Origin of the sequence: Arthrobacter sp. NPDC080082, from assembly GCF_040686595.1 — a bacterium.
Classification (GTDB): domain Bacteria; phylum Actinomycetota; class Actinomycetes; order Actinomycetales; family Micrococcaceae; genus Arthrobacter.
In genome coordinates this window covers 115344-229220 of record NZ_JBFBKQ010000005.1, presented here as the reverse complement: position 1 = coordinate 229220, position 113877 = coordinate 115344, and the positions used below count along the sequence as shown (strand labels likewise).

At 69.7% G+C, this 113877-nt stretch carries 104 protein-coding genes, 2 tRNA genes, 1 pseudogene and 2 riboswitches (2 of these 109 running past the window's edge); of the genes and pseudogenes, 55 read left to right on the top strand and 52 right to left on the bottom strand.

The window, feature by feature from the left end:
• On the top strand, positions 1–253 hold the final stretch of the coding sequence (gene hisF / locus AB0O44_RS12130; protein WP_364137661.1) for an imidazole glycerol phosphate synthase subunit HisF. It extends 524 nt beyond the left edge of the window; the window shows 253 of its 777 coding nt (coding positions 525–777); its start codon lies off the left edge, out of view; the stop codon is at positions 251–253.
• A gap of 45 nt (positions 254–298) precedes the next feature.
• Here the strand turns inward: hisF and AB0O44_RS12125 are convergent, their stop codons facing one another.
• Together AB0O44_RS12125 and AB0O44_RS12120 are read right to left on the bottom strand one after the other, a co-directional pair.
• Complete coding sequence (locus AB0O44_RS12125; RefSeq protein ID WP_364137659.1) at positions 299–817, bottom strand: YdeI/OmpD-associated family protein; 519 nt, start codon at positions 815–817, stop codon at positions 299–301.
• A gap of 237 nt (positions 818–1054) precedes the next feature.
• Entirely contained in the window at positions 1055–1510 is a 456-nt protein-coding gene (locus AB0O44_RS12120) for a VOC family protein (RefSeq protein WP_364137657.1), read from the bottom strand.
• A 98-nt stretch (positions 1511–1608) separates the two neighbouring features.
• Between AB0O44_RS12120 and AB0O44_RS12115 the strand changes: the two genes are divergently transcribed.
• Both AB0O44_RS12115 and AB0O44_RS12110 read left to right on the top strand, forming a co-directional pair.
• Positions 1609–2604, top strand: coding sequence for a WYL domain-containing protein (locus AB0O44_RS12115; RefSeq protein WP_364137655.1), 996 nt, complete (start codon positions 1609–1611; stop codon positions 2602–2604).
• 404 nt (positions 2605–3008) lie between these two features.
• Positions 3009–3311 carry a putative quinol monooxygenase gene (locus AB0O44_RS12110; protein ID WP_364137653.1) on the top strand — a complete coding sequence of 101 codons (303 nt, stop codon included), beginning with the start codon at positions 3009–3011 and terminating at the stop codon, positions 3309–3311.
• A 43-nt stretch (positions 3312–3354) separates the two neighbouring features.
• Here AB0O44_RS12110 and AB0O44_RS12105 read toward each other — a convergent pair whose 3' ends face one another.
• Entirely contained in the window at positions 3355–3855 is a 501-nt protein-coding gene (locus AB0O44_RS12105) for a hypothetical protein (protein WP_364137651.1), read from the bottom strand.
• A gap of 445 nt (positions 3856–4300) precedes the next feature.
• Between AB0O44_RS12105 and AB0O44_RS12100 the strand changes: the two genes are divergently transcribed.
• The 10 genes from AB0O44_RS12100 to AB0O44_RS12055 all read left to right on the top strand — a co-directional run bounded on the left by AB0O44_RS12100 (position 4301) and on the right by AB0O44_RS12055 (position 12082).
• Positions 4301–4753 (top strand): VOC family protein, encoded by a 453-nt coding sequence (locus AB0O44_RS12100; RefSeq protein ID WP_364137649.1) that lies wholly within the window; start codon positions 4301–4303, stop codon positions 4751–4753.
• Positions 4754–5034: 281 nt separating this feature from the next.
• Positions 5035–5772: a hypothetical protein gene (locus AB0O44_RS12095; protein ID WP_364137647.1), complete on the top strand. Its 738-nt coding sequence runs from the start codon at positions 5035–5037 to the stop codon at positions 5770–5772.
• Positions 5773–5905: 133 nt separating this feature from the next.
• A complete protein-coding gene (locus AB0O44_RS12090) occupies positions 5906–6088 on the top strand; it encodes a hypothetical protein (RefSeq protein WP_364137645.1) in 183 nt (60 codons plus the stop codon).
• A gap of 425 nt (positions 6089–6513) precedes the next feature.
• Positions 6514–7431, top strand: a complete 918-nt coding sequence (locus AB0O44_RS12085; protein WP_364137958.1) for an NmrA family NAD(P)-binding protein — start codon at positions 6514–6516, stop codon at positions 7429–7431.
• Between the two features lie 179 nt (positions 7432–7610).
• Complete coding sequence (locus AB0O44_RS12080; RefSeq protein ID WP_290258053.1) at positions 7611–8507, top strand: diacylglycerol kinase family protein; 897 nt, start codon at positions 7611–7613, stop codon at positions 8505–8507.
• A gap of 406 nt (positions 8508–8913) precedes the next feature.
• Entirely contained in the window at positions 8914–9411 is a 498-nt protein-coding gene (locus AB0O44_RS12075) for a hypothetical protein (RefSeq protein ID WP_364137643.1), read from the top strand.
• Between the two features lie 62 nt (positions 9412–9473).
• Positions 9474–9731, top strand: coding sequence for a hypothetical protein (locus AB0O44_RS12070; RefSeq protein WP_364137641.1), 258 nt, complete (start codon positions 9474–9476; stop codon positions 9729–9731).
• Between the two features lie 134 nt (positions 9732–9865).
• Positions 9866–10375, top strand: coding sequence for a hypothetical protein (locus tag AB0O44_RS12065; protein WP_290258050.1), 510 nt, complete (start codon positions 9866–9868; stop codon positions 10373–10375).
• 79 nt (positions 10376–10454) lie between these two features.
• Positions 10455–10943 carry a hypothetical protein gene (locus AB0O44_RS12060; RefSeq protein WP_364137639.1) on the top strand — a complete coding sequence of 163 codons (489 nt, stop codon included), beginning with the start codon at positions 10455–10457 and terminating at the stop codon, positions 10941–10943.
• 281 nt (positions 10944–11224) lie between these two features.
• A complete protein-coding gene (locus tag AB0O44_RS12055) occupies positions 11225–12082 on the top strand; it encodes a response regulator transcription factor (RefSeq protein WP_364137637.1) in 858 nt (285 codons plus the stop codon).
• Between the two features lie 48 nt (positions 12083–12130).
• On the opposite strand, the gene AB0O44_RS12050 is transcribed toward AB0O44_RS12055, so the two are convergent.
• Positions 12131–12775 (bottom strand): TIGR03085 family metal-binding protein, encoded by a 645-nt coding sequence (locus AB0O44_RS12050; protein ID WP_364137635.1) that lies wholly within the window; start codon positions 12773–12775, stop codon positions 12131–12133.
• A gap of 243 nt (positions 12776–13018) precedes the next feature.
• Between AB0O44_RS12050 and hisI the strand changes: the two genes are divergently transcribed.
• The 11 genes from hisI (at position 13019) to pyk (ending at position 28403) form a co-directional block, all read left to right on the top strand.
• Positions 13019–13414 (top strand): phosphoribosyl-AMP cyclohydrolase, encoded by a 396-nt coding sequence (hisI, locus tag AB0O44_RS12045; RefSeq protein WP_364137633.1) that lies wholly within the window; start codon positions 13019–13021, stop codon positions 13412–13414.
• Between the two features lie 107 nt (positions 13415–13521).
• Positions 13522–15090: an anthranilate synthase component I gene (locus AB0O44_RS12040; RefSeq protein WP_364137631.1), complete on the top strand. Its 1569-nt coding sequence runs from the start codon at positions 13522–13524 to the stop codon at positions 15088–15090.
• Positions 15087–15701 carry a Trp biosynthesis-associated membrane protein gene (locus tag AB0O44_RS12035; protein WP_364137629.1) on the top strand — a complete coding sequence of 205 codons (615 nt, stop codon included), beginning with the start codon at positions 15087–15089 and terminating at the stop codon, positions 15699–15701. The genes AB0O44_RS12040 and AB0O44_RS12035 overlap by 4 nt, the downstream gene beginning before the upstream one ends.
• Positions 15702–15814: 113 nt before the next feature.
• Positions 15815–16102, top strand: coding sequence for an HGxxPAAW family protein (locus tag AB0O44_RS12030; RefSeq protein WP_290258043.1), 288 nt, complete (start codon positions 15815–15817; stop codon positions 16100–16102).
• Between the two features lie 2 nt (positions 16103–16104).
• Positions 16105–16920, top strand: coding sequence for an indole-3-glycerol phosphate synthase TrpC (trpC, locus tag AB0O44_RS12025; RefSeq protein ID WP_364137627.1), 816 nt, complete (start codon positions 16105–16107; stop codon positions 16918–16920).
• A 95-nt stretch (positions 16921–17015) separates the two neighbouring features.
• A complete protein-coding gene (gene trpB, locus AB0O44_RS12020) occupies positions 17016–18380 on the top strand; it encodes a tryptophan synthase subunit beta (RefSeq protein ID WP_364137625.1) in 1365 nt (454 codons plus the stop codon).
• Positions 18377–19207, top strand: coding sequence for a tryptophan synthase subunit alpha (gene trpA / locus AB0O44_RS12015; RefSeq protein WP_364137623.1), 831 nt, complete (start codon positions 18377–18379; stop codon positions 19205–19207). Before trpB ends, trpA begins: the two co-directional genes overlap by 4 nt.
• Before the next feature lie 3 nt (positions 19208–19210).
• Positions 19211–20470, top strand: coding sequence for a prolipoprotein diacylglyceryl transferase (gene lgt / locus AB0O44_RS12010; protein WP_364137621.1), 1260 nt, complete (start codon positions 19211–19213; stop codon positions 20468–20470).
• A gap of 262 nt (positions 20471–20732) precedes the next feature.
• On the top strand, positions 20733–25349 hold the full coding sequence (gltB, locus tag AB0O44_RS12005; RefSeq protein ID WP_290258038.1) for a glutamate synthase large subunit: 4617 nt from the start codon (positions 20733–20735) through the stop codon (positions 25347–25349).
• Positions 25342–26799 carry a glutamate synthase subunit beta gene (locus AB0O44_RS12000; RefSeq protein ID WP_364137619.1) on the top strand — a complete coding sequence of 486 codons (1458 nt, stop codon included), beginning with the start codon at positions 25342–25344 and terminating at the stop codon, positions 26797–26799. Before gltB ends, AB0O44_RS12000 begins: the two co-directional genes overlap by 8 nt.
• A gap of 104 nt (positions 26800–26903) precedes the next feature.
• The gene (gene pyk, locus AB0O44_RS11995; protein WP_290258036.1) at positions 26904–28403 is read left to right on the top strand and encodes a pyruvate kinase; all 1500 of its coding nucleotides are present in this window, start codon (positions 26904–26906) and stop codon (positions 28401–28403) included.
• A 77-nt stretch (positions 28404–28480) separates the two neighbouring features.
• Here pyk and AB0O44_RS11990 read toward each other — a convergent pair whose 3' ends face one another.
• Positions 28481–29086: a response regulator gene (locus AB0O44_RS11990; RefSeq protein WP_290258035.1), complete on the bottom strand. Its 606-nt coding sequence runs from the start codon at positions 29084–29086 to the stop codon at positions 28481–28483.
• A gap of 207 nt (positions 29087–29293) precedes the next feature.
• Between AB0O44_RS11990 and AB0O44_RS11985 the strand changes: the two genes are divergently transcribed.
• Positions 29294–29375: transfer RNA gene (locus AB0O44_RS11985), tRNA-Leu, on the top strand.
• A gap of 258 nt (positions 29376–29633) precedes the next feature.
• Here the strand turns inward: AB0O44_RS11985 and AB0O44_RS11980 are convergent.
• Genes AB0O44_RS11980 through AB0O44_RS11970 form a run of 3 tightly spaced genes read right to left on the bottom strand, consistent with a single transcriptional unit; the run spans position 29634 to position 32268 of the window.
• Complete coding sequence (locus AB0O44_RS11980) at positions 29634–30206, bottom strand: flavin reductase family protein (protein WP_364137617.1); 573 nt, start codon at positions 30204–30206, stop codon at positions 29634–29636.
• A gap of 2 nt (positions 30207–30208) precedes the next feature.
• The gene (locus AB0O44_RS11975; RefSeq protein WP_364137615.1) at positions 30209–31255 is read right to left on the bottom strand and encodes a methionine synthase; all 1047 of its coding nucleotides are present in this window, start codon (positions 31253–31255) and stop codon (positions 30209–30211) included.
• A 20-nt stretch (positions 31256–31275) separates the two neighbouring features.
• A complete protein-coding gene (locus AB0O44_RS11970; protein WP_364137613.1) occupies positions 31276–32268 on the bottom strand; it encodes a DUF1852 domain-containing protein in 993 nt (330 codons plus the stop codon).
• 120 nt (positions 32269–32388) lie between these two features.
• Between AB0O44_RS11970 and AB0O44_RS11965 the strand changes: the two genes are divergently transcribed.
• From AB0O44_RS11965 to nrfD, 4 genes are all read left to right on the top strand, one after another.
• On the top strand, positions 32389–33330 hold the full coding sequence (locus AB0O44_RS11965; protein ID WP_364137611.1) for a LysR family transcriptional regulator: 942 nt from the start codon (positions 32389–32391) through the stop codon (positions 33328–33330).
• A gap of 77 nt (positions 33331–33407) precedes the next feature.
• Positions 33408–36728: a formate dehydrogenase gene (fdh, locus tag AB0O44_RS11960; protein ID WP_364137610.1), complete on the top strand. Its 3321-nt coding sequence runs from the start codon at positions 33408–33410 to the stop codon at positions 36726–36728.
• A 100-nt stretch (positions 36729–36828) separates the two neighbouring features.
• The gene (locus AB0O44_RS11955) at positions 36829–37830 is read left to right on the top strand and encodes a 4Fe-4S dicluster domain-containing protein (RefSeq protein ID WP_364137608.1); all 1002 of its coding nucleotides are present in this window, start codon (positions 36829–36831) and stop codon (positions 37828–37830) included.
• Complete coding sequence (gene nrfD, locus AB0O44_RS11950) at positions 37827–38918, top strand: NrfD/PsrC family molybdoenzyme membrane anchor subunit (protein WP_364137606.1); 1092 nt, start codon at positions 37827–37829, stop codon at positions 38916–38918. The genes AB0O44_RS11955 and nrfD overlap by 4 nt, the downstream gene beginning before the upstream one ends.
• Positions 38919–39000: 82 nt before the next feature.
• On the opposite strand, the gene selD is transcribed toward nrfD, so the two are convergent.
• Positions 39001–40023, bottom strand: coding sequence for a selenide, water dikinase SelD (gene selD, locus AB0O44_RS11945; RefSeq protein ID WP_364137604.1), 1023 nt, complete (start codon positions 40021–40023; stop codon positions 39001–39003).
• Between the two features lie 43 nt (positions 40024–40066).
• Between selD and AB0O44_RS11940 the strand changes: the two genes are divergently transcribed.
• From AB0O44_RS11940 to selB, 3 genes are all read left to right on the top strand, one after another.
• Positions 40067–40161 (top strand) — tRNA-Sec (locus AB0O44_RS11940).
• 36 nt (positions 40162–40197) lie between these two features.
• Positions 40198–41541 carry an L-seryl-tRNA(Sec) selenium transferase gene (gene selA / locus AB0O44_RS11935; RefSeq protein WP_364137602.1) on the top strand — a complete coding sequence of 448 codons (1344 nt, stop codon included), beginning with the start codon at positions 40198–40200 and terminating at the stop codon, positions 41539–41541.
• A 3-nt stretch (positions 41542–41544) separates the two neighbouring features.
• Complete coding sequence (selB, locus tag AB0O44_RS11930) at positions 41545–43341, top strand: selenocysteine-specific translation elongation factor (protein ID WP_364137600.1); 1797 nt, start codon at positions 41545–41547, stop codon at positions 43339–43341.
• Positions 43342–43356: 15 nt separating this feature from the next.
• Here selB and AB0O44_RS11925 read toward each other — a convergent pair whose 3' ends face one another.
• A complete protein-coding gene (locus tag AB0O44_RS11925; protein ID WP_364137598.1) occupies positions 43357–43893 on the bottom strand; it encodes a hypothetical protein in 537 nt (178 codons plus the stop codon).
• Positions 43894–44142: 249 nt separating this feature from the next.
• Here AB0O44_RS11925 and AB0O44_RS11920 point away from each other — a divergent pair, with 249 nt between their 5' ends.
• The 5 genes from AB0O44_RS11920 to AB0O44_RS11900 all read left to right on the top strand — a co-directional run bounded on the left by AB0O44_RS11920 (position 44143) and on the right by AB0O44_RS11900 (position 50526).
• Positions 44143–45333: an acyl-CoA dehydrogenase family protein gene (locus AB0O44_RS11920; RefSeq protein WP_364137596.1), complete on the top strand. Its 1191-nt coding sequence runs from the start codon at positions 44143–44145 to the stop codon at positions 45331–45333.
• A 50-nt stretch (positions 45334–45383) separates the two neighbouring features.
• Positions 45384–47468: a 3-hydroxyacyl-CoA dehydrogenase NAD-binding domain-containing protein gene (locus AB0O44_RS11915; RefSeq protein ID WP_364137594.1), complete on the top strand. Its 2085-nt coding sequence runs from the start codon at positions 45384–45386 to the stop codon at positions 47466–47468.
• A complete protein-coding gene (locus tag AB0O44_RS11910) occupies positions 47465–48088 on the top strand; it encodes a TetR/AcrR family transcriptional regulator (RefSeq protein WP_364137592.1) in 624 nt (207 codons plus the stop codon). Before AB0O44_RS11915 ends, AB0O44_RS11910 begins: the two co-directional genes overlap by 4 nt.
• Positions 48085–49671: a long-chain fatty acid--CoA ligase gene (locus AB0O44_RS11905; protein ID WP_364137590.1), complete on the top strand. Its 1587-nt coding sequence runs from the start codon at positions 48085–48087 to the stop codon at positions 49669–49671. Before AB0O44_RS11910 ends, AB0O44_RS11905 begins: the two co-directional genes overlap by 4 nt.
• Positions 49672–49860: 189 nt before the next feature.
• A complete protein-coding gene (locus tag AB0O44_RS11900) occupies positions 49861–50526 on the top strand; it encodes a DUF2510 domain-containing protein (protein WP_364137588.1) in 666 nt (221 codons plus the stop codon).
• 32 nt (positions 50527–50558) lie between these two features.
• Here the strand turns inward: AB0O44_RS11900 and AB0O44_RS11895 are convergent, their stop codons facing one another.
• Positions 50559–50975, bottom strand: coding sequence for a VOC family protein (locus tag AB0O44_RS11895; protein WP_364137586.1), 417 nt, complete (start codon positions 50973–50975; stop codon positions 50559–50561).
• Between the two features lie 215 nt (positions 50976–51190).
• Between AB0O44_RS11895 and AB0O44_RS11890 the strand changes: the two genes are divergently transcribed.
• The 3 genes from AB0O44_RS11890 to AB0O44_RS11880 all read left to right on the top strand — a co-directional run bounded on the left by AB0O44_RS11890 (position 51191) and on the right by AB0O44_RS11880 (position 54277).
• The gene (locus AB0O44_RS11890) at positions 51191–51937 is read left to right on the top strand and encodes a lytic transglycosylase domain-containing protein (RefSeq protein WP_364137584.1); all 747 of its coding nucleotides are present in this window, start codon (positions 51191–51193) and stop codon (positions 51935–51937) included.
• A gap of 134 nt (positions 51938–52071) precedes the next feature.
• Positions 52072–52731 carry a dihydrofolate reductase family protein gene (locus AB0O44_RS11885; RefSeq protein WP_290258012.1) on the top strand — a complete coding sequence of 220 codons (660 nt, stop codon included), beginning with the start codon at positions 52072–52074 and terminating at the stop codon, positions 52729–52731.
• Between the two features lie 145 nt (positions 52732–52876).
• Positions 52877–54277, top strand: coding sequence for an MFS transporter (locus AB0O44_RS11880; protein ID WP_364137956.1), 1401 nt, complete (start codon positions 52877–52879; stop codon positions 54275–54277).
• A 76-nt stretch (positions 54278–54353) separates the two neighbouring features.
• On the opposite strand, the gene AB0O44_RS11875 is transcribed toward AB0O44_RS11880, so the two are convergent.
• The 8 genes from AB0O44_RS11875 to AB0O44_RS11840 form a co-directional block, all read right to left on the bottom strand.
• A complete protein-coding gene (locus tag AB0O44_RS11875; protein WP_364137581.1) occupies positions 54354–55223 on the bottom strand; it encodes a class II glutamine amidotransferase in 870 nt (289 codons plus the stop codon).
• Positions 55224–55275: 52 nt separating this feature from the next.
• The gene (locus AB0O44_RS11870; RefSeq protein ID WP_364137579.1) at positions 55276–56331 is read right to left on the bottom strand and encodes a glycoside hydrolase family 16 protein; all 1056 of its coding nucleotides are present in this window, start codon (positions 56329–56331) and stop codon (positions 55276–55278) included.
• Between the two features lie 6 nt (positions 56332–56337).
• A riboswitch (cyclic di-AMP (ydaO/yuaA leader) is annotated at positions 56338–56488 on the bottom strand.
• Positions 56489–56662: 174 nt separating this feature from the next.
• The gene (locus tag AB0O44_RS11865; protein ID WP_364137577.1) at positions 56663–58372 is read right to left on the bottom strand and encodes an AarF/UbiB family protein; all 1710 of its coding nucleotides are present in this window, start codon (positions 58370–58372) and stop codon (positions 56663–56665) included.
• A gap of 5 nt (positions 58373–58377) precedes the next feature.
• On the bottom strand, positions 58378–58917 hold the full coding sequence (locus AB0O44_RS11860; protein WP_364137575.1) for a PadR family transcriptional regulator: 540 nt from the start codon (positions 58915–58917) through the stop codon (positions 58378–58380).
• A gap of 104 nt (positions 58918–59021) precedes the next feature.
• Positions 59022–59930 (bottom strand): polysaccharide deacetylase family protein, encoded by a 909-nt coding sequence (locus AB0O44_RS11855; RefSeq protein ID WP_364137573.1) that lies wholly within the window; start codon positions 59928–59930, stop codon positions 59022–59024.
• Positions 59931–60065: 135 nt separating this feature from the next.
• Positions 60066–61508 carry an LCP family protein gene (locus AB0O44_RS11850; protein WP_364137954.1) on the bottom strand — a complete coding sequence of 481 codons (1443 nt, stop codon included), beginning with the start codon at positions 61506–61508 and terminating at the stop codon, positions 60066–60068.
• Positions 61509–61710: 202 nt separating this feature from the next.
• Positions 61711–62139, bottom strand: coding sequence for a heme-binding protein (locus tag AB0O44_RS11845; protein WP_364137571.1), 429 nt, complete (start codon positions 62137–62139; stop codon positions 61711–61713).
• The gene (locus AB0O44_RS11840) at positions 62136–64322 is read right to left on the bottom strand and encodes a malate synthase G (protein ID WP_364137569.1); all 2187 of its coding nucleotides are present in this window, start codon (positions 64320–64322) and stop codon (positions 62136–62138) included. Before AB0O44_RS11840 ends, AB0O44_RS11845 begins: the two co-directional genes overlap by 4 nt.
• A gap of 310 nt (positions 64323–64632) precedes the next feature.
• On the opposite strand from AB0O44_RS11840, the gene AB0O44_RS11835 reads away from it, so the two are divergent.
• The 3 genes from AB0O44_RS11835 (at position 64633) to AB0O44_RS11825 (ending at position 68801) form a co-directional block, all read left to right on the top strand.
• Complete coding sequence (locus AB0O44_RS11835; RefSeq protein ID WP_364137567.1) at positions 64633–66429, top strand: L-lactate permease; 1797 nt, start codon at positions 64633–64635, stop codon at positions 66427–66429.
• Positions 66430–66479: 50 nt separating this feature from the next.
• Positions 66480–67862 carry an FAD-linked oxidase C-terminal domain-containing protein gene (locus AB0O44_RS11830; RefSeq protein WP_364137565.1) on the top strand — a complete coding sequence of 461 codons (1383 nt, stop codon included), beginning with the start codon at positions 66480–66482 and terminating at the stop codon, positions 67860–67862.
• Positions 67863–68045: 183 nt separating this feature from the next.
• On the top strand, positions 68046–68801 hold the full coding sequence (locus AB0O44_RS11825) for an IclR family transcriptional regulator (RefSeq protein WP_290257998.1): 756 nt from the start codon (positions 68046–68048) through the stop codon (positions 68799–68801).
• 25 nt (positions 68802–68826) lie between these two features.
• Here the strand turns inward: AB0O44_RS11825 and AB0O44_RS11820 are convergent, their stop codons facing one another.
• Complete coding sequence (locus AB0O44_RS11820; RefSeq protein WP_364137563.1) at positions 68827–69528, bottom strand: isocitrate lyase/phosphoenolpyruvate mutase family protein; 702 nt, start codon at positions 69526–69528, stop codon at positions 68827–68829.
• A 143-nt stretch (positions 69529–69671) separates the two neighbouring features.
• Between AB0O44_RS11820 and AB0O44_RS11815 the strand changes: the two genes are divergently transcribed.
• Positions 69672–70583, top strand: coding sequence for an NAD(P)-dependent oxidoreductase (locus AB0O44_RS11815; RefSeq protein ID WP_364137561.1), 912 nt, complete (start codon positions 69672–69674; stop codon positions 70581–70583).
• A 9-nt stretch (positions 70584–70592) separates the two neighbouring features.
• Here AB0O44_RS11815 and ligD (AB0O44_RS11810) read toward each other — a convergent pair whose 3' ends face one another.
• Positions 70593–71822 (bottom strand): non-homologous end-joining DNA ligase, encoded by a 1230-nt coding sequence (ligD, locus tag AB0O44_RS11810; protein WP_364137559.1) that lies wholly within the window; start codon positions 71820–71822, stop codon positions 70593–70595.
• A 159-nt stretch (positions 71823–71981) separates the two neighbouring features.
• Between ligD (AB0O44_RS11810) and AB0O44_RS11805 the strand changes: the two genes are divergently transcribed.
• Entirely contained in the window at positions 71982–73145 is a 1164-nt protein-coding gene (locus tag AB0O44_RS11805; RefSeq protein WP_364137557.1) for an AI-2E family transporter, read from the top strand.
• A 44-nt stretch (positions 73146–73189) separates the two neighbouring features.
• On the opposite strand, the gene AB0O44_RS11800 is transcribed toward AB0O44_RS11805, so the two are convergent.
• The 3 genes from AB0O44_RS11800 to arfB form a co-directional block, all read right to left on the bottom strand.
• Complete coding sequence (locus AB0O44_RS11800) at positions 73190–74878, bottom strand: alkaline phosphatase family protein (RefSeq protein ID WP_364137555.1); 1689 nt, start codon at positions 74876–74878, stop codon at positions 73190–73192.
• On the bottom strand, positions 74875–75981 hold the full coding sequence (locus AB0O44_RS11795; RefSeq protein WP_364137553.1) for an alkaline phosphatase family protein: 1107 nt from the start codon (positions 75979–75981) through the stop codon (positions 74875–74877). The genes AB0O44_RS11800 and AB0O44_RS11795 overlap by 4 nt, the downstream gene beginning before the upstream one ends.
• Positions 75982–76152: 171 nt before the next feature.
• Positions 76153–76575 (bottom strand): alternative ribosome rescue aminoacyl-tRNA hydrolase ArfB, encoded by a 423-nt coding sequence (gene arfB, locus AB0O44_RS11790; RefSeq protein WP_290257990.1) that lies wholly within the window; start codon positions 76573–76575, stop codon positions 76153–76155.
• 144 nt (positions 76576–76719) lie between these two features.
• Positions 76720–76806: riboswitch (Fluoride riboswitch) on the top strand.
• A 78-nt stretch (positions 76807–76884) separates the two neighbouring features.
• On the opposite strand from arfB, the gene AB0O44_RS11785 reads away from it, so the two are divergent.
• Genes AB0O44_RS11785 through AB0O44_RS11770 form a run of 4 tightly spaced genes read left to right on the top strand, consistent with a single transcriptional unit; the run spans position 76885 to position 79665 of the window.
• Positions 76885–77481, top strand: coding sequence for a universal stress protein (locus AB0O44_RS11785; protein WP_364137551.1), 597 nt, complete (start codon positions 76885–76887; stop codon positions 77479–77481).
• Entirely contained in the window at positions 77481–78017 is a 537-nt protein-coding gene (locus AB0O44_RS11780) for a CrcB family protein (RefSeq protein ID WP_364137549.1), read from the top strand. The genes AB0O44_RS11785 and AB0O44_RS11780 overlap by 1 nt, the downstream gene beginning before the upstream one ends.
• Positions 78014–78391: a fluoride efflux transporter CrcB gene (gene crcB, locus AB0O44_RS11775; protein ID WP_364137547.1), complete on the top strand. Its 378-nt coding sequence runs from the start codon at positions 78014–78016 to the stop codon at positions 78389–78391. The genes AB0O44_RS11780 and crcB overlap by 4 nt, the downstream gene beginning before the upstream one ends.
• Entirely contained in the window at positions 78388–79665 is a 1278-nt protein-coding gene (locus AB0O44_RS11770; RefSeq protein WP_364137545.1) for an MFS transporter, read from the top strand. Before crcB ends, AB0O44_RS11770 begins: the two co-directional genes overlap by 4 nt.
• Positions 79666–79669: 4 nt before the next feature.
• On the opposite strand, the gene AB0O44_RS11765 is transcribed toward AB0O44_RS11770, so the two are convergent.
• From AB0O44_RS11765 to AB0O44_RS11745, 5 genes are all read right to left on the bottom strand, one after another.
• On the bottom strand, positions 79670–81229 hold the full coding sequence (locus tag AB0O44_RS11765) for a long-chain fatty acid--CoA ligase (protein WP_364137543.1): 1560 nt from the start codon (positions 81227–81229) through the stop codon (positions 79670–79672).
• A gap of 27 nt (positions 81230–81256) precedes the next feature.
• On the bottom strand, positions 81257–82453 hold the full coding sequence (locus AB0O44_RS11760; protein WP_364137541.1) for an acetyl-CoA C-acetyltransferase: 1197 nt from the start codon (positions 82451–82453) through the stop codon (positions 81257–81259).
• Positions 82454–82517: 64 nt separating this feature from the next.
• The gene (locus AB0O44_RS11755) at positions 82518–83780 is read right to left on the bottom strand and encodes an acyl-CoA dehydrogenase family protein (RefSeq protein ID WP_364137539.1); all 1263 of its coding nucleotides are present in this window, start codon (positions 83778–83780) and stop codon (positions 82518–82520) included.
• Between the two features lie 145 nt (positions 83781–83925).
• Complete coding sequence (locus AB0O44_RS11750; protein ID WP_364137537.1) at positions 83926–84681, bottom strand: TetR family transcriptional regulator; 756 nt, start codon at positions 84679–84681, stop codon at positions 83926–83928.
• Positions 84678–85598, bottom strand: a complete 921-nt coding sequence (locus AB0O44_RS11745) for a helix-turn-helix transcriptional regulator (protein ID WP_364137535.1) — start codon at positions 85596–85598, stop codon at positions 84678–84680. Before AB0O44_RS11745 ends, AB0O44_RS11750 begins: the two co-directional genes overlap by 4 nt.
• A gap of 85 nt (positions 85599–85683) precedes the next feature.
• Here AB0O44_RS11745 and ilvD point away from each other — a divergent pair, with 85 nt between their 5' ends.
• Together ilvD and AB0O44_RS11735 are read left to right on the top strand one after the other, a co-directional pair.
• A complete protein-coding gene (gene ilvD / locus AB0O44_RS11740; protein WP_364137533.1) occupies positions 85684–87543 on the top strand; it encodes a dihydroxy-acid dehydratase in 1860 nt (619 codons plus the stop codon).
• Positions 87544–87628: 85 nt separating this feature from the next.
• Positions 87629–88129 (top strand): DUF664 domain-containing protein, encoded by a 501-nt coding sequence (locus tag AB0O44_RS11735; protein WP_364137531.1) that lies wholly within the window; start codon positions 87629–87631, stop codon positions 88127–88129.
• 51 nt (positions 88130–88180) lie between these two features.
• Here the strand turns inward: AB0O44_RS11735 and ggt are convergent, their stop codons facing one another.
• The 7 genes from ggt to AB0O44_RS11700 form a co-directional block, all read right to left on the bottom strand.
• Positions 88181–90007, bottom strand: a complete 1827-nt coding sequence (gene ggt, locus AB0O44_RS11730; protein WP_364137529.1) for a gamma-glutamyltransferase — start codon at positions 90005–90007, stop codon at positions 88181–88183.
• Positions 90008–90098: 91 nt separating this feature from the next.
• Positions 90099–90578: an NUDIX domain-containing protein gene (locus AB0O44_RS11725; RefSeq protein WP_364137527.1), complete on the bottom strand. Its 480-nt coding sequence runs from the start codon at positions 90576–90578 to the stop codon at positions 90099–90101.
• Positions 90575–91492, bottom strand: a complete 918-nt coding sequence (locus AB0O44_RS11720) for an SDR family oxidoreductase (protein ID WP_364137525.1) — start codon at positions 91490–91492, stop codon at positions 90575–90577. The genes AB0O44_RS11725 and AB0O44_RS11720 overlap by 4 nt, the downstream gene beginning before the upstream one ends.
• A gap of 395 nt (positions 91493–91887) precedes the next feature.
• The gene (locus AB0O44_RS11715) at positions 91888–92388 is read right to left on the bottom strand and encodes an N-acetyltransferase (protein WP_364137523.1); all 501 of its coding nucleotides are present in this window, start codon (positions 92386–92388) and stop codon (positions 91888–91890) included.
• A 256-nt stretch (positions 92389–92644) separates the two neighbouring features.
• Positions 92645–93688, bottom strand: coding sequence for an NAD(P)-dependent alcohol dehydrogenase (locus AB0O44_RS11710; RefSeq protein ID WP_364137521.1), 1044 nt, complete (start codon positions 93686–93688; stop codon positions 92645–92647).
• 218 nt (positions 93689–93906) lie between these two features.
• Positions 93907–94179, bottom strand: a complete 273-nt coding sequence (locus AB0O44_RS11705) for a hypothetical protein (protein ID WP_364137519.1) — start codon at positions 94177–94179, stop codon at positions 93907–93909.
• A 30-nt stretch (positions 94180–94209) separates the two neighbouring features.
• Positions 94210–95232, bottom strand: coding sequence for an LLM class flavin-dependent oxidoreductase (locus AB0O44_RS11700; RefSeq protein ID WP_364137517.1), 1023 nt, complete (start codon positions 95230–95232; stop codon positions 94210–94212).
• A 156-nt stretch (positions 95233–95388) separates the two neighbouring features.
• Between AB0O44_RS11700 and hrpB the strand changes: the two genes are divergently transcribed.
• On the top strand, positions 95389–98034 hold the full coding sequence (gene hrpB / locus AB0O44_RS11695) for an ATP-dependent helicase HrpB (RefSeq protein WP_364137952.1): 2646 nt from the start codon (positions 95389–95391) through the stop codon (positions 98032–98034).
• 4 nt (positions 98035–98038) lie between these two features.
• Here the strand turns inward: hrpB and AB0O44_RS11690 are convergent, their stop codons facing one another.
• The 6 genes from AB0O44_RS11690 to AB0O44_RS11665 all read right to left on the bottom strand — a co-directional run bounded on the left by AB0O44_RS11690 (position 98039) and on the right by AB0O44_RS11665 (position 101557).
• Entirely contained in the window at positions 98039–98959 is a 921-nt protein-coding gene (locus tag AB0O44_RS11690; RefSeq protein ID WP_364137515.1) for a cation diffusion facilitator family transporter, read from the bottom strand.
• Positions 98956–99282: a metalloregulator ArsR/SmtB family transcription factor gene (locus AB0O44_RS11685; protein WP_364137513.1), complete on the bottom strand. Its 327-nt coding sequence runs from the start codon at positions 99280–99282 to the stop codon at positions 98956–98958. The genes AB0O44_RS11690 and AB0O44_RS11685 overlap by 4 nt, the downstream gene beginning before the upstream one ends.
• A 66-nt stretch (positions 99283–99348) precedes the next feature.
• A complete protein-coding gene (locus tag AB0O44_RS11680; RefSeq protein ID WP_290257971.1) occupies positions 99349–99570 on the bottom strand; it encodes a hypothetical protein in 222 nt (73 codons plus the stop codon).
• A complete protein-coding gene (locus AB0O44_RS11675; RefSeq protein ID WP_364137511.1) occupies positions 99554–100537 on the bottom strand; it encodes an amidohydrolase family protein in 984 nt (327 codons plus the stop codon). The genes AB0O44_RS11680 and AB0O44_RS11675 overlap by 17 nt, the downstream gene beginning before the upstream one ends.
• Entirely contained in the window at positions 100534–101217 is a 684-nt protein-coding gene (locus AB0O44_RS11670; RefSeq protein WP_364137509.1) for an alpha/beta family hydrolase, read from the bottom strand. The genes AB0O44_RS11675 and AB0O44_RS11670 overlap by 4 nt, the downstream gene beginning before the upstream one ends.
• Positions 101204–101557, bottom strand: a complete 354-nt coding sequence (locus tag AB0O44_RS11665; protein WP_364137507.1) for a hypothetical protein — start codon at positions 101555–101557, stop codon at positions 101204–101206. Before AB0O44_RS11665 ends, AB0O44_RS11670 begins: the two co-directional genes overlap by 14 nt.
• Positions 101558–101685: 128 nt before the next feature.
• On the opposite strand from AB0O44_RS11665, the gene ligD (AB0O44_RS11660) reads away from it, so the two are divergent.
• Positions 101686–102708, top strand: a complete 1023-nt coding sequence (ligD, locus tag AB0O44_RS11660) for a non-homologous end-joining DNA ligase (RefSeq protein WP_364137505.1) — start codon at positions 101686–101688, stop codon at positions 102706–102708.
• On the opposite strand, the gene AB0O44_RS11655 is transcribed toward ligD (AB0O44_RS11660), so the two are convergent.
• The 6 genes from AB0O44_RS11655 to umuD all read right to left on the bottom strand — a co-directional run bounded on the left by AB0O44_RS11655 (position 102705) and on the right by umuD (position 106939).
• Positions 102705–103427, bottom strand: coding sequence for a CDP-alcohol phosphatidyltransferase family protein (locus AB0O44_RS11655; protein WP_364137503.1), 723 nt, complete (start codon positions 103425–103427; stop codon positions 102705–102707). The genes ligD (AB0O44_RS11660) and AB0O44_RS11655 overlap by 4 nt on opposite strands.
• Positions 103428–103545: 118 nt before the next feature.
• The gene (locus AB0O44_RS11650; protein WP_364137501.1) at positions 103546–103992 is read right to left on the bottom strand and encodes a hypothetical protein; all 447 of its coding nucleotides are present in this window, start codon (positions 103990–103992) and stop codon (positions 103546–103548) included.
• On the bottom strand, positions 103989–104462 hold the full coding sequence (locus AB0O44_RS11645; protein WP_364137499.1) for a cupredoxin domain-containing protein: 474 nt from the start codon (positions 104460–104462) through the stop codon (positions 103989–103991). The genes AB0O44_RS11650 and AB0O44_RS11645 overlap by 4 nt, the downstream gene beginning before the upstream one ends.
• Positions 104463–104596: 134 nt before the next feature.
• Positions 104597–105169: a GNAT family protein gene (locus AB0O44_RS11640; protein WP_364137497.1), complete on the bottom strand. Its 573-nt coding sequence runs from the start codon at positions 105167–105169 to the stop codon at positions 104597–104599.
• 30 nt (positions 105170–105199) lie between these two features.
• Positions 105200–106498, bottom strand: a complete 1299-nt coding sequence (locus AB0O44_RS11635; RefSeq protein WP_364137495.1) for a Y-family DNA polymerase — start codon at positions 106496–106498, stop codon at positions 105200–105202.
• 9 nt (positions 106499–106507) lie between these two features.
• The gene (gene umuD / locus AB0O44_RS11630; RefSeq protein WP_364137493.1) at positions 106508–106939 is read right to left on the bottom strand and encodes a translesion error-prone DNA polymerase V autoproteolytic subunit; all 432 of its coding nucleotides are present in this window, start codon (positions 106937–106939) and stop codon (positions 106508–106510) included.
• A 159-nt stretch (positions 106940–107098) separates the two neighbouring features.
• On the opposite strand from umuD, the gene AB0O44_RS11625 reads away from it, so the two are divergent.
• Positions 107099–108316, top strand: a complete 1218-nt coding sequence (locus AB0O44_RS11625) for a hypothetical protein (protein WP_364137492.1) — start codon at positions 107099–107101, stop codon at positions 108314–108316.
• A 71-nt stretch (positions 108317–108387) separates the two neighbouring features.
• On the opposite strand, the pseudogene AB0O44_RS11620 reads toward AB0O44_RS11625, so the two are convergent.
• Positions 108388–108837, bottom strand: a pseudogene (locus AB0O44_RS11620) (GNAT family N-acetyltransferase); the annotation flags it as partial.
• Between the two features lie 47 nt (positions 108838–108884).
• Positions 108885–109505, bottom strand: a complete 621-nt coding sequence (locus AB0O44_RS11615) for an L-threonylcarbamoyladenylate synthase (protein WP_364137490.1) — start codon at positions 109503–109505, stop codon at positions 108885–108887.
• A gap of 148 nt (positions 109506–109653) precedes the next feature.
• Here AB0O44_RS11615 and AB0O44_RS11610 point away from each other — a divergent pair, with 148 nt between their 5' ends.
• Positions 109654–109971 (top strand): DUF6457 domain-containing protein, encoded by a 318-nt coding sequence (locus AB0O44_RS11610; RefSeq protein ID WP_290257957.1) that lies wholly within the window; start codon positions 109654–109656, stop codon positions 109969–109971.
• 79 nt (positions 109972–110050) lie between these two features.
• Here the strand turns inward: AB0O44_RS11610 and AB0O44_RS11605 are convergent, their stop codons facing one another.
• Together AB0O44_RS11605 and AB0O44_RS11600 are read right to left on the bottom strand one after the other, a co-directional pair.
• Positions 110051–112408, bottom strand: coding sequence for an FdhF/YdeP family oxidoreductase (locus AB0O44_RS11605; RefSeq protein ID WP_364137488.1), 2358 nt, complete (start codon positions 112406–112408; stop codon positions 110051–110053).
• Positions 112409–112538: 130 nt separating this feature from the next.
• Positions 112539–113877 carry the 3' portion of a long-chain-fatty-acid--CoA ligase gene (locus tag AB0O44_RS11600; protein WP_364137486.1) on the bottom strand. 425 nt of this gene lie beyond the right edge of the window, so only the last 1339 of its 1764 coding nucleotides appear in the window; its start codon lies off the right edge, out of view; its stop codon occupies positions 112539–112541.

Below are 113877 nucleotides of genomic sequence, written 5' to 3'. Positions count from 1 at the left end.
GATCCTACTCAACTCCATCGACGCCGACGGCACCAAGGACGGCTTCGACCTGGAACTGATCCGGCTGGCCCGAGCCGCCGTCAAGGTCCCGCTGATCGCCTCCGGCGGCGCCGGCCGGCCCGAGCACTTCCCGCCGGCAGTGGCCGCCGGGGCCGACGCCGTCCTGGCCGCCTCCGTCTTCCACTTCGGCCCGCTAAACATGATCGCCCAGGTCAAAACCGCGATCCGCGACGCGGGGTTCGAAGTCCGATAGATCGGGCTGGGCTTTACCGAACCTTTTGTGGTGAGGATGGCGTGTTTAGGTCACCTGCGCTGGCGTCGCGAGTTTTGCGAGGTGCCTGGCGATGCGGTTCGCACGCAGACCTCTTGTCCGGGCGGTGGTTACATCGAGCAGTATCCGATAGCGGGCGCCGCTCGTGAGGGCATTGAAGGCAGCCTCTGCATCGGGCGCTGTGCGGAGAGCGCAGCGCAAGTCGTCGTGTACCTCTATTGACGCGGGCCCAGCATAGGCCCGGTCCCAGCGCCCGTCTGTCTGGGCGAGAGCTACTTCGGCGTGACCGCGTTCGCGCATGCGGCCCGCAGCGGTAAGTGCACCGACAATTTCAATGTTGCGTTCTGACCACATGGATCGTGCCCGGCGCGGAGTGAAGTGCTGGCTGTACGTTCGGGCATCGATCTTATTCTTGCGTCCATCGATCCACCCGCTGCACAGCGCTTCCTCAAGTGCTTGGGTGTACGTGAGTGTTGTTGGGGTACTGGTGTCCTTCTTGGCGAGGGTCAACCACACACCGTCGCTAGTGTGCTCGTTCTCGTTCAACCACTCCCTCCATGCACTGGCGTCTGCCACGGTCAAATGGGAGTGGATCATGGCTTCCCTGGCTCACAGCGGGTCGTGTCGTTGCCGCCCACCAGGGCACCGGCGTTGGCCGGGTGCGCGGACCAAGTGAAGTCAGAGCGGGCAGGGAACATGATTCTCTTTTCATGGAGGGTGGTGCGCAGCTGCGGAGGCCGTGGCGGGAGTCGACTGGACCCCGCGCCACGGCGTTTGGAGCAATTAGGCGGTAGTGACGCTGAAGCTCCAGGTAACACCGAACTGATCGGTAAGCATCCCGAAACCAGCGCTCCACTTCGAAGCGGCAAGCGGTTCGATGATGGTGGCATCAACGGCCAGCGCGTCCCAAAAACCCTGAAGCTCTTGGAGGACGTCGGATTCGATGGCGACGAAAAAGGCCTGGTCGGTGACAGTGGTGTTGTTCTCACGGCGGGTGGAGCCGCCTCCGACAATCGTGTTTCCGCTTTGGCCGGGAATGTCGTATCCCATCACGCGGAAACCGTTTTCCGCTCCGACGAGGCCAAAGACGATCTTGTCGGCCCCGGGTAGTTCAGTTGGCATGCCGAAGTCAGCGTAGGTGTTCAGCACGGTGTGTCCGCCGAATACGGACTGGTAGAACTCCAGTGCTTGGCGTGCGTCGCCTCGGAAGTTGAGGTGTGTGGTTGTTTGAATGGTCATTGGGCTCCTCGGTGAATTCGGCCTACCGGCTCGATGGAACCAGCATTACAGGTGTTTAGGTCAGGTTGTGTCCTAGACCTCCGATTATGCTGGAGTGCATGACAACGACTTCACGGCTGCTGAATCTGCTGTCTCTATTGCAGACCCGGCAGGACTGGCCAGGGTCACTCCTTGCCACCCGGCTGAAGATCAGTGACCGTACCGTCCGCCGAGACATCGACCGGTTGCGTGAGATGGGCTACAGCATCCAGGCCACCATGGGTCCGGACGGCGGGTACCGTCTCGACAACGCCGGCAGAGAGCTGCCACCGCTGCTCTTCGACGATGATCAAGCCCTCGCCGTGGCCATTGCCCTGCAGGCAGCCCCCGCCCTCGGCGCGGGAATTGAAGAAGCCGCAATCCGCGCCCTTGGCACTGTCCGCCAAGTCATGCCCTCAAGGCTCCGGCGCCGACTCGATGCGCTCACAGTCACGCCCGTCGGGCGCCCCGGCGACGCCGCGCCGAGAAACGTCTCCTTGAATACCCTTGTCACTGTGGCTAACGCCATCCGTGACCGGGAATCCCTTCGCTTCGACTACGCCGCAGACGAAGACACCTCCGAGACTGGAAATCAGGCGCCAACGCCCCGCCGCTCGGAACCCCATCACCTGGTGAGCTCTCACGGGCGGTGGTACCTGGTGGGCTGGGATCTGGACCGAAGCGACTGGCGCCTCTACAGAATCGATCGGCTCCACCCCCGTGAACCCCGTGGCGCCCGCTTCACCCCTCGCACGGTACCTGGCGGCGACGTCAAGGACTTTGTCTCCGCCCGCTTCAAAGGGTCCCATCTCAATCAGTGGCAATGCCGCGGCACAGTCATTCTTCACCTCCCCGCGCAGAAAGTCCTTCCCTTCGCCAACGACGGAACAGTTACCGCCATCGATGCCCGAACCTGCAGCCTCGAAGCAGGAGCCTGGTCCTGGGAAGCGCTGGCCGCCTCATTTGGAAAATTTGAAGCGCACATGGAAGTCGTAGGTCCCCCCGAACTCACCTCAGCCTTCACCAGCCTCGCCCAGCGATACTCCACCATTGGCAGAGTCAGCGAGCCGGACTAAGAGCGGGTGGAGACGAAGTCGATAGTCCGGCGCCGGATTCCCTTTAGGGCATCTCCGCCCGGCAGATTGCGGGCGGCCTGCACGGGACATCCTGAACGAGTATTCCGCAGTGTCGTACGTCAAACCTCGGTTGTCGCAGTGGGGGACCGGCATACGGGCGCGGTCAGGTCATTCCTTATCGCAGCGGGTTACTTCTCCTTATGACCGCATATGCGTCATCAAATGCAGCCGGCAAAGGTCGAGCGATAAACTTAAGAACCATATGTTTTCCCCAATTCGAAGACCTCAAACTACACGGCGCCCCGGCCCGCATCGTCTGGATCAATGAAGCGGGGTCCGCAGGCCGTGCTGATGCTCCGAAGACATGCGCCGTGAATCGTGCACTGTCCTACTACTGTGGGGCCATGACATTTGCGAATGTGGGAACGCTTGGCACAGTCTCTGGTAAGCGCAACGAACTGGTGCGTCATTTGACGCGGCGCAGCGAGACCCTTCGGCAGGTCGGCTGCCTTGCCTACGAGGTGGGAGTCAACGAGGATGACCCGGACACCGTGTTTGTCGTGGAGCTGTGGGAAAACGAGGAGGCGCATCGGTCGTCCCTCACATTGCCGGAGGTTCAGGCGTCTATCGCCCTCGCACGCCCGCTACTGTCCGGCGCATTTGGAGGGTTCCGATTCGAGGTTGTCGGGTCACCGCTCCGTGACTGAGCCACGACAGCAGCGTCGGCGCCAACAACGGCTCTTGCCGCTGCTAGGCAGAAGCGGCGGCCCCGACGCCATCGTTGGGTCCATGCTCGATGAGCGGGCCCAAGACGTCTCCGATCCGGGTACCCTTCTCGGTTGTTGCGCCCATGACCATCACTCCAAACTCGAAGCCCGAGTACCGCCTCCGCTTAAATGGGCCGGCCTTCGGCTCAGCATGCCCGCCGGGCCCGACCGCCGATATGAAGACGTCACGGGCCTCGTCACCACTGGCGACGAAGGTCACCCGACGGTGGAATGTCTCCGAGTCGAAACGGGCGCGTAGCTCGATGACAAACTCGCCACCCACCTTCACATCAGGATGCAGGATGCGCAGTTCGCCCAAGACGACTTCTCCTGAAGGCTCCAGGGTCCCGTCAGCCTGGCGGACCAAAATCGTGGCGCTACCTTCCCGGACCCTGCCATCTTTCGCCCAGGAGACGTCGTCGCGCGGATAACACCCCACAGTCACTTCGTCCGCTTTCACAACATGCGCCCTTTCCTGGTCCATTGGGCACAACCTTACGGTGAGGCGAATGGGATTCCGCCGGCATGTGGCTGGCGCCTTCACCAAAATCGCATAAACAGTCAGTGCGCCGTAACGCCGTTGGATTAGGGCGGCGGATACTTCCGCGGTTACGACCCGCTGCGGCCCGGGATTATCGGCGGTGGCCCGTATTATCCAGGCCGACAAAATGTGAATTGCCCAGGGTCTGGCCGCGGTGAAAGTCGCGAAGCGCCCGTTCCGAATCCGGGCCCGATACCGCTGGCGGCCGTAGCGACTTTCTTGAGACATCGCGCCAAATAGATGCAACGATAATGACCAGAGCGGCAATGCCTAAAAGAATCCATTCCATGACTTCCCCCTAGGTCATCAGTCTAGCCCGGGGCCTGCGGGCCGCCTTGAATCAGGGCTTTCCCACATGCGCAGCACGTCGGTGGGTAGCATGCGGAGGATGACGATCAAACTGGAGAACGTTGGGATTGCCGTCCGCGACATCGAGGCGGCGATCGCCTTCTTTGTTGACTTGGGCCTCGAACTTGTCGGCCGGGACACCATTGCGGGGGAGTGGGCGGACACCGCCGTCGGCCTCGACGGTAACCACGCCAAAATCGCCGTCCTGACGACGCCGGACGGGCACGGGCAGATCGAGCTCTTCGAATACCTCCACCCCGACGCCATCGAGACAGGCCCCACCCTGCCCAACGAGATTGGCATGCACCGCGTTGCGTTCTCCGTGGACGACATCGACGCGGCGCTGGACATAGCGTCCCGGCACGGCTGCTATCCGCTTCGCGGGGTGGCAACGTACCGGGACATCTACAAGCTCACGTACCTCCGCGGTCCGAGCGGCATTTTGGTCATGGTGGCCGAGGACCTGACGAAGAACAGAGGGCCGGCTGAGTAGCGTCCCTACTTGCGTCGGGCGGCCAAAAAAACAAGTAGTGCACTCTCTGTTGCCTCGCCGTCGCTTTGGATAGTTTGGGCGCCATCGCGCCAGCGAGCGGCGCGCGAGGGGGACGCGCTGCACCTGCCGTTGAGTCTGCGGGGCCCGGACCCGCGTGCTGCTTACCTGCGTTGAGCTAGACGCCGCACGGTCCGGCTCCTATCGGGGCACCGCATCCGGGTGGTGCCGGAGCGCGCCCCCCGGATCGGGAGGCGGACCGGTGATCCGAGAAGGGACGCCTCATGCAGCGAACATCCACCACGGCGGCGATCATCACGGCCGCCTTGCTTTCCCTCACCGGCTGCGGAACGGGGTCCGGCACCGGAGGAGGTACCGCGACGGCGGAGGCTACGCCGGCGGCGGCCCAGCCATCCTCGTCCACACCGACCCCCGTGAAGACCTTCAGCAACGCAGACCTCAGCGGCTTGCTCTCCACGCTCAGGGATGACCAGGGCCAGCCCCTGACCGTCGTTCCGGCCGCGCAGATCGATCAAGGCATTCTCAGGGCCAAAGAGCTGCTCAAGACCGCAGTGGTGAGCCCCGAAACCTGCAAACCTCTCGTCGACAGCAACGCCAATGTCCCGGACGGCAGTACCTACGCCGGAGGCACGTCCATCTCCGCGGCCGACAAAACGACGATCGCGGTGACGGTCATCGCACTGAAGGACACCAAAACCATGACCCAACAGCTTGCTGCCTCACAGGCTGCGGCCGCTCCGTGCAAGTCGTTCACCATCGAGGTGGGCGGCCAGAAAATAACCACTGAGACCACGCCCGTTGACGCCAAGTCCGACGGCGACGCGTCCTTTGCGGCGCTCACCACCCAGCACCTTGCCACCGGACAAGCCCAGACCGCACTGACCGTCACCGGCGTCAAGGGCAATCTCGCCATCACTGCGGTGAAGGCGGGGCCGGCGGTGACTCAAACGGCGTCGGCCGAGCTCATCAAGCTGATCAACACGGTCCTCGCCCACGACTGACGCGATGGTTGGTTCAGGGTCCCGCAGCGGACCCTGGACCAACGGCCGGCCTACGGGCCACCATGTTGGGTCTCGCGGCGCTGCTCGATCTCTGTGGCTATCCATCCGCTACACCGGGGCGGAGAATGACAGGATGAACACCATCGAGTGGTGGCCAAATTTGGACGCCGATGCACGGGCGTGGCTGATCGAACACAACGGCGAGGCTATCGCCGCTGATGTCGTGATCAAGATCGCGGCCGCCGGCGGCGACGTTGCATCGAACGCCTGGTGGATCGGGGAACAAAATCCCGAAGGAATTTATCTTTCCGACTAAGCCGTCGATTGGATCGAGGGAACCGCCAACGGCGAATGAACCGGAGCGTGCCAGAGGGAAGATTCACTGGCCCCGAAAGTCGTGATGGACCAGGCGGGTCGGTGATGACTGGAGGGCAGCACAGAGGGGAACCGCCCGGCCTCCGCGCGTAGGATCGGGTGATGAGCTGCCAGAAGGAATCCCCAGCCACGCAGGTCAAGAGAACCGGAATCATGCGGTGAATCCAGTGGATAGCCTGCTTTGATGTACTCGCAGGGCGGTCTTGGGGCCAGTCGGGGCCAGCTTTCCCGCCCTCCGTGGCCCAGCTCGCGGTCTATCCGGTGGGACAAGCGATTCCCTTGGGCGTGACGCCCGGCCTGTTGATACCTCAGGGCATGTTTTTACGCATTGAACGCCCCGCCAAACGAACAGAGAAGAGCAACCTCATGACCACTGTCCTCGTTGCCGGAGCCACCGGTGATCTCGGCCATCGGATCGTCCGCGAGCTGCTCGCCGCCGACGCCGAAGTCCTTGTTCGTGTTTTGACCCGCCCAGGCGGCGGCGCCGCTCAGGCGCAATACGGCGGGTGTGACCGCGTTGAGGTTCGCGCGGCGGCCTATACGGACCACACCGGCCTCGTCGACGCCCTCCGCGGCGCCGACGTCGTCGTGTCTGCCGTCAGCGGCGCGCGCTCCGTCATCGTCGACGCCCAGGAGGCGCTGCTGGCTGCGGCCGTTGAGGCCGGTGTGGCACGCTTCATCCCGTCCGACTACTCGGCTGATTACCGCCGGGTAACCCCTGGCAGCAACCGCAACTTCGAGCTGCGCCGGGAGTTCGCCGCCGCCGTCGATGCCACTCCGCTCCGGGCCACGTCCGTGCTCAACGGGGCCTTCGCGGACATGCTGACCGGGCAGGCTCCAATGATCCTGTTCAGGAGGCACAAGGTCCTCTACTGGTCCTCGCCCGACCAGCTGCTCGACTTCACAACCAAAGACGACGTCGCCCGCACCGTCGCTCGCGTGGCACTGGACGACGCCGCGCCACGCGTCGTCGAGGTGGCCGGGAGCCGGGTGACAGCCCGGGATATCGCGCGGATTATGACAGAGCTCACCGGCGCCGCGTTCAGCACCCAGTGGGCGGGCACCACGGGATTGCTGTCCGGCATGGCCCGGATCGGACGTCGCATATCAAGGGACGAGGACGCGACGTTCCCTGCCTGGCAGGGTATGCAATATTTCGTCAGTATGTTCAGTGGCGAGGGCCAGCTGCATCACGTGAACAACGACCGCTACGGGCCGCAGGCGTGGACCAGCATCCGTGACGTCCTTGAGGCGCACGTGAAGGACGGTGCGACCAGGGGCTGACGACGGCGACGCCGCCTCGGCTTGGCCCGCGGGAACGAGAAGGCGAGCTTGCGGTACTCGGCGGGGAGCATCACCCGCAGAAGTGTCATGATGGTCTGAAAGCCGGTGGGGCCGAGCTGCACGGCGCCCATGGGACAGGGGTGTGACTGTTTCGGTAACAGCGGCGTGGAAGGGCAGCCATGATTGATGAGCGGGTAGCCGCCGAGCGCTTTGACCGGATTGTCCTGATCTTCAATCCCGGCAAGCCCGGGATGGGTGCCAGGATCGATGAGGTGCGGCGAAGCCTGGCTGACGGATTGCCGGGTCTGCCGGTTGAGTCGATGCCGTCGGAGTTCGCCGGGCATGCCCGGGAGCTGGCGCGGTCCGCGGCCGCCAGGGGTGCGCCCCTTATTGTTTCCATCAGCGGCGACGGCGGGTACCACGAGGTCGTCAACGGGGTCATGGATGTACGCGACAGCAGGGCTGTGTGTACCGTCGTCGCGGCCGGCAACGCCAATGATCATCACCGCAGCATGCCCGCGCGTTCGTTGCCTGCTGCCGTGCGTGAAGGCCGGATCCGCCACATCGACTTGTTGCGCATCCGATTCAGCGGGGAACACGGCGAGCAGACGCAGTACGCCCATTCGTATATAGGCTTCGGACTCACACCCTTGATGGCGATCGGCATCGAGAAGGGCCGCAAGGGAAAAATCCTCGAACTCATATCCGTGGCCCGCACCCTTTCGGCGTTGAGTCCGTTTGAGCTCATTCGGGGAGACGGAGCCACTGCGCGCTTTGACAGCCTGATCCTTGCCAACATTTCCCGGATGGCCAAGTACGGAACGGTCAGCGAAATGGGCACTCCGGACGACGGCATGTTCGAGGTGGTGACGCTGCCACATGCCGGGCGGTGGAAGATGGCGTTGATGACGCTGCGGGCTGTGACGCTGGGCCTCGGCCACCAGCCAAGCGTGAGCAGTTACGCCTTCACCACGAGGGACGCCGTTCCGTGCCAGATCGACGGCGAGGTCCTTCACCTTCCGGCGGCAACGCACGTGCTGGTGGAGAGCGCCAAGGGGGCCTTGGCAGTCGTGTGACTCCTGAGGCCTTGCCCCAGTCGCTGGATGGTGGACCGCCGGGCGATCCGAACCCACCGCTTGACCATTGATGTGTCAGTTTCCACCTATCTCAGCGGACGAGGGCGTACAGTCAGAGTATCGGGACGGCCTGACTGGACATCCGGTATTCCGACTATTTGAAACTAGCTCCGCGCCCGCCGCCGGCACCATGCGGCTGCGACATCCGGTCACTGCAACCTCGTGGTGATGAGCTGGGATGACGAGGGCGGCCCCACCGTTCTGCCGCGTGCAGGCCGGACTCTTGCGGCCCTGCCCTCCCTACCGATAGGCCCGGTTTCGGGTTCGTCGACCTCCAGCCGCCGTTGATCCGCCCGTTTTCCGGCGTTGTCGACTGCGCATCTCCAAGAAATGTTGGCGCTATGCCATGACCACCACCCCAGTACAGCCCGTCCAAACCGTGGGGAGACTCGCCCTCAGCGGGGTTCTCGCCTCCGCCCTGCCTCACGACCTCGGCACGGCGAAGGCCGCGTCTCGATACATTGTCCCTGTCGTCTTCTCCCGTAGGCCCCAGCCCCGGGAACTGGACCTGCTTCATGATCAGAGCGTCACCCGGCGCTTGGCGGAAGAGGGCTACAGCGACGTCGAGCTGCGAGTCTCTGACCGCCGCCTCCTCATTACCAACACCAATCTGCAGGACCTTAAGTCAGGTCTTGCGCACCTGGTTGGCACGATCCTGCGCGAGATCTCAGTGCAAGCCGACGCGGAACGCGCGCATAGATCAGAAGAACTGGATACTTTGGGGCTTCTCGAAGAGCAGCGAATCGAAGCAGTCCGCCGGTCCGCGGCCGACATCAGCTTCGACGAATACTCCCAGGCGCACTGGCGCGAATTCTGCGCCGCGGGTTGCTTTCTCGGCACGTAGTTGGGGGCCGAGAAAGCATCGTCCTGGAACGACCCGCAACGGAAAAGGAAACAATGACTTCCATGCATCTTGAGGAACACTGGCACCGCCTGTCTCCGGCCAGCAAGCAGTGGTTTATCGACAACCCTGGTTGTGTAGTTCTACCCCGGACCATCTCGGCCGAAATCAATGCCGAATCCGGAGAGAACGCCGATTCTGATAGACACGGCGAAACGGTCCTGTCGCAGGAAAATATCGATTTCATCCGATCCAAAACACACCCGGAAGAACCTTCCATGGCGCAGCCGCCCTATCGGTTCTTCGACTCCGTGCAGCCCTGAACTGCTGCCGGCGGCCACCCAGGATTGAGGCCGGCCGGTTCCCTCGTGCCCGAATCATGTGGGCCCGCTCAAGAAGCAAACAAACAGATCCGCACGTTGCTGAGAAGACGGCTCGGCGGGGGATAGTTGGAGGTGTGGCAATTTACGACTCCCGGAGTTTTTACACGCGGGGTGATTCCATTAGCGTCGGTGCTTCACGGGAACACATCGAACGTTCCCTGCTGAACTTTGGGGCAACCGAGATTATTTTCAGCCAACGTGGCCATCTGAACGCTATTTCGTTCAGGGCCTGCGGAAGGCAATTCCGGATGGTGCTTCCGCTGGTGCCGGCAAAGGCGCACGCTACTGCTCCGGATGGAGTCTCCGAGGTCCCCGGCCGGGACGCTTCCGCACGAGTGCTCGAACTCGATGCCCGTCGCTTCTGGCACGCCTTAGCCCTGTCGACGGATGCCAAACTCGCGGCAGCGACAGCGGGCGTTGCAACGCTGGAGTCCGAATTTCTGGCCCATGTGGTGCTCCCCGGGAACCATACGGTGATGGATGAGCTTGGACCCGTCATAGCCTCGGCCTACAGGTCCGGGCAGCGACCCACGATCGGCACTGCGTGTCCTCCGACCGCGGCCAAGGCGAACACCATGACGTGAATCACCGGATTTCCCTGATTCCTATCGGACCGTTCCCGAGGGTTTAGAGTCGAGGCACAACTAATGGGGGGGAGTCTCGGTGCAGCAGCTGACTGGTCAGAACAGGCCGAATACAACGCCGGCGCCGGAACGTGGGCCGGCAATTGCTGTTGTCACCGCTGTGGCGGGTTCGCTGCTGCTCATTCTCTTGACGGGCTATCTCACGATGCAGCTTGTGATGTCCGGGATGAGCGCATTCATGACCTTTGATTCCCGCGCCGTTGGGATCTCAGCCGGCTGGTTGCCATACGTGTGGCGGCTGAGTCTGATTCTCCTCGCCCTCGCAGCGGTGATGGTGCACCGCAATATCCTCCGGGGCACAGCCGGCCGGATCGTAGCGCTGGCAACCCTGGCTGCTGTTGCGTTCATCGGCACTACGATGACGACTGGACAGCACCCCGCCGGGGAGCAGCAGTCCCTGATCCTGGTGATCGCTGCAGAAGGTGCCAAATCACCGCTAATCCTGGCTCTCATTGGGGTAGGTGTTGCCGACCTGGTTGCCCGCCGCCAACCGACGCGTGCGCAGTAACCTGCCGCGGCACCTGACAATTGACAGCTAGGGAAGCGTCCTTTGCGCGGTCATGCGACGGCGGGAATCCGCGGCGGCCTGCTCTCGGGACGTTGGGCACTGTCTCGTGGGCTCGGTGGGGTCTAGGGTTTGGACCCCTCTTGGTCGGCGTCGTGGGGGCGGTGCGCGGTTCCCGGGAGGGCCTGCTAGCCTCGGGCGGGAAACTACCCGCGTTGTCCTAAGCGGGCCCAGTGATTCATGGACGGCGCCTTTGGAGGCAAAGGCGACAGATCGGAACAGCAATGATGGCTGACCCGGAATTCCCTCTGCCCGTTGCCGCTCCTGGCGGCGGAGTGTACCTGTTGGACGACCACGAAATTGTGCGGCGTGGCGCGCGCTATTTGGTGGAGTCTGCCGGATTGGTCGTTGTGGGCGAGTCCGGGTCGGCGCGTGAGGCGTCCCGCCGGATTCCTGCCCTGCGCCCTGCCTTGGCCATTCTCGATGATGATCTTCCGGACGGCTCGGGAGCGGAAGTATGCCGCGCCGTCACCACGGCCGACCCATCTATCCGGTGCATCCTCATGACAGCCAGCGACGACGAATCGGTGCTCATCCGCTCAATCCTCGCGGGTGCCTGGGGTTGCCTTTCGAAGCTGGATGACAGCGGTGAGCAGCTCAGGCTGATTTCCCGCGTCCTCTCCGGCCACGCCGCGTACAGCCGCAGGTTTTACCCGGCCCTCATGGGACCGGCCCGGGATGTGCATCCAGGGGTTGACGAGATGAGGCTACGGGACCTGTCGAAGCGCGAATCAACAGTTGCCCTGGGCATCGCCACCGGGCTCAGCAATCGGCAGATTGGTCAGGAGATGTTCATCGCGGAGAAGACGGTAAAGAACATGGTCTCCTCGATATTGAGCAAGCTTGGCATGGCCCGAAGAACCGAGGTGGCCGTCATGGTAGCCGGGACGCTCAACCGTTCACGTGCCGTCGCTGCCGACGGCGCGGACTACCGGTCCTGCGCTTTCCCCGACCTGGTCTCCGATGTCACGGCCGCACTGCGGGAATGCGTCAGCGAGGATCCTTCACAATCCGAGGCCACAGGGGGGCGGACCGCAGCTGCTGCCAGGCTCGCCCGGACGCTGGCCGCCACCAAGCCTTGAGCTGTCCCAGCTCATGGCTTCCCTGCAGTCGTGCCCGCGGGCAGTCGCCTAGAGCCCGACTTCGGCGGACTGCAGGAGGGCGACGGCGTCGGGCTGGCCCTCGAAGGTGACCAGCGCGTGCCGGGTGCGGCCGTGGGCATGCATCAGCAGTTCGCCGGGCTCGCCGACGATCGCCACGGAGACGGGGGCCCGCTTGGCGACGTGCCGGGGTCCGGACGGGCTGACCAGCACGATGCCCAGGTCGACGCCGCGGTAGAGGATGGCGGCGCGCTTGATCAGGTCATCCCACAGCGCATCCGAATAGCCCTCGTCCAGCGCCCGCGGGGCCCAGCGGTCCACAGCCCGGCGCACGTCCTCTGTGTGGACGAAATATTCGGTCAGGTTGGAGCTCTCATCCAGCGCCTTGATCCGCATGGGGGACAGGGCGGGCGGACCGGCGCGGAAGGTGTTGACCAGCGTCGCGTACGCCTCAGGGCTCTTCAGGGTCTCCGCGAGTTCCGCCGTCGCCTCATCCGAGGTCTTCCTCAGGCTCTTGATCAGCAGGCCCAGTCCCACGCGCGCCTTACGCTCGCGCAGGTACAGGTGCGCGGCAAGATCACGCGTCTGCCAGCCCTTGCAGAGCGTGGGGGAGTCGGGGCCGGCCGCAAGCAGGGTTTCGGCCAGGACTTCTCGGGACGGGTCGACGAAATGCATCACTTGTGAAACTAGCACGAGACGCCCCTCCCTGCGCACAGGAAACGGCCGTCATTTCGCAACCCGTGGCCGTAACCCGTGGTGCGGGTGATGAAGGAGATAGGGCGACGACGGCGGGCCAAGCCCGGCGGCTGCCCCGGTGCACGGCGTCGAGGTCGCCCGGAGGTGGTTCGGTGGCGCCGAAGACTTCGCACTGGGACCCGGCGGGTGGCGTGTCCCGCGCAGGCACTAGACTTGGGGGTGATGTCTGAGCAGCCCGCCCCCGCCCCCGCCGCGCCTTCCGGCCCCCTCCCCGAGGACCTCGCACGGTCCCTTAAGCGGGACGCCGCCGGACTGGTCGCCGCGATCATCCAGCAGTTCGATACCGGCGAGGTGTTGATGCTCGGCTGGATGGATGACGAGGCGCTGCATCGGACCATGACCACCGGCCGGGTGACCTTCTACTCCCGGTCCCGCCAGGAATACTGGCGCAAGGGCGATACCTCCGGCCACGTCCAGTGGGTCAAGTCGCTGGCGCTGGATTGCGACGGCGACGCCCTGCTGGTCCGCGTGGACCAGGTGGGCGCAGCCTGCCACACCGGCACCCGAACCTGCTTCGACGGACGCGACCTCGACGCCGTCGTCGGCCACGCCGGCTGACCCGTCCGGCACCATCCGGCGCAGCCGGCGCCGCCGCAGCCGGGAACTACCGCAGCCGAACCAACCCGCACACCTTAGACCTACAGAACAGGTGGAAGTACGCAGCCATGCAGGACCTCGGAATCATCAGCCCCAGCCTGGAGGAGTTCCGCGAGCTCGCGGCCGGCAACCGCGTCATCCCGGTCCGCCTCAAGGTGCTGGCCGACGCCGAAACACCTATCGGCCTCTACCGCAAACTCGCCCAGGGCCAGCCGGGAACGTTCCTGCTCGAATCCGCTGCCGTGGGCGGATCCTGGTCCCGGTACTCCTTCATCGGTGCCCGGTCGCGCGCCACGCTGACCACCAAGGACGGCCAGGCGCACTGGCTCGGCGAACCGCCGGTGGGCGTCCCCCTGTCCGGCAGCCCCGTGGACGCCGTCCGGGACACCGTCCGCGCCCTGCACACCGAACGCTTCGAGGGCCTGCCGCCCTTCACCTCGGGCCTGGTCGGCTTCCTCGGCTGGGAGTCCGTGCGCCACTGGGAAAAGCTCACCAGCCCGCCCGAGGATGACCTGCAGCTGCCCGAGATGGCGCTGAACATGGTCACCGACATGGCCGTGCACGACAACATGGACGGCACCGTCCTGCTGATCGCCAACGCGATCAACTTCGACAACAGCTCCGAACGCGTGGACGAGGCCTGGCACGACGCCGTCGCCCGGGTCAAGGAACTGCTCGCCAAGGTCAGCACCCCCACGGCGCAGCCGGTCTCCGTGCTGGAATCCGCCGCCCTGGACTTCGCCTCCAGCGTCCAGGAGCGCTGGGACGAGAACCAGTACCTCGCCGCCCTGGACCGCGGCAAGGAGGCGATCATTGACGGGGAGGTCTTCCAGGTGGTGATCTCCCGCCGCTTCGAGATGGAGTGCGGCGCGGACCCGCTGGACGTCTACCGCGTACTGCGCAACACCAACCCCAGCCCCTACATGTACCTCTTCAGCCTGGCCGACGCCGACGGCCGCGAATACTCGATCGTCGGCTCCTCGCCCGAGGCGCTCGTGACGGTCACCGGCGACGAGGTCATCACCCACCCGATCGCCGGATCCCGCCCGCGCGGCAAGACCGTGGAAGCGGACAAGGCCCTGGCCGAGGAACTGCTCGCCGACGAGAAGGAAGGCGCCGAGCACCTGATGCTGGTGGATCTCTCCCGCAACGACCTCTCCAAGGTCTGCGTCGCCGGCACCGTGGACGTCACCCAGTTCATGGAGGTGGAGCGGTTCAGCCACATCATGCACCTGGTCTCCACCGTCGTCGGCCGGCTCGCCCCCGACGCCACCGCCTACGACGTCCTGAAGGCCACCTTCCCGGCCGGTACGCTCTCCGGCGCCCCCAAGCCGCGCGCCCTTCGCCTCCTCGACGAGCTGGAACCCCACCGCCGCGGCATCTACGGCGGCGTGGTGGGCTACCTCGACTTCGCCGGCGACATGGACATGGCCATCGCCATCCGTTCCGCCCTGCTGCGCGACGGACGCGCCTACGTCCAAGCCGGCGGCGGGATCGTCGCGGACTCGGTGAACGCCGCTGAGGCCCAGGAAACCATCAACAAGGCCGCGGCCCCCATGCGCGCGGTGCACACGGCCCAGTCCCTGCACACCATCACCCCGGACACGGTGCCGGGTGCCGAGGGGAGCCGGGCATGAGTGGCACGGTCAAGAGCACCAGCCCGGTGGTTCCCCGCTGGGCCCGCAAGTCCACCCTGGTCCTGCTGATCGTGGTGCTGGCCCTGGCGGTCTTCGGCGCCACCACCCAGACCTGGCTCACCGTCAGGCTGGACGCCGGGCAGTTGGGCCAGGCCGTCGCCAACCGTGACGGCCTCCAGGTGCAGGGGAGCAAGGCCGCGACGGCGGTCACGGCGCTGGCCCTCGTGGCCCTGGCCGGCGGACTCGCCGCCGCCATCGGCGGCAAGGTGGCACGCTGGGTCATTACGGTCATCATCCTGCTCGCAGCCGCCGGAATCGTCACCGCCGCCGGCACCGTGCTGGCTGACCCGCTGGCCGCCGCGCAGGGATCCATTGCCGCCGCCACGGGCATCAGCGGCAGCAACGTCTCGGTGGCCACCACCGTCTTCCCCGTCCTGGCCGTTGTCGCCGGGGCGCTCCTGAGCCTGTCCGCGCTGCTGATCGTCCCGGCCGGCCGGCACTGGAAGAGCCGGACGAAATATGACGCCGCCGCCGTCAAAGCCGGCACCGGGGGTCCCGCCGACGAAATCGACAGCTGGGACCGGCTCACCCGCGGCGACGACCCGACGTAGGCAGCGCCCCGCGCGGCCCGGCTCGCGTGCCGACCGTCCCGCTCGCGTCCCCGGCCATTGTCACGGCCAAAAAATGGCAGAATGTAAGCAGTATTGATCCTGAGGAGATTTCCATGAGCAAAGCCCCCATGTCTGCACCGAAGCCCGCCGCCGGCACCGGCATCTACGACGACGTCGACCACAGCGAGCCCACCGGCCACGGCAACAGCCCCGCCGCCTGGACCACCGTGATCATCATGCTGGTGGGCGCACTCATCGCATCGATCGCCTTCGTGATTGCCAACACCCCGATCTTCGTCGCCGGCGCGGTCATCATGCTGGTGGGCCTGGTCGTTGGCTTCGCCATGCGCAAGGCCGGCTACGGCGTGGGCGGCAGCAAGCTGAAGAACTCCGGCCACTAGGAGTGAGTGTTCTCGACGACATCAATGCCGGTGTCCGGGAGGATATGGAGGCCCGCCAGCGGCTGGTTTCGCTCGCCGAGCTGAAGGACCGCGTGGCGGCCGTCGCTCCGGCCCGCGATGCCTGGGCCGCCCTGGGCGGAGACTCCGCCAGGGACCAGCTGAAGGTGATCGCCGAGATCAAACGCAGCAGCCCCTCCAAGGGTGCGCTGGCCACCATCGGCGATCCGGCCTCGCTGGCCCGTCAGTACGCCGACGGCGGTGCGGCCGTGATCAGCGTCCTGACAGAGCAGCGCCGCTTCCACGGTTCCCTTGCGGACCTGGACACGGTCCGCGCCGCGGTGGACGTTCCGCTGTTGCGCAAGGACTTCATGATCGATGAGTACCAGTTCTGGGAAGCCCGCGCCCACGGCGCGGACCTGGTCCTGTTGATCGTCGCCTCCCTCTCCGACGCCCAGCTCCGTGATTATGCGGCGCTGAGCCACGAGCTGGGAATGAACGTCCTGGTCGAGACCCACACCCCGGAGGAAGTCGAACGGGCCGCGGCGGCGGGTGCCAGGATCATCGGCGTCAACGTCCGCAACCTCAAGACGCTCGACGTCGACCGCTCCGTCTTCGCCGACCTCGTCGCAGCCATCCCCGCCGGCGCGCTCGTCGTCGGCGAGTCCGGTGTGCGCGACGTCGAGGACGTCCGGCACTACGCGGCGCACGGCGCCAACGCCGTCCTCGTCGGCGAAGCCCTGGTCAAGAACGCGACCCCGCAGGAGCGGATCGCCGAATTCATGGCCGCGGGCGCCGAGGAAATCGCAGCACGGGCCTGACGCCGGGAGGGCACCGGGCCTCTGCGGTCCGGCCCTCCGACGCCTCCGTTCGGCCCCCAAGATCTAGTTAGCAGTGGAACAGGATGGTGAGACTGATGGTCGATGCACCCATGACCGGCTCAGAGGAAAGCCCCGCGGACGCGTTCCTGCAGGGCAACCGACCCGATGAAGCAGCGCAGGGCACGCCCTCGCTGCGGCACGCCCCGGGACCGTACTTCGGTTCCTACGGCGGCCGCTGGATGCCCGAATCCCTGATCGCCGCCCTGGACGAACTCGAGGACACCTTCGAGAAGGCCAAGGCCGATCCCGAGTTCACCGCTCAGATCGCCGAGCTGAACAAGAACTACTCCGGCCGGCCCTCGCTGCTGACCGAGGCCAAGCGGTTCGCCGAGCACGCCGGGGGAGTGCGGATCTTCCTCAAGCGCGAGGACCTCAACCACACCGGCTCGCACAAGATCAACAACGTCCTGGGCCAGGCCCTGCTGGCCAAGCGGATGGGCAAGACCCGCGTCATCGCCGAGACCGGCGCCGGCCAGCACGGCGTGGCCAGCGCCACCGCCGCGGCCCTGCTGGGGCTCGAGTGCGTCGTCTACATGGGCGCCGAGGACTGCCGCCGGCAGGCCCTCAACGTCGCCCGGATGGAGCTGCTCGGCGCCACCGTGGTCCCCGTGACGAACGGCTCCCAGACCCTCAAGGACGCCATCAACGAGGCGCTCCGCGACTGGGTGGCCAACGTGGACAGCACCCATTACCTGCTGGGCACCGCCGCCGGCGCCCACCCGTTCCCGGCCATGGTGCGCTACTTCCACGAGGTCATCGGCGAGGAAGCCCGCGCCCAGATGCTGGAACAGACCGGCCGGCTGCCGGATGCGGTCTGCGCCTGCATCGGCGGCGGCTCCAACGCCATCGGCATCTTCCACGGCTTCCTGGACGATCCCTCCGTGAAGATCTACGGCTTCGAGGCCGGCGGCGACGGCGTCGAGACCGGCCGCCACGCCGCCACCATCACACTCGGCCGCCCGGGCGTGCTGCACGGCGCCCGCTCCTACCTGATGCAGGACGAGGACGGCCAGACGGTTGAATCGCACTCCATCTCCGCGGGCCTGGACTACCCGGGCGTCGGCCCGGAGCACTCCTACCTCTCGGACATCGGCCGCGTCAGCTACGAGCCCATCACGGACAGCGAGGCCATGGATGCGTTCCGGCTGCTGTGCCGCACCGAGGGCATCATCCCCGCCATCGAATCCGCCCACGCCCTTGCCGGTGCCATCAAGATCGGCCAGCGCCTCGCCGCTGAAGCGGCCGAGTCCGGCAACCCGGAGAGCGTGCACGAGAAGATCGTGCTGGTAAACCTCTCGGGCCGGGGCGACAAGGACGTGGCCACCGCCGCGGAATGGTTCGACCTGCTGGACAAGAACTCTCCGGAAGCGGAGATCGCCAAGGAAGGGGAGCAGCTGTGAGCTCCGAGACGCCTGCCGCCGCAAACGCCGCAACGGCCAGCAAGTCCGCCGCCGCCATCGACCGCGCCCGGTCCCAGGGCCGCGCCGCGCTGATCGGCTACCTCCCCGCCGGGTACCCCACCGTCGAGGAAACCATCGCCGCCGGCATCGCGCTGGCCGAAAACGGCGCCGACCTGATCGAAATCGGGATCCCGTATTCGGACCCGGTCATGGACGGTCAGGTCATCCAGGCCGCCACCACCGAGGCCCTCGCCAAGGGATTCCAGGTGGGCCAGGTCTTCGACGTCGTCCGCGGCATCACCAGCAAGACCGACGCGGCCGTCCTGGTCATGACCTACTGGAACCCCGTGGTCCGGATGGGCGTGGACGAATTCTCGCGCCGCCTGGCCGAGGCCGGGGGAGCCGGGCTCATCACGCCCGACCTGATCCCGGACGAGGCCACCGAATGGATGGCCGCCTCGGACAAGTACGGCCTCGACCGGGTGTTCCTGGTGGCGCCGTCCTCGACTCCGGAACGGATGAAGCGCACCGTGGACGCCAGCCGCGGCTTCGTCTACGCGGTCTCCATCATGGGCGTCACCGGTGCCCGCACCTCGGTCAGCTCCGCCGCGAAGAACGTGGTGTCCGCGGCCCGTGCCGCCGGCGCCGAGCGGGTCTGTGTGGGCCTGGGCGTTTCCAACGCCGGCCACGTCCGCGAGATCGCCGCCTACGCGGACGGCGTGATCGTCGGCACCGCGCTGGTCGCGGCGATCGGTGAGGGCGGCGTTGATGCGGTAGCGTCCCTCACGAAAGAGCTCAGCACCGGCCTCACCAAGGAAGAAGCGTAGTCAATGCAGGCAGTCCTCCACGCGGCAGCGCTGGTTCCCACGAGCATACCGAGCCCGGTCTGGTCCGGGTTCGACATCCCGCTGCCCTGGGGTTCCCTGCGGATCCACGCCTACGCGCTGTGCATCCTGGCCGGCATCATCGCCGGCCTCTGGCTCACCTCCGTGCGCTGGGCCAAGCGCGGTGCCCCTGAGGGCAGCGTCTGGGACATCGCCATCTGGGCCATCCCGTTCGGCATCATCGGCGGCCGGCTCTACCACGTGGTTTCCTCCCCGGACGCCTACTTCGGCCCCGGATTCGACGGCACCGGCGACCTCTCGCTCATCCCGCAGATCCAGCGGGGCGGCCTGGGCATCTGGGGCGCCGTGGTGCTCGGCGCGGTGGGAGCCTGGATCGGCTGCCGCCGCTCCGGCGTCAAGCTCAGCGCCTTCGTCGACGCCGCCGCGCCCGGCCTGCTGCTGGCCCAGGCCATCGGCCGTTGGGGCAACTATTTCAACCAGGAACTCTTCGGCGGGCCCACCACCCTGCCGTGGGGCCTGCAGGTGGACCCCACCAACCCGAACTTCCCCGCCGGCATGCCGGCGGACACGCTCTTCCACCCGACGTTCCTCTACGAGTCCCTGTGGAACCTCGTCGGCGTCGTGATCCTGCTGGCCCTGGACCGGAGGTTCTCCTTCCGCCGCAGCCGGCTCTTCTGGCTCTACGCCATGTACTACACGCTGGGTCGGGTCTGGATCGAGGCCATGCGCATCGACGATGCCGAGCAGATCAGCCTGTTCGGCATCACCACCCGCCTCAACGTCTGGACCAGCCTCCTGGTCCTGGCCGGCTCGCTGCTGGCCTTCATCCTCCAGGGGCTGCGGAAGAAGACGGGCGAGGACACCGTGTACCTGCCCGGCCGCGAACCCGCCGCCGTCGAGGGTGACGCTGAGGATGCCGACGACGACCACGTCGCCGAAGGCAGCGCGGAAGAGCGCGACGGCGAACGGGACGCGGAGGACCGCGACGGCGACGCCGTCGAGGGCGGCCGCGACGCCGAGAAGGCCACCGTCCCGGCCGTCCGCCATTCGGACTCGGCTGTCTCAGATAATGAATCCCGTGATAATCTCCGGGTGAATACCAGCGGTCCGGACCGGGCTTCGGCCCAGGCCGTTGCCGCGGGCGAACCCAACGGCGGCCACGATGCCGCCGCCGCGGAGCCGGCAACCGGGAAAACCGGCCGCCGCGCCGCCGGACCCGCGCCGGAGACTGACGCCACCCCATAGTTCAGGACCGGCATTCGGGCTGCAGGGAAACCCCCGCCCGGGCCCGTTACCCACAGCGTCGTGGTCTCATAGGACAGCGCGTCCGGCACATAACCGCCGCGCGCAAGTCCGGCCGGCGGCCCGCGTAACTGTTCGTGCAGTATGCGGCTCTGGCCTACAATTCCAGTAGGAAAATCACACTGTTGTGCCCGTCACACCGGCGCAGCGTCACGGGCCAATGTTGTCCCTCCCATACGCTCGATCAGGAGGAAGGACGTCTCCCATGACCCAAACTCTGCACAGCCCCAGCTGGTCCGAACCGGACCAGCCCGCGACGGCACTCTCGCCTTTCCGGCGCTTCGCGGCACTGCCCGACGCCGCAGGCCTCTACAACCCGGAGCAGGAGAAGGACGCCTGCGGCCTGGCCATCATTGCCACCCTCCGCGGCGAACCCGGCTACGACATCGTCGATGCCGCCCTCACCGCCCTGCGCAACCTCGAACACCGCGGCGCCGTCGGAGCCGATGAGGGAACCGGCGACGGTGCCGGCCTCCTCATGCAGATCCCGGACGAGTTCTTCCGTGCCGTGACCAGCTTCGAGCTGCCCGCCGCCGGCCAGTACGTGGTGGGCACCGCCTTCCTCCCCGCCGAACAGCGCGAAGCCGACGCCGCGAAGGCAGGCATCGAAGCCCTCGCCGCCGATGAGGGCCTCACCGTCCTCGGCTGGCGTGAGGTGCCGGTGGTCGCCGACCTGGTCGGCGCCATGGCCCGGGCCTGCATGCCGTACTTCTCCCAGCCGTTCCTAGCCTCCAGCACCGGTGAGGCGCTCTCCCACAACGACCTGGACTCCCGGGCCTGGCGCATCCGCAAGCGAGCGCAGAATAAGTTCGGCGTCTACTTCCCGTCGCTCTCGTCCCGGACGATCGTCTACAAGGGCATGCTCACCACCGCGCAGCTGGAGCCGTTCTACCCGGACCTCTCGGACAAGCGCTTCAAGACCAAGCTCGCGATCGTGCACTCGCGCTTCTCCACCAACACCTTCCCGTCCTGGCCCCTTGCCCAGCCGTTCCGCACCATCGCGCACAACGGCGAGATCAACACCGTCAAGGGCAACCGGAACTGGATGCGGGCCCGCCAGTCGCAGCTGGCCAACCCGCTGCTGGGCGACAGCCCCGAGGAGCTGTACCCGATCTGCACCCCCGGCGCCTCGGACTCGGCGTCGTTCGATGAGGTCGCCGAGCTGCTCTGGCTCTCCGGCCGGCCCATCACGCACTCGATCATGATGATGATCCCCGAGGCCTGGGAAAACCACGCCACCATGGACCCCGCCCGCCGTGCGTTCTACGAGTACCACTCCCTGCTGATGGAGCCGTGGGACGGCCCCGCCGCGGTGTCCTTCACCGACGGCGCCCTGGTCGGCGCCACCCTGGACCGCAACGGCCTGCGTCCGGGTCGCTATTGGATCACCGAGGACGGCCTGGTGGTCTTCGCCTCCGAGGTCGGCGTGATCGACGTCGAGCCGGCCAAGGTGGTCAAGAAGGGCCGCGTCTCGCCCGGCAAGATGTTCCTGGTGGATACCGAGGCCGGCCGCATCATCGACGACTCCGAGGTCAAGGCCGAGGTGGCCGCGGCCAACCCCTGGGCCGAATGGCTCAAGGACAACCTGATCGACCTCAAGGATCTGCCCGAGCGCGAGCATGTGGTGCACACCGCCGCGTCGGTGAACATCCGCCAGCGCACCTTCGGCTACACCACCGAGGAACTGAAGATCCTGCTCGGCCCGATGGCCCGGACCGGTGCCGAACCCCTCGGCGCCATGGGTTCGGACACCCCGGTGGCCGTCCTCTCCAAGCGGCCCCGGCTCCTGTTCGACTACTTCGTCCAGTCCTTCGCCCAGGTCACCAACCCGCCGCTGGACGCCATCCGCGAGGAACTGGTCACGTCGCTGACCTGCGCGATCGGCCCCAACGGCAACCTGCTGGACACCAAGCGGGTCCGACAGCCTCAGGTCTCGCTGCCGTTCCCCGTGATCAACAACGACCAGCTGGCCAAGATCGCGAACATCGAGAACGCCGACGGCGACCGCGTCGCCATGAAGGTCCGCGGCCTGTACCGGCCCGAGGGCGGCGAGAACGCGCTCCGGGCCCGGCTGACCGAGATCTGCGAGCAGGTCTCCGGCGCGATCAACCGCGGCGTGCAGTACATCGTGCTCTCGGACCGTGACTCGAACGCCCAGTGGGCCCCGATCCCGTCCCTGTTGCTGGTCAGCGCCGTGCACCACCACCTGCTGCGCAGCGCCAACCGCACCAAGACCGCGCTGGTGGTCGAGGCCGGAGACGTCCGCGAGACCCACCACGTGGCCGTGCTGATCGGCTACGGCGCGTCCGCGGTCAACCCGTACCTGGCGATGGAATCCGTGGAACAGCTCATCGCCTGCGGCGACGTCACCGGCGTCACCCCGCAGGACGGCGTCTACAACCTGATCAAGGGCCTCGGCAAGGGCGTCCTGAAGATCATGTCCAAGATGGGCATCTCCACGGTGGCCTCCTACACCGGCGCCCAGACCTTCGAGGCGCTCGGCCTCGGCCAGGAACTGGTGGACGAATACTTCGCCGGCACCCACTCCCAGCTCGGCGGCGTCGGCCTCGACGTCATCGCGGCCGAGGTGGCCGCCCGGCACCGCATGGCCTACCCGGAGAACGGGATCGAGCAGCCGCACCAGCCGCTGCTGGGCGGCGGTGAGTACCAGTGGCGCCGCGACGGTGAACCGCACCTGTTCAACCCGGAGACGGTCTTCCGGCTGCAGCATGCCACCCGGGAACGCCGCTACGACATCTTCAAGGCCTACACCCGCGGTGTGGACGACCAGTCCACCAACCTCATGACCCTCCGCGGGCTGCTGAAGTTCAAGGACGGACTGCGCCCGGCCGTGCCGCTGGAGGAAGTGGAACCGGTCTCCAGCATCGTCAAGCGCTTCTCCACCGGCGCGATGAGCTACGGTTCCATCTCCCAGGAAGCCCACGAAACCCTCGCCATCGCGATGAACCGCCTCGGCGGCAAGTCCAACACGGGCGAGGGCGGCGAGGACGTCGAGCGGCTGCTGGACCCCACCCGCCGCTCTGCGGTCAAGCAGATCGCGTCCGGTCGGTTCGGCGTCACCAGCCTCTACCTGACCAACGCCGACGACATCCAGATCAAGATGGCCCAGGGCGCCAAGCCCGGCGAGGGCGGCCAGCTGATGGCCCAGAAGGTCTACCCCTGGGTGGCCCGGACCCGGCACTCCACGCCCGGCGTCGGACTCATCTCCCCGCCGCCGCACCACGACATCTACTCGATCGAGGACCTGGCGCAGCTGATTTACGACGCCAAGCGGGCCAACCCCTCGGCGCGGGTGCACGTCAAGCTCGTCTCCGAGGTGGGCATCGGCACCGTGGCCGCCGGCGTGACGAAGGCCAAGGCCGACGTCGTGCTGGTCTCCGGCCACGACGGCGGCACCGGCGCCTCGCCGCTGAACTCGCTCAAGCACGCGGGTGTGCCGTGGGAGCTCGGCCTCGCCGAGACCCAGCAGACCCTGATGCTCAACGGCCTGCGCGACCGCGTGGTGGTGCAGGTGGACGGCCAGCTCAAGACCGGCCGCGACGTGGTCATCGCCGCGCTGCTCGGCGGCGAGGAATACGGCTTCGCCACCGCGCCGCTGGTGGTCTCCGGCTGCATCATGATGCGCGTCTGCCACCTCGACACCTGCCCGGTGGGCGTCGCGACGCAGAACCCGGAACTCCGGTCCCGGTTCAACGGCAAGCCCGAGTTCGTGGTCAACTTCTTCGAATTCCTGGCCGAGGAAGTCCGCGAGATCCTCGCCGAACTGGGCTTCCGCAGCCTGGAGGAGGCAATTGGCCACGCCGAGATGCTGGACACCCGCGAGGCGATCAGCCACTGGAAGGCCGAGGGCCTGGACCTGGACCCCATCCTGCACGGGTTGGAGTTCGACGACGACGCGCCGCTGCGCAACCTCACCGGCCAGAACCACGAACTGGACAAGCACTTCGACCAGCGCCTGATCGGGATGGCCGCCGAGGCCCTCAGCGACCGGACGCCGGTGAAGATCTCTGTTGACGTGATCAACACGGACCGCTCCGTGGGCACCATGCTGGGCCACGAGGTCACCAAGACCTTCGGCACCGACGTGCTCGCCCCGGACACCATCGACATCACCCTGACCGGCACCGCCGGACAGTCGCTCGGGGCGTTCCTGCCCGCGGGCATCACGCTCCGGATGTTCGGTGACTCCAACGACTACGTCGGCAAGGGCCTTTCCGGTGGCCGCGTCATCGTCCGCCCGGACCGCACCAACGTCTTCCCGGCCGAGCGCAATGTCATCGCGGGCAACGTGATCGGCTACGGCGCCACCAGCGGCGAGCTGTTCCTGCGCGGCCAGGTGGGGGAGCGGTTCATGGTCCGCAACTCCGGCGCCACCGCCGTCGTCGAGGGCATCGGCGACCACGGCTGCGAGTACATGACCGGCGGCCAGGCGCTCATCATCGGACGGACCGGCCGGAATTTCGGCGCGGGCATGTCCGGCGGCACCGCCTACGTCCTGGACCTGCAGCCCGAACGGGTGAACAAGCAGGCCCTCGACGCCGGCGAGTTGCTGCTGCGCGAGCTCGACGCCGAGGACCGCGAGATCGTCCGCGCGCTGCTGACCCGGCACGTGGAGGAAACCGAGTCCCAGCATGCCGCCCGGCTGCTCGAGGACTTCGACGACACCGCCGCCCGCATCACTAAGGTCCTGCCGCGCGACTACGCGGCGGTCCTGCAAACCCGTCTCGACGCCATCGAAGAGGGCCTCGACCCCGACGGCGAAGAAGTTTGGTCTCGAATCCTGGAGGTTACCGGTGGCTGATCCACGCGGATTTTTGAAAGTACGCCAGCGTGAGACCCAGCCGCGCCGTCCCGTCCCGGTCCGCATCATGGACTGGAAAGAGGTCTGTGAGGCGCAGGAGAAGGGTGTCCTGAAGGCCCAGGCCGGCCGCTGCATGGACTGCGGCGTGCCGTTCTGCCACCAGGGCTGCCCTCTGGGAAACCTGATCCCGGAATGGAACGACCTGGTCTGGCGGGACAAGGGCGAAGAGGCGATGGAGCGGCTGCACGCCACCAACAACTTCCCCGAGTTCACCGGCCGGCTCTGTCCCGCCCCCTGCGAGGCGTCCTGCGTGCTGGGCATCAACCAGCCCGCCGTGACCATCAAGCAGGTTGAGGTTTCGATCGTGGACCAGGCGTTCGACAACGGCTGGGTCACCCCGCTGCCGCCGGCACGCCTCACCGGCAAGACGGTCGCCGTCGTCGGCTCCGGACCGGCCGGCCTGGCCGTGGCCCAGCAGCTCACCCGGGTGGGCCACACGGTCGCGGTCTACGAACGCGACGACAAGATCGGCGGACTGCTGCGCTACGGCATCCCCGACTTCAAGATGGAAAAGGACCACGTCGACCGCCGGCTGGACCAGATGAAGGCCGAGGGGACCCGGTTCCGCACCGGCGTCGCCGTCGGCACCGACGTGACCTGGGAACAGCTGCGCCGTCGCTACGACGCCGTCGTGATCGCCACCGGCGCCACCGTGCCCCGTGACCTGCCGATCCCGGGCCGCGAGCTCGAGGGTGTGCACTTCGCCATGGATTACCTGGTGCCCGCGAACCGCGTGGTGGCGGGGGAAGCCGTGGAGAACCAGATCAACGCCGCCGGTAAGCACGTGGTCATCCTCGGCGGCGGCGACACCGGCGCGGACTGCCTCGGCACGGCGCACCGGCACCAGGCGGCATCCGTGACCACCCTGGCGATCGGCAAGCAGCCAGCCACCGAGCGCGCCCCGCACCAGCCGTGGCCGACGTTCCCGACCCTGTTTGAGGTGGCCAGCGCCCACGAGGAAGGCGGCGAGCGGACCTACCTGGCCTCTACCGTCGAGTTCGTCGGCGAGAACGGCAAGCTCACCGGCGTCAAAGTCGCCGAGACCGAGTTCGTCGACGGCAAGCGCCTGCCCAAGGCCGGGACCGAGCGGATTATCCCGGCGGACCTGGTGTTCCTTTCGCTCGGCTTCACCGGCGCCGAACCGGCCGGCATCACCGAGCAGGTCAGTGCCGACTTCGACGGCCGCGGCAACGTGGCCCGGGACGGCTACTACATGACCAACACCGAGGGCGTGTTCGTCGCCGGTGACGCCGGCCGCGGCCAGTCGCTGATCGTCTGGGCGATCGCCGAGGGCCGGGCCTGCGCCGCTGCGGTGGACAAGTTCCTGATGGGCAGCACCACGCTGCCCGCGCCAGTCGCGCCGACGGACCGTGCCATCTCGGTCCTCTAAACCGGCTCCGGGCCGGCGGGGCGATCCCTCGCCGGCCCGTGAAGGACGCCTGCCGTTCTTCTCCCCGTCAGCTTAAACAACCAAGAGACTACTAGGGTAGGTATATGAGACGCGCTAAAATTGTGGCCACCTTTGGACCGGCGATCGCCAGCTTCGAGAACACTCTCGCCGTGCTGGAAGCCGGCGTGGATGTGGCCCGGATGAACATGAGCCACGGCGACTACTCCGTGCACGACAACACGTACGAGAACGTGCGCAAGGCCTCCAAGCAGCTCGGCAAGGCCGTCGCCATCATGGCCGACCTGCAGGGTCCCAAGATCCGCCTCGGCCGCTTCGTCGACGGGCCGCACCTGCTCGCCGTCGGCGACATCTTCACCATCACCACGGAGGACGTCCCGGGCACCAAGGACATCTGCTCCACCACCCTGAAAAGCCTCACCGAGGACGTCAACCCGGGCGATGCCCTGCTGATCGACGACGGCAAGGTGGCCCTGCGCGCGCTGGAGGTCGACGACGTCAAGGTTGTGGCCCAGGTGGTCGTGGGCGGCTTCGTGTCCAACAACAAGGGCATCAACCTCCCCGGCGTGGCCGTCAACGTGCCCGCGCTGAGCGAAAAGGACGAGGATGACCTCCGCTGGGCCATGAAGCGCGGCGTCGACATGGTGGCGCTGTCCTTCGTCCGCGATGCCTCCGACATCACCCGCGTCCACGAGATCATGGACGAGGAGGGCCGCCGGGTTCCGGTGATCGCCAAGATCGAGAAGCCGCAGGCCGTGGAGCAGCTGCCCGAGATCATCGACGCGTTCGACGCCATCATGGTGGCCCGTGGCGACCTCGGCGTGGAGCTTCCGCTGGAGGAAGTGCCGATCGTGCAGAAGCGCGCCGTCGAACTGGCCCGCCGCTGGGCCAAGCCGGTCATCGTCGCCACCCAGGTGCTCGAATCCATGATCGACAACCCGCGCCCGACCCGCGCCGAGGCCTCCGACTGCGCCAACGCCGTGCTCGACGGCGCCGACGCGGTCATGCTCTCCGGCGAAACCAGCGTGGGTAAATTCCCGATCGAGACCGTCAAGACCATGGCCCGGATCATCGAATCCACCGAGGTCCACGGCCTGGAGCGCGTCCCCCCGCTGGGCACCAAGCCCAAGACCCGCGGCGGCGCCATCACCCGTGCCGCCGTCGAGATCGCCGACCAGCTGGAGGCGAAGTACATCTGCACCTTCACCCAGTCCGGTGATTCCGCCCGCCGCCTCTCCCGCCTGCGCCCCACCCGCCCGGTCTTCGCGTTCACCCCGGTGGAGCACGTGTGGAACCAGCTGGCGCTGACCTGGGGCATCCAGCCGGTGCTGGTCCCGATGGTGGGCCACACGGATGAGATGACGGCCCAGGTGGACCGCAACCTCCTCGAGATGGACCTCGTCGACGACGGCGACATGGTGGTCATCGCCGCCGGTTCGCCTCCGGGCAAGGCCGGTTCGACCAACATGCTCAAGGTGCACCGCGTAGGCGACCTCGCCGACGCCGGCAGCCAGGGCGACGCGACCGTCACCAAGGACAAGCTCGGCCCGTGGCCGGAAAAGAAGAAGAAGAACAACAAGATCTAGTTCTTCGGACACAGAAAGGAGGGCCCCGCCGCTGGAAACCAGCGGCGGGGCCCTCCTTGTTTACGTGCTGTGTGGCTCTAATTGACCTGGTTGATGATGGTCTCGGCGACCTCGCGCATGCTCAGGCGGCGGTCCATCGAGGTCTTCTGGATCCAGCGGAAAGCCTCCGGCTCCGTCAGGCCCATCTTGGTGGTCAGCAGGCTCTTGGCGCGCTCGACCAGCTTGCGGGTGGCGAACTGCTCCTGCAGGTCGCTGACCTCGCTCTCCAGGGCCTTGATCTCCTCGTGCCGGGACAGGGCGATCTCCAGGGCGGGGATCAGGTCCGCGGGGGTGAAGGGCTTGACCACGTAGGCCATGGCGCCGGCGTCGCGGGCGCGCTCGACCAGTTCCTTCTGGCTAAAGGCGGTCAGCAGCACGACCGGGGCGATGCGCGCCTTGACGATCTTCTCGGCGGCGGAGATGCCATCCATGACGGGCATCTTCACGTCCATGAGGACCAGATCCGGCTTCAACTCCTCGGCGAGCTGCACGGCCTTCTCGCCGTTGTCCGCCTCGCCGACGACGTCGTAGCCCTCGCCGCGCAGGATCTCGATGATGTCCAGGCGGATGAGGGTCTCATCCTCGGCGACCACGACGCGGCGGGCGGGCTGGGAAGCGGGGGTGGAATCCGTCTGTTCTGACACGGGAACTCCTTGAAAAGGTACGGCGGGCGTTGTGCCATTCTGTGGCGCGTCCGCGGGTGTACTGGGGCCGTTGGGGATCGATGCGGCTTCACTGGCGCGATTCTGGAATTCAGCCTATCTGCATGTAGAGTAAATCCGCGCACCGGAAGCGATCGCGTTGCTCACAGGACCCCTGGAGCGGCCGATTATGACAGCCGGTGTCTCCGCGCCCGAGTGGCGGAATTGGCAGACGCGCCGCACTCAAAATGCGGTATCGAAAGGTGTGTGGGTTCGAGTCCCACCTCGGGCACAGTAACGCACCCCTCGTCAGAGGGGTTTTTTGCTTTAACGTCTGTGCAGCGCTCCTCCCGGGGGCACTTTGGCGCGGACTCGCCGTTCGCCAGGCCGCCGGCGTCGGGCATTGACCCTGAAAGTGCCCCCGGACAGAGGCGGCGACGCAGCAAAGCGGCGTCCTCATGCGGTTCGGCCCGCAGCGCGACCCCTCGTCGGAGGGGACCGCTCCGAGGCCGGCTGGGGCCAGTCTTCTTGGGCACTGTTGGCGCGGTGCTCAGTCCTCAAGCTTCGAATGCTCGCCCAGCCGGTGCCATGAACGGTTGTGGTAAACCAGTGCGTCGCCGGGTTCACCCGGTTGGACATCACGCATCATGCGGAATTCCAGGGCGTTGACGGCGATGATCGTGGACGTCCCGACCTCCATGCGGTTGATCACGGCGCAGCGCACCCAGGCACGCGCGTCGTCGTACACCGCCTCGCCGGTTGCAAGGGTCGACCAGCGGTGCGTCTGGTCAAAGCGGTCGGCCCCGGGGGTCGCTCCACGCTTCGCCAGGTCGACGTCGTGCGCGTCCAGCAGGTGCACGACGACGGTCTCGGCGCGCAGAAGTACCTCCGACGCCGAAGAAAGCGCCGAGACCGAGAAGATCAGCAACGGAGGGTCCGCACTCACCGACACGACCGACGATACCGTCAGCGCCACCGGTCCTTCGCCGGCATCTGCGGTGATGACGGCGACACCTCCCGGGTGGCCGCGGAACAGCGCTTTGAATTCGTCGGCCGTGAGGGAGGACGGGAAGCGTTGCGCGGGTGCTTGCAGCCAGGTGTCCGGAGGGTAGGCGTGAAACACGGTTACGACGCCCCGGGGGCGGAGCGGGCGAGCTCCTCGCGGACGATGTTCGTCCCTGCGCTCAGGGCACTCAGCTTCGCCAGCGCCACATCCCGGGGAAACGGTGCCATGCCGCAATTGGAGCTGGGGATCAGCTTGTCCGCATCCACGAACTGGAGGGCCCGGCGGAGCGTGTCGGCGACCTCCTCCGGGGTCTCGACGGTCTCGCTTGCGACGTCGATGGCCCCGAGCATGACTTTCTTGCCGCGGAGGAGTTCGATGAGGTCCATGGGCACGTGGGAGTTCTGGCATTCCAGCGAGATGATGTCGATGCTGGAGGCCTGCAACAGCGGGAAGGTCTCCTCGTACTGCCGCCACTGCGCGCCGAGCGTCGCTTTCCAGTCGTTATTGGCCTTGATCCCGTAGCCGTAGCAGATATGCACGGCGGTCTCCGCGCGCAGTCCCTCTGCCGCTCTCTCCAGGGCGGCCACGCCCCAGTCCTTAACCTCGTCGAGGAAAACATTGAACGCGGGCTCGTCGAACTGGATGATGTCCACGCCGGCCGCTTCCAGCTCTTTCGCCTCCTGGTTCAGGATCGTGGCGAACTCCCAGGCCAGCTTCTCGCGGCTCTTGTAATGGTCATCGTAGAGCGTGTCCACCATCGTCATCGGACCAGGAAGGGTCCACTTGATCGGGCGGTCGGTGGTTGCCCGGAGGAACTTTGCGTCGTCGACGAAGACCGGCCGTTCGCGGCGCACCGGTCCGACGACGGTCGGCACGCTCGCGTCGTAGCGGTCGCGGATGCGCACGGTCTTGCGCTGTTCGAAGTCGACCCCGCTGAGATTCTCGATGAAGGTCGTGACGAAGTGCTGGCGGGTCTGCTCGCCGTCACCGACGATGTCGATGCCGCGTCGGCTCTGCTCGTGGATTGCGATGCGCAGCGCATCCTCCTTGCCCTCGAGCAGTGCATCTCCCTCCAGCTTCCACGGGGACCAAAGAGTCTCCGGCTGGGCGAGCCACGATGGCTTCGGCAGGCTTCCGACGACGGTGGTGGGCAACAGTGTGTTCATGAGTGAGGGTTCTCCGTGGGTCAGTTGACGAGAGCGGGGTAATTGGCGGTCCACTGGTCCAGTAGATCCTTGTGGGGCGTGATGAAGTGCTCTTCCGTGTACTTCGCCTGCGTGATCGCGAGCTGACCGCGCTCGACCCGGTCGTAGGCGATCTGGGTCCGCGAGTAATCCTGCTCGCCCAGGCTCGGCTGGTAGACGGCGGCGGCGGCGGAGTTCGCGTTGTAGACCTCCGGGCGGTAGATCTTCTGGAACGTCTCCATGGTGCTGATCGTGCCGATGAGCTGCAGGTTGGAGTAGTCGTTGAGCAGGTCGCCGCGGAAATAGAAGGCAAGCGGCGCAACGCTGCCGCGTGGCATGAAATAGCGGACCTGAAGCCCCATCTTTGCGAAGTACGCGTCGGTCAGTGAGAACTCGTCCTGCTGGTACTCGACGCCCAGGACCGGGTGCCGGTTCTCCGTCCGCCGATACGTCCTGCTCGTCGAGACGCTGATGCACACCACGGGCGGCTGCGGGAAGCGTTCCCGGCATGCCGGGGAGTCGAGGAACTGCTGGAACAGTTTGCCGTGAAGATCGCCGAAGTCCTCGGGGATGGTCGGCTTGCCGGACTCCGCTGCCGCCGCCGGCAGCACTACGCTGAAGTCGAAGTCACGGACGTAGGAAGAGAAGTTGTTCCCGACGATCCCATGGTGGCGGACCCCGTTCAGTCGGCTGACGATCGAGATGTCGAGAACCTCGAACAGGGGGAACCGCCGATCCGTACCATCCGCGGTGAACTCTATCTCCACGGAGACGATGTCAAGCTCAAGCACATAGCGGTCCCTGTCAGGGTTGTCCCAGTCCGCCAGATCGTTGAAGCGGCGCCGCATCATGGTCAGGGCATTGCGGAGGTTTTCCCGGCGGTGCTCGCCCCGTGCGAGGTTGGCGAAATTGGTCGTGATCCGGGAGTCCTCCGACGGGGTGTAGTCCTCGTCGAAGCGTGTGGTGCGGATGCTGAAGGTGAAGTCGTCTGCCATGTGCTGCCAATCCGTGGTGATGGGCCGGGATGGCCGTCCAGAAGAGATGTGTCAATGGTGCAACCTGCCGACAGCTATCGAGTAACTGTGCCTTGCTATGCGCTGATATAGCATTTGCCTATGCCACATCTTTCGAGCGGACTGACTCTGCAACAGCTCCGCTACTTCATAGAAGTTGCAGCTGAGGGGTCGATCTCCGCAGCCGCCGATCTTCTTTACGTAGCCCAGCCGACCATGTCCGCGGCGATGAAAGACCTTGAGGCCCGGGTGGGCCGCGCACTCCTGGTTCGCTCCGCCCGCGGGGTCACCCTCACCGCGGACGGGGCAGAGTTCCTCGGGTATGCGCGGCAGGTCGTCGAGCAATTCGCTCTCCTCGAGCAGCGTTACCTTGGCAGGCCGCCGACGCGGCGTCTGTTGGGGGTGTCAACGCAGCACTACTCGTTCGCCGTGGACGCCTTCGTCCGGATGGTCAAAGCCACTGACGTGGCCGAATACGAGTTCTCGCTCCGTGAGTCCCGCACCTGGGACATCATCGAGGACGTCCGCACCCTCCGCAGCGAGATAGGCATCCTTTACCGGAACGATTTCAACCGCAAGGTCATCGACAAGTTGCTCCGGGAATCCGGGCTCGCGTTCACCCCACTTTTTCACGCCGATCCGCACATTTTCGTTGCACGGAACAACCCGCTTGCGTCCAAGGAGCGCGCGACTCTCGACGATCTCGCCGGCATGCCGCGGCTGACTTTCGATCAAGGTGCGAACAACTCCTTTTACTTCGCCGAAGAGATTCTCTCCACCATGTCCAGCAAGCAGGAGATCCGGGTCTCCGACCGTGCCACGATCTTCAACCTCATGATCGGGCTCCACGGCTACACGATCTCGACGGGCATCATCAGCGGGGAACTCGACCCCGAGATCGTCGCCATCCCGCTCGACGTTGACGAACGCATCGAGATCGGCTGGATCGGTCACGCCGCGATACCGCTGACCGAGCAGGCGAAGCGCTACCTCGGGGAACTGCGGGCCGTGGTCTCTGAGTTCGGCGTGGGGCTACTCGACTGACTGCAACCGGCAAGGCGGGTGCCACCCGGGCGGCGCGTTCCTGTTGCGCCGAATGTGATCTGGGATAAGCTCCAAAGATGGCACCGCGGAGTTTTCTAGAATGGCCGGTGATTCGGCAGCTCAGCACCGGCGATTTGCTCGGGCGTGGTCCCTCCGTGACCTCGCCCAAGACCCGAAGCATCGCCCCGCGCACGGCCACCGCCGACAAGGTGGTGCAAAGCGTGTGCCCGTACTGCGCCGTCGGCTGCGGCCAGCGCGTCTACGTGAAAGACGAACGCGTCGTCCAGATCGAGGGTGACCCGGATTCGCCTATCTCGCGCGGCCGGCTCTGCCCCAAGGGCTCCGCCAGCGAACAGCTCGTCAACTCTCCCGGCCGTCAGACGAAGGTCCTCTACCGCGCCCCCCGCGCCAAGGAATGGCAGCGGCTGGAACTCTCCACCGCCGTCGACATGATCGCCGACCGCTTCATCGAAAGCCGCCGCCGGACCTGGCAGCAGACCGACGACCACGGGCGCCTGTTGCGCCGGACCATGGGCATCGCCTCCCTCGGCGGCGCCACCCTGGACAACGAAGAGAACTACCTGATCAAGAAGCTCTTCACCGCCGCCGGAGCGGTACAGACGGAGAACCAAGCCCGTATATGACACTCCGCCACGGTTCCCAGTTTGGGAGCCTCGTTTGGACGCGGTGGTGCTACGCAATCACTGCAGGACATGGCCAACGCCGACTGCATCATCATTCAGGGATCCAACATGGCCGAGTGCCACCCGGTCGGATTCCAATGGGTGGCGGAGGCGAAGGCGCGCGGAGCCAAGGTCATCCACATCGACCCCCGCTTCACCCGCACCTCGGCGGTCGCTGACAAGCACCTGCCGATCCGGGCCGGATCCGACGTCGTGCTGCTTGGCGCCCTGATCAACTACGTCATCGCCAATGACCTGTGGTTCAAGGAGTACGTGTCCGCGTACACCAACGCGGCCACGCTGGTCCACGAGGATTACCGCGACGCCGAGGACCTGGGCGGCCTGTTCTCCGGGTTCGACCCGGAGAAGGGCGCCTACGACAACTCGTCCTGGGCCTACGACGAAGCCAGCGACGGTTCCATCACCGAACCCGGAGGTCCGGAACACGGCGCCGAAGCCGGGGCCCGTGCCGCCGGCGACGCGCTCGGCAGCGGCGGCCCGCCCCTCGAACACGCCGAGGTGCTCCGCGACGACACGCTGCAGAACCCGCGGACCGTCTTCCAGATCGTGAAGCGGCACTACGCCCGCTACACCCCCGAGATGGTGCGGGACATGTGCGGCATCAGCGAAGCGGACTTCGCCTACCTGGCCAAGACCATCACGGAGAACTCCGGCCGCGACCGGACCACCTGCTTCGCGTACGCCGTGGGCTGGACCCAGCACTCCCTGGGCGCCCAGTTCATCCGTGCCGCCGCCATCCTGCAGTTGCTGCTGGGGAATGTGGGGCGTCCGGGCGGCGGGATCATGGCCCTGCGCGGCCACGCCAGCATCCAGGGTTCCACCGACATTCCCACGCTGTTCAACCTGCTTCCCGGCTACCTGCCCATGCCCAGTGCTGGCCGCCACGACACCCTGGAGGAGTACCTCAAGGCGAACGCCTCGAAGAACCAAAAGGGTTTCTGGGCTGATGCCGACGCGTACACCATCAGCCTGCTGAAGGCGTGGTGGGGTGACGCGGCGACGGCGGACAACGACTGGGCGTACGACTACCTGCCGCGCCTCACCGGTGCGCACGGTACCTACGAGACCGTGATGAGCATGCTTCGGGATGAGGTGGAAGGCTACTTCCTGCTCGGCCAGAACCCGGCGGTGGGCTCGGCCCACGGCCGGATGCAGCGCTTGGGCATGTCCCACCTGAAGTGGCTGGTGGTCCGCGACCTGAACATGATCGAGTCGGCGACGTGGTGGAAGGACGGCCCGGAGATCGAGTCCGGGGAACTGAGCACCGAGGACATCGAGACGGAGGTCTTCTTCCTGCCGGCGGCGACCCACGTGGAGAAGGCCGGGTCCTTTACCCAGACCCAGCGGCTGCTGCAGTGGCGCCACCAGGCGGTGGCCCCGCCGGGGGAGTGCCAGAGCGAACTGCAGTTCTTCTACGAACTCGGTCACCGGATCCGGGAGAAGCTCGCGGACTCGCAGGACGAACGCGACCGGCCGCTGCTGGACCTGACGTGGGACTACCCGACGGACGAGCATGGCGACCCCGATCCCGAGTCGGTGCTGGCCGAAATCAACGGCCGTCACCTCACCGGACCGGACGCGGGAAAGCCCCTCTCGGCCTACACCGAGATGCGCGCCGACGGTTCCACGTCCGGGGGGTGCTGGATCTACACCGGCGTCTACGCCGACGGCATCAACCAGGCCGCCAACCGGAAGCCGGGCGACGAACAGGGACCAGCGGCCCCTGAGTGGGGCTGGGCGTGGCCGGCCAACCGACGAATCCTGTACAACCGCGCCTCCGCCGACCCGGACGGGAAGCCGTGGAGCGAACGCAAGAAGTACATCTGGTGGGACGAGGAACAAGGCAAGTGGGTGGGCGACGACGTCCCCGACTTCCCGCCGACCCTTGCGCCCGGGACCAAACCCGACCCGTCCGTGGGCGGACCGGCCGCGCTCAGCGGCGACGATCCGTTCATCATGCAGTCCGACGGCAAGGGCTGGCTCTTCGCGCCGAAGGGACTCGTGGACGGGCCGCTCCCGACCCACTACGAGGCCCAGGAATCACCGGTCGCCAACGGCCTCTACCCGCAGCAGCAGAGCCCGTCACGCCTGAAGTACCCGCGGAAGGACAACCTCAGCGCGCCCAGCGCAGGCGATCCTGGCGCTGATGTCTACCCGTTTGTGTTCACCACGTACCGGCTCACCGAGCACCACACGGCGGGCGGCATGAGCCGCTGGCTGCCGTACCTGTCCGAGCTGCAGCCGGAGATGTTCTGCGAGGTCTCTCCCGAACTCGCCGCCGAACGCGGACTGGAGCCGTACGGGTGGGCCACCATCATCTCGGCGCGCTCCGCGATCGAGGCGAAGGTGCTGGTCACCGAGCGGATGACGCCGTTGACCGTCGGGAACCACACCGTGCACCAGATCGGGCTGCCCTACCACTGGGGCGTCGGGAACAGCGCCGTCGTCAGCGGGGACGCCGCCAACGACCTGCTGGGCGTGACCCTCGATCCCAACGTCCAGATCCAGGAATCGAAGGTGGCCTCCTGCGACATCCGCCCCGGTCGCAGGCCGCGGGGACGGGAACTGCTGGCGCTCGTCGCCGAGTACCAGGAGCGCGCCGGGCTCACCGTGGAGACCAGCAACAGCACGGTGACCCACCCGGAAGCCGAGGGCGAGCACCCGCGTGAGCACCCGGGCGGGCAGGCACCGTGACCCGCGCCCCGGGAGCTGCCCGGCACGCAGCAGATCTTGCCCGGTCCGGGCGGCGGCACCTCGCCGCGGCCCGGACACCGACCCGACGTTGGAGGACCGCATGGGCCAGCTGACCGGACCCACCGACCCCACGGCCGACGCCCACTGGGAACACAACCCTCCCCGCAAAGGGTTCTTCACCGACACCTCCATCTGCATCGGCTGCAAGGCCTGCGAGGTGGCGTGCAAGGAATGGAACCACAACCCGCAGGACGGGAACCTAGAACTGCTGGGTTCCTCCTATGACAACACCGGATCCCTCGGCGCCAGCACCTGGCGGCACGTCGCCTTCATCGAGCAGGGCCAGGAGCGCATCGCCGAGGCGCGGGAATCCGGCCGGGCGCTGGTGAGCCTGGGCATGCCCCGCATTGGGCCCCCGCCCCAGCCCGGGACGGTCGTCGCCGGCGCGGACACCACCCCGCCGGACACCGCCGACTTCCGCTGGCTGATGTCCTCGGATGTTTGCAAGCACTGCACCCACGCCGGCTGCCTGGACGTCTGCCCCACCGGAGCGTTGTTCCGCACCGAATTCGGCACCGTGGTGGTGCAGGACGACGTCTGCAACGGCTGCGGCACCTGCGTGGCGGGCTGCCCCTTCGGCGTGATCGAACGGCGCAGCAACGGCACCGTCAAGGTTGCCACCAGCCGCGAGGAACAGCATGCCGGGCACCCCGAGGTCCCCAACGCGGGCGTCGCCCAGAAGTGCACGCTGTGTTACGACCGGCTCGTGGCCGATGAGACGCCTGCCTGCGCCAAGGCCTGCCCGACGACGTCGATCAAGTTCGGCGACCACGACGACATGGTGGAGACCGCCAAAGAGCGCGTTGCCACCCTGCACGCCCAGGGCATGACCGAGGCGCGGCTCTACGGCGCGAACGAGAACGACGGCGTGGGCGGCACCGGCTCGGTCTTCCTGCTGCTTGACGAACCCGAGGTCTACGGCCTCCCGCCGGACCCGCGGGTTCCCACGGCCGACCTGCCGAAGATGTACCGGCGCGCCGCCGTCGCGGTGGTCGGCATGGCGGCGGCCGCCGCCGTGGCATTCCTTGGAGGACGCGAGTGACGCTTTCCGAATTCGACAGCTTCCGTCCCGCGGAACCCGCCCGACGCCGCCGCAACGGCGGGAAGCGGGGAACCGGCCGGCGCAGGGACAACGGTGACGGCTCCCGCGAAATGCCGATGGTGCCGGAGCCGGAGTTCACCTCCTACTACGGCCGCCCCGTCGTCAAGCCGGCGCCATGGGGTGACGACGTCGCCGCGTACCTGTTCCTCGGCGGCGTTGCCGGCGGATCGGCCCTGCTGGCCGCCGGCGCCCAGCTGAGCGGACGGCCGCTGCTGCGGCGGAACGCCCGGCTCGGTGCCCTGGGCGCCGTCGGCCTCGGCGCCGCCGCCCTGGTCAAGGACCTCGGACGCCCGGAGCGCTTCCTGCACATGCTGCGCACCTTCAAGGTGACCTCTCCGATGAGCGTCGGCTCCTGGATCCTCAGCGCCTTCAGCGCCGGGGCTGGCGTCGCCGCCGCGGCCGAGGTGGACCGGCTGACCGGCGAACGGCTGCCGCTGGGACCGCTGCGGGGCGTGCTGCGCGCCGTCGAAGGCCCGGCCGGCCTCGAAGCCGCCGTCTTCGCGGGCCCGCTGGCTGCCTACACGGCTGTCCTCCTCGGCGACACCGCGACGCCGACCTGGAACGAGATGCACGGGGAGCTGCCGTTCGTGTTCGTCAGCTCCGCCAGCCTGGCCTCCGCCGGGCTCGCGATGGTGACGACGCCGGTCCGCGAGGCCGGACCCGCGCGGAACCTCGCGCTCCTCGGCGTGGTGGGGGACGTCGTGGCGATGAAGATCATGGAACGACGGATGGACCCGGTGGCCGCGGAGCCCCTGCACCAGGGCAAGGCCGGCACCATGCTGACGTGGAGCGAACGGCTTGTCCTGGCCGGGGGACTGGGGACCCTGCTGGGCGGCCGGAACCGCATCGTGGCGGCGGCATCGGGACTGGCGCTGCTGGCCGGTTCGGCGCTGACCCGCTTCGGCGTGTTCGAGGCCGGGCTCGCCTCCGCCAAGGATCCCCGCTACACCATTGAACCGCAGAAGCGGCGCCTGGCGGAGCGGCGGGCCGCCGGGGTCACCGGCGACGCCATCACCACCGGCAGCTGACACAGCGTCCCGGGCCGACCTCGCGGCGCCGGCCGCCCCGCAGTCGCCCTGCACGGCAGCCCTGCACGGCAGGGCGCCGGGCCTAGCGGATTCGGATGCCCCGGCCCGCCGTCGTGTGGCCGATCACCGGGTAGCCGGGCACTTCGCCGACCACCAGTAGGCCGCCGGAGGTCTGCGCGTCCGCCAGGAGCAGCAGGTCGTCCTCGGTGATGCCGGCATCGGCGTCGAGGTGGGCGCGCACCCAGTCCAGGTTGCGCTTGGTGCCGCCGGAGACGAACCCGTCGCGGAGCGCCTCCAAGGCCCCGTCCACCAGGGGGACGGACTGGAGGTCGATCACGGCGCCGATTCCGGAGGCGCGGACCATCTTGTAGAGGTGTCCCAGCAGGCCGAAGCCGGTGACGTCCGTGGCGGCTTTCGCCCCGGCGGCGACGGCGGCGTCGGAGGCGTCCCGGTTGAGCCGAGCCATCGTCTCGACCGCCTCGGCGAAGATCTCCCCGGTGTGCTTGTGGCGGTTGTTGAGGAGCCCGACGCCGATGGGTTTGGTCAGGGTGATGGGCAGGCCCGGCGCGGCGGCGTCGTTGCGCAGCAGGCGGTCCGGGTGCGCGACGCCGGTGACGGCCATGCCGTACTTGGGTTCCGGGTCGTCGATGGAGTGCCCGCCAAGCACCGGGCAGCCCGCCTCGGTGGCGACGCTGAGCCCGCCGCGGAGGACCTCGGTCATGAGTTCCATCGGCAGCACGCCGCGCGGCCAGCCGAGGAGGTTGATGGCCGTCACAGGTCGGCCGCCCATGGCGTAGATGTCGGAGAGGGCGTTGGCCGCGGCGATGCGGCCCCAGTCGTAGGCGTCGTCGACCACCGGGGTGAAGAAGTCGGCCGTGGTGAGGACCGCGAGGTCCTCGCGGACCAGGACGGCGGAGGCGTCGTCGCCGCTGTCCAGACCGACCAGCACCTCCGGCCCGGGGTACCCGATCAGGCCGCGGACAGCGTCCTCGAGTTCGCCCGGCGGGATCTTGCAGGCGCATCCTCCGCCGTGGGCAAAGCCTGTGAGCCGGATGGGCGCGGCGCCCTCTTCCGGCTCCCGGATGGTTGTCTGGGCCTCGGTCACCCGCCCAGCGTACCCCCAAGGCAACCCTGCTATATTGATGCGCGGTGGCGTCCGGGTCCTGGTGGGCCCCCCGGTCTTCAAAACCGGTGCGGCCGAGCATCTCGGCCTGGCGGGTTCGATTCCCGTCCGCCACCGCCAACTTTCAGGCGTGACTGCCGCCGGCCGAGGAGGACCGTGGACCAGATCGACCCCCGGCGGCAAATTCCGCGGACGAACGACCTGCTTGCCCTGCCCGCCATCCGGGAGGCCGCCGGACGGCTCGGCGGCCACGTCATCCGCGAAATGGTCTGGGACATCCAGGACCGGGCCCGGCGCGGCGAATTGGCCCCCGGCCTGGTGGAGTCGACGCTGACGGCGGAGGTGAACGCCCGCCGCGCCACCACATTGCGGCCGGTGCTCAATGCCACCGGCGTTATCGTCCACACCAATCTCGGACGCGCCCCGCTGTCGGACGCCGCGAAGGAAGCCTTGCTCGCCGCCAGCGGCTACATCGACGTCGAACTCGACCTCCGGGACGGCAGCCGCTCCAGCAGGGGAGCCGGCGCCCGGGCGGCGTTGCTCGCCGCCTGCCCCGCCGCGGAGGCCGCGCTGGTGGTCAACAACGGAGCGGCCGCCCTCGTCCTGGCCACCACCGCCCTGGCGGCCGGCAAGGAAGTGGTCCTGAGCCGCGGCGAACTGGTCGAAATCGGCGCCGGCTTCCGGCTGACGGACCTGATGGAATCCACCGGCGCCGTGCTGCGGGAGATCGGCACCACGAACCGGACACACCTGGCCGACTACGAGAACGCCATCGGAGCGCAGACGGGGTGCGTGCTCAAGGTCCACCCCAGCAACTTCCGGGTCGACGGGTTCACCTCGGCCGTCCCGGTCCAGGAACTGAGCCGGCTCACCCGGTCCGGCGGCGTTCCCCTGGTGGCCGACCTCGGCAGCGGACTGCTGGCCCCGGACCCACTGCTGCCGGACGAGCCCGACGTGACCTCGGCGCTCCTGGATGGCGCCGACGTCGTGATCGCCAGCGGCGACAAGCTCCTGGGCGGCCCCCAGGCCGGCCTGCTCCTGGGCCGCAAGGACATCATCGACAGTCTGGCCCGGCACCCCCTGGCCCGCGCGGTCCGCGCCGACAAACTCGCCCTCGCCGCCCTCGAAGCCACCGTCACCGCCGGCGCCACGCCCGTGTCCCAGGCACTGCACGCCGACGCCGACGAGCTGCGCCGGCGCACGGACCGTCTCGCCGCCGCCCTCGACGTGCCGGTCGTGGCCCACGACGGCAGGGTCGGCGGCGGAGGCGCCCCCGGCGTGCCGCTGCCGGGCTGGGCGCTGCGGCTGCCGGAACGGCTCGCCGGGCCGCTGCGTACCGGCACCCCGGCCGTGTTGCCGCGGGTTCACGACGGCGCCTGCCTGATCGACCTCCGCTGCGTGCCCGCCGCCGACGACGACCGGATCCTCGACGCAGTCCGCCGGGCCCGGGCAGCGTTCGCTGCCGCCGGCGCTGCCGCCGTCACCGGGGGCGCGGCCTGACCCATGCACGTCATCGCCACGGCCGGACACGTCGATTCCGGCAAGAGCACCCTGGTCCGCGCCCTCACGGGGATGGAACCGGACCGTTGGGAAGAGGAACGCCGCCGCGGGCTGACCATCGACCTGGGCTACGCCTGGACCGCCCTGCCCTCCGGCCGGGACGTGGCCTTCGTGGACGTTCCGGGACACGAGCGGTTCCTCGGGAACATGCTGGCCGGCATCGGGCCCGCGCCCGTGGTCTGCTTCGTGGTGGCCGCCGATGAGGGGTGGCAGGCGCAGTCCGGTGACCACCGGGACGCCGTCGTTGCCCTGGGCATCGAGCACGGCGTGATCGTCCTGAGCCGGTCCGACCGGGCCACGGAACAGCGCCGCGTCGAGGTCCTGGCCAGGACCCGTGCGGAGCTCGCCGGAACCGGCCTGCGCGACGCGCCCGCCGTCGCCGTCTCCGCCATCGACGGCACCGGACTGGACGAGCTGCGGGCCGCGCTCGACGATGTCCTCGCCCGGGTGCCGGCCCCCACCCTGACCGGACGGGTGCGGCTCTGGGTGGACCGGTCCTTCACCATCACCGGATCCGGGACCGTCGTGACGGGGACCCTGGCCGCAGGAACCCTGGCCCGCGGCGACCGGCTGATGCTCCTCGGCGACGCCACCGAGCGGCCGGTGACCATCCGCGGGCTCCAAAGCTGCGACACCGCCCGGACCTCCGTGGAACCGGTCAGCCGGGTGGCCCTGAACCTCCGCGACGTCGGCCCCGCCGAGATCCACCGCGGCGACGTCCTGGTCACCCCGGACGCCTGGCCCACCACCGCCGTCGTCGGCATCCAGCGGGCCTCGGGCCGGGAATACACGGAGGTGCCGGAGAACATCATGGTGCACGTGGGAACCGCCGCGGTCCCGGCCCGGCTGCGTCCCTTCGGCGCCGACCTTGCCCGCCTGGTGCTCGACCGGGCGCTGCCGCTGGTGCTGGGGGACCGGCTGGTGCTGCGGGACCCCGGCCGGCACTCCGTCCTGGGCGGCGCCCGCATCCTCGACGCCGACCCGCCCGCACTGGAGCGCCGCGGCGATGGGGCGAAATGGGCGAGGCGGCTGGCCGCGATGGACCCCGCCGGCGACCTCCCCGGCGCGGTCGCGGCCCGCGGCGCGGTCCGGGAGGATCACCTGCGGCGGCTGGGGCTGCTGACCGGCCAGGACCCCGCGGGGTTCGACGACATTTACGTCGTGGGGGACTGGTGGGTGCACGCCCCCGTCCTGGAGGCGTGGCAGCAGCGGCTGCGGGCGGCCGTTGAGGACCTGCAGCAACGGGACCCGCTGGCCCCGGGGCTCTCCATGGGGGCCGCGGCGGGCCTGCTGAACCTGCCGGACGAAAGGCTGCTGCCCCACGTGATCGAGGGAGCCACGCTGGAGGCCGACGCCGGCCACATTAGTGTGCCCGGCAGCCGCGACGATCTCGGCGCCGCCGAGACAGCCGTCGCCGAGATCGAACGCCGGCTGACCGCGGACCCGTTCCACGCGCCGGAGGCCGAGGACCTCGCCCGGTTGCGCCTGGGCAGCCGCGAACTGGCCGCCGCCGAGCGCGCCGGCCGGCTGCTGCGGCTGCGGGACGGGGTGGTGCTGCTTCCCGCAGCGCCGGCCCTTGCCATGCGCGCGCTGGCCCGGCTGGACCAGCCGTTCACCACCAGCCAGGCCCGGCAGGCGCTCAACACGACGCGCCGGGTGGCCATCCCGCTCCTGGAACACCTTGATTCCCGGGGCTGGACCCGGCGCCTGGACGCGGGTCACCGCACCGTGGTGCGCTGACCCGCACCGGCCGGGCTACGGGTTGGTGCCGCCGCTCGGGGAGCCGCCACCCTGGCCGCCGTCCTGGGAGCCGTTTTGTGAGCCCGGTGCCGTCGGCTGGCCCTGCCCGCCGCGCCGGCCCTGGCCATTGAAGCCGCCCTGGCGGCCGTTCTGGAACCGCTGCGCGGCTTGGTGCGCCGCATCCGACTTGCCCATCGAATACCCAATCGCGGCGCCGCCGCCCCCGGCGAGCAACACCGCGAGGCCGGCAGCCACCAGGACCTTCGGCAGGCTCCACCAGGACCTCTTCGCCGGCCGTCCCGGACCGGGGGCGCCGGGGCCCGGGGTTCCGGGACCGGGGATACCGGGACCTGCGGACCCATTGGCCGGGTAGGTCGGGCCAGGGGTTCCCCACACCGGGGCCGCCGAGGCCGACGACACCGGCTGCGGCCCGGCATTCGGGATCCCCTGTGTTTCGGCGTGCGGCACCGGCATGGTGGGCGGCGTGGTGCGGCCATAGGGCGGGGTGCCGGAGGCCCGGCCGGCGCCCTCCGGGTAGCTCTGTTCGTCCACGGTATTTCTCCTCAAAACTGGATGTTTCCGCCCCAAGTAAAGGGCAGAAGACTGGGCGGATGCTGTGATCCGGCAGGGGATCCGCCGCGCACTGCCGGGACGGGGCGGACCACGGCGTAACCGGTCCGTCATCCGGAACGCCGCGGCCAAACCCTTGGGCTGCCAACAATTTGCAGTTACGATGCAAATTGTTGTCCTGATGTGACCTGGATCGCAGGGGCCGCAACCTCTAGGCAAAGGAGCCCCGCAGTGTCCGGACCGGAAATCACCAGCGATTACTTCCTGCTCGATGACGAGCTGTCCGCGGAGGAACGCGGCCTGCGGGACCGGGTCCGCGCCTTCGTCGAGGCGGACATCCTCCCCGTCATCAACGACCACTGGGAGCGGGCCGAGTTCCCCTCCGGACTGATTCCAGGCCTGGCGGGGCTGGGCATCATCGGCAGCACCATCCGGGGCTACGGCTGCCCGGGACTGAGCCGCCGCGCCGCCGGCATCGTGGCCCGCGAGATCGCCCGCGGCGACGGCTCCATCAACACCTTCGTCGGGGTCCACTCGAGCCTGGCCATGGGCAGCATCAACATGCTCGGCTCCGAGGACCAGCGCCGCCGCTGGCTCCCGGCCATGGCGGCCATGGAGAAGATCGGCGCCTTTGCCCTCACCGAGCCGCTGCACGGCTCCGACTCCGTCGCCCTGGAAACCTCCGCCCGCCGGGACGGGGACAGCTACATCCTCAATGGCCACAAACGGTGGATCGGCAACGGCCACATGGCCGACGTCGTCGTCATCTTCGCCCGTGACGACGGGGACGGGCGGGTGAAGGCTTTTGTCCTGGAAAGGGACGACGACGGCAACCACCCGAATGGCTACCAACCCACCGTCATCACCGGCAAGATCGGCAAGCGCGCCATCCAGCAGGCCGATATCGTCATCGAGAACCTCCGCATCCCGGCAGAAAACCGGCTGGAGAACTGCGCCTCCTTCAAGGACGTCACCACCGTCCTGTCCGCCACCCGCGGCGGCGCCGCCTGGGAGGCCATGGGCCACGGCATGGCCGCCTACGAGATCGCCGCCCGCTACGCGCTGGACCGGGAACAGTTCGGCCGGCCGATCGGCTCCTTCCAGCTGGTGCAGAACAAGCTCGCCAACATGCTCAGCGAACTGACCGCCATGCAGCTGATGTGCCACCGGATGGCCGAACTGGCCGAGTCCGGGCGGCTGACCGGGCCGATGGCGTCCATGGTCAAAATGTCCACCGCGCAGAAGGCCAAGTGGATCTGCGCCGAGGCCCGCGACATGCTGGCCGGCAACGGCATCCTCCTGGAGCGGCACGTCGCCCGCCACATGACCGACATGGACGTGGTCAGTACCTACGAGGGCACCGACTCCATCCAGTCCCTCCTGGTGGGCCGCGACATCACCGGCATCTCCGCCTTCAGCTGACCCCTCCACGCCGGAACGGCCTCGGCCACCGGCAGAAAGGCAGGCACCCCGTGGGCGAACCTGCAGATCGAATCGTCGACGTCTCAATAGCGGACGGCGTCGCGCGCCTGACCATGCGCAGCGGCAGCGTCAACGCCCTGGGGCGGGACCTGCGCCGTGCGCTGGCTGCCGCGCTGGACCGCGCCGCCGCCGACCCGGACGTCACCGCCGTCCTGCTGCTCGGCCAGCCACGGGCCTTCTCCGCGGGCGCGGACATCACCGAGTTCAAGAGCACTGAACCAGAAGTTGCCGGCGCCGGGCAACCCGGGCACGCGGACGGCCCGGACCTCCGGGCACTGGTGGCCCGGGTGGAGGATTTCCCGAAGCCCGTCATCGCCGGGATCACCGGCGTGGCCCTGGGCGGGGGACTGGAACTCGCCATGGCCGCGCACGCCCGGATCGCCGACCCTGAGGCCCGGCTCGGACTGCCGGAAATCACGCTGGGCCTGATCCCCGGAGCCGGCGGCACCGTCAGGCTGCCCCGCCTGGTCGGGCCCCGGCGCGCCCTCGGGATGATACTGACGGGCAAGGACGTCACCGCGGCCGATGCGCTCCGCGACGGGCTGATCGACGCGGTGGCGGAAGACCCCGGCGCATCCGGCGCCGTCAGGGATGCCATCGCCCGCGTCAATGCCCTGCCGGCGCGGCGCACCCGGGACCGGGATGACAGGATCTCGGAGACTGCCGCCACCCCCGGCTCGGTGGAACGGCTCGCCGGGGCGGCGCTCAGCAAGGCCAAGGACCCATTCGCCGCCCGCGCCGCGGTGGACGCCGTCGCGGCCGGCATCGAGCAGTCCTTCGACCGCGGACTGGAGGTGGAGCGGGAGAAGTTCCAGGAACGGCTTGCCAGCGCAGAATCGGCGGCCCAGCGGCACCTCTTCGCCGCCGAACGTGCGGCCCGCCGCCCGGCGGGCCTGGACCCGGAGGCGGCACGGCCCGTCCGGCGGGCCGGGGTGGTGGGCGCGGGAACCATGGGCGGCGGCATCGCCATGGCACTGGCCTCCGCCGGCATCCCCGTCACGGTGGTCGAAGCCGAACGCTCCGCCCTGGACCGCGGCCTCGCCCAGGTGGACAAGAACCTCGCCGTGTCCGTCTCCCGTGGCAGCCGGAGCGAGGAGGACGCCGCAGCACTGCGGTCCCTCATCACCGGAAGCCTCGACTACGCGGACTTCGCCGACGCCGACCTGGTCATCGAGGCCGCCTACGAGGACCTGGGCGTCAAGGAGGGGATCTTCGCCACGCTGGACGCCGTGGTCCGTCCCGAGTGCATCCTCGCCTCCAACACGTCCTACCTGAACATCGACACCATCGCCGCGGGCACCCGCCTGCCGTCCCGGGTGCTCGGCCTGCACTTCTTCAGCCCGGCCAACGTCATGCCGCTGGTGGAGGTGGTCCGAGGGGCCGCTTCCGACGCCGCGGCGTTGGCCACCGGGGTCGCCACGGCGCGCCGGATCGGCAAGACGCCGGTCGTCGTCGGGGTCTGCCATGGTTTTGTCGGCAACCGGATGCTGGAGGTCCGTTCCGTCCAGGCCGAGCAGCTGCTGCTGGAGGGGGCGCTGCCCGGCCAGGTGGACCGGGTCCTGAAGGACTTCGGATTCCGGATGGGTCCCTTCGAGATGGGGGACATGGCCGGCCTGGACATCGGGTGGCGCAACCGCAAGGCGGAGGGCACCACCGCCCCGGTCTCCGACGCGCTCTGCGAGGCGGGGCGGTTCGGCCAGAAAACCGGCGCCGGATACTACGCCTACGACGGGCGGGAGGGCCGCGAGGACCCTGAGGTGGAACGCCTGATCGTCGAGGTCTCCCGTTCCGAGGGGATCACGAGGCGGGACCTCTCCGACGCCGAAATCCTCGAGCGGCTGCTGTTCCCGATGATCAACGAGGGCGCCCGGATCCTGGCCGAGGGCATCGCCGAGCGCGCCGGGGACATCGACGTCATCTGGGTCAAGGGCTACAACTGGCCCGCCTACCGCGGCGGACCCCTCTGGTACGCCGGCCACGTGGGCCACGGGTACGTCGCCGAGCGGCTGCGGCACTACGCCGAGCAGACCGGCGACGCCACGCTGCTCCCGGCCGGGTTCCTCGCCGGCGCATGACCGCCACCGACGGGCGCAACGCGCGGACCCTGCGGACCCGGCAGGTCATCCGCGACGCCCACATGGACCTCCTAAGGGACGGCGAACTCAAACCCTCGGCCCGGCAGATCGCGGCCCGGGCCGGGGTCTCGGTCCGTGCCCTCTGGGACCACTTCAAGGACCTGGAGAGCCTCATGGCCGCGACGGCCGCCCGGCAACTCGCCGACCAGGATGCCGGCGTCGCACCCGTCCCGGCGGGGCTACCGCTGGGGGAACGGATCGCGGCCTACTGCGCCCAGCGGGCCGCCGTGCTGGAAGCCCTGGCGCCGCTGGCGCGGGCGGCGGACGTGCAGCGTCCCTTCTCCGCGGCGCTGCAGGAGAACTTGCGCGGGAATCTGGACCGGATCAGGGCCGACGTCGAACGGCTGTTCGACGCGGAACTGGCCGCCCTGGACCCGGAACGCCGCACCCGCACGGTCCTCTCGGTCTGCGCCGCGGCGGACTGGGCCACCTGGAAACTGTTGCGGGACCATCTGGGGCAGTCCCCGGAGCAGGCCCGGGCGGTCCTGGAGAACACCCTGACGGCCGTCCTGGCCGGACCCCTTACCGGACGTGAACACGAGAGAAAGCAGAACCCATGACAGCGTTGTCGCTCGCTTCAATCCTGGCCGAATCCGCCCGCAAGTACCCGGAGAAGACCGCCGTGATCAGCGGTGGCCGGTCCTATTCGTACGCCACCCTGTGGCGGCAGGCCCTGAGCTACGCCGGCCAGCTGGAGGACGCCGGGGTCCGCCCCGGGGACGTGGTGGGACTGATGGCCCCCAACGTCGTCGAATTCCCCGCCGCCTATTACGCCATCCAGGCAACCGGCGGGGTGGTGGTGCCCGTGCACCTGCTGCTGACCGTCCGGGAAGTCATCCACGTGCTCCGCGACAGCGGCGCCACGGCGCTCCTCTGCCACCCGGCGTTCCTCGAGGTGGGACGGCAGGCGGCGGGGGAGGCCGGGATTCCACTGCTGTTGGTCGGCCCCGCGGCGGCCGACGGCGGACCGGGCCCGGGCGGCGCGATGGGCGGGAACGGCGACGGCGGCATCCGGCACCTCGACCCCGAGGCCCCCGGCGGCATGGAGACCTACGTGAGCCGTGAGGCGGAGGACCCGGCGGTCATCTTCTACACTTCCGGCACCACCGGCCGTCCCAAGGGCGCCATCCTGACGCACCTGAACATGGTCATGAACGCCACCGTTTCCGCCGTCGACGCCAACGACGTACGCTCCAGCGACGTCGCCCTCGGCTGCCTGCCACTGTTCCACGTCTTCGGGCAGACGGCCAGCATGAACGCCCTGTTCCGGCTGGGCGGCACCCTGGTGCTGCTGCCCAAATTCACCGGCGAGGCGGCGCTGGAGCTCATCACCACGCATCAGGTGGACATCTTCCACGGCGTCCCGACGATGTACATGCAGCTGCTCGCCGCCGCCGAAGGCCGGCCCGACCTGCCCACGCTGCGGCTCTGCGTCTCCGGCGGCGCGCCGATGCCGCTGGCCGTGATGGAGAAATTCAACGCCGCCTTCCACGTCACCATCTACGAGGGGTACGGCCTCTCGGAGACCTCTCCGGTGGTCTCCACCAACACGCCCCACGCCGGCGCGCGGCCCGGAAGCGTGGGCCAGGCGGTCTGGGGCGTGGAGGTCACCATCGCCGACCACCGCGAGCCGGAGCGCGTGGTCCCCATGCCCACGGGCGAACTGGGGGAGATCCTGGTCCGCGGCCACAACGTCTTCGCCGGGTACCTGAACAACCCGGAGGCCACGCGCGAGGCCATGGTGGACGGCTGGTTCCGTACCGGCGACCTCGGCACCATGGACGAGGACGGCTTCATCTACGTGGTGGACCGGACCAAGGACGTCATCATCCGCTCCGGCTACAACGTGTACCCGCGCGAGGTGGAGGAGGTGCTCTCCCGGCACCCTGCCATCGCCCAGGTGGCCGTCGTCGGCCTGCCCGACGAACTGCGCGGCGAGGAGGTCTGCGCCGTCGTGGTGCTGGACCCCGCGCACGCCGAGAACCCGCCCACCGAGCAGGACATCATCGACTGGAGCCAGCAGCACCTGGCCAAGCACAAGTACCCCCGGCATGTCCGGTTCACCGGCGAATTCCCGCTGGGCCCAAGCCATAAGGTGCTCAAGCGGGAACTGCGCCGCACGCTGGCGGACGGCAAGGCGTGAGGGGACGACGCGTTGTAGGCGGGCGACGGCGGCGGGGACGGGTGAGGGGCGCGGCAACATGCAGCGTCCTGTCAGCGCCCGTCCACCGGATTCCCACTCTGCAGGTCGACAATGGGCTCGACACCACCAGATGGTGGCGCACGGTATGGTTCGGGGGAGATACCCCGAACAGCTCGAGAAGGACCGGCCATGACTGTCCCGCCAAGCACCCCAAACGCCGGGTACGGCGCACCCGGTAACCTGCCCGCGCCGGGCTGGTACGCGGACCCTGCGGGATCCGGTTACCTGCGCTGGTGGGACGGCACGGCCTGGACCGGCTACCTCAGTGCGGGGCACCTCAGCGCGGGGCACCCGGGCGCCCCTGCAAACCCGTACCGCACCGGGCGCCCGCAGATCAGCCCGTCCACCCCGGTCTACAACCCGTTCATCTGGCTGATCGCCACCCTGCCGATCATCCCGCTGATCAGCCTAGCATTTTGGAATCCCGTCCTGCGGACCAGGACGACGGGGTTGCGACGGGTGCAAACCATGGACCCGGCGTCGATCCTCACCCTGCCCTACCTGCTGGCTCTGGGCACCGGCCTGATCATCTACGCCGTGTCCGCCGTGCTGGCCTACCTCGACTGGCAGAAGCTGCGCCGCGACGGCGTGGTGCGCCCGTTCCACTGGGCCTGGGTCTTCCTCAGCCGGGAGCTCTACGTGATCGGCCGGTCGGCGGTGGTGCACGAGGCCGCTCCCCGTCGCGGGCTGGCGCCCGTCTGGGTGACCCTCGGCATGATCGTCCTGACGGCCGCCCTCATCGGCATCAAGGTCTCCACGCTGATCACCGCCGTCGCCGGGCACACCATCATCTGAGTCTCCGGCGACGCCGCTCCCGGCGTCGGGGCTTAGTCCTTCTTCCCGGCGATGTTGACCAGCCAGGCGACGCCATACTTGTCGTTGCACATGCCGAACGCGTCGCCCCAGGGCGACATGGACAGCGGCATCGTGACGGTGCCGTCCTGGGAGAGCTTGTCCCAGTAGCCGCGCAGTTCCGCGTCCTCGTCGCCGCTGAGCGAGACGCTGAAGGTGTTGCCCGGGGTGTAGTCCATCCGCGCCGGGGTGTCGGACCCCATCAGGACGAACCCGCTGGGGGACTCCAACTGGGCGTGCATCACCAAGGTGTCCTCCGACGGATCCTGGCTGGCCTGGAAGTCCGCGAAGGTGCTCACGGTCAACTGGCCGCCGAAAACATCGCGGTAGAACTCCATGGCCTCGCGGGCGTTGTCGCGGAAGCTCAGGTAGGGGTTGAGGTGTGTGGCCATGGCGGTTCTCCTTGCGGACGGGGGTGGGACTCCGGGATGCGGACGCCCCGCCGGGTGTCGGCGGCGTCCGCGCCTATGCTAGCAACGCGCCGCCGTCACGGACAGGGGTCCCGGGACGCTTCGGAGGACGCGGTGCCGGGAGGCGGCGCACGGGCGTGGCCCACAACCCGGGCGCGGAGTCTTCCGACGTCGGTGCCGGATGGTTTGATTAGTCGGTGCTCCGACTCAAACGCCTCCTCGTCTTCGGCCTGCTGGCCGTGGCCGTCATCGCCGGTTTCTCGTTCTGGGCGGTGGGCCGGTCCGGCGAGGGCATCCGGACCGCCGTCGCCGCGCCGCCAAGCGCGGTAGCGAAACTCGAGGGCGCCGACATCACCACGGCGGTCAACGTCACCCCCAGCCCGGATGCGCAGTGGCTAACCGGCGCCGCCGCACGAACCGGTATCCCGGCCCGGGCGCTGCGGGCCTACGTCGCCGCCGCGGTCACCGCGAACGCCACCACCCCCGGCTGCGGCATCGGTTGGAACACCATCGCGGCGATCGGCTTCGTCGAAACGGCGCACGGGAGCTACGGCGGAGGCAGCCTCAACGCGGCCGGCCAGGTCAGCGGCCCGATCGTCGGGCCCAGCCTCAACGGCGACGGGTTCGCCGCGATCCCGGACACCGACGGCGGTGCGCTCGACGGCGACCCGCACTGGGACCACGCCGTCGGACCCATGCAGTTCATCCCCTCTACCTGGCGGCTGGCGGGCCGGGACGGCAGCGGCGACGGCGTCGCCGATCCCTTCAACATCGACGACGCCGCCCTTAGCGCCGCCGACTACCTTTGCGGCCACGGCCGGGACCTCACCACCCCGCGCGGCTGGACCGACGCCATCTACGCCTATAACCAGTCCGACGCCTACATCCGCAACGTCCAGGCTCGGGCAACCGTCTACGCAGCGCGGGCCGCCGCCCAGGGCTGAGAGGCCCGCCAAGGCGGCGCACCGGACGGCGCTGCGGCCCCGCCCGGGGAGGCCGCGGCTCCGAAGTCCTTGAGCGGACCGCCCGCCGCTCCTAGAGTGGGCTCGGAAACCCGGCCACCCGCCAAGGAGCTCACATGTCCCTCGTCCGCGTACACAATTTCTCGATCTCCCTGGACGGCTACGGCACGGGCGAGGGCCAAAGCCTCGAAGCGCCCTTCGGCCACGCCGGTACCCGGCTGATGCAGTGGGCGTTCGGCACCCGCACCTTCCGCGCCATGGGCCTGCCCGGCGACGGAGAACCCTCCTTCGGCGTCGACGAGGCCTTCGCCGGCACCTGGGCACCCGGCATCGGCGCCGAAATCATGGGACGCAACAAGTTCGGCCCCCAGCGCGGACCCTGGCAGGACGAGGAATGGAAGGGCTGGTGGGGGGACAATCCGGTCTTCCACACGCCCGTCGTCGTCCTCACCCACCATCCCCGGCCCGTGCTGGAGATGGAGGGCGGGACCACGTTCCACTTCCTCGACGCCGGCCCCGCCGAGGCGCTGGAACGTGCCCGGGAGCTCGCCGGCGGCAAGGACGTCAGGATCGGCGGCGGGGTCGCCACGGTGCGGCAGTTCCTCGCCGCCGACCTGATCGACCACCTGCACCTGGTCCTGGTGCCGATCCTCCTGGGCCGCGGGGAGCGGCTTTGGGACGGGCTCGAAGACTTGGAAAAGCGCTTTGAGATTGAGGCGACGCCCTCGCCGTCGGGCGTCACCCACCTGGTCTTTACCCGGCGTCCGCGGGACTAATTCCCGTCCCGCCGGAGTTATGACCTCGGAACCGCGCGGTTCCGGGCGCCGTACGGCGTGGACGACGACGGGAACGAAACCAGTGACGACAACAAGCGACGGAGTCGGCTTCCGCTCCACCCGGGGACCGATCCTCATTGCCCTGATGCTCTCGACCGGCCTGGTGGCGATCGATTCAACGATCGTGGCCACCGCGGTGCCCTCGATCGTGCGCGACGTGGGCGGCTTCTCGTCCTTCCCCTGGCTGTTCTCCGCCTACCTGCTGGCGCAGGCCGTGTCCGTGCCCGTCTACGCGAAACTCTCCGACGTGGTCGGCCGCAAACCCATCATCCTGATCGGCATCGGCCTGTTCCTGCTCGGATCCATCCTCTGCGGCATCGCCTGGAGCATGCCGGCGCTGATCGCCTTCCGGGTGCTGCAGGGCCTCGGCGCCGGTGCGGTCCAGCCGATGGCCATCACCATAGCCGGGGATATCTACACCCTGACCGAACGGGCCAAGGTGCAGGGCTACCTCGCCAGCGTCTGGGCCATCTCCTCCGTCGTCGGCCCCACCCTGGGCGGCGTGTTCTCCACCCTCGGCATCTGGCGGGGCATCTTCCTGGTCAACATCCCGCTCTGCCTGCTGGCCGGCTGGATGCTGCTGCGCTCCTTCCGGGAGGACGTCAAACGCCAGGGCCACACCGTGGACTACCTCGGCTCCGCGCTGCTCACTGCGGCGCTGACCCTGCTGATCCTCGGCGCCCTCGAGGGCGGCCAGGCCTGGGCCTGGAACTCCGCCCCCAGCATCGGCGTCTTCGCGGGAGGCGCGGTGCTGCTGGCCGTCTTCGTGCTGGTGGAACGCCGCGCGGCCGAGCCCGTCCTGCCGCCGTGGGTGGTCTCCCGCCGGCTGCTGGCGACGACGGCGCTGGTCTCCTTCGGCGTCGGCGCCGTCATGCTGGGCCTGACCTCCTACGTGCCGACCTTCCTCGAGGGGTCCATCGCCACGTCCCCGATCCTGGCCGGGCTCGCCCTGGCGGCACTGACCATCGGCTGGCCGATCAGCGCCTCCCAGTCCGGCCGCTTCTATCTGCGCCTGGGTTTCCGGACCACCGCGCTGATCGGCATCAGCATCACCGTGGTGGGGACCGCGGTGCTGGCGTTGACCGCCTCCTCGCCGAGTGTGCTCCTGGTCGCGGCCAGCTGCTTCATCGTGGGGCTGGGCCTGGGGCTTGTCGCCACGCCCACGCTGATCGCCGCCCAGTCCAGCGTGGAGTGGAACGAACGCGGCGTGGTGACCGGCACCAACCTGTTCGCCCGATCGATCGGCAGCTCGATCGGCGTGGCGGTCTTCGGCGCCGTCGCCAACGCAATCTACGCCGGGACCCCGGGCGGGGACACCAACCCCGGGACCGTCGTCACGGCCTCCGGCGCGGTGTTCCTGGCGGTGCTGGTGGGCGCGGTGCTGACGGTGATCGCCGTCGTCGCGATGCCCGCCACGGGCCGGAAACCCGCCGAACAGGCCCACGCCGGTGACGCCGCGGATTCCGCGGTGGCGGAACGCAGCTAGGCGCTTTGCTTGTTAGGGACGGGGCTTGTGAGGGACGGGGCTTGTTAGGGACGGGGCAGTCTAGGGACGGGGCTGGCTAGGGACGCTGCGAGGCGGCGGCCTCGGGGCTGAGATCCGAGAGGTCGAGCCGGTGCCGGGGCCCGTCCGGGAACGGAAACGTGGACGTGACTGCCAGGTCCGGGCCCACCCGCAGCATTTCCCCGGGGGCCAGCGCACGCCAGCCGGGGTCGTGGTCCATCGGCTCGGTGGCGATCAGCACCTGCGGCCCGGCGGCGAGGTCCTCGCTGTGGGCGTGGATGCGGTGGCTGCGCGCCTCCAGCGGCGCGGCCGGGCCGTGGATCCGCCCGGGATCGCGCTCCAGCAGGTGCAGCTCATGGGTTTCCGGGTAGCGCAGCGCCCACAGCTCCGTGGCCGTGGTGACGATCAGGTTCAGGCTGAGCACCGGCAGTTCGGCGGCGGCCCAGGCCACGGCGTGGGTGATCCCGGCGCCGACGTCGCCGTCCGCCCGCCGGGTTTCGGCGGTGATCAGGGCGAAGAGGCGTTCGCTGTCCGTCTGCCCCCGGACCAGGTCGGCGACACCGAACTCCGCGAGCCGTGCGTCCAGCCGGTCCAGGTCACCGAAGGCGCCGTTGTGCGCGAACAGCCGCCCGTCCTGCTCGAACGGGTGGGTGTTGGCCACGGTGTGGGCGCCGGTGCTGGCGTAGCGGACATGCGCGAGGAACGTGGTGCTCCGCAGCGTCCTGGCCTCCCGGGCGAAGGCGTGGTCCTCCCACGCCGCGAGCGGCTGTTTCGCCACGTGCGGCTGTCCGAACTCGTCGAAGGTGCCGATGCCCGCCCCGTCCGGCTCGCGCCGGCTCTGGACGGACAGGCTGTCCGGCGCGTCGAGCAGCCAAAACGTGGCGCGGACCGTTCGGGCGCCGGCGTGGAGCCCGAACAGTCGGCACATGGTGGCTCCTCCGTGGTTTACGCGGCGTTATGGGAGCCAGTGTACGTCCGGGCTACTGCCAGGCGCGGACGTAATCCACCAGGACCTGCGACGCCGGGCCGTAGGCCGGGTTGGTCGAGGAGGCACCGACGTTCAGGACCAGGTACTGCGGGGCGTTGCCGTCGTTGGTCGGGTAGGACTTGACCTTGACGCCGTCGAAGTAGACGTCCGAGGAGCTGGCCATCCGGTGCAGGCCGAAGGTGTGGTACTCGTTGGCCCAGTTGCCCCCCACGCCGCCCTGGTTCTGGGCGCCGCTGGTGGAGTGGTAGTTGACCGTCATCTTGGCCTTGAGGACCTCGGCGATGTCGTTCTCGCCGGTGGCGGGCCAGGACTGGCCGGTGGACCAGAATGCCGGCCAGTTGTAGAGGCCGTTGGCGTTGCCGGGGAACTTGATCCGGGCCTCGACGTAGCCGGTGGTGAACTGGTAGCCGGTGCCGGCGCCGCCGCGGGGGTTGGAGGAGACCAGCGCACCGGAAGTGGCCGACGCCAGGTTCAGGACCAGGTTGCCGTTGCTGACCGAGACGTTGGCGGGGCTGGTGCTGACCTTGTTCATAGTTCCGCAGCCGGGCGCGAACCAGCAGGCGGCCCACTTGTTGGTATCCAGGCCGGCGCCGTTGAAGTCGTCGTTGAAGGCCAGGGACCAGTTGCCGGGGACACCCAGGGGAGCGGGGCCGCCGGTGGAGGCTACGGCGAGGGCGGGTGCCGGGGCGGCCTGCACCGCGGCGGGCGCGGGGGCGGCTGCCGGGGGAGCGGCCTGCACCGGTGCGGGGGCCGCGGTGGTTGCCGGGGCGGCGGCCGCCGTGCTGGCCGGTGCGGCCGGTGTTGCCGACGGCGAGGCCGGGGCGGAGGCGGGGGCGGCCTGGGAGACCTCCGACGCCTGCGCCTGGGTCAGGCTGTTCAGGGTGGCCTGGCCGAGTGAACCGAGGCCGACGACGGCGACGGCCGCCGCGGCGGCGAGGGACAGGACGCGGGGGGACTTCAGCCGAAGGGCGGTGCGTCGAAGGGGGGAGGGAGCGGACTGGTCACGACGGCGCGCGGGGGCGCACGTCTGATCCTGGGGTGCAGACATGGAAGGTTTACCTCTCAACGCCTGCGGAGTTAGCTGTCGGGTTCGGATGAGGTCATCCGGCCGTGGGACACCACGGCTTCACCCCGAGGGCAGGCCAACGCCATACCCGGGACACTTGGGTCCCCCGCCTCTGCCTTATATCTAGCGGATCCCGGGCGCGGCAGAGCTCAGCGACGCACGGAATTGGGACCAACGTTGACGGTCCACCCGTCGACCGTACGGCATCGAGCCGGTTAATCACAATTAAGTAACGGCAGTCACCGGCCTCCGCGTGGCGGCTTGAGATGCAGCCGGGCCGCGTCAGCGGCGGGCTTAGGGAACAAAGCGGCGGTCAGGGTCCGCGGCGTCCCGGCCAGGCGGAATGCAGCAGCGGGAGCACGGAGACGGCCAGGAGTGCCGTTCCGAGCACCGGGTCGTCGTGCCGGAGGATGGCGCCGGCAATCAGCAGGGCGGCGAAGAGGAGGGCGGACACCGCGCGGCGCACGGTGCGGTCCAGCCGGGCCACCTGGCGCTCCAGCCGGGGGTTGCCCACGGTCAGGGAACCCTCCTCGGCGCGCGCCGCCAGCCGGTCGAGGCGCTGCGGCAGGCGGAAGGCCACCGCCGCGGCGTCGAAGACCTGGCGGCCGGCGTCCTGCAGGAGGTTTCCGCGCTCCTCGCGCAGCAGCCGTGCCGCGTACGGCTCCACCGAGTCCCAGAGGTTGAAGCGCGGGTCGAGGGAACTGCACACCCCGGAGGTGAGCGACATCGCCCGGATGATGAGCAGGAAATTCTCCGGGACCTGAAACGGCAGCGAGCGGACCAGTTCGCCGAACTCGTTGGCGAAGGCCAGGAACTCCCGCGGGTCCACCTCGCGCAGTTCGGCGAAGCCCATGCCGCCGAAGCGGGTGAACAGCCGGGACATGGCCCGCTCCAGTTCGGCGGTATCCGCCGTGGGCAGCAGCACCCCGATCTCGCCGATCGCAGAGACCAGGCCTCCGCCGTCGCGCGCGGCCGCCGCGATGAGCAGCTTCCGCAGCCCGCTCCGGGTGCCCGGGGGCACCTCGCCCATCATGCCGAAATCGATGAACGTCAGCCGCCAGGGCAGCCCTCCGGCGCCGGGGGCCGGGGTGACGAAGATGTTCCCCGGGTGCGGGTCGGCATGGAAGAACCCGGTGGTGAAGAGCTGGTCGAACATCACCGATGCGAAGAGCGGAGCCACCTCCACGGGGTCTATCCCCGTGGCGCGGAGGCCGTCCGTGTCCGTGATCTTGATGGCGGTGACGTCTTCCAGGGTCAGGACCCGGCGGGTGGTCCGTTCCCAGGCGACGCGGGGGACCGCCACCCGCTCGTCGCCGGCGAAGTCGGCGTCGAACCGCTCGGAGTTGGCCGCCTCCTGCAGGTAGTCGACCTCCTCGAGGCTGGTCTGGGCGAACTCCTCCACCAGGGAGGGCATGTCCGCCCGGTCCGAGACCAGCCGGAAGTGGCTCAGCCAGCCGCCCACCCGGCGCAGGGCGGCCAGGTCGACGTCGACGATCGCCTCGATCCCGGGGCGCTGAACCTTCACCACGACGCCGCTCATGCCGGCATCCTCCGCCGCCGCGGGCAGCAGCGTCGCGCGGTGCGCCTGCCCGAGGGACGCCGCGGCGATGGGCGTCTCCTCGATGACGGCGAAGATGTTCTCCAGCGGTGTGCCCAGTTCTGCCTCGGCCAGGTCCCGGATGGCCGGGAACGCGACCGGGGGAACCTCGTCCTGGAGGTCCTCGAGTTCCCTGGTGATCTCCGGCGGGAGGACGTCCAGGCGCGAGGAGAGGAACTGGCCCACTTTGATCATCAGGCCGCCCAGCTCCACGGCCAGGGCGCGGAAGCGCCGGGCGAAGCGGATCATCCGTCGGGTCCGGCTGCGCTCGGTGATCCGTCGCAGGCCCAGGCGGGGGAGCAGCAGCTCGTGCCACCAGGTCACGGCGAGGTGCCAGGCCGCGAAGCGCAGGATCCTCCGGTAGCGGGCGCGGGTGCTCCCTGTCCCGGCCGCCGGGTCCGCCCGGGCCCGGCCAGCCTCCGCCACCCGCGTCAGTCCTGGGCCAGGATCGAGTACAGCCGGCGGCGCGCCTCGTCCAGCACGGCCACGGCCTGCTTGACCTGCTCCGGCGTGCCGGTGCGGCCCACCTGGGATGCGGCCTGGGCCAGCTCGATGCCGGCCTTCGGCAGTGCCCCGAAACCGGGGGCCTGGTCCGCGTCGGCGGACTCCCAGGGAGCGGAGGTGCCGCCGGAGACCTCTTCGCGGCCGGCGTCCGTCAGGGAATAGATCTTCCGCCCGTTGGACTCCTCGGCGCGGATCAGGCCCTCGTCGGCCAGCAGCTGCAGGGTCGGGTAGACGGAGCCGGCGCTCGGCTTCCAGCTGCCGCTGCTGCGCTCCTCGATCTCGCGGATGATCTGGTAGCCGTGCATGGGCCGCTCCGCCAGGAGCGCCAGTACGGCCGAGCGGACCTCGCCGCGGCCGGCGCGGCTGCCGGTGCGCTTTTCGAAGCGTGAACGCAGGTCCTCGACGGCCTGCCACATGCCATCAAAGCTGGGGGCGCCGAAACCGCCCATCGGGTATGAGTTACGCATGATGCTCTCCTCCAGGGGTTCGCTAACGATACTTAACGATACGTCCCGATATGCGGAAACAACAGGGTTGCGCTGTGGGCGATAGGGCTGCGGGTGTGGGAGCCTCAGGCGGCTGCGGGCCGGGGGAGGTGGACGAAGGCCTCGCCGCGCTGCTTCATCGCATCGAGGGCGCGGGCCAGGCCGGCCGCGGTCCCGCCGGCGGGGTGGTTGCCGTGGGAAATGACGATGTCCCCGGCGTGTGCGCCGGAGATTTCCTTGGCCACGGCCGGGGCGGGGAGCGTCGCACCGGCGTCGCCGTTGACGGAGAAGCCGACGGGTGTGACCCCGAGGGCGTGCACGATCTGGGCGGAGACATCGTCCAGATAGGCGGTCCCCGGCCGGAAGAAGAGCGGGCGCTTTCCGGTGAGCTCCGCGATGCGGGCGTCGTTGGTCATGATCTCGTCGTAGACCTCGCCCGGGTTGCGGGTGCCCGGAATGTTGTAGGCGCTCTTGCCGGACACGGACAGTGGCCGGTGTGAGGTGCCATGGTTGGCGAGCTCGAAGAGGGGATCCGCGGCGAGTTCAGCGGCCAGGGCGGCGTTGGCGGCGATCCAGCGGTGGTTGAGGAACAGCGTTGCCGGAACCCCGTGGCGGCGGAGTTCGATGAGGACGCCGGTGTCCGCGGCGTTGCCGCCGGTACCGCCGCAGAAGTCAAAGGTCAGGGCGACGCCGGCGGGCGCGGGCAGGCGCGAGAGCACGCCCGGGGCGGCGAGCCCCCAGTAGCCGGGGGTGCGATGGGAGAAGGCCCCAATGACCTGGTCGCGGGACGGGGCACCCTGGGGCTGGGCCGTGGCCGGGACCGGGGCAGGCTGCGCGTCGGCGCCGGCCGTCTCCACCAGCGGCCCGTCGGCCGGGGTTGCGTCGGGCTCGCGGAGATCCTTCGGGCGGCTGTCCTGAGGCAGCGCCGCCAGGGCCCCGAGGGAAAGGGCGGCAGCGGCCGCCAGGAATGACCTCCGGTCAGGGGTCCACGCCACGTGCATGTCCTTTCTCTTCGCGGCCCGGCTACTGGGTAGTCTGCGGAATCCTGCCGTCTCAAACCTCGCCCATCGTAGTGGACGCCGGGGCGTGCCGGCGCCCCGGTGACGCGGGGTCCGGTTGCGTGTCGCCCGCTACCCGCCGGCGGTGGCCTGGCAGGTCGTGTCGCTGCCGGTCTGGGACACTGCCCCGCCGGCCTGCGACGGCGGCGCCGCGGGCTTGGAACCCGTGGCGAAGTCCTCGCCGGCGTAGAGCTGGACGCCCTGAACCCCGGGGACCTGCTGCACGCTGGAGGCCGGGAGGCCGAACACCGCCGCCACGTCGGCGGCGACGTCCTCGAACCCGGAGCCGAAGTAGACCATGGTCTGCTGGCGCGGCTGGGCCGGGATGCGGGAGAGCTTCGTGAACCCGGCGTCGGAGAGGATCGTGCCGATCTCGGTGCCGCGGCTGGCGACGTTGGTGCCGTTGGCCACGGTGACCGGCTGCAGTGCCTTGTTGTAGGCGGGGGCGGCCGGGGCGCTGGAGGTCTCCGGGGCCGCCGAGGCCGGCGCGGGCTGGGACAGGTCCGGGCTGCGGCGCAGTGCGGCGAAGAGGTTGTCCGCCGCCGGCTCGTCCAGGGTCAGCCGGTTGGGATCCGACGGGGCCGGAACGGTGGGGGTGGTGATGAAGTTGACCTTGGCCGGGTCGATGTTCTTCAGCCGGTTGGCGAGGGTCAGCATGGTCGGGACCGAGGCGAGGCCGTCGTCGACGGTGAGGTTCTTGGTCATGGTGTCGGCAATGCTGAGCACCTTCTGCGGGTCGCTGAGCGTGCCGTCGGCCTTCAGCTTCCGGGTCAGGGACGCCAGGAACGACTGCTGGGCCTTGATCCGGCCGAGGTCCCCGCCGTTGGCGAAGGCGTGCCGGGTGCGCAGGAAGGCCAGGGCCTGTTCGCCCTGGACCTGGGAGGTGCCCTTGGGCAGCTTCAGGCCGGAGTCGGGATCGTTGACGGCGGTGTCCACGCAGACGTCGACGCCGCCGACGGTGTTGGAGAGTTCTTTCACCGCGTTGAAGTCGGCCATCATGAAGTGGTCGATTTCCATGCCGGTGAGCTTGTTGACGGTGTCCACCGCGCAGCCGATGCCGGCCTCGGCCATGGCGGAGTTGATCATGACTCCGGAGCGGGCCGCGTGCTGTTCGTTGGTGGCGCTGTCCTTGCAGGCGGGGACGTCCACCAGGAGGTCGCGGGGGAAACTGACGACGTTGACGTGGCTGTTGTCCGCCGAGATGTCCAGCAGCATCATCACGTCCGACTGTCCGTAGCCAGAGGAGTCGGCCGTCGAGCCGTATTGGCCGTTCTTGCCGCTGCGGGTGTCGCTGCCCAGGACCAGGATCTGCAGCCGGTCCTTACTGTCGTTGACCGGGCCCTCGGTGCGGACCCCGCCGGCGCCGAGCGCAGAGGTGCTGATGTTGGACTGGAGCCGCCAGAGCCAGTAGCCGCCGAAGGCGATCACGCCCACCAGGAGCACGGCCGCGGTGATGCCGGTGATCTTGAGCCAGCGCGGCCGGCGGGCCCGACGGTAGTTGCTGCTGCCCTCCACCAGGGTGCCGTAGCCCGGGTAGGGCTCAGGGGTCCCCTTGCCCGGGGCGGACGATTCGTGACGCAATGGAGCAACCTCTCGACAGACTCTCGAACCCGGCCATGATACTGGCCGTCGCTGGAGATTTGCCCGGAAAACGCCAGCGGCACCGGCCGGGGCGTGATGTCCCTGCCGGTGCCGCTGTCAACGAGCGAGTGGTTTCTCAGTCCACCTGGGCGGTCAGGCCGGCCGCCCGGACGGCGGTTGCGGCCGCCGTCTCGTCGTTGTCCGAGGTGTCCCCGCTGATGCCCACGGCGCCCAGCAGTGCGCCGTCGCTGTCGCGGATCAGGACCCCGCCCGGGACCGGGATCAGCCGGCCGCCGATCGCCGCGGCGGCCGCGGCGATGAAGTACGCCTGCTGCTCGGCGCGCGCCATGATCGAGCGGGAGCCCATGCCCAGGGCCAGCGCCCCGTAGGCCTTGCCCTGGGCGATCTCGAAGCGGTTGTTCGACGCGCCGTCCTGGCGGGCGGCCGCGGTGACGTGGCCGCCGGCGTCCAGGACGACCACCGTGAGCGGCTTGAAGCCGTGCTCGGCGCCCGTTGCGAGGGCCTGGTCGATGATGGTCCGGGCTGTGTCCAGGGTCAGGGTCATGAGGCGTTCCTTGCGAGGTCGTTGGCGTGCTTGTGGGCGGCCCGGCGGCGGTGCAGCACGGGTTCGGTGTAGCCGGAGGGCTGGGCGGCCCCCTCGAGGACCAGTTCGCGGGCGGCGAGGAAGGCCTCGCCGTCGAACGCGGGGGACATCGGCTGGTAGCCGGGGTCGCCGTCGTTCTGCCCGTCGACGACGGCGGCCATCCGCCGCAGCGAGGCCTCCACCTCCTCCTGCGTCACGATGCCGTGGAGCAGCCAGTTGGCCACGTGCTGGGAACTGATCCGGCAGGTGGCGCGGTCCTCCATCAGGGCGGTGCCGTGGATGTCGGGGACCTTGGAGCAGCCCACGCCGTCGTTGACCCAGCGGACCACGTAGCCCAGGGTGCTCTGGATGTTGTTGTCCAGCTCGTTCCGGCGGTCCTCGGCGGACCAGCCGGCCGGGTCGCCCAGCGGGATGGTGAGCAGCTGCCGGAGGGTGGAGCGGCGGTTGCCGGCCAGTTCGGCCTGCCGGGCGTCGACGTCCACCTGGTGGTAGTGGATGGCGTGCAGTGTCGCCGCGGTGGGGGACGGGACCCAGGCGCAGTCGGCGCCGGCCTGCGGGTGGCCGGCCTTCTGCGCCAGCATGTCCGCCATGTTGTCCGGGGCGGCCCACATGCCCTTGCCGATCTGGGCCCGTCCGGCGAAGCCGCAGGCCAGACCCGTGTCCACGTTTGACTCCTCGTAGGCCTTGATCCAGCTGGAGTTGCGCATATCCGCCTTGCGGACCATGGGGCCGGCGAGCATGGAGGTGTGGATCTCATCGCCGGTGCGGTCCAGGAAGCCGGTGTTGATGAAGGCCACGCGGTCCCGGGCTTCCTTGATGCAGGCCTTGAGGTTGGCCGAGGTGCGGCGTTCCTCATCCATGATGCCGATCTTCAGGGTCAGCGGCTCGAGCTTGAGTACCTTTTCGGCGCCGGCCAGCAGCGCGCAGGCCACGGCGACCTCCTCGGGGCCGTGCATCTTGGGCTTGACCACGTAGGCGGACCCGGCACGGGAGTTCCGGCCGGCCGTGGCGCCGCGCAGGTCGTGCACCGAGCCCAGCCCGGTGAACAGTGCGTCCAGGATCTCCTCGGGGACGGGCTGCCCGTCGGCGTCCAGGACGGCGTCGCTGGTCATCAGGTGGCCCACCTGGCGGATCAGCAGCAGGGAACGGCCGGGCAGGACCAGCTCGGAACCGTCGGGGGCGGTGTAGCTGCGGTCCTCGTTCAGCCGGCGGGTGTAGCTGCGGCCGCCCTTGGACACCTCGGCGGTGAGCGTGCCCTGCATCAGCTTCAGCCAGTTGCGGTAGCCGTCCACCTTGTCGCCCCCGTCGACGGCGGCCACGGAGTCCTCGAGGTCCATGATGGTGGTCAGCGCCGATTCGAGGACGATGTCCTTGACGCCGGCCGGATCACCAGAGCCGATCGGATGCCCTCGGTCCACCTGGATCTCGATGTGCAGCCCGTGGTGGACCAGCAGGATGGCTTCGGGCTGGTCTTCGGTGCCGCGGTAGCCGACGAACTGGGCGGGATCGGCCAGGCCGGTGGTTCCGCCGGGGGTCTCGGCGGCGAGCGCGCCGTCGGTGATCCGGTAGGCCGTGACGTCGGCGTGGGAGCCGGAGGCCAGGGGCGTGTGCTCGTCCAGGAGCCGTCGGCCGAAGTCGACGACGGCGGCGCCGCGGACGGGGTTGTAGCCTTCCGTGTGCCCGCGGCCGTCGGCGTCGTCGATGGCGTCGGTGCCGTAGAGGGCGTCGTAGAGCGAACCCCAGCGGGCGTTGGCGGCGTTGGCGGCGAACCGTGCGTTCAGCAGCGGGACCACCAGTTGCGGGCCGGAGACGCTGGCGATCTCGCTGTCCACGCCGTCGGTGCTGATGCTGAAGTCGGCCGGTTCCTCCACCAGGTAGCCGATCGAACGCAGGAACTCCTCGTACGCCTCGGGATCGATCTCAGCGCCGCCCTGGGTGCGGTGGTACTCGTCGATCTGCTGCTGCAGCCGGTCGCGGACCTCGAGGAGTTCGCGGACGCGGGGGGAGAATTCGGCGATCAGGCCGGCCGCGCCGTCCCAGAACTCCCCGGCGTCGAGTCCGGTGCCGGGCAGCGCCTCGTCCCGTACGAAGGAGTACAGCTCCTCCGCGACGTGGAGTCCGTTGGTCTCCAGGTGATTCGACATTCCGGTCACGCTCCGTTCAGTTGCTGTGGTGCATTGCGGTGGCTCTGCGGTGTCTCAGCAGTTCCGTAATGCGGAAATAAAATATCAATAAGTAAAAACTATCCAGCCCCGCGGCGGACTGTCAACGCCCGTTCGCGGACCGTCGACGGTGGTCCGACCATTCTGCGGCAACCTGTTGACTGTGATGTGGATCGCACATATGGTCTATCCACACAATAAGAGATTTATTTCGCCATGCGGAAAATCTTCCCGTCGCCCCATGACGCCCGGGTCAGAGGCCCGCCACCACTCGTAAAACAAAGGAGTTTTTGTGAGTCCCAGGTTTGAGCCGTTTCAGCAGGTCGTAGACCCGATCGCCGGGTCCCTTGCTGTTTCCGCCGTGGTGGCCGCGCTGCCGCTGCTCCTCTTGTTCGTCCTGCTCGGCGTGTTCCGGGTCAGGGCGCCGAAGGCAGCCATCGCCAGCCTGCTGCTCTCGATCGTCCTGGCGATCGTGGGCTGGCATATGCCGATTGTCCAGGTCCTCAGCGCCACCGCCCAGGGTGCCTTCTACGCGATCTTCCCGATCCTCTGGATCCTCATCAACGCGTTGTGGGTCTACAAACTGACCGTGGCCACCCCGTGGTTCGAGGCGCTGGGCCGCACCATCCGTTCCATCTCGAACGACCTGCGGATCCTGGCCATCCTGGTGGCGTTCTGCTTCGGCGCCCTGCTCGAGGCCCTCGCCGGCTTCGGCGCGCCGGTGGCCATCTCCGGGGCCATGCTGATGGCGGCCGGCATGAAGCCGCTGAAGTCGGCCATCGTGGCGCTGCTGGCCAACACCGCGCCGGTCGCGTTCGGCGCCATGGCCGCGCCGATCATCGCGCTCAACGGTGTCACCAACATCCCGCTGCACGACCTCAGCTCCATGGCCGGCCGGCAGACCCCGTTCGTCGCGGTCCTGGTCCCGCTGATCCTGGTCTTCATCGTCGACGGCAAGCGCGGCGTGCGCCAGACCTGGCCCGTCGCCCTGGTCTCGGGCGTCGTCTTCGGCGTGGCCCAGTTCCTGGCCTCGAACTTCCTGGTGGTGGAACTGACCGACGTGATCGCCGCGATCGCCACCGTGGCCGTCGTCCTGGTGATGCTCCGGTTCTGGCAGCCCGCCGAGATCGTGGGGATGCACGATGTCGCAGACACAGACACAGGCAGCGACACCGACGCCGCCGAAGCCGACCTGGTGGGCGCCACGGCCACCGGGCGCACCGGCTACGGCACCTCCTCCGGCCTGGGCGGCGTCAGCCGCAACGGCCAGCCCCTTCCGGCTCACGCTGCAGGCGCTGCCGGATCGGACGCGGCCGGGACCGGCACGGACACCGTCGCCCGGCCGCCGGCCCGCGATGTGTGGATGGCGGTGGCCCCCTACCTGATCATCATGGCCGTCTTCTCCATCGCCCAGCTTCCCGGCGTCAAGAACTGGCTCACCGCCGTCGGCTCCGTCACCTTCGACTGGCCCGGCATCGACGCCGTCGACCCCTCCGGCCACCAGGTCTCCGCCCACAAGTTCAAGCTGGACCACCTCAAGGCCACCGGCACCCTGCTGCTGATCTCCGGCATCATCACCATGGCGCTGTACCGGCTCAAGCCCCTGCAGGGACTGCGGATCTACCGCGACACCCTCTTCCAGCTGCGCTGGACGATCGTCTCGGTCACCTCCGTCCTGGCCCTGGCGTTCGTCATGAACGTCTCCGGCCAGACCAACTCACTCGGGTTCGCCCTCGCCTCCGCCGGCGGCTTCTTCGCCTTCCTCTCCCCGCTGCTGGGCTGGATCGGCGTGGCCCTCACCGGGTCCGACACCTCGTCCAACTCGCTCTTCGGTCAGCTCCAGGTCACCGCCGCGCAGCAGACCGGCCTCTCGCCGGTCCTGATGGCCGCATCCAACTCCTCCGCCGGCGTCCTCGGCAAGATGCTCTCGCTCCAGAACCTCGCGGTGGCCTCCGCCGCCGTCGGCCTGGACGGGGCCGAGAGCGTCCTGTTCCGCAAGCTCCTCGGCTGGAGCCTTGGCCTGCTGGCCTTCATCACCATCCTTGTCCTGCTGCAGTCCACCCCGGTCCTGGGCTGGATGGTCCCCTAGGGACCCCGCCCGCGCCGATCACCTCCTGCACCCGATAGAAAGCAGTCCCCGTGAGCACCACCGCCAATGACACCACCGCCACCCGTTCCGCCGCCGGCCTGATCGCCGCCGCTCGGAACGGCTCCACCGAGGAAGCCGACCGCCGGAGCGTCAACACGGACCGCTCCGGCTACACGCCTTCGTCCCTGCCGGACGGCGTCGTGTACGCCACCGCCGTCAAGGACGTAGTGGACACCATGGTCCGGGCGACGGCGGACCGGATCCCCGTCGTCGCCCGGGGAGCGGGGACCGGCCTCGCCGCCGGCTCCTCCGCCCAGGCGGGGGAGATCGTCCTGGACCTCTCGCGGATGAACCGGATCCTGCGCATCGATCCGCTGGAGCAGCTGATCGTGGTCGAACCGGGGGTGCTCAACGCCGAGGTCAACGCCGCCGCGGCCGAGCACGGACTCTTCTACGCGCCGGACCCGGCGAGCACGGCCATCTGCTCGATCGGCGGCAACATCGCCACCAACGCCGGGGGCATGCGCTGCGCCAAGTACGGAGTCACCCGCGAATCCGTGCTGGCGCTCAAGGTGGTGCTGCCGGACGGCCGGATCCTGGTCACCGGCCGCGAGACCATCAAGGGCGTCACCGGCTACGACCTGAATGCGCTGTTCATCGGCTCCGAGGGCACCCTGGGCGTGGTGGTGGAAGCGACGCTGCGGCTGCGGCCCATGCCGGTCTCCACCGCCACGGTAGCCGCCTACTTCCCGGACATCGTCGCCGCGGCCGAGGCGGCGTCGGCGATCATCGCCTCCCGCATCACGCCCTCGGTGCTGGAACTGATGGACGGGCCCACCCTCGCCGCCGTCGACGCCGCCCTCGGCACCGACTACCGCAGCCGGGGCGGGGCCTTCCTGCTCGCCCAGACCGACGGCTACGGCGCGTTCCTGGAGCAGGACGTGCTGATCAAGGCGATCGAACCGTTCGCCACCTCGTACGAGAAGGCCACGGACCCGGACCACACCGCGGAGCTGCTCCGGGCCCGCCGCGAGGCCATCCCGTCCCTGGAACTGCTGGGCACCGTCTGCATCGGCGACGTCGGCGTTCCGCGCGGCCGCCTGGCCGAGATGGTCACCGGCATCGAGGAGATCTCCCGCCGCACCGGCGTGAGGATCTTCACCGTGGCCCACGCCGCCGACGGGAACCTGCACCCGATGATCGTCCTGGACGAGGGACAGCCTTCCACCGAGGGCCCGGCGAAGGCCGCGCTGGCGCAGATGTTCGAGCTGGCCCGGAGCCTCGGCGGAACCCTGACCGGCGAACACGGGGTGGGACTGCTCAAGCGCGACTGGCTGGTGGACGAGCTGGGCAACGATTCCCTCGGCCTGCAGCACGCTATCAAGGGCGTCTTCGATCCGCTGGGCATCCTCAACCCGGGCAAGGGCATCTAGGGGCATCCTTCCGGGGGATCCGGTGGTGGCCGCGAGGCCCTGCGGTATCGTGGGCCTCGGAAACTTTCACGATGCGGATATTTCGCTCCGCGGTGCGCTCACCCGGCGCGAAGGGTGTCCACGCAACGTGAGTCAGGAAAAGGTGCCGGCCGGCGACGGCCGGCACCCAAGAGGAGGGGTGGCATGGCGGAACGGGCCGCAGGCGGCGTGCAGTCGGTGGAGCGGGTCTTCGAGCTGCTGGAGCTGATCGCCGACGCCGGGGGAGAGGTGATGCTCAGCGAGCTCTCCTCGGCCACCGAGCTGCCGCTGCCCACCATCCACCGGCTGCTGCGGACCCTGGTGACGCTGGGCTACGTCCGCCAGCTGCCCAACCGCCGGTACTCCCTGGGCCCGCGGCTGATCCGGCTGGGCGAGGGGGCGTCCAAGCAACTGGGAGTGCTCGCCCGGCCGCAGCTGAAGCCCCTGGTGGACCGGCTGGGCGAGACCGCCAACGTGGCCATGCTCGACGGGGACATGGTGGTCTATGTCGGCCAGGTCCCCTCCCGGCACTCCATGCGGATGTTTACCGAGGTGGGCCGGCGCGCGCACCTGCACTCCACCGGCGTCGGCAAGGCGATCCTCGCCCAGCTCGACGACGAGCGGGTGCGGGCGATCGTGTCCCGGACCGGCATGCCGGCCGCGACGCCCAAGAGCATCGGCGACGTCGAGACCCTGCTGCAGGACCTGGACACCATCCGGCGCCGCGGCTACTCGATCGATGAGGAGGAGCAGGAACTCGGGGTGCGGTGCTTCGCCGCCGCGGTGGCCGACGCCCCGACGCCGATGGCGATCTCTGTCTCCGGCCCGGTCTCCCGCGTGGACCAGGCGTTCGCCGACCGCGCCGTCCCCCTGCTGCAGGAGGCCGCCGCCGCGATCTCGGCGGAACTGAGCCTCGCCTAGGCCCCTCGCGGGCCTGCTCCCGGGGCTACTCCGGACCTTCCGCCCCACCTTCCGCCGGACCTTCTACCTGCGGCCGGAGCGCCGCTGCGTAAGACTCGAGCCGGTGCTGCATGTCCCAGTACGGGGTGGCGGACGGGACGGTGCGCCCGTCCCGCAGGGCCGCGACGGACGCGATGGCGGCATCCACCGCCGCGCGGTAGGGCAGCGACCCGGAACTGACGCGCCGCACCCCGAGCCCACCAAGTTCCGCCACGGTCAGGGTGGGATGCGGCAGGACGTTCACCGGCAGCTCCAGGGCCCCGGTGATGGCCTCGATCTCGGCCGGGTTCGCAAGCCCGGGGACGAAGATGCCGTCCGCCCCGGCGTCGGCATAGCGCCGGGCCCGCACCAGCACGGCGTCCACGGTCGGGTCCTCCTTGAACCACAGGTTGTCCACCCGGGCGTTGATGAACACGCCGGGGCAGCGGTGCCGGACGGCGGCGATCTTCGCGGCGGCGTCCTCCGGGGCCACCAGATGCCCGTCCAGGCTGTCCTCCAGGTTGATGCCGGCCACGCCCGCCTCCACCAGGCCCGCGACAAAATCGGCCGCCTCGCCGGGATCCGTGGAGTAGCCGTCCTCGACGTCGGCCGTCACGAACACCGGCAGCCGGCACAGCAGCGGCACCAGCGCCGCCGTCGCCGCCTTGCTGGCCCGCCCGCCGTCGGGATAGCCGGCGCTTGCCGCCACGCCGAAGCTCCCGAAAAGTGTCCATGTGTCCTCCTTCTCTCCTCCCCGCCGTTGTTCCAGCCGGTGCCCGCCCCTGGATATGGGTCTACGCCGGGTCCCGGAGTCCGTCAACGGCTGTCAGGCTGTGCGGCTAGCATGGCCGCATGAACGAGACGACGAAGAACACCGCCCGCACCGTGGCCGTGCTCGGCCTGGGCATCATGGGCGCCGCGATGGCCCGCAACCTTCTCCGCGCCGGCCTCGACGTCCGGGTCTGGAACCGCGACCCGGCCAAGACCGGCCCCCTGGCCGATGCCGGCGCGCACGCGGCCGCGACCCCCGCCGAGGCGGTCGAGGGCGCCGACGTGGTCCTGACGATGCTCTACGACGCCGCCGCGGTGACGGAGGTGATCCGGCAGGCAGCCCCCGGCATCACGCCCGGCACCGCCTGGGTGCAGTCCACCACGGTAGGCGTCCACGACGCCGGGGCCCTGGCGGAGCTTGCCCGCGAGGTGGGACTGGAGCTGGTGGAGGCTCCGGTGTCCGGCACCCGCGAACCCGCCGAGGCCGGCCAGCTGCTGGTGATCGCCGCCGGTGCGCCCGCGGTGCGGGACGCCGTGGCACCGGTCCTGGACGCGATCGGGGCGCGCACCACCTGGACCGGTGAGGATGCCGCCGCCGGTACCGCCGCCCGCCTGAAGCTCGTGGTCAACAGCTGGGTCATCGCGGCCTCCAACGCCACCGGCGAGATCCTGGCCCTAGCCGGGGCGCTGGGGGTGGAGCCGCAGCAGTTCCTCGACCTGATCGAGGGCGGCGGACTGGATCTGCCCTTCCTGCGGGGCAAGGCCGGACTCATCCTCGGCGACAAGCTGGACCCGGCGTCGTTTGCCGTGGACACCTCGCTCAAGGACGCCCGGCTGATCCTGGCGGCGGCAGCGGAACAAGGCATCCGCCTCGACGGGACCGAGGCCGCGGCGGCCCGGCTGGAGCGGGTGGCCGCCCAGGGCCGGTCCAAGCAGGACATGGCGGCCGCGTACTACGCCAGCACGCCGGCGGACGGCGGGGCCGGGGACTAACGGTAACCGTCAGGACCGGCCGGCCCAGGGATCGTAGTCGGCCAGCAGTTCTTCCTGCGGCGGCCGCCGGTCCTCCGGGATGTGCTGGAGGTTGATCCGGACCCGGTACCAGAGCGAGCTGGAGCCGCGCATCCCGTCGACCAGGACGTCGGCGGGGTGCAGGCCTGCCGCCGTCCCGGCATGGCCCGCCTTCCACGCCTCAAGGGCCGCGAGCGCCTCCGCCTTGGTCCTGGTCCGCGCCACCTCGATCAGCGGCATCACGGACTGGCGCCGCCCGGAGCCGTCCTTTCCGGCGCCCCTCGGCGCCTTTTCCGCCGGGCCCAGCGTCCCGGCCAGCTCCAGCAGGGCCGCCAGGCTGCCGGCGGCCTCATCGATGCCCGCATGCGGGTCGCCGTCCTTTGCGTACCGGTCCGGCAAGGTCAGCACGGTGAACTGCTCCGGCCGGGCGGACGGCACCTCCTGCCAGGTCAGCGGCGCGGACACCCGGGCGTCGGGGAGCGGACGCACCGAGTAGGCGGAGGCCACGGTGCGGTCCTTGGCGTTCTGGTTGAAATCGACGAAGACGCTCTCGCCGCGTTCCTCCTTCCACCACCGGGCGGTCGCTAGGCCCGGGGCCCGGTTCTCCACCTCCCGGGCCAGGGTCTCGGCGGCGAGGCGCACCTGCGGGTAGGACCAGTCCGGCGTGATGCGGACCAGGATGTGCAAGCCGCGGGAGCCGCTGGTCTTCGGCCAGCCGACCAGCCCGACGTCGTCGAGCACGCCCCGGGCGATCAGGGCGGTGTCCACGATCTGCTCCCAGCCGACGCCCGGCATGGGGTCCAAGTCGATCCGCAGCTCGTCCGGGTGCTCGAGGTCGGCGGCCCGGACGGGGTGCGGGTTCAGGTCGAGGCAGCCGAGGTTGACCAGCCAGGCCAGCCCGGCGGCGTCCCGGATCACGGCCTCCTCCGCGGAGGTCCCGGAGGCGTAGTGCAGGGTCGCGGTATCGATGAAGTCCGGATGGTTCTCCGGGACCCGCTTCTGGAAGAACGGCTCCGCGTCGATGCCCTTGGGGAACCGTTTGAGGACCATCGGCCGGCCGCCCGCGCCGCGGAGGGCGCCGTCGGCGACGGCGAGGTAATAGTGCACCAGGTCCAGCTTGGTCAGCCCCGGCCCGGGGAAGACCACCTTGTCCGGGCTGGAGATGCTCACCTCGTGCCCGGCCGCGGTGATGATCTCAGGCGGAGTCTTCGACGGGCTCATGCGGCCACGCTAGCAACGTTCCCGCGCCCCAACCAGAGGCCACCGCGGCCCGCTGCCAGCCGGCCATCAGGTTCTGCCGGGATAATCCGCAGTCAGCAACGGTACACACCGCGTGCGCCCGGTCCGCGGGCTGCTCGGCGGTGACGAAGGAGGATCCCCATGTGCGAGCAGGAATACCAGAATCCGGCGCCGGAGCCCGCCGCGCCGTCGCCCGCCGCGCCGTCGAAGGGTCCGGCGGCCCTCTGGTCCGACGGGCTGGGCCGCGCCGGGACGCGGGCGGCGCAGGTGCTCCTGCTGGTGGGGCTGGCGTGGGTGGTGATCCGGGTCCTGATCCTGGTGCCGCTCGTGGTCATTCCGGTGCTCCTGGCGGTAATTCTCGCCGCCGCCATCTCCCCGCTGGTGCGCTGGCTGGCCGGCCACGGCTGGCCGCGGGCCCTGGCCGTGCTGACCTCCTTCGTCGCGGTCCTGGCCGTGTTCGGCGGCGTGGTCACCGCCGTCGTCGCCCTGGTACGGATGCAGTTCAAGGAGCTGGTGACCCGCGCACTGGCCGGGATCGACCAGCTGCACGCCTTCCTGAATAACGGGCCGGTCCCGGTCTCGGACCAGGAGCTCGCCAACGCCAAGGAATCGGTGCAGAAGTTCTTCAGCAGCGGCAACCTGGGCTCCGACGCCCTCACCGGCCTGCGCACCGGCGGGGAGATCCTCGCCGGCATAGTCCTGATGGCCGTCATCCTGTTCTTCTTCCTCAAGGACGGGGCCGTGATCCGGGCCTTCCTCTTCGGGTTCCTCCCGGCCCGGCACCGTGACCGGGCGCACCGCGCCGCCGCGGCCAGCACCCGCGTCCTCGGCGGCTACGTGCGGGGCACGGCGCTGATCGCCGCGATCGACGCCGCCATTGTCGCCGTCGCACTGCTGATCCTCGGCGTCCCGCTGGCGGTGCCGCTGGCGGTCTTCGTGTTCATCGGCGGGTTCATTCCGATCATCGGCGCCACCGCCGCCGGCAGCCTCGCCGTCCTGGTGGCCCTCGTCTCCAACGGCCCGGTACCTGCCCTGGTGGTCCTCGCCGTCCTGATCGGCGCCAACCAGCTCGAACACCATGTCCTGCAGCCGCTGCTGATGGGCAAGGTGCTAAACATCCACGGGCTGGTGATCCTGCTGTCCCTGGCCGCCGGGACCATGCTCGCCGGTGTCATCGGGGCGCTGCTGGCGGTGCCGCTGGCCGCCGTCGGCTGGACCATCATCAAGGTCTGGACCGGGCGCGACGCCGCCGACCTGCCGGCATCCGGGCAGTCCCCACCCCACGAGCCGGCAGTCGCGGGGTAGGCCCGTCCAGAGCCACGAATCACTAGCCCGGGCCCGTCGCCGCGTCAGTAGGTCGCGGCGTTCGAGAGGATCAGCGGCGGCTGCGGGGCCTGGTTGAAGTCGAACGCCGTGGTCAGGTCGCCCAGCAGGGGGTTGGTCTCCCGCACGCTGGGCCGGCCGTCGGGGCGCCCGTCGGTGCCGGGGTCGATCCGCTGGCCGTGCAGGAAGTCGTCCTCGATGAACTTGATGTAGGCGTCGTGGCTGGTGGTCTGGTGGTCGATGTAGCCCTTCCGGGCGTACGGGCTGATGATCAGTCCGGGCACCCGGAGGCCGTAGCCGTTCTCGTCCGCCACGGGCGGGGCCACGTGGTCGTAGAACCCGCCCCAGTCATCCCAGGTCAGGAAGATCGCGGTGCTGTCCCAGTCCGGTCCGGACATGACAGCGTTGACCAGGCCGGCCACGTAGGCCTGGCCGGTCTTGATGCTGGCCGGGGCGTGTTCGCTGACCTTGTCGGTGGGCGCCACCCAGCTGACGGCCGGCAGGGTGCCTTGCTTGGCGGCGTCGTAGAAGTTCCCCAGCGCCTGGATGTTCCCCAGCTCGCCGTCCTCCTTGACCGTGTCGAAGTACAGCAACGGATTCCAGAGGCCCGGCGTCTTGGCGTCCTGCTTCACCGGGGCGCAGGTCGCGGCGTCGTCCCGGCAGTCCGGTTCGGTCCCGTTGAAAACGTAGTAGGCCCACGGAACGTGCTGCTGGTGGAGCAGATAGGTCAGGTCCGTCCAGGCGTAATCGGGGAGCTCGAGCTTCTTGGCGGCATCGCTGAGCTTTTTCTTCAGCGCGGCCGGGACCTGGGCCGCGTCAACCGCGGCCTGGCAGCTGGGGTAGGAGTCCGTGGGCTTGCAGCTGGCGCTGATCAACTGATCGATCTCGGTGGCCAGGTCCGGGCTGATGCCGGCCGCCTTGAGCGCGTCCTGGCAGGGCTGCAGGTCCAGGCCGGTCTGGCACTTGCCGATCAGGGTGTTACGGATGATCTCCGGGTCGGGTCCGCTGTCCGGGTTCTGCAGTTCGTTGACGCACGACGACGGGTCCCCGGCCCTGCTGCACTTCGCTGACCACTCCGAGACCAGATAGAGGTGGGCGGGCAGGCTCCAGGCCGACGCCGCGGCGAAGAGGTGGTCCTGCAAGGTGAAGTTCTGGGCGTAGGCCCAATAGTTCGGCAGGTCGGTGCCGTCGTGATAGCCCATCACGTCGGTGGCCTTGGTGTTGTACTGGCAGGCCGCAGCCGTGGCGGCGCAGCCGGAGAGCCCCTTCTCCGCCTGGGCCACGAAGCCGTCCATGGCCCCGCCGTTGACGTCGGCGACCTCGTCGGAGTGGCTGTGCGGTGCCCCCGCGTTGTTGACCTCCGGGTTGTGGTAGGGCCGGATGCAGCCACCGTGGCCCGGATCGGGCAGGCAGACCGACGGCGTCCCATCCTGCATGGGGATGCCGTCCGCCCCGGGGTAGGTGCCGAAGTAGCTGTCGAAGGACCGGTTCTCCTGGGTGATGATCACCACGTGCCTGATCTTGGCGATGCCCTGGGCCGGCGCCTGCAGCAGTTGGAGACCGCCCAGGACGTTGCCGATCAGCCCGGTGCCGCCCGCTCCGGCGCCGGCCAGCACCGCCACCAGCACCAGCAGGGCCACGGTGGAGCCGGCGGCGATCACCAGGCGTCGCCGCCCGAACCGGCCGATGCGGCCACGGAGGGTGCGCTGACTCATGGCTGCCCCTGGGATCCGGAGCGGTAGACATCGCCGCCGAAGGCGTTGACCCCGGGCTGGGCCGCGCCGGCCAGGCGGGGCAGGCCGAAGATGTCCTCCATGCTGGCCAGCAGGCTGTAGTGGTTGTACGCCCGGTCCGAGCTGCCGCCCGGGACCGTGAACGGCGAGAGCACCAGGGCCCCGACCTTGCCTCCCGCCGTGCCGCCGGCGACGCCCGACGACGGTCCGACGGCGCCGCCGTCGGCCTCGTCGAAGGTGATCACCAGCATGCCGTCCTGCTGGTAGGCGGGGGAAGCGAGGATCGCCGGGACCTGGCTCTTCAGCCACTCATCCGCCGTGCCCAGGCCGCCGGCGGTTCCGTCCACGCAGGGGCTGTCGTGGCCGTCGTGGCAGAGGTTTGGCGTGATGTAGGACAGGTTTGGGGTGGTGGCTGCGGAGGAGAGGTCGTGCGCCAGCGCCGAGTAGTTGACGACGTTCCGGCCGCAGCCGGAGCCGTCCGTGATGGAGCGGAAGTAGACGAACGGGTTGTGCCGGGTGGCGTACTGGTCCCCGGCGGTGGCGGCGACGTGGGTGTCGACGGCGTCCGGTTGCGGGTGCTCGCACGGGGTGGCCATGTCCTCCATGTAGCCGCGCCAGGTCTTGTGCGCCGCGTCCAGTTGCCCGGCGAGGGTGGGAACGTCGGCCGGGAAAAGGCACCCGTCGCCCAGCAGTTGGCCCTGGGAGTCCAGCCCCGTCCCGCTGAAGGGCGTGTACGTGTGGCAGTCATGTTCGGTGCTGGTGTTCGGCGGCTGGCCGGAGATCTGGGCCAGGTAATTCGGCAGCGAGTTGTGGGAGACGCCGTAGTAGCTGTCCAGCAGGACGCCCTGGGCGCGCAGGGTGCCGGAGAGGTAGGGGGCGGGGGAGCCGTTGCCCCAGACCCGGTCGAAGCCTTTGTTTTCGAGGTTGATCACGAAGATGTGCCCGGGCGTGCCGGTCCGTTGGGGCGCGGCGGCGGGAGGCTGGCAGGCCGTGACCGCGGTGAGAAGCAGGGCGAGCAGGAAGGCGACCCGTGCGGCATGGCGGCGCCGACTCCGGTGCGCGCTCCGGTGGGAAAGCAGGGTCACGGTCAGCTCCTCTCGGGACCGCCGGGGAAGCCGTTTCCGCGCCTCCGGGTGGGGGAGCAACGGGATACCCGGTTCAAAAACTGTGCCATGCCGCGGAGGCTCCGCTCCCGCGTGAAGGCTGTGAGTTCCCCTTGAATTTCGGTGGCCCGAAACTTACTGGCGTCTCGCCGGCTACTCGGCGCTGGGCCGGCGGCGCTGCTGCTTCGTCGCGGAGCGCAGTTTCTTCCCGGCCAGCCGCCGCCGGGTGGAGCCGCGGGTGGGGGAGGTTTTGCGCCGGGCGGCGGGTCCGGGCGCCAGTGCCTCCGCCACCAGGTGGACAAGGCGGGCTGCGGCGGCCTCCCGGTTGCGGAGCTGGGACCGGCGCTCGGACGCGGCGACGGTCAGGACACCGCCGGTCAGCCGGCCTTCCAACCGGCGGCCCAGCAACTCCCGCTGGTCCTCCCGCAGCGAGGGCGATCCGGTGACGTCCCAGGACAGTTCCACCCGGCTGTCCGAGGTGTTCACGTGCTGGCCGCCGGGGCCGGAGGAACGCGAGAACCGCCAGCGCAGTTCCGACGCCGGGATCGTCAGGGAATTGTTCACCTCCAGGTCCATGCCACCAGCGTGTCACAGAACTCGCGGCCGTCGGCGGAACGATTGGCGGGACGACCCGGCGCCGCGCCCGCCGCCGTCGGGCCCCTCACCCGGCGCTCCGCCCTGCGGTGCGGCGTGGCGCCGTTCCGGGTGCGGCGTGTAATCTCTGAACACGGCGATGGATCCCGCCGGAACGGCCTGCACTCCGCACCCCGTTCGAACCGCCTCCTGGCTGATGGTTCCTGCCTTTGCACCAACGAAGGTGGGTGACCCGGGCTGACAGCCGCGTCGCCGCGACGCCTCACACAGACGCCACAGGACAGGAGCATCATGACACCAGCAGGACCCGTCCCCGGCCCGGCGGACCCCGCCGCCGGAGGGCAGCACGCCGCGTCCGGACACACCTCCGGCTCCATCGATCGCATCGCCGGGCCCGTGGTCATGGGCGCGGTCCCGGGCCAGCCGCCGGCCGTCGCCCACCGGGCCGCCGAGCTTGCGCTCAGCCTGGGTGTTCCCCTGATCTGCGCCTACGTGGACGTCACCAGCTACCTCGCCGATGACCCCGCCGGCCGCCGTCCTGGTGATCCCAGCGGCGCCCGGCCGATCGATCCCGACGGCATCGACGACGACGTCGAGGGGATCGCCGCGGCGCTGAAGGCCCGGCTGGGGGAGACCCTGGACGCCGGCGGCGTGCCTTGGTCCTTCGTCGCCCTGGCCGGGGACCCCGCGCGGGCACTCGGCCGGCTCGCCGAGGCCAGCGGCGCCTCGATCATCGTCGTCGGGACGCGGGAGCGTGGCCTCGGCGCCCGCTTCGAGGAGCTGCTGGTCGGCTCGGTGGCCGTGCACCTGACCCACCGCCAGCACCGCCCTGTCCTGGTGGTCCCGCTCGCCCCGCAGCCCCGGCACCACGCACGGGAGGGCCGGTAATGGAACCCCGCACCCCGGACACCGTCCCCGCCGCCCGGCCGGACGGCACCGACGCCGCGGCGTCCGGCCCCGGGCACCGTGCCCCCGGCTCCGGGCACCCGTCGCCGGAGCCGGCACGCCTCCGGCGACCGCTGCACCTGCACCCGGGCTTCCTGCTGCTGGTGGTGGCCGGCGGGATCGCCGGAACGCTGGCCCGCTACGGCCTCGGCTCCGTCCTGCCCGCCCCCGGCGGCTGGCCGCTGCCCACCCTCGTGATCAACCTGGCGGGGGCGTTCCTGCTGGGCCTGCTGCTGGAGGCCCTGATCCGCCGCGGCCCCGACGCCGGGCGGCTCCGCGTCATGCGGCTGCTCCTTGGCACCGGGTTCATGGGCGCCTTCACCACGTACAGCACCCTGGCCTTGGAAAGCAACGGACTGCTCGCCGCCGGCCGCTCCCTCGACGCGCTGGCGTACGTGGGAGCCTCCCTGGTGGGCGGTTTCCTCTCCACCTTCGCCGGCATCCGGCTGGCCTCCGCGCGGAAGGGGGCAGCCGCATGAGCCCGCTCACCGTCGCCCTGCTGGGCCTGGCCGGGGGCCTCGGCGCCGCCTCCCGGTTCCTGCTGGACGGACTGATCCGCAGCCGGGTCCGCGCCGCCCTCCCCGTGGCCACAATCGTCATCAACGTCACCGGCTCCCTCCTCCTCGGCCTGATCGCCGGGGCCGTCGGAGCCCACGCCGCACCGCCGGAACTCCAACTCATCGTCGGGACCGGGTTCCTGGGCGGCTACACCACCTTCAGCACCGCCAGCTTCGAGACCGTGCGCCTGGTCCAGTCCGGCCGGTCCGGGCTGGCGCTGGTCAACGGCCTCGGCACGGCCCTCGCCGCGGTCGGTGCGGCCGCCGGCGGCCTGGCCCTGGGCGGGCTGCTGTGAGCTCCCTTGGCCAGCCGGCACAGGCCCAGCCGGTAACGGCCGCGCGCCGCGGAAACCGGTTCGGCCCGATGGGCTTCGTCCTGTCCTTCGGCGTGGTCAGCATGCTGGCCGACGTCGTCTACGAGGGCGCCCGCGCCATCACCGGCCCATACCTGGCCACCCTCGGCGCCAGCGCCGTGATGGTCGGCTTCATCACCGGCGTCGGCGAGGCAGTGGCGCTGGTCCTCCGGCTCGGAACCGGGCCGCTGGCTGACCGCACGCGCAAGTACTGGCCGCTGACCATCGCCGGGTACGCCCTGACCGCCGTCGCCGTCCCGCTGCTGGCCCTCGCCGGGTCCCTCTGGCAGGCCTCCGCCCTGGTGATCACCGAACGCTTCGGCAAGGCCGTCCGCACCCCCGCGCGCGACACCATGCTCTCCCACGCCGGGGCGACGCTGGGCCGCGGCCGAGCCTTCGCGATCCACGAGGCGCTCGACCAGTCCGGCGCCCTGGTGGGCCCGCTCCTGGTCAGCCTGATGATCGCGGTCTCCGGTTATCAGCTGGGATTCGGCGTCCTCGCCATCCCCGGCACGCTGGCCATCGCCGCGGTCGTCCTGCTCCGGCGCTTCGTCCCGGCCCCCGAGCGGTTCGACGCCGGGCTCGCCGGCGACGGCACCGCCACCATTGCAGCCGCCCACGTGACAGTGCCCGCCGCACCGGCCGTCCGCACGCCGCTGCCGGCCCGGTTCTGGTGGTACAGCGGCTTCACCGCCGTGTCCATGTTCGGGTTCTCCACCTTCGGCGTGGTCTCCTACCACCTGGAGGTGGAGAAGGTGCTGGCGCCGGCCCTGATCCCCGTGACCTACGCCGTGTCGATGGGCGCTGCGGCCTTGGCGGCGCTGGCCTCGGGTGCGCTGTACGACCGGATCGGATTGCGCGGACTGCTGGTGGCTTTGCCGTTCACCGCCGCCGTGCCGTTCCTGTCCTTTTCGGATTCGCCCGCCCTGGTGTGGGCCGGCGCGGCGGTCTGGGGTGCGGCCCTGGGCATCCACGAATCCACCCTGCGCGCCGCCGTCGCGGACCTGGTCCCGGCCGCCCGGCGCGGCACGGGGTACGGGATTTTCACCGCCGTCTATGGCCTTGCCTGGCTCGCGGGCTCAACCATCATCGGCGCCTTGTACGCCTCGGCCCCGGCGGGGCTGGGGGTCTTCACTATCGCCACCCAGGTGGCCGCCCTGCTGGTCTTCATCCCGCTGCTGCGTTCCGGCGCGGGGCGGCCCGCCGCGTCGGCGTAGGCGCCTATCCGGCCGGGTCGGCGGCGAGTTCGCGCTTGAGGATTTTGCCGCTGGGACCCAGCGGCAGTTCGCTCAGCAGCCGGATGATGCGCGGGTACTTGTAGGCGGCCAGCTGCGAGCTGGCGAACTCGACCAGTTCCGCTTCCGTGACCGTGGCCCCGGCGTCGAGCACGATCGCCGTGGCGACCTCCTGGCCGTGGACCTCGTGCGGGACGCCGTAGACGGCGGCGCTGACCACCTGCGGGTGGGTCAGCAGCAGCTCCTCGACCTCGCGTGGGTAGACGTTGTAGCCGTTGCGGATGATCATGTCCTTCTTGCGGTCCACGATGGTGAGGTAGCCGTCGTCGTCCTTGGTGCCCAGGTCGCCGGTGCGGAACCAGCCGTCGACCACGGCTTCCGCGGTGGCCTCGGGCCGGTTCAGGTAGCCCTTCATCAGCAGGTGGCCGCGGACCACCAGTTCGCCGAGTTCGCCGTTGGGCAGCAGTTCGATGCTCTCCACGGTCTCGGCCCGGGCGATTTCGATGTCCACGCCCCAGATCGGGATGCCGATGGTGCCCGGCCGCGGCGTCATGCCGACGTGGTTGAACGCCGCCACCGGGGAGGTCTCGGTCAGCCCGTAGCCTTCGTGGATTTCGATGCCGAACACCTCGCGGAACCGGTCCATCACCGCCAGCGGCAGCGACGCCCCGCCGGAGATGCCGTAGCGCAGATCCGCCGGCCGCACCGCCGTCGACTTTGCGGCCTCCAGCAGCGCCACGTACATGGTGGGCACCCCGACGAAGACGTTGACCTTGTGCTTGGCCACCAGCTCCAGGGCGCCCTGGCCGGTGAACCGCGGCAGCAGCACCACGGTGGCGCCCGCGCGCAGCCCGGCGTTCAGGACCACCGTCTGGCCGAAGGTGTGGAAGAGCGGCAGGCCGCCGAACAGCACGTCCCCGGGCTTGAAGTCCATCACGCTGGTCAGGATCACGGAGGTCTGCTCCACCAGCGCGAAGTGCGTCCCCAGCGCACCCTTGGGCTTACCCGTGGTGCCGGAGGTGTAGAGGATCGTGGCCGTGTCCGAGGGCCGGCAGGGTTCGTAGCTGCGGATCGGTTCCGCCGCGGCGGCCTCCGCCTCGAGCCGGGGCAGGTCCCCGCCCTCGGGCGACATGACCGTCAGGACGTCGACGCCGCTAGCCGCGGCCCCGGCGGCGCCCTCGCCCAGGAGGGCGTCCGCGCAGATCATCAGCCGCGCGCCGCTGTCCTGCAGGACGTACTCGATTTCGCGGGCCTTGAGCAGGGCGTGCACCGGCACCACGATCGCGCCGAGGGTCAGCACCGCGTAGTACACGCGGGCGAAGTCCGGCACGTTCGGGATCAGCACGGCGACCGCGTCGCCCGGGCCGATGCCGCGGGCCCGCAGCGCGCCGGCGTACTCCCGGGTCTGCCGCCAGAGATCGCCGTAGCTGGTCCGGTCCTCCCCGACGATCAGAGCCGTCCGGTCCGGGGAGCGGCGGGCGGACTCCGCCAGGATTGCCGCGACGGAAATGGTGGCGAAACCGTCGCCGCTGGTGGTGTTGGTCATGGCCTGCTTCTTCGTCGGAGGGGGTGGTTAGGCTTTGAGGACCAAGGCGTCGCCCTGGCCGCCGCCGCCGCAGAGGGCGACGACGCCGGTGCCGCCGCCGCGGCGCTTCAGGGCGAGTGCCTGGTGCAGGACCAGGCGGGCCCCGGAGGCGCCGACGGGGTGGCCGAGGGCGATCGCGCCGCCTTCGGCGTTGACGACGTCGGTGTCGATGCCCAGGTCGTTGGCGGACTGGATCAGCACGGAGGCGAAGGCCTCGTTGATTTCCACCAGGTCCAGGTCCTTGGCGTGCAGTCCCTCCTGGGCGAGGGCACGGTCGATGGCCCGCGCCGGCTGGGAGTGCAGGGAGCCGTCCGGACCGGCGGTCTGGCCGTGGGCGCCGATCTCGGCGATCCACTCCAGGCCGGCGGCGATCGCGGCTTCCTTGCTGGCGATGACGAGGGCCGCGGCGCCGTCGGATAGCGGTGAGGCGGAGCCGGCGGTGATGGTGGCGGCGGCGTCCTTGGAGAACGCCGGGCGCAGCTCCGCGAGGGACTCGGCGGTGGTGTCGGCGCGGATTCCCTCGTCGTGTTCCAGGGTCAGGGCCGGGCCCTTCCGCTGGGGCACCTCGATCGGGGCGATTTCCTCGGCGAGGATCCCGGCGGCGCGGGCGGCCTCGGCGCGCTGGTGCGAGCGGGCCGCGACGGCGTCCTGCTCCTCGCGGCTGATCAGTCGTTCGACGTTGCCGGCGTCCGTGGCCTCGCCCATCAGCTTGCCGCTGACCGGGTCCTGCAGGCCGTCGTGGTTGAGGGAATCGAGCATGGGCGCGTCGCCGATAACGACGCCGGCGCGCAGTCCGGGGACCAGGTGCGGGGCGTTGGTCATGGATTCCTGGCCGGCGGCGACGATGAAGTCGGCCTCCCCGGCGCGGATCATCCGGGCGGCGTCGATCACGGCCGTGAGGCCGGAGAGGCAGAGCTTGTTGATGGTGACGGTGGGGACGTCCCAGCCGATGCCGGCGGCGAGGCTGGCCTGCCGGGCGGGGCCCTGGCCCGCGCCGGCCTGGATGACCTGGCCGACGATCACGGCGCCGACCTGTTCGGGGGCGACGCCGGTGCGCTCCAGTGCGGCACGGATGGCGTGGGCGCCCAGTTCGCTGGAGGAGAAGGCGGACAGGCCGCCGCGGAAGCGGCCGAACGGGGTGCGGGCGCCGCCGAGAATGACCGGGGTGATGGCGTTCTGGTTCATGGGTGGGTCCTTTGGTGGGTGGCGTCTGTCAGGGGACGGCGAATCAGGCGAAGGCGTGGAGGGGTCAGGCGAAGGCGGAGGTGCCGGTGATGCCGCGCCCGATGATGAGCGCCTGCATGGTCTCCGTGCCTTCGTAGGTGTGGATGGCCTCGATGTCGGCCAGGTGCCGGGCGACGCGGTTGGCCAGCAGGATGCCGTTGCCGCCGAGCAGGTCGCGGGCGTTGGAGGCGATGCCGCGGGCCAGCCGGGTGCAGGTGTACTTGGCCAGCGCGGCCTGTTCTGCGGTCAGGGTTCCGGCCTCGTCCAGCCGGGTCATCTGCACGACCATCAGCTGCATGGTGGAGAGCTCGCTGAGCATGCGGGCCAGCCGTTCCTGCACGATCTGCGAGGAGGCCAACGGGCGGCCGAACTGCTTGCGCTGCTTGGCGTACTGGACGGCAGTCTCGTAGCAGGCGGTCGCGTGGCCGACGGCGGACCAGGCGACGCTGAGCCGGGTGGCCAGGAGCACGCGGGCGGTGTCCTTGAAGGTCCGGGCGCCCGGCAGGATGTTCTCCTCCGGAACGAAGACGTTCTCCAGCCGGATGTGGGCCTGCCAGATGGCGCGCAGGGCAAGCTTGCCCTCGATGGTGGTGCCGGTGTATCCGGGGGAGTCCTGCGGGACGAGGTAGCCGTGGACCTGCCCGTCCTCGCCGCGGGCCCACACCACGCTGAGGCCGCCGATGGAGCCGTTGCCGATCCACTTCTTCTCGCCATTGAGCAGGACGCCGCCGTCGGTGGGGGTGGCGGTGGATTCCAGGCCCACGGAGTCGGATCCGTGGGTGGGTTCGGTGAGGGCGAAGGCGGCGTACTCGGTGCCGTCGGCGATGGGCGCCAGCCAGCGCTGCTTCTGTGCCTCGGATCCGCATTCTGCGACCGAGCGGAGGGCCAGGCCGCCCTGCACGGCGATCATCGTGGCCACGGAGCCGTCGCCGCGGCTGATTTCCATGGTGACCAGGCCGGCGGCCATGCTGCTCATCGGGGAGTGGCCCTCGACGTCGATCCCGTCGCGCAGCAGGTCCAGTTCGCCGAGGCGGCGCAGCAGGTGCACGGGGTACTCGGCGCGTTCCCAATAGCCGTCGATCACCGGCAGCACCTCGTCCTGGACGAAGCCGCGGGCGCGGTCCCAGTAGGCGCGGTCCTCGCCGCCGATGCCGGTGAAGAGGGCTGCCGGGTCGGTTCCCAGCGCCTCGGTCAGGAGGTAGTCCGGCTCCACGGTGCCGGCGGGGAAGCCGGCCGGGACGGTGCTGGAATGTTCGGTGGCCGCGGAGGCGGGCGACGTCGTCGTCATGTGCGTGCTGGTCCTCGTCGATAGCGTCGGCGGCTGCGCCGCCCGTGGCGTGGCTCACACCACGTCGATCAAGGATGCAATGAAACGCAGTTCCACGTCAAGAAACTCCGTTCCAAGGTGGCTGCGGCGCGTTGGGGGGAACTCGTCAGGGGAGCGCGTCGCGGACCGCGCGGGCCACGGCGTCCTTGTCCGCGGCTCCGGCCAGCACGGTCACCACCACGGTGCTGGCTGCCGCAGTCGGGGCGGTGCCGAGCAGGACCGGGCGGAACAAGGCGGACAGGCCGCGGAGTTCCGTGGCGAGATCGCGCATCCGCCCGGTGTCGGCGTTCTCCTGCTGTCGGGTTTCTTCGGTGGCGGGGGAGCGCAGCCATTGGCGGAGGAAGGCGTTGTGGACGGCGACGACGGCGGCCGCGTAGGCGACGGCGGTGTGCTCACGGTGATCCGCCCCGGCCAGTTGGTCACCCGTTCCGGCGGCGGCGGAGGCGGCGGCCGGCAGACGGTCCAGCAGGTGCACGAGGAAGGCGCGCTCGTACCGGTGCGAGGTGACCAGTTCCCGGTCCCGGAGCGAGGGCACGGCCTGCATCAGTTCGTAGCGTGCCAGGGAAGTTTCGCGGTGGCGCAGGTGGTGCTCGAACACCAGCAGGGCGGCGTCCTCGACGGCGGCGAGCGGATCCTGCCGGGAGTCGGCCAGCCGTCCGGTGACCTGCGCCAGGATCCGCTCGTGGTCGGCGAAGACCACGTCTTCCTTCGACCCGAACTTGCGGAAGAAGGTGCTGCGGCTCATCCCGGCGGCCTCGGCGAGTTCCTCCACGGAGGTGGCGTCGAAGCCCTGCCGGGCCAGCAGCCCGATGGCGGCGGCCGCCGGGCTGTCGGCGTCGTGGGTCAGGGGCTGGCTGGTCATGGCCCGAAAGTAGCACACCGCCGGGCCCGGCCCGGGTCGGATCGCCCCGGATCGCCCAGGCCCGGGCCGGCGCCGGATTCCTGGCTGGCCGGCGGGATGAGCCGTCCCATCAGGGACCCGGCACCGCTGCCCGGAGCCGGCGTGTAGACCACCAGGTGAAGGTCCGGCCGGTCCGAGGGGGAGAGCTGATGGTGTTCCAACCGCAGGATGCCGACGCTCGGGTGGCGGAAGACCCTCTCCCGCGACTCGAAGCCAAGAATGTCGTACCGGTCCCAGCCCTCCTTGAACTCCGGGCTGGCGGACTTGAGCCGTTCCACCAGGTTCCTGACGTCGACGTCGCCCAGGCGCTGCCCGGTTTCGGCGCGGAACTCGGCCAGGAACCGCTGGCTGGTCACCTCCCAATCCGGCAGGAGGTCCCGGACGTAGGGGTCTGTGAAGACGAGCCACAGCAGGTTGCGGTCGGCAGCGGGCACCGTGGCGATGTTGGGGAAGAGGGCCGCGTAGGCGCTGTTCCAGCCCGCAATGCCCCAGTCAGGAAACAGGGCGAACGATGGGTTCGGGTCCAAGGCGTCGAGCAGGCGCTGGAGATGGGCGGGGGCGGTGGCCGCCGCGGCGGGACCCGGCCCGACGGCGGCGTAGCCCCCGAGGGAGAGGACGTAGTCCAGTCCGGCGTCCGAGAGATGCAGGGCCCGGCCGACCGCTTCGAGGACCTGGCGGGACGGGTTGATGTCCCGTCCCTGCTCCAGCCAGGTGTACCAGGTCACGCTGACGCCGGAGAGGAACGCTACCTCCTCGCGGCGCAGGCCCCGCTCGCGGGTGCGGGACAGGGGTGGGAGGCCGTAATCCACCCGAACGGCCTGGTTCCGACGGGCCCGCAGGAAGAGCCCCAGTTCTTTGCGACGATCGGCGTGCTGCACCTAGAAATACTATTACTCTGTTAGTTCTACTACTAGTATCAAGGCCGTCTTCACCCCGGCTGCGGCGCAGTGCAGGATGATACACATGCCTGCACTTCGCTCTAAAACAGTCACCCACGGCCGCAACATGGCCGGAGCCCGCGCCCTGCTGCGCGCCTCCGGCGTCGCCAACTCGGACATCGGAAAACCGATCATTGCCGTGGCCAACTCCTTTACGGAGTTCGTCCCCGGCCACACCCACCTCGCCCCCGTGGGGCGGATCGTCTCCGACGCGATCCTGGCCGCCGGAGCGGTTCCCCGCGAGTTCAACACCATCGCCGTGGATGACGGCATCGCCATGGGCCACGGCGGCATGCTGTACTCGCTGCCCTCCCGGGACCTGATCGCCGACTCCGTGGAGTACATGGTCAACGCCCACTGCGCCGACGCCCTGGTCTGCATCTCCAACTGCGACAAGATCACCCCCGGCATGCTGATGGCCGCGCTGCGCCTGAACATCCCCGTGGTGTTCGTCTCCGGCGGCCCCATGGAGGCCGGCCGCGTCACCCTGACCGACGGCTCCGTCCGCTCCCTGGACCTGGTGAACGCCATCTCCGACGCCGTGGACGAGTCGATCTCCGACGCCGACATCAACCTCATCGAAGAAAACGCCTGCCCCACCTGCGGATCCTGCTCCGGCATGTTCACCGCCAACTCGATGAACTGCCTCACCGAGGCCATCGGCCTGTCCCTGCCCGGCAACGGCTCCGTGCTCGCCACCCACACCGCGCGCAAGGCGCTGTACGAGAAGGCCGGGACCACCGTCGTCGAGCTCGTGAAGCGTTACTACGACGGCGACGACGAGTCGGTGCTGCCCCGTTCGATCGCCACCGCCAAGGCCTTCGACAACGCCATGGCGCTGGACATCTCCATGGGCGGATCAACCAACACCATCCTGCACCTGCTGGCCGCAGCCCAGGAGGCGGGCGTTGACTATGGCCTGGCCGAGATGGACGCCAAGTCCCGCCAGGTACCCTGCCTGGCCAAGGTTGCCCCGAACGTGGCCAAGGACCGGACCTACTACATGGAGGATGTACACCGTGCCGGCGGCATCCCCGCACTGCTGGGCGAGCTGAACCGCGGCGGCCTCCTGCACAAGGACGTCCACTCGGTGCACTCGTCCGACCTGGACGGCTGGCTGGACGACTGGGACATCCGCGGCGGCAAGGCCACGGAGGAAGCCAGCGCCCTGTGGCACGCGGCCCCCGGCGGCGTCCGGTCCTCCACCGCGTTTTCCCAGTCGAACGAGTGGACCTCGCTGGACACCGACTCCGCCGAAGGCTGCATCCGCTCCGTGGAGCACGCCTACTCCAAGGACGGCGGGCTGGCCGTGCTCCGCGGCAACGTGGCCGTGGACGGCGCCGTGGTGAAGACCGCCGGTGTGGATGAATCCATCTGGACCTTCTCCGGCCCGGCCCTGGTGTGCGAATCCCAGGATGAGGCCGTGGAGAAGATCCTGAACAAGACGATCAAGGAAGGCGACGTGGTGGTCATCCGCTACGAGGGGCCCAAGGGCGGTCCGGGCATGCAGGAAATGCTGTACCCGACGTCGTTCCTCAAGGGCCGCGGCCTGGGCAAGAAGTGCGCCCTGATCACCGACGGCCGTTTCTCCGGCGGCACCTCCGGCCTGTCCATCGGGCACATCTCCCCGGAGGCTGCCTCCGGCGGGGCCATCGCCCTGGTCGAGGACGGGGACATCATCAGCATCAACATCAGCCAGCGGTCCCTGCAGCTGGAAGTCAGTGACGAACTGCTGGCCGAGCGGCGGGAGAAGCTGCTGATCAACGGCGGCTACAAGCCCAGGGACCGGGAACGCGAGGTCTCGGCCGCGCTGCGGGCGTACGCCGCCATGGCCACCTCCGCCGACAAGGGTGCCGTCCGCGACGTAACGCTCCTGGGAGGCTAGGCACCGCCGGCCGCCTGTCCGCGCACAACAACGGGCCGTTCGTGTGCCAGCATGGGCGGACGAACGACGCCAGGGAGGGAATGGAATGAAATCCAACGAACTGCTGCTCAATGCTTTTGGCCGGATCCGCGAAACGGTGGAGGCCGTGCTGGACGGAACGGGCGAACGAGACCTGGCCCGGCGCCCGGGAGGGACCGGTAATTCCATCGCCTGGCTTCTCTGGCACCTGGCCCGGGTGGAGGACGCTCAGGTTTCCTCTGCGGCCGGCGTTCCGCAGGTCTGGACCGCCCAGGGCTTCGTTGCAAGGTTCGGCCTTCCGCTGCCCGAGCGGGACACCGGCTACGGGCACTCGTCCGACCAGGTGGACTCCGTGACCGCCGGACCGGACCTGCTGCTGGAGTACTACGACGCCGTGCACCGGCAGACCGCCGGCTTCATCGAAGGCCTGGACGACGGCGCGCTGGACCGGGTGGTGGATGAGCGGTGGGATCCGCCCGTCACCCTGGGCGTGCGCCTGGTCAGCACCGTGGCCGACTGCCTCCAGCACGTGGGCCAGGCCGCCTACGCCAAGGGCCTGGGCGGCTGATCCGCCCAGGCCCGTGGTCAGGCTGGTTGCTGCGTGTGAAACCGCCGGCGGCTACCGGCCGGCGCTGAGCACCATGGCCGAGCCGCCGCCGCGGCGGACCGGTTCGGCGGCGGCGGTTAGCCGTCCGCCGGGTCCGAACTCGATCGCCGTGGCGGCGCCGATCTCCGCTGCGGACGTGAAGGCGTCACCCGAGGGCGTGAACTGGTGCCCGAACGGGGTGAGCTGATCGCCGTAGGCCGCGATGAAGGCCGGCTCCGCGGTGACCTTCGCCGTGTTCCGCTGCGAGGCGCGGGGCGCGGCGATGGCCTCCGAGATGGTCATGCCCAGGTCCACCCGGTTCAGGATGGTCTGCAGGACGGTGGTGATGATCGTCGACCCGCCCGGCGAGCCCAGGGCGACGAACGGGGCGCCGTCCTTGAGGATGATGGTCGGGGACATCGACGAACGGGGACGCTTCCCGGGTTCGATCCGGTTCGGGTCCTGCGCGTCATAGACCGTGGAGAAGTCGGTCAGCTCGTTGTTGAGCAGGAAGCCGCGGCCGGGAACCACCATGCCCGATCCGCCGGTCTGTTCGATCGTGAGCGTGTACTCGGCCACGTTGCCCCACTTGTCCGCCACCGTGAGGTTGGTGGTGGAGATGTTCTCGGTGTCCTTTTCGCTGGCCGCCGGCGCCGTGGAGGCGGGGCACACGCCGTCGTAGTTGGCGACATCGCCCGGCGCCACCGGCTTGGTGGCCGCGTGCAGGGGATCGATCAGGCAGGCGCGCTCCTTGCCGAAGAGCGGATCGGTCAGGGCCGCCGTCGGGACCGTGACCTTGGCCGGGTCGCCGACATACTTGCCGCGGTCGGCGAACGACAGGGCGCTGGCCTCCAGGTAGTGGTGCAGCGCGCCGGCGGTGGACAGGCCGGAGAGGTTGGTGGGGGCCAGGATGTTCAGGGCCTCGCCCACGGTGGTGCCGCCGCTGCTGGAGGGAGCCATGCCGTAGACGTCCAGTCCGCGGTAGCCCACCCGCGTGGGGGCCTGGTCCGCGGCCCGGTAACCGGCCAGGTCCGCCGTCGTCATCGATCCCGCGGGCACGGGCAGCGTGGTCCCGGGGGCCTTGGCGGGGTTCTGGACGGTGGCCGCGATGTCGGCGGCCAGCGGCCCGGTGTAGAAGCCCGCGGTGCCCTGCTTGGCCAGGAGCCGGTAGGTCGCGGCGAGGTCGTGGTTCTGGAAGATGCTGCCGACGGCGGGGGCGTCGCCGCCGGGAAGGAACAGCTCGCTGGTGGCCGGGAACGCGGCGAACCGGGCCTTGTTGTCCAGGGTCTGCTGGCGGAAGGTGGGGTCGACGACGAAGCCGCGGTCGGCCACCTTGATGGCCGGTTTCAGGGCCTCGCCCAATCCCAGGCTGCCCCACCGTTCCAGGGCGCGCTGCCAGGTGGCCGGGGTGCCCGGGACGCCGACGGCGACGCCGCTGGTGACCAGTTCCGGGGTGAACCGGTAGGGCTTCCCGGTGGACTTGTCGATGAAGGCGTCGGGGGTGATGCCGGCCGGCGCGGTTTCCCGGCCGTCGATGGTGCCCACCGACTTGCTCTTGGCGTCGTAGTACACGAAGTACCCGCCGCCGCCGACGCCGGCGCTGTACGGTTCGGTGACACCCAGGGTGGCGGCGGCCGCGACCGCTGCGTCGGCCGCGTTGCCGCCTTTGCGGAGGACCTCGATCGCCGCGGCGGACGCCTCCGGATCGACGGTGCTCACGGCGCCGCCGTACCCGGTGGCGGTGGGGGTCTTCTCCGTCCCGCGGGGATCGGCGACGGCGGGGCCCGCGACGGCGCCGCCGGCCACGGTGAGTGCCAGCGCCGCCGTCAGGGCGGAGAGCCTGCGTCCTGGTGTTTTCATGAATGCTCCCGGTGAAGAGGTCTGTCGATTGATGTCACACTACGTGTCGATTTTGTGACATTCAATGACAAGACGTTCTGCGTCGGGGGCGTCAGGTCGGTTCCGGCCTCCCGTCGAGGCGCCGGACCAGGGCGTCGAGTATGGGGAGCTGGCCGCGGACCAGCCGGAGCCTGGCCTCGTCCTCGCCAACCCATTCGGCTGCGTCGATCTCGGGGAATTCCCGGATGGTGCCCGAGCCCCTGGGCCACTCCAGCGGGAAGGTGTTGCTGACGATCCGCTCCGGGGCGAAGTCCGTCTCCGCGGCGAAGACGGTGACTACCTTCCCGGATGACTGCCGGAAGCTGCCCAACGGAACGTAATCGGCCTCGGGCGGCGGGGTGCCGATCTCTTCGGTGAACTCACGCCGGGCCGCGGCGAGCGGGTCCTCCTGGTCCGTGTGGATGCCCTTCGGGATGGACCAGGACGCGGTTTTCTTGCGCGCCCAGTAAGGACCGCCCATGTGGGCGATCCAGACCTCCAGCCCGGCGCCGGTCCGGCGGTAGAGCAGCAGGCCCGCGCTGTGGACGGTCACTGGGCTGCCGGGTCCGCTTCGTTGCCGGTCCCGTGTTCCGGCGCGGCGTCCTTGAGCGCGGCCACGGCCGAACGCACCGCGTCGGGCATGGTGGTGGCCGGCCGCCCGATCAGGGATGCGAGCTGGCCGGAGGTGACCAGAAGGTCGCCGCGGGCAATGCCGACGTCGGAGTCGGCGAGGATGCCGGCGAAGTCCGCGGGGACCCCGAATCCGGCGAGCATCCCGGCGTAGTCCGCGGCAGGGAGGTCCTGGTAGGCCACAGGTTGTCCGGCCGCCGCGCTGATCTCGGCCGCCAGTTCCGCCATGGTGAAGGCCTGGTCGCCGCCGAGTTCATAGACCTTGCCGGCCTGGTCATCGGCCAGGAGCACGGCTGCGGCCGCGTCCGCGTAGTCGGCGCGGGCGGCGGCGCTGACCTTGCCGTCACCGGCGCTGCCGGCGAAGCCGCCCTGGGCCAGGGTGCCCGGCAGCTGTTCGGTGTAGTTCTCCAGGTACCAGCCGTTGCGCAGGAGGACGTGGGGTAGCCCGGATTCGGCGAGGAGCTTCTCGGTGGCCTGGTGTTCGGCGGCGAGCTTCATTTCCGTGCTGTCCGCGTTGGCGATGCTGGTGTAGGCGAGGAGTTCCACGCCCTCGGCCCGGGCGGCGTCGATGACGGTCCGGTGCTGTTCGAGGCGCTGGCCGACGGCGCTGCCGGAAATCAGCAGCACCTTCGACGCACCCTTGAGGGCCGCCGCGACCGACCCGGCGTCGTCGTAGTCCATGGCCCGGACCTGGACGCCGCGGCCGGCAAAATCATCCAGCTTGTCGACGGCGCGGCCGACGGCAACGAGCTCGCCTGCGGGGGCGCCTCGGCGGAGCAGGGCTTCCAGGACGAGGCGGCCCAGGTGGCCGGTGGCGCCGGTGACAACGATGCTCATGATGGTTCCTCTCGGGTGGTGTGCTCTTCCGAGGGCTTCAACAAGCGGGCGGCACCGGATCATCCCGGCGGCTCACGCAGTCCAACCATCCGGCCCGGGGGGGCGCCTGACCCGGGAGGCCGGGCCCGGGCCGCTACCAGTTCTGCGGGTCGTTGAGCCGGCACAACTGCGAACTGCACTGCCGGTCGCTGACCTGCCAGTCGGGTTGCCGGGCGGACGCCTGCCGCTGGTCGGTCCAGTTCGGAACCACCCGGGATCCGCACGCCGGACAGGGCGGCTCCACGTGGGCGCGTCGCTGTGCCTTATTCATATTTCCCCCAAGAAATGTTGAAACGTACCCGCCACGGTAGCAATAACTCCAGTGACGTTACAAAACCCGGGGGCGGGGGTGGGTCCTATGCGTCGTCGTCGGTGAGGCGGCGGAAGTCGCGGGAGAGATAGAACGCCAGTGCGGCGAAGTTGCCGCTGTCCACCGTAACCGCCACCGTGTTGCGGCCCTGTATCTGGAGGGTGTCGAGGCAGTGGCTCAGCAGTTCGTCGGCCAGGCCCTGGCGGCGGAAGTCGGGGTGGGTGAAGAGTTCGGCGATCACGGCGTCCCATTCCCCGTCGCTCCCGGGGGCCGGTTCGGTGACGATGATGGCCGCGGTCAGCTGGCCCTCTGGTCCGGTCAGGACGGCGGAGGCCTCGGGGAGGTGGGTGCCCTCCGCTCCGGCGAGGAGCGCGTCGATCCAGCCGGTGGCCCGCTCGGGCGGCTGGGGCAGGCTCTCCGCGTATGACTCGTGATACATCCGTGAGAGTTCGTCGACGTCGTCGGGCTTGATGGGGCGGAGGGGAACGCCGCGGCGGGTGGAGCCGCCGGCGGCCGTTTCAGCGGTGAGGACGAACAGGGGATTCACGGCGACCTGCACTCTCTCCTGGGCGGAGTCCGGGGATGCCCGGGCCGGGGCGGTGCGCTCCGGCCTTCCATCCAGACTGTACCGCCAATATTGCGCCCAGGTTTCGGGCCGGTGATATTTGTGGAGATCTTTCGGCTGCCCTGTAGCCCGGACACAGGAACGGCCCGGCGGCACAGGGGATTCCTGCGCCGCCGGGCCGTCTGCCGGCACGGTGGACGGGCCGCACGCGGCGGACCGTCCCGGGTGGAGGGTGTGCCTAGCTGAGCGTGGCCGTGTCGATGACGAAGCGGTAGCGCACGTCGGAGGCCAGAACCCGCTCGTAGGCCTCGTTGATCTTCTCGGCCGGGATGACCTCGATCTCGGCGCCCAGGTGGTGCTCGGCGCAGAAGTCCAGCATCTCCTGGGTCTGGCGGATGCCGCCGATCATGGAGCCTGCGAAGGAGCGCCGGCCGCCGATCAGGGCGAACGCGTTGACCGGCAGCGGCTCGGCGGGGGCGCCGACGTTGACCATGGTGCCGTCGAGGCGCAGCAGCTGCAGGTAGGAGCTGATGTCGAGCGAAGCGCTGACCGTGTTGATGATCAGGTCGAAGCTGCCGGCGAGCTCACTGAAGGTGTTCTCGTCGCTCGTGGCGTAGTAGTGGTCGGCGCCCAGCTTCAGGCCGTCTTCCTGCTTCTTCAGCGACTGCGAGAGCACGGTCACCTCGGCGCCCATGGCGTGGGCGATCTTGACGGCCATGTGGCCCAGGCCGCCCAGGCCGACGACGGCGACCTTCTTGCCGGGGCCCGCGTTCCAGTGCTTCAGCGGGGAGTAGGTGGTGATGCCGGCGCACAGCAGGGGAGCGGCGACGTCGAGCTCGATGCCCTCCGGGATCCGCACCACGAAGTCTTCGGTGACAACGACGTGGGTGGAGTAGCCGCCCTGGGTGATGGTGCCGTCACGGTCGACGGCGCCGTAGGTGCCGGTGTTGCCCTTGAGGCAGTACTGCTCTTCGCCGGCCTGGCAGTTCACGCACTCGCCGCAGGAGTTGACCATGCAGCCGACGCCGACGCGGTCGCCGACGGCGTGCTTGGTGACGGCGGAGCCGACCTCGGTGACGATGCCGGCGATCTCGTGGCCGGGAGCAAGCGGGTAGGACTGGGGGCCCCAGTCGCCGCGGACGGTGTGGATATCCGAGTGGCAGATGCCGGCGAACTTGATCTCGATCAGGACGTCATGGGGTCCGACGTCGCGGCGTTCGATCGTGGTGGGGACCAGGTCGCCGGTGGCGGACGGTGCGGCGTAAGCGTTAACGGTAAGCATGTATCTCCAGTGTGTATCTGTGATTCGTTAGCGGTCTGGGGAGAATCAACAACAGCTGCCGGCGGGGGATCAGCCCAGGGCTGCGCCGGAATGTGACCCCGGCCGGCGAACCGATCGGAGCCACAGTGGGAGACAACAGCGCCCCCGGCGGGATTGTTCCGCAGTGTGCTGATTAATTTTTCGTTTGAGTCCGACGCCGGCGCCGTGTGGAAGGCGGGTCAGGCGCGTCCGCGGGCCATGTCAGGGCGGACACGGACGAACTCGATCCGGTTGCCGGAGTTGGTCCGTGCCTTCGGTGTCCGGGAGAAGCCCTTCGCGTCCAGGTTGTTTCCGGCCCGGAACTCGGCCAGCGACCGGTCGTAGGCGGCGTTGAGGTCCCGTCCGGTGAACTCCGCGGTGGAGCCGTCGCTGAAGGTGATGGTGACGGGGGTGCCGGCCGGAAGGTGCCGAGGCATCCGGATGAAGCCCTCGTCGTCCTGCTGGAAGTGCATCAGGGGGTCTGCTCTCTGTGGGGGACAGGCTCAGCGCCAGCCCAGTTGCGGGGCGACGTGCTTGAGTACGGACTCGATGACGTGGGCGTTGTAGTCGACGCCCAGCTGGTTGGGGACGGTCAGCAGCAGGGTGTCGGCCGCGGCGATCGCCTCGTCGTCGGCCAGTTTGGCGGCGAGTTCGTCCGGGGCTCCGGCGTAGGAGCGGCCGAAGATCGCCCGGGTTTTTTCGTCGATGTTGCCGATCTGGTCCGAGCTGCGCCGGTCACGGCCGAAGTAGTGCCAGTCCCGCTCGTCCGTCAGGGCGAAGATGCTGCGGCTGACCGACACACGGGGTTCGCGCTGGTGGCCGGCGTCCTTCCAGGCCTGCCGGTAGAGCTCGATCTGTTCGGCCTGCTGGATGTGGAAGGGCTTGCCGCTCTCGTCGTCCTTGAGCGTGGAACTCTGCAGGTTCATGCCGAGTTTCGCGGCCCAGACCGCGGTGGCGTTGGACCCGGAGCCCCACCAGATCCGCTCACGGAGCCCCGCCGAGTACGGCTCAATCCGCAGCAGCCCCGGCGGGTTCGGGAACATCGGCCGGGGGCTCGGCGCGGCGAAGCCCTCGCCCTTCAGTACCTCGAGCAGCCGTTCGGTGTGGCGGCGGCCCATGTCGGCGTCGGATTCGCCGTCCGCCGGGGTGTAGCCGAAGTGCCGCCAGCCGTCGATGACCTGCTCGGGTGACCCGCGGCTGATGCCGAGCTGCAGCCGTCCGCCGCTGATCAGGTCCGCTGCCGCGGCGTCTTCGGCCATGTATAGGGGGTTCTCGTAGCGCATGTCGATGACGCCGGTGCCGATCTCGATGCGGCTGGTCCTGGCGCCGACCGCCGCCAGCAGCGGGAAGGGAGAGGCGTACTGCTGGGCGAAGTGGTGGACCCGGAAGTAGGCGCCGTCCGCGCCCAGTTCCTCGGCCGCGACGGCGAGGTCGATCGCCTGCAGGAGGGCGTCCGAGGCGCTGCGGGTGCCGGACTCCGGGTGGTCGGTCCAGTGGCCAAAGGACAGGAAACCAATGTTTTTCACACCAGCCCCAACGCGCCGCCGGGGGTTCCTATTCCGTCCGTCGGGCCGTTCTGCGGGTGGGGAACGGCGGCGTGCGGCCCGGTGCGCCGGGGCGGGGAGAATGGATGTGTGACTGCCCCCGCCAGGAATCCCCGCTTCCATCGCCATCCCTTTGACATGGGTGCCATCGGCGCGGGCCTGGTATTCGCCGGGTCCCTGGGAGAGCTAACCGGGGCGCTGGCGGCCGGTGGCCCCGGTGCTGCCGCGGTGGTAGAGGCGCCGCCGGGGACAGGAAAGACCACGCTGGTGCCCCCCTTGCTGGCGAACCTGGCACTGGCCGGCGACGCGGCCGCCGCCCCGAACGGGGCGCCCGCCCGGATCGTTGTCACCCAGCCCCGCCGGGTTGCCGCCCGCGCCGCAGCCCGCCGCCTCGCCGCCCTGGACGGCAGCCCGCTGGGGGAGCGGGTGGGCTACGCGGTACGCGGCGAGCGGCGGACCGGCCCGGACACGCTCGTGGAATTCGTCACCCCGGGGATCCTGCTGCGTCGCCTGCTCGCCGACCCGGGACTGGAGGGGACCGCCGCCGTCGTGCTGGATGAGGTGCACGAACGAGGGCTGGAGACGGATTTGCTGCTGGGCATGCTGGCCGAGGTGCGCCAGCTCCGCGGCGACCTGGCCCTGGTCGCAATGTCCGCCACCCTGGACGCGCGCCGCTTCGGCGAACTGCTTGGGGACGCCGAAGCCTCCCCGGCCGTTCCGGCGCCCGTCGTCGGCTGCCCCAGCGCGCTCCATCCGCTGGAGGTGCAGTGGGCGCCCCCGCCGGGACCGCGGCTGGACGCCCGCGGTGTGACGCGCTCCTTCCTGGACCACGTCGCGGACACGGCGGCCGCCGCCCACGCCGCCGCCCTCGCCGCCGGGGACGATCTCGACGCGCTCGTCTTCGTGCCGGGCGCCCGGGAGGTCACGCACGTGGCGTCCCGGCTGCGGGGACGGACGACGGCGGAGGTGCTGGAGCTGCACGGCCAGGCAGACCCCGCGACCCAGGACCGGGCGGTCTCCGGGCGCGTCTCCGGCGAACAGCCGCGGATCATCGTCAGCACCGCGCTCGCCGAATCATCCCTCACCGTCCCGGGCGTCCGCCTGGTGATCGACTCGGGCCTGGCCCGCGAACCGCGCCGCGACGCGGCCCGCGGCATGACCGGCCTGGTCACTGTGTCCTGTTCCCGGGCGTCTGCGGGCCAGCGGGCCGGCCGTGCCGCGCGTCTCGGCCCGGGCCGGGTGGTCCGCTGCTACGACGAGCGCAGTTTCGGTTCCGCCCCCGCGCACCCCACCCCCGAGATCTCGGTTGCGGACCTCACCGGGGCCGCGCTGGTGCTCGCCTGCTGGGGTTCCCCCGAGGGCCGCGGCATGGCCTTGCCGGATGCCCCGCCGGCCGCGGCGATGGCCGACGCCGTCGAGGTCCTGCGGGAACTGGGCGCCGTCGGACCCGACGGCCACGCCACCGGCCTCGGCCGCACCCTGGCACGCATCCCCGCCGACCCGCGGCTGGGCCGCGCGCTCCTGGAGGGCGGTACCGCGGTGGGCCCCCGAGCGGCCGCCGAGGCCGTCGCCGCCGTGTCCGGCGGCCAGCGCGCCCCCGGGGCGGACCTGCCCGGGCTGCTGGCGGCACTGCGCTCGGGCAGTGATCCGGGCGCGCGCAGTTGGGCCGACGAGGTGCGGCGGCTGGAGTCGATCGCCCGTACCGCGGGCGCGGGTGGCGGAAGTGCGCCCAAACCGGCGCCCTCCGCCGCCGCGGAGACCGGGAAGAAACTGGCCGGCCCGGGGGCGCCGGGTGAGGAGGCCGGCCACGTCGTCGCCCTCGCCTTCCCCGACCGGGTGGCGCGCCGGGTGCCCGGCCCCGGCGACCGTTACCTGCTCGCCTCCGGCACCCGCGCCGCCCTTCCCGGCGGCAGCCGCCTCTCCGGGCAGGACTGGCTCGCCGTCGCGGAGGTCAGCCGCGCCGACGGTCACGAGGCCGCGGGCACCGGCGCCGTCATCCGCGCCGCGGCGCCGCTTGTCCCGGTAGATGCCGAAACCGCCGCCGCGCACCTGCTCACCGACACGGTGGTCGCGGCCCTCGACGGCGGCCGGGTGACCGCCCGCCAGGAACGCCGGCTGGGTGCGATCGTGCTGTCCTCCACCCCGGTACGTCCGACGCCGGAAACGGGCCGCGCGGCCGTGGGCCGCGCCCTCGCGGGGGCGGGGCTGGGCGCCATCGGCTGGTCACCTGCTGCCGACGCGCTCCGCCGCCGGCTGGCCCTGCTGCACCGGGAGCTCGGCGCGCCCTGGCCGGATGTCTCGGAGGAGGCCCTGTTGGCCCGGCTGGAGGACTGGCTGGCGCCCGAACTCGAGGCGCTGGCCGCGGGTGGCCGGACTGCCGGCGTCGACCTCCTGGACCCGCTGCGGCGGTTGCTGCCCTGGCCCGAAGCGTCCCGCTTGGCCGAGCTGGCGCCCGAATCCCTGAAGGTTCCCAGCGGCTCGATGGTCCGCATCGATTACCCCGCGGCGGACGACGACGGCGGCCGGCCCGTCGTCGCGGTCAAGCTGCAGGAGTGCTTTGGCTGGGATCGGACGCCCCGGCTGGTGGAGGGCCGGGTGCCGGTGCTTTTCCATCTGCTGTCCCCGGCGCGGCGGCCGCTGGCGGTCACGGACGACCTTGCCTCGTTCTGGTCCGGGCCGTACGCCCAGGTCCGCGCGGAGATGCGCGGACGCTACCCTAAGCACCCGTGGCCGGAGGACCCGTGGACGGCCCCGGCCACCGCGAAGGTCAAGAACCGGATGTAGGCGCCTAGTGGGGCAGGTGCTCCTGGTCCCGGTGGGCCGCCGGTTCGAGCTGGAAGGTGGAGTGCTCAACGGAGATGTCGAAGTGTTCGGCAACGCAGCGCTGCAGGTCGGCCAGGATGGTCGCGGCGTGGCCGTCGGTGAGGCACTCGTCCTCGAGGGTGACGTGCCCGGTAATGACCGGGGTGCCGGACCCCACCAGCGAGGCGTGCAGGTCATGGACGTCGATCACGTGCGGCAGTGCCAGGATGTGGGTCCGCACCTGGCCCAGGTCGAGGCCCTTAGGGGTGCTCTCGAGCAGGACGTGCACGGTCTCCATCAGCAGTTTGAGGGTCCGCGGGATGATCAGCGCACCGATCAGCAGGGACACCAGCGCGTCGGCCCGGGTCCAGCCGGTCCAGGCGATCACCAGGGCGGCGACGATCACCGCCACGGAGCCCAGAGCGTCATTGAGCACCTCGAGGAACGCGGCGCGCATGTTGAAGTTGTGCTTCCGGCCGGCGGCCAGGACCAGCAGGCCCACGGCGTTGCCGGCCAGGCCGATCACGCCGAACCAGAGCATCAGCGAGGATCCCACCTCGGGGGGCTCGAACAGGCGCCGGATGCCTTCGACGATCACGAACGCGCCCACGATCAGCAGAAGCCCCGCCTGCAGGGCCGCGGCCAGGATCTCGGCGCGCTTGAAACCCCAGGTCCGCTTCATGGTGGCGGGCCTGAGCGCCAGGGACGCCGCGATCAGCGCGATCAGCAGGCCGGCCGCGTCCGTGAACATGTGTCCGGCGTCGGCCAGCAGGGCCAGGCTGCCCGAGAGCACCGTGCCGGTGATCTCCGCAACCATGACCAGGACCGTGATGCCGAAGACCAGCAGCAGCCGGGTGCGGTTGCCGTCGGCGTCGACGGCGTGGGAGTGGTCGTGGTGCCCGCTCACGGCGCGCAGTCCTCGTCCGGGCAGGTGCAGATGGGCTCCACGGTGAGGATGACCTCCAGCAGGTCCCCGAGGGCGTGGGCGAGCTTGGCGTCCGAGAGTTCGTAGCGGACCTTGCGCCCGGCCGGTTCGGCGACGACGAGGCCGCAGTCCCGCAGGCAGGCCAGGTGGTTGGAGAGCATCTGCCGGCTTACGCCGAGGGACTCGGCCAGCTCGCCCGGGAACGCCGGCCCGTCCTTGAGCCTCAGCAGGATCGAGGACCGGGTGGGGTCCGCGAGCGCCTTGCCGAACCGGGCCAGGACGCCCGTGCTGGTCAGTGTCTGCATGCGAAAATACTACAGCGATTTCTGTACTGTCGAAGCGGGTATCTTCGCAGCGGTTGGTGTCGGGGGCTAGCCGGCCTCGGCTCCGTCCCAGGCGACGTGCACCCAGCGCTGTCCCTCGTCGTCCCAGGATTCCGAGTGGCCCAGCAACGCCAGGTCCTGAAAACTGACCTCGATGCCGTCGCGTTGCAGGGTGTCACGGAGTTCGTTGGTGGCCTCGCGGACGGCGGACGTCACCGCCTCCGGGTTGTCGGACTCGATGGGGCGGGACGCTTCATAGGGTTTCGTCATGGGACCCATCATTCAGGCTCGGCGCGGATAAGGGAACAGCTGAAGGACCAGCGCCGTCCCCGATCAGCCGGGCGCCGTTGTCCCAGCACACGGCCCGCAGCCAGGCGTCGTCGAGCCGCGGTTCCCGGTCCCGCAGCCGTTCCAGCGCCTCCAGCTGGTGGGCGTAGGGATAGGGGATGTTGGGGAAGTCGCTGCCCAGCACCACCCGGTCACCGAGGTCCGCCAGCCGGGGGAGCAGGCCAGCCGGGAACGGGGTCACGGACTCGAAGAAGTCGGTGAAGGCCATGGTGGTGTCCAGGTGGACGCCGGGGTAGCGGTCGGCCAGGTCCAGGAACTCGGCGTACTCCGGGGCGCCGAGGTGGGCGACGACGGCGGTCAGGTCCGGGTGGCGGCGCAGCACCCCCTCGAGCTTGTCGGGGCCGGTGAACCCGTGCCGGGGGACGGGGCCGGAGCCGACGTGGATGACGACGGGAATGCCGGCGTCGGCCAGGAGTCCCCAGGCCTGGTCCAGGATGGGCTCGCGCAGGTCGAAGCCGCCCACCTGGGCATGGATCTTGAAGACCCTGGCACCGCGGGAGAGGGCCCGCTCCACCTGCCCGACCACGCCTTCCTCCGGGTAGAAGGTAGCGCTGGGGACGCAGTCCGGCTCGGCGGCGGCGAGGTCCAGGGCGAAGTCGGTGAGGTCCGCCGCCATGTCCGGCCGGTGAGCATAGGTCAGGGCGGTGAAGCGCCGGACGCCGAGGGCGCGAAGGGTGGCGAGCCGCTGGTCCTGCGCGGTGCGGTAGGTGATCGGCCAGGGCCGGCCGACCAGGGGGCCGGCCTCGTCGAAATGGGCCCAGACCCGGCGGAGCATCCGTTCCGGGAGGAAGTGGGTGTGGATGTCGATCAGGCCGGGCAGGCCCAGCCGCTGCCACCAGGCCGGGACGTCGGCGTCGGTGAGCTCGGCCGGACCGTGGCCGCCGCTCACTTCCCGGCTCCTTCCGGGGCATGGGACCGGAGGAAGCGGGCCACCGGTTCCGCCAGCCCCGCGCCGATCTGGTCCGCGGGGCGCTTCCTGCCGGCTACGGCGAAGGAGTGGTCCCCGCCGTCGACCCACTGCACCTCGGCGGAGGGCCCGATCCGGGCGGCAACCGTGTCCAACAGGTTCCCGGTGGCGAAGGTGTCCCGGGTGCCCTGCAGGAACAGCATGGGCACGCTCACGCCGTAGAGGTGTTCGTCCCGGAGCTTCTCCGGCTTGCCCGGCGGGTGCAACGGGTAGCCGAGGTAGACAAGGCCGGCCGCCGGCATCCCCTCGGCCACCGCCATGGACGCCATCCGGCCGCCGAAGGACTTCCCGGCCGCCCAGACCGGCTCGCCGGTGGAGCGTTCGCGTGCGGCAGCCATCGCGGCCCGCCACGTTGCGATGGCGACTGGCGGGCGGTCCGGGAACTTCCGCCCGGCCTCCCGGTAGGGGAAGTTGAAGCGGAGGGTGGCGACGCCGTCGTCGTTCAGGGCGGCGGTGAAGCCGGTCATGAAGGGGTGGTCCATGCCGGCGCCGGCCCCGTGTGCCACCACCAGCGTGGCCACCGGGTGGTCGGGCCGGGCGTAGAGGGCGGACACCGCGGTGCCGTCGACGTCGATGCTCAGCGATTCCTCAACCACGGGCACCTGCCGCCCGCGTTCCGGGGATCAGGGCCCTCAGCGCCCAGCCCGCGGCGCACACCAGGGGCACCGCGGCGGCCATCAGGACCACCGGGTTGGGTCGGAATACGCTCCGGCCATCGCGGGCGCCCGCATACACTCCCAGCGGCAGGACAAACCCGCCCCCGCCTCCGCCGGCCCCGCCGGGTTCCTCCCCGGATGCCGGCGCGCTGCCGCCGCCGAACCCGAAGGACACCAGCGCCACGGGCACCACCCGCTCTCCCGCGAGGTCGATCGGCTCGCCGTACGCCCGGGAGACCCCCACCGTCTTGAATGCGTCCGCCAGGGACGCCAATGCCTCAGCCATGGAAGCCACCCTAGCCAGCGGCGGCAGCCGGAGCCAGACGCGGGGCCGCGGCTCCCGTGGCGACCGGACCGGCGACGACGCGCTCCGGGCGGGTGTCGCCGGGACCGGGCGCGCGGTAGCCTGCCCTCATGGCAAGGGAAGAGACGATGGTGACGGTTCCGGGTCCGCACGGCGAGCGGGAGGTCCGGATTTCCAGCCCGTCCCGGCTGGTCTGGCCCGCCGCGGGGGTGACCAAGCTGGACCTGGCGCGGTTCATGATCGACGTCGGCGAGGCATTCCTGGCCGCGAATGGGGACCGGCCCATCACCCTGCAGCGTTTCTCCGGCGACGTCGACGGCGAACAGTTCTTCTCCAAGAATCCGCCCAAGGGGGCGCCGGACTTCGTCAGGTCGGTGCCGGTGGTTTATCCCAGCGGACGCTCCCACCCGCAGCTTGTGATCGACGAAGCAGCTGCCGCGGTCTGGGCGGTGCAGATGAACACCGTGGTTTTCCACCCCTGGGCGTCGCGGGCCGGGAACCCGGACAACCCGGATCAGCTCCGCATCGACCTGGACCCGCAGCCGGGAACCTCCTTCAGGGACGCCGTCCCCGCCGCCCGGGAGCTGCGGAAGGTCCTCGCCGACGTCGGCCTGGAGGCCTTCATCAAGACCTCCGGCAACCGCGGGCTGCACGTGTTCGCGCCGATCGAGCCGGACCACGAGTTCCTGGACGTCCGGCATGCCGTGATCGCCGCGGCCCGTGAACTGGAGCGCCGGATGCCCGAGCAGGTAACCACCGCCTGGTGGAAGGAGGAGCGCGGGGAACGGGTCTTCATCGACTTCAACCAGGCCAACCGGGACCGCACTATGGCCGGGGCCTACAGCCCGCGGGCGCTGCCGGGGGCCACGGTGTCCTGCCCGCTGACGTGGGAGGAACTCGACGACGCCGATCCGGCCGCCCTGACCGTGGCGACGGTGCCGGACCGGCTGCGGTCCACCGGTGACCCCTGGGCCGGGATGCACGCCAACCCCGGCTCGATCGAGGGCCTGCTCGGCTGGTGGGAGCGGGACGCCGCGGCCGGCCTCGGCGAGCTGCCGTTCCCGCCGGACTTCCCCAAGATGCCGGGCGAACCGCCGCGCGTACAGCCCAGCCGCGCCAAAGCCAAGGACTAGCCGGCGGCCGCCCGCCGCCGCTCCAGGACCACGACGTCCCGCCCGAAGGACAACACCAGCAGGCCGAGTGCGGCCGCGACCGCAGCGGTCGCCGCGGCCCCCGGGATGCCGGGCACCAGGGCGAACAGCAGGGCCGCCGGCTGCAGCGCACCGATCACCTTCCGGGCGGCCGACGGCGGCAAAGGTGCGCGAAGCGGCGGCCGGACCCGGCCCGCGGCCTGGAACACGTAATAGAGAAGGCCGGATCCGAGCGCCCAGACGCCAAGGCTGCCCGCCACGGCGCAGGCCAGCACCAGCGTCAGTGCCGCGTCGGTGGCGGTGTCCAGGCGGGCGCCGTCGGCCGAGGCGGTCCCGGTCCGCCGCGCCACCGGCCCGTCCACGGCGTCCAGGGCGAAGGCCGCCGTCCCGACGGCGAGCAGCGGCAGCCCTGACGGGCCGCCGGTCAGCAGCCCCGACGCGGTGAGCGCGGCGCAGCAGGCCACCAGCACCGCCCGGGCCAGGGTGACCCGGTCCGCGGGGGTACAGGACGGGACGGCCCGGCCCAGCAGGTTTGCGCCGGCTCCGGTCAGCACCGCCGCGCCGGCGCCCACCGCGAGCAGTGCGCCCCCGCCGACGGGAAGCGACGGGCCGGCGACCACGGCGACGGCACCGAGGTACGCCACGGCGGCCACGGAAACGTCGGCCACCGCCGGGTGCGGGGCGGTCCGGAGTTCAGTCATGATGCGGCCATGGTATCGCCGCGGGCGCTGCGGGGCCGCTGCCGTAATGCCCCGAAATCCCGGCACCGTGAGCTCCCTGAGGTCCCTGCACCCTAAAGTCGCGCTCACCGCGTTGGGCTCAGGCCGCCGTCGTCGTCCGTCCTCGACCGGCCCGGACGAACCCCGCGGCCGCCGCAACCGCGCCCAGGCCTTCCGCGGCGGCGCTGATCGACTTCTCCCAGAACCAGACCGGGTCGTACATCGCGGGGAAGGGAACGAACGCGGGGATATCGACGTAGCGGTAGAGCACCACGGCGGCGAAGGCGCTCAGGGAAACGAGGAACGCGAAGGCAAACGCCGCCCGGGAACCCCGCCAAAGGACGGCGACGGCGGCGAGCGCGGCGGCGGCCGCCTCGACGACAAAGAGCGTGCCCTGTCCGAGTCCCTGCGGCGAGCCGGCCTGGTAGCCGGGCGCCAGGTGAAGATGGACCCCGGCGTCGACGGCCAGGCAGCCGGCCGTCAGCAGCCGCAGGGCAAGGCCCCGGCTCCGGTGGCCGGCAACGCCCCGGTGTGCGGTGGCGCTCATTTGACCACCAGCGTTCCGTGCATGTTGGGGTGGAAGGTGCAGTGATAGGTGTAGGTGCCGGGCGTCCCCGGCGCGGTGAAGGTGGCCGTGCCGCCGCTGCCCTTGACCGTGACGTCGAAGGTGCCGCCCTGATCGGCGGTGACGGTGTGCGCGGCGCTGTCCGTGTTTGTGACCGTGACGGTGCTGCCCGCCGCCACCTCAAGGGTCGGGCCGTAGGCGAAGTTCTTGATGGTTATGGCGGCCCCGGCGGACGGTGACGTCGACGCGCCGGAAGAGGCAGTGGTAGCGGACGCGCCCGTGCTTGTTGAGGCGGCTGTGCTCGTCGAGGTGCCGGCGGTGTCCATCGGCATGGCGGCGCTCGCGGAGGTGCCGGACGGGGGAGCCGTGCCGCCTCCCGAGCCGCAGCCGGCCACACCCAGCACCAGGGCCGCGAGCGCAGCGACGACGCCACATTTTCTTCCGGTGACCATGACCCACCTCCGGCGAATCAGTTGACCTAAGCAACCCGCCTTAATTCTGCTCCTCATCGGTGCGGATGGCGCCGGGCATTTTGGCGGGTATTGCGGTGAGGGGGGCCGGGGCCGCCGCCGAGACGGCCTCGGTCCTAGCGTGACCCCGAGCGGGTGGCCTCCCACTCGCCGCGAAGGATCGAGAAGACTTCCTTGTCGTAGCGGGACCCGTCGAACACCCAGCTGCTGCGGAGCACGCCCTCCGAACGCATGCCGAGCCGCCGGGCGATGGCGACGCTGCGCAGGTTGTCGGTCCGGCACCGCCACTCCACCCGGGAGACGCCGCGTTCCTCGAAGGCCCATTCCATCAGCAGGGCGACCGAGCGGGTGACGAGTCCGCGGCCCACCGCGCCGGGTTCCAGCCAGCAGCCGACCTCGCAGATGCCCCAGCCGGCGTCGAAGGCCACGAACATGACGCCGCCAATGATGCTGTCCCCGTCCCAGAGGCCGTAGATGCGGGCGCCGTCGCGGGCGGTGGCCGTGGCGTAGCGCTGCAGGGTGGCCCGGGCGCCCTCGACGGTGTCGGTGACGAAAGCCGGTCCCACCCAGGGGCGGATGTGGTCCCGGGCCCGGTCCATGTGCTCGGCGAAGGCCGGGGCGTGCCACGGCTCCAGGGGTTTCAGGACGACGCCGTCCCGGACGGCCGTTTCAAACAGTGAAGAAGGCATGCCGGGAGCTTAGCTGATAGGCCGGCGCGGTCAGGCGGCCTTGACCAGGGGGAGTTCGTCCCAGTGGGTGGTGTAGCGGGGGGAGAGCATGTCCCGCCTCATGCTCCAGTCCGGTCCGCCCCGGATGCCGCCGAAGCCCAGTCCGATGGAGCCGCGGCCGTAGCGGCGTGTGATGTCCTCCACCAGGCTCCCGATGTGGCGTTCCTCGCGCGGATTTTCGAACGGGGACAGCGGTGCCTGGTTCCCGGTGGGCCGAAGGTCGGTGACCATGATGCCGGCCTTCGCGTACTTCACGCCGTCCACGATGCGGGGCAACAGCGCATGCGCCGCCCGCGTCAGGATCACCGGATCCGCCGTCGGCATCGGCAGGACCACACTGACCGTGGGGAACGAGACGTCCCGGGCGTTGAAGTGCGAGGTGCCCGCGAACGCGGTGAGGAGCTTCGCCTGCAGTCCGTGCCGGGACAGCCGGGCGGAGGCCTGTTGCCCGTAGACGCTCAGGACCTGCCGGAACCCGGCTGCCGAAGTCAGCGGGGTGGAGAAGGAACGGGAGAAGATCAGTTGGTCCCGTCCGATGCGTTCCTCTTCCAACGGGATGCATGGGGTGCCCTGCAGTTCCAGGACGGTGCGCATCATGACCACGGAGAACCGGTCGCGGATCATCACCGGGTCCGCGCGGGCCAGGTCCAGGATCGAGTGGATGCCGAGGGCGTTGAGCCGCTTGGTCAGCCGGGTGGCGACGCCCCAGATTTCGATCACCGACAGGCTTCGCATCAGGCGCTCGCGGGCGGCGGCGGGCACGGACTCCCAGTGGCAGACGCCGTCGAAGGCAGGATTGTTCTTGGCCCACTTGTTGGCCAGCTTCGCCAGCGTCTTGGTGGGGGCGATGCCGACGCAGACGGGCACGCCGACGTTGCGTCGCACCGCCGTCTTCATCTGTCCGCCCAGCGCCAGCAGTTCCGCAGGGGTGCCCTTCACCCCCAGGAATGCCTCGTCGATGCTGTACACCTCCAGCCAGGCGGAGAAGCGGCCCAGCAGTTCCATCACCCGGGCGCTGATGTCGCCGTAGAGTTCGTAGTTGCTGGACAGCGCCACCAGTCCCCACTCCCTGGCCCGTGGGGCGAGCTTGAACCACGGCTCGCCGAGGGGAATCCCAAGCCGCTTCGCCTCGGGTGACCGCGTGACGGCACAGCCATCGTTGTTGGACAGCACGACGACGGGACGGCCCTCCAGGGCGGGGTTGAAGGCGCGCTCGGCGGACGCGTAGAAGCAGTTGACGTCCACAAGGGCGATCTGGGGCAGCTGGCGCATCGGGGCGGGCCTGGCCATGACGGCGCCCTAAACCACGTGGAGGCAGCGCGTGGCGACGCCCCAGACCACGAGTTCGGACAGGGACGGAACCCTGATGTCCGGGTAGGCCGGGTTCTCGGCCTGCAGCACCACCCCGTTGCGGGTGATCCGTAGCCGCTTGATGGTCAGCTCGCCGTCCAGGACCGCGACGACGACGGATCCGTCCACGGGTGTCAGCGCCCGGTTGACGATCAGTTCGTCCCCGTCGCTGATCCCGGCGCCCTCCATGGAGTCCCCGGAGACCCGGACCACGTAGGTGCTGGTGATGTCCTTGATCAGGTGCTCGTTCAGGTCGATGCGGCCGTCGAAGTAGTCCTGCGCGGGCGAGGGATAGCCGGCCGCCACCGGCACCGGCGAGATCAGCACCGAGAGGAGGGAAGTGCCCGCGTCTATCACGCGGGGTCCGATAATTGCGCCCACAACACACCTTAGTTCGAATATATGTTCTAATCTAAGTGTAAACCCGGGGGCGGACACTGGACCGGGGGAAGCCCTTCGGTAGTAGGCTTCGGGGGTTGGCCGCGCCGGGCGGCCCGCTGTTTGGGGGTAGTGGTGGCACGAGCACGTTGGCTGGCGGTTGTGGCTGTGGGAGCTGCCCTGTGCGGCGGGGCTGGGCAAGCCGTCGCGGCCCAGGCCGTCGCGGCGCCGGCCGCCTTGGCGCCGGCGGAGGTGGTATCGACGGGCGGGACGCCGGTCGACGTCGTCGTCGGCCCGGACGGAACCGCCTACATCGGCGGCTACGACGGCCCCGGCGGGGTCCTGGTGATTCCGCCGGGCGAGCCGGGCCCTACGCGCCGGATCACGACCGGCCCCAACGTGGCCGGACTGGCCCTGGGGCCGGACGGAACGCTCTACGTGGCCCAGCAGCAGGGTGGCTCCGTCGGCGGGGCCGAGATCGGCGTCGTGCCTCCCGGTGCCGCGGCCGTCGCCCGGACCATCCCGGTGTCGAGGGGCAACCACCTGATTGCCGCCGGCCCTGACGGCACAGTGTATGTGCCGAACCCGGAGAACAAAACGGTGCTTGTCCTTGCCGCCGGGGGCACGGCGGTGGACCATGTCATCGGGGTCGGGGCGGGACCGGTGGAAGTCGCCGTCGGCGCGGACGGCACCGCCTACGTGGTCAACCAAATCGAGGGCACGGTCTCGATCGTTCCCGCCGGCCAGGCCGCGGCATCCCACACGATTCCCACCGGGACGGTGGCCGGCACCACGGAGAATCCCCACGACATCGCCGTCGCCCCGGACGGCACGGTCTACGTCACGAACATCAGCACGAACAAGGTTGCGGTCATCGGGACGGGGGCGGACCGGGTGGGCTACACCATCTATGTCCCCGGCGGCCCCACCGAGGCGGCGCTCGGACCCGACGGGACGCTCTACGTGTCGAGTGTCCTCACCCCGGGGATATCGGTGATCAAGCCAGGCTCCCGGACCGTCGATTCCACCATCCCGACCGAGGGACGCCCCGGGCACCTCGCGGTGGCCCCGGACGGCAGCATCATCGCGGCGACGCCGGGCACCGGCCTGGGCAACGGGTCGGTCTCCCGCTACGCACCGCCGGCGCCGTTCCCTGCCCCGGGCCCGGCCGGCCCCGGGGCAGGGAACGGCGCAGGAGTGGGGAACGACGCCGCGGTGGGAAACAATGCCGGGCCCTCGCCGTGGAGTTCGCCCGGCGTCGTTGCGGGTGCCGGCGGAGTGGCGGTGATCGTCGTCGCCGCCCTGGTGCTGTTGCTGGGCCGACGCCGTTCCCTCAGAGCCGACGGACGCGACGGCGACGTTACCGCCGAACAGGCGTAGGGCTGGGCCGTCCCGATCCAGTAGCGGCGCTTGCCGTTCCGGGTGTCCTCGTAGGCGCCGCCGTTCTTTTCGATCGTGGCGCGGGAGCCCGCGTTGTCCTCGTCGCAGGTCAGGAGTGCCCGATCGATTCCCAGGCCGCGGGCGATCGGCAGCGCCTCCGCCAAGGCTCCGGCGGCATGACCGCGCCGCCGCGCCGACGGGCGGACGCTGTAGCCGATGTGCCCCACCTCGTTGAGGAGGAATTCGTTCAGGTGGTGGCGGACCGCCAGGGAGCCAAGGAATTCGCTGCCCTCGACAATCCAGAGATACGTACAGGGCACGTAGCCGGGCTTCCGCGGAGTCCCCGGTCGCGCGTCCCGGCGCAGAGCCTCCACAAAATCGGCGAACGCGGCGGAACCCGCCAGGTCCGCGTCGGGCCGATGCTCTATCCCGCCGCCATCCTGGTGCGCGCCGTCGAACTCGGCAAAGGCCTCCAGCCAGGAGGCGTGATACGTGTTGTCGGGTACGGTAAGCCGGGCCATGCCCCGATCCTAGCCGGGCCGCGGTGTAACCCTGTGGACCCGTGCGGCTACTCGAAGCGGGACGGGTCACCCATGCCGCGGCGGACCACCTCGGCGGCACCGCCTGAAAAGTCGATCACGGTGGTGGGCTCCGCGCCGCACTCGCCGGAGTCGATGACGGCGTCGACCACGTGGTCCAGCCGCTCCTTGATCTCCCAGCCCTGCGTCAGCGGCTCCTCCTCGTCCGGCAGCAGCAGCGTGCTGGAGAGCAGCGGTTCGCCCAGCTCCGCCAGGATGGCCTGGACCACGGTGTGATCCGGAATTCGCACCCCCACGGTCTTCTTCTTCGGGTGCAGCAGCCGCTTCGGGACCTCCTTGGTGGCCGGCAGGATGAAGGTGTAGCTGCCGGGGGTCACCGCCTTGATGCTCCGGAAGACGTCGTTGTCGATCTGGACGAATTGACCCAGCTGCGCGAAGTCCTTGCAGACCAGGGTGAAGTGGTGCTTGTCGTTCAGGTGCCGGATGGCCCGGATCCGGTCCAGCGCCTCCCGGTTGCCCAGCTGCGCGCCGAGGGCGTAGCAGGAGTCCGTCGGGTAGGCGATCAGGCCCCCGGACTTGAGCAGCTCCACCACCTGGGTGATGGAACGCGGCTGCGGGTTGTCGGGGTGGACATCGAAGAATCTCGCCATGGCATGAGCTTACGCCCGGCCGCGCGGGGCACATCCATTCCGGCCCGGCGGCTGTGTCGCGTTTCATTTGGGCCCGGATCGGTGCTACCCCTTGAGGGACACCGCGCGACGGACGCACCGATGCAGCACCGACGAAGAGGAGTAGTACATGACTTTGCCCCGGGATGAAGACAGCTCACTGCGGCACTGGAGCGCGCGTCTGATCCAGGCCCTGCAGATCCTCGACCTGGAGGTGGACCACGAGAAGCTCGTGCAGCTCGCCGACGAATCGGTCAAGGCGGTGGGTCCGCACGCCGACGCCGTCAGCGCCTTCATCGTCGGCTTCGCCGCCGGAACGGCGTCCACCCACGGGCGCAAGAGCGTCGACGAGGCCGTCACGGCCGCCGCGGACAAGGTGATCGAGCTGTGCGAGCACGGCGAAGAGGGCGGCCCGGACGAGAAGGGCTGGACCAAACGGGCCCAGTAGCCCGCACAAAACGCACAGGCAACAGCCGGCAGGCCGCATCCCCGAGGGGACGCGGCCTGCCGGCTTTTCCGGAGAGATGCTAGGCGGACACCGTCACGCCGGGGGCGGCGTGCAGGCGTCCCGGGCCGTCCGGCTGCTGGTCCGCGCTGGCTTCGAGCCGCACGATGACGGCCTTCGAGATGGGCGTGTTGCTTCCCTCCGCGGTGTGGTTCAGCGGCACCAGGACATTGGCCTCCGGGTAGTACGCTGCGGCACAGCCGCGCGACGTCGGGTACGAGACCACGCGGAACTTGCGCAACACGCGCTCCTCGCCGTCGTCGTGCACGCCGTGAATGTCCACGTACAGACCGTCCGTGAGCCCCAGCTCGGCGATGTCGTCCGGGTTGACGAACACCACGTGGCGGCCCTTCTTGATGCCGCGGTACCGGTCGTTGTGCCCGTAGATGGTGGTGTTGAACTGGTCGTGGGAGCGCATGGTCTGCAGGATCAGCGTGCCCTCGGGGCGTTCGACGTGTTCGAGGTAGTTCACCGTCAGCACGGCCTTGCCCGTGGGCGTGGCGAAGGTGCGCGAATCGCGGGGACCGTTCTCGAGGATGAAGCCGCCTTCCTGGCGGATCCGCTCGTTGTAGTCCTGGCAGCCGCCCACCACCCGGGAGATGTGGTCGCGGATCAGATCGTAGTTCTTCTCGAAGCCGTCCCAGTCCGCCGCGATCCTGTCGCCCACCAGGGCCTTGCCCAGGCGGCTGAGGATCGCGGGTTCGGAGAGCAGGTGGTGGGAGACCGGTTCCACGCTGCCCCACGAGGGGTGCACGGCGCAGACGGTGTCCTCAACGGAAACGAACTGCTCGCCGGATTCCTGGATGTCGATCTCGGTCCGGCCCATCGTGGGCAGGATCAGCGCCTCGGCGCCGGTCACCACGTGCGAGCGGTTGAGTTTGGTGGAGACCTGTACGGTCATCTCCGTGCCGGCCATGGCGGCCTCCGCGGCGTTGGTGTCCGAGACGGCGGCCACGAAGTTACCGCCCATCGCCATGAAGAACTTGATCTCGCCTTCGCGCATCTTGTTGATGGTTTCGACGGCGTCCACGCCGTGTTCGCGCGGCGGCTCGAAGTCGAACTCCTTTCCGAGCGCCTCCATGAAGGACTGCGGCATCTGCTCCCAGATACCCATGGTCCGGTCACCCTGGACGTTGCTGTGGCCGCGGATCGGGGAGGCGCCGGCCCCGGGCTTGCCCATGTTGCCGCGCAGCAGCAGGAGGTTGATGATCTCCTTGATGGTGGCCACGCCCTTCTTCTGCTGCGTGACGCCCATGGCCCAGGTGATGATGACCTTGTCCGCCTTCAGGTACCGGGCGGCCAGCTCGTCGATCTCCTCGGAACGCAGCCCGGTGGCCTCCAGGACCTCCCGCTCGTCCAGCTGCGCGAGGTGTTCCTTCAGTTCGTCCAGGCCCTCGCAGTGCTCGGCCAGGAACGCATGGTCCAGGACCGTCCCGGGGTTGCGGGCCTCGGCGTCGAGGACGCGCTTGGAGACGGCCTGCAGCAGGGCCATGTCCCCGCCGATCCGGATGTGCATGAACTGGTCGGCGATGGAGGTTCCGTGGCCGATCACGCCGCGGACCTTCTGCGGGTTCTTGTAGCGGTGCAGCCCGGCCTCCGGGAGCGGGTTCACGGCCACGATCTCGCCGCCGTTGTGCTTGCAGTTCTCCAGCTCGGTCAGCATGCGCGGGTGGTTGGTACCCGGGTTCTGGCCCATGATGATGATCAGGTCGGCGTCGGCGTAGTCGTCGAAGTTCACGGTCGCCTTGCCGATGCCGATGGTCTGGCCCATCGCCCAGCCGGAGGACTCGTGGCACATGTTGGAGCAGTCCGGCAGGTTGTTGGTGCCGTAGCCGCGCACCAGCAGCTGGTAGAGGAAGGCCGCCTCGTTGGAGGTGCGGCCGCTGGTGTAGAAGGACGCCTCGTCCGGGGAACCCAGGCCGTGGAGCTTGTCCGTGACGATCCGGATTGCCTCATCCCAGGAGACGGGGCTGTAGTGGTCTTCGCCGGCGGCCTTGAACACCGGTTCGGTGAGGCGGCCCTGCATGCCGAGCCAGTAGTCGGACCGGTCGCGCAGTTCGCTGACCGAGTGCTCGGACCAGAACGACGACGGAATCACCAGCGGCGTCGCCTCCCAGGTGACGGCCTTGGCGCCGTTCTCGCAGAACTCGAACGCCTTGCGGTGGTGCGGGTCCGGCCAGGCGCAACTGGGGCAGTCGAAGCCGTCCTTCTGGTTCATCTTGAGGACCGTTTTGCGGGTCCGGTTGGGACCCATCTGCTTGATTGCCGGCTCCATGGAGTGGTAGACGCCGGGAACTCCGGCCGCCCAGTGCTTGGGCCGGTCGCCGACCTCCAGGTCCTTTTCGTTCGGTTCCTGTACCTCAGGTGTCTTGCGAGCCACGACAACTTCCCTTCTGCAGACGCCGCCGTTAGCCCGGCGGCGGGCACAACTCCTCTACGCACCCTACCCGCCTACGTGAGACACGACTCTCAGCCGGACCGGAGCGCCGCGGGGAATCGGCGGGGGCGGGCTATTCGGCCGCGCGTTCGGCGAGCGTCGCCTGGATCTCCCGACGCAGGACCTTACCGATCAGCGAGCGCGGGAGCCGCTCCATGACCACCACCCGCCGCGGCACCTTGTACGCGGCCAGGTGTTCCCGCGCGAAGTCCCGCAGGGCGCCGGGGTCCACGGCGCCGCCGGCGTCGGGCACGACGGCGGCCACCACGTCCTCGCCGCCGCCGGGCCGGGGGACGCCCACCACGGAGACCTCCGCGACGCCGGGGAACCTGGCCAGGACGTCCTCCACCTCGGTGGGCGAGACGTTGAAGCCGCCGGTGATGATCAGCTCCTTGATCCGGTCCCTGATGGTCACGAAGTGGTCCTTGTCGACGGAGACGATGTCACCGGTCCGGAACCAGCCGCCCTCCAGCAGGGCCTCCTCGGTCTCCTGCGGGCGGTTCCAGTAGCCGGCGAAGACCTGCGGGCCGCGAATCAGCAGTTCGCCTTGTTCGCCGGGCGCCCGGTTGACGGCGACGTTCCGGGGATCGACCACGCGGATGTCGGTGAGCGGGAAGGGGACCCCCACGGTGCCGGGCTTGCGGCTCGGGCCGAAGGGGTTGCCCACGGAGATCGGCGAGGTCTCGGTCAGGCCGTAGCCTTCGATCAGGTACCCGCCGGTGGCCTTTTCCCAGGTCTCCACCGTGGCCACCGGGAGGTTCATGGCTCCGGAGATGGAGTACCGGATGCCCCGCAGGCTCACGCCCCGGCGGGCTGCCTCCGCGGCGAGCCGGTCATAGATCGGCGGGACGGCGGGCAGGAACGTCGCCGGCGAGCGCCGGTGCGCCTTCAGGACCAGGCCGGCGTCGAACTTCGGGAAGAGCACCAGCCGCGCCCCGATGCTCAGCGAAAAGGTCATGCAGAGCGTGAGCCCGTAGGCATGGAACATCGGCAGGACGGCGTAGACGGTTTCCTTCCCGTCCTGGAGGCCGGGTACCCAGGCGCGGCCCTGCGCGGCGTTGGCCTGCAGGTTCGCGTGCGTGAGCATGGCACCCTTCGGTGCGCCGGTGGTGCCGCTGGTGTATTGCAGGACCGCCAGGTCCCCGGGCGCGGGCCGCTGGTGGCGCCGCTTGAGCCGCCCGGCGTCCAGCAGCCGGTGCCATGGCAGCACCTGCCGTTGAACGACGGCGGCCCGGGTTCCGCGCGCCGGCTTCCCGGCGGCCAGGGCGGCGCGTGCCTTCCGTGCGGAGGGCAGTGGAAGCCGCAGCGCCAGCCGTTTGCCCAGCGGCATGGCCGGGATCAGCTCCACCGACACCACGGTGCGGACGCCGATGTCCGCCGGCAGCCGCAGCACCCGGTCCACGGCCTTGTCC

Coding starts and splice junctions, on each gene's coding strand:
- ggt (WP_364137529.1), bottom strand. CDS start 90,007: ATGAAAACACCAGGACGCAGGCTCTCCGCCCTGACGGCGGCGCTGGCA.
- AB0O44_RS12050 (WP_364137635.1), bottom strand. CDS start 12,775: ATGCATTTCGTCGACCCGTCCCGAGAAGTCCTGGCCGAAACCCTGCTT.
- AB0O44_RS12030 (WP_290258043.1), top strand. CDS start 15,815: ATGAGCAAAGCCCCCATGTCTGCACCGAAGCCCGCCGCCGGCACCGGC.
- AB0O44_RS11665 (WP_364137507.1), bottom strand. CDS start 101,557: ATGGCTGAGGCATTGGCGTCCCTGGCGGACGCATTCAAGACGGTGGGG.
- AB0O44_RS11895 (WP_364137586.1), bottom strand. CDS start 50,975: ATGGCCACACACCTCAACCCCTACCTGAGCTTCCGCGACAACGCCCGC.
- AB0O44_RS12090 (WP_364137645.1), top strand. CDS start 5,906: ATGAACACCATCGAGTGGTGGCCAAATTTGGACGCCGATGCACGGGCG.
- AB0O44_RS12115 (WP_364137655.1), top strand. CDS start 1,609: ATGACAACGACTTCACGGCTGCTGAATCTGCTGTCTCTATTGCAGACC.
- AB0O44_RS11645 (WP_364137499.1), bottom strand. CDS start 104,462: ATGGTCACCGGAAGAAAATGTGGCGTCGTCGCTGCGCTCGCGGCCCTG.
- AB0O44_RS11615 (WP_364137490.1), bottom strand. CDS start 109,505: ATGGCGAGATTCTTCGATGTCCACCCCGACAACCCGCAGCCGCGTTCC.
- AB0O44_RS11760 (WP_364137541.1), bottom strand. CDS start 82,453: ATGAACCAGAACGCCATCACCCCGGTCATTCTCGGCGGCGCCCGCACC.
- AB0O44_RS11875 (WP_364137581.1), bottom strand. CDS start 55,223: ATGTGCCGACTGTTCGGGCTCCACGCCGGCGCCCGAACGGTCCGCGCC.
- AB0O44_RS11965 (WP_364137611.1), top strand. CDS start 32,389: ATGCCACATCTTTCGAGCGGACTGACTCTGCAACAGCTCCGCTACTTC.
- AB0O44_RS12105 (WP_364137651.1), bottom strand. CDS start 3,855: ATGGACCAGGAAAGGGCGCATGTTGTGAAAGCGGACGAAGTGACTGTG.
- AB0O44_RS11710 (WP_364137521.1), bottom strand. CDS start 93,688: ATGCTTACCGTTAACGCTTACGCCGCACCGTCCGCCACCGGCGACCTG.
- AB0O44_RS12095 (WP_364137647.1), top strand. CDS start 5,035: ATGCAGCGAACATCCACCACGGCGGCGATCATCACGGCCGCCTTGCTT.
- AB0O44_RS11755 (WP_364137539.1), bottom strand. CDS start 83,780: ATGACGACGACGTCGCCCGCCTCCGCGGCCACCGAACATTCCAGCACC.
- AB0O44_RS11975 (WP_364137615.1), bottom strand. CDS start 31,255: ATGAACACACTGTTGCCCACCACCGTCGTCGGAAGCCTGCCGAAGCCA.
- gltB (WP_290258038.1), top strand. CDS start 20,733: ATGACCCAAACTCTGCACAGCCCCAGCTGGTCCGAACCGGACCAGCCC.
- trpB (WP_364137625.1), top strand. CDS start 17,016: ATGGTCGATGCACCCATGACCGGCTCAGAGGAAAGCCCCGCGGACGCG.
- AB0O44_RS12055 (WP_364137637.1), top strand. CDS start 11,225: ATGATGGCTGACCCGGAATTCCCTCTGCCCGTTGCCGCTCCTGGCGGC.
- AB0O44_RS11650 (WP_364137501.1), bottom strand. CDS start 103,992: ATGAGCGCCACCGCACACCGGGGCGTTGCCGGCCACCGGAGCCGGGGC.
- arfB (WP_290257990.1), bottom strand. CDS start 76,575: ATGGACCTGGAGGTGAACAATTCCCTGACGATCCCGGCGTCGGAACTG.
- AB0O44_RS12035 (WP_364137629.1), top strand. CDS start 15,087: ATGAGTGGCACGGTCAAGAGCACCAGCCCGGTGGTTCCCCGCTGGGCC.
- AB0O44_RS11765 (WP_364137543.1), bottom strand. CDS start 81,229: ATGACCAACACCACCAGCGGCGACGGTTTCGCCACCATTTCCGTCGCG.
- AB0O44_RS11900 (WP_364137588.1), top strand. CDS start 49,861: ATGACTGTCCCGCCAAGCACCCCAAACGCCGGGTACGGCGCACCCGGT.
- AB0O44_RS11815 (WP_364137561.1), top strand. CDS start 69,672: ATGAACGAGACGACGAAGAACACCGCCCGCACCGTGGCCGTGCTCGGC.
- AB0O44_RS12110 (WP_364137653.1), top strand. CDS start 3,009: ATGACATTTGCGAATGTGGGAACGCTTGGCACAGTCTCTGGTAAGCGC.
- AB0O44_RS11720 (WP_364137525.1), bottom strand. CDS start 91,492: ATGAGCATCGTTGTCACCGGCGCCACCGGCCACCTGGGCCGCCTCGTC.
- AB0O44_RS11825 (WP_290257998.1), top strand. CDS start 68,046: ATGGCGGAACGGGCCGCAGGCGGCGTGCAGTCGGTGGAGCGGGTCTTC.
- AB0O44_RS12040 (WP_364137631.1), top strand. CDS start 13,522: ATGCAGGACCTCGGAATCATCAGCCCCAGCCTGGAGGAGTTCCGCGAG.
- AB0O44_RS11780 (WP_364137549.1), top strand. CDS start 77,481: ATGGAACCCCGCACCCCGGACACCGTCCCCGCCGCCCGGCCGGACGGC.
- AB0O44_RS11750 (WP_364137537.1), bottom strand. CDS start 84,681: ATGACCAGCCAGCCCCTGACCCACGACGCCGACAGCCCGGCGGCCGCC.
- AB0O44_RS12070 (WP_364137641.1), top strand. CDS start 9,474: ATGCATCTTGAGGAACACTGGCACCGCCTGTCTCCGGCCAGCAAGCAG.
- AB0O44_RS11805 (WP_364137557.1), top strand. CDS start 71,982: ATGTGCGAGCAGGAATACCAGAATCCGGCGCCGGAGCCCGCCGCGCCG.
- AB0O44_RS11885 (WP_290258012.1), top strand. CDS start 52,072: ATGTCCCTCGTCCGCGTACACAATTTCTCGATCTCCCTGGACGGCTAC.
- AB0O44_RS11880 (WP_364137956.1), top strand. CDS start 52,877: ATGCTCTCGACCGGCCTGGTGGCGATCGATTCAACGATCGTGGCCACC.
- ligD (WP_364137559.1), bottom strand. CDS start 71,822: ATGAGCCCGTCGAAGACTCCGCCTGAGATCATCACCGCGGCCGGGCAC.
- AB0O44_RS11635 (WP_364137495.1), bottom strand. CDS start 106,498: ATGGCCAGGCCCGCCCCGATGCGCCAGCTGCCCCAGATCGCCCTTGTG.
- AB0O44_RS12080 (WP_290258053.1), top strand. CDS start 7,611: ATGATTGATGAGCGGGTAGCCGCCGAGCGCTTTGACCGGATTGTCCTG.
- AB0O44_RS11840 (WP_364137569.1), bottom strand. CDS start 64,322: ATGTCGAATCACCTGGAGACCAACGGACTCCACGTCGCGGAGGAGCTG.
- AB0O44_RS11870 (WP_364137579.1), bottom strand. CDS start 56,331: ATGTCTGCACCCCAGGATCAGACGTGCGCCCCCGCGCGCCGTCGTGAC.
- lgt (WP_364137621.1), top strand. CDS start 19,211: ATGCAGGCAGTCCTCCACGCGGCAGCGCTGGTTCCCACGAGCATACCG.
- ilvD (WP_364137533.1), top strand. CDS start 85,684: ATGCCTGCACTTCGCTCTAAAACAGTCACCCACGGCCGCAACATGGCC.
- AB0O44_RS11955 (WP_364137608.1), top strand. CDS start 36,829: ATGGGCCAGCTGACCGGACCCACCGACCCCACGGCCGACGCCCACTGG.
- AB0O44_RS11845 (WP_364137571.1), bottom strand. CDS start 62,139: ATGACCCTGACCCTGGACACAGCCCGGACCATCATCGACCAGGCCCTC.
- AB0O44_RS11970 (WP_364137613.1), bottom strand. CDS start 32,268: ATGGCAGACGACTTCACCTTCAGCATCCGCACCACACGCTTCGACGAG.
- AB0O44_RS11905 (WP_364137590.1), top strand. CDS start 48,085: ATGACAGCGTTGTCGCTCGCTTCAATCCTGGCCGAATCCGCCCGCAAG.
- AB0O44_RS11785 (WP_364137551.1), top strand. CDS start 76,885: ATGACACCAGCAGGACCCGTCCCCGGCCCGGCGGACCCCGCCGCCGGA.
- AB0O44_RS11910 (WP_364137592.1), top strand. CDS start 47,465: ATGACCGCCACCGACGGGCGCAACGCGCGGACCCTGCGGACCCGGCAG.
- AB0O44_RS11610 (WP_290257957.1), top strand. CDS start 109,654: ATGACTTTGCCCCGGGATGAAGACAGCTCACTGCGGCACTGGAGCGCG.
- AB0O44_RS12085 (WP_364137958.1), top strand. CDS start 6,514: ATGACCACTGTCCTCGTTGCCGGAGCCACCGGTGATCTCGGCCATCGG.
- ligD (WP_364137505.1), top strand. CDS start 101,686: ATGGCAAGGGAAGAGACGATGGTGACGGTTCCGGGTCCGCACGGCGAG.
- selB (WP_364137600.1), top strand. CDS start 41,545: ATGCACGTCATCGCCACGGCCGGACACGTCGATTCCGGCAAGAGCACC.
- AB0O44_RS12075 (WP_364137643.1), top strand. CDS start 8,914: ATGACCACCACCCCAGTACAGCCCGTCCAAACCGTGGGGAGACTCGCC.
- AB0O44_RS11860 (WP_364137575.1), bottom strand. CDS start 58,917: ATGCGTAACTCATACCCGATGGGCGGTTTCGGCGCCCCCAGCTTTGAT.
- crcB (WP_364137547.1), top strand. CDS start 78,014: ATGAGCCCGCTCACCGTCGCCCTGCTGGGCCTGGCCGGGGGCCTCGGC.
- hisI (WP_364137633.1), top strand. CDS start 13,019: ATGTCTGAGCAGCCCGCCCCCGCCCCCGCCGCGCCTTCCGGCCCCCTC.
- AB0O44_RS11685 (WP_364137513.1), bottom strand. CDS start 99,282: ATGCAGACACTGACCAGCACGGGCGTCCTGGCCCGGTTCGGCAAGGCG.
- hrpB (WP_364137952.1), top strand. CDS start 95,389: ATGGGTGCCATCGGCGCGGGCCTGGTATTCGCCGGGTCCCTGGGAGAG.
- AB0O44_RS12100 (WP_364137649.1), top strand. CDS start 4,301: ATGACGATCAAACTGGAGAACGTTGGGATTGCCGTCCGCGACATCGAG.
- AB0O44_RS11705 (WP_364137519.1), bottom strand. CDS start 94,179: ATGCACTTCCAGCAGGACGACGAGGGCTTCATCCGGATGCCTCGGCAC.
- AB0O44_RS11680 (WP_290257971.1), bottom strand. CDS start 99,570: ATGACGAAACCCTATGAAGCGTCCCGCCCCATCGAGTCCGACAACCCG.
- AB0O44_RS11655 (WP_364137503.1), bottom strand. CDS start 103,427: ATGACTGAACTCCGGACCGCCCCGCACCCGGCGGTGGCCGACGTTTCC.
- AB0O44_RS11640 (WP_364137497.1), bottom strand. CDS start 105,169: ATGCCTTCTTCACTGTTTGAAACGGCCGTCCGGGACGGCGTCGTCCTG.
- pyk (WP_290258036.1), top strand. CDS start 26,904: ATGAGACGCGCTAAAATTGTGGCCACCTTTGGACCGGCGATCGCCAGC.
- AB0O44_RS11800 (WP_364137555.1), bottom strand. CDS start 74,878: ATGAGTCAGCGCACCCTCCGTGGCCGCATCGGCCGGTTCGGGCGGCGA.
- AB0O44_RS11735 (WP_364137531.1), top strand. CDS start 87,629: ATGAAATCCAACGAACTGCTGCTCAATGCTTTTGGCCGGATCCGCGAA.
- AB0O44_RS12120 (WP_364137657.1), bottom strand. CDS start 1,510: ATGACCATTCAAACAACCACACACCTCAACTTCCGAGGCGACGCACGC.